Annotated in this window: 102 protein-coding genes and 2 pseudogenes (1 of these 104 only partly in view); 54 read left to right on the plus strand and 50 right to left on the minus strand. The window is 60.4% G+C overall.

The window, feature by feature from the left end:
- Positions 1 to 133 carry the final stretch of a Crp/Fnr family transcriptional regulator gene (locus ACOYXI_RS20440; protein ID WP_003220518.1) on the plus strand. 545 nt of this gene lie to the left of the window's left edge, so only the last 133 of its 678 coding nucleotides appear in the window; its start codon lies off the left edge, out of view; it ends in the stop codon at positions 131 to 133.
- A gap of 171 nt (positions 134 to 304) precedes the next feature.
- Here ACOYXI_RS20440 and uraH read toward each other — a convergent pair whose 3' ends face one another.
- Together uraH and ACOYXI_RS20450 are read right to left on the minus strand one after the other, a co-directional pair.
- A complete protein-coding gene (gene uraH, locus ACOYXI_RS20445) occupies positions 305 to 715 on the minus strand; it encodes a hydroxyisourate hydrolase (RefSeq protein ID WP_097086822.1) in 411 nt (136 codons plus the stop codon).
- Between the two features lie 11 nt (positions 716 to 726).
- Complete coding sequence (locus ACOYXI_RS20450) at positions 727 to 1,212, minus strand: GlcG/HbpS family heme-binding protein (RefSeq protein ID WP_134785157.1); 486 nt, start codon at positions 1,210 to 1,212, stop codon at positions 727 to 729.
- A 136-nt stretch (positions 1,213 to 1,348) separates the two neighbouring features.
- Between ACOYXI_RS20450 and ACOYXI_RS20455 the strand changes: the two genes are divergently transcribed.
- From ACOYXI_RS20455 to ACOYXI_RS20470, 4 genes are all read left to right on the plus strand, one after another.
- On the plus strand, positions 1,349 to 2,029 hold the full coding sequence (locus ACOYXI_RS20455; RefSeq protein WP_027611153.1) for a heavy metal response regulator transcription factor: 681 nt from the start codon (positions 1,349 to 1,351) through the stop codon (positions 2,027 to 2,029).
- The gene (locus ACOYXI_RS20460) at positions 2,019 to 3,407 is read left to right on the plus strand and encodes a heavy metal sensor histidine kinase (RefSeq protein WP_223008394.1); all 1,389 of its coding nucleotides are present in this window, start codon (positions 2,019 to 2,021) and stop codon (positions 3,405 to 3,407) included. The genes ACOYXI_RS20455 and ACOYXI_RS20460 overlap by 11 nt, the downstream gene beginning before the upstream one ends.
- Positions 3,408 to 3,520: 113 nt before the next feature.
- Positions 3,521 to 3,769 (plus strand): helix-turn-helix domain-containing protein, encoded by a 249-nt coding sequence (locus tag ACOYXI_RS20465; RefSeq protein WP_103368632.1) that lies wholly within the window; start codon positions 3,521 to 3,523, stop codon positions 3,767 to 3,769.
- On the plus strand, positions 3,762 to 4,985 hold the full coding sequence (locus ACOYXI_RS20470) for a type II toxin-antitoxin system HipA family toxin (protein WP_134785160.1): 1,224 nt from the start codon (positions 3,762 to 3,764) through the stop codon (positions 4,983 to 4,985). The genes ACOYXI_RS20465 and ACOYXI_RS20470 overlap by 8 nt, the downstream gene beginning before the upstream one ends.
- A gap of 3 nt (positions 4,986 to 4,988) precedes the next feature.
- Here ACOYXI_RS20470 and ACOYXI_RS20475 read toward each other — a convergent pair whose 3' ends face one another.
- Positions 4,989 to 5,993 (minus strand): AraC family transcriptional regulator, encoded by a 1,005-nt coding sequence (locus ACOYXI_RS20475; protein ID WP_007963478.1) that lies wholly within the window; start codon positions 5,991 to 5,993, stop codon positions 4,989 to 4,991.
- A gap of 100 nt (positions 5,994 to 6,093) precedes the next feature.
- Between ACOYXI_RS20475 and ACOYXI_RS20480 the strand changes: the two genes are divergently transcribed.
- Positions 6,094 to 7,167, plus strand: coding sequence for a fatty acid desaturase (locus ACOYXI_RS20480; RefSeq protein WP_098966615.1), 1,074 nt, complete (start codon positions 6,094 to 6,096; stop codon positions 7,165 to 7,167).
- Between the two features lie 103 nt (positions 7,168 to 7,270).
- Here ACOYXI_RS20480 and ACOYXI_RS20485 read toward each other — a convergent pair whose 3' ends face one another.
- From ACOYXI_RS20485 to ACOYXI_RS20495, 3 genes are read right to left on the minus strand one after another with little or no spacing between them, the layout of a single operon-like run.
- On the minus strand, positions 7,271 to 8,881 hold the full coding sequence (locus ACOYXI_RS20485; protein WP_223008395.1) for an arylsulfatase: 1,611 nt from the start codon (positions 8,879 to 8,881) through the stop codon (positions 7,271 to 7,273).
- 13 nt (positions 8,882 to 8,894) lie between these two features.
- Positions 8,895 to 9,710, minus strand: a complete 816-nt coding sequence (locus tag ACOYXI_RS20490) for an ABC transporter ATP-binding protein (protein ID WP_139053629.1) — start codon at positions 9,708 to 9,710, stop codon at positions 8,895 to 8,897.
- Positions 9,707 to 11,305 (minus strand): ABC transporter permease, encoded by a 1,599-nt coding sequence (locus ACOYXI_RS20495; protein ID WP_223008396.1) that lies wholly within the window; start codon positions 11,303 to 11,305, stop codon positions 9,707 to 9,709. Before ACOYXI_RS20495 ends, ACOYXI_RS20490 begins: the two co-directional genes overlap by 4 nt.
- Positions 11,306 to 11,712: 407 nt before the next feature.
- Here ACOYXI_RS20495 and ACOYXI_RS20500 point away from each other — a divergent pair, with 407 nt between their 5' ends.
- Positions 11,713 to 12,726 carry an ABC transporter substrate-binding protein gene (locus ACOYXI_RS20500; protein ID WP_210556892.1) on the plus strand — a complete coding sequence of 338 codons (1,014 nt, stop codon included), beginning with the start codon at positions 11,713 to 11,715 and terminating at the stop codon, positions 12,724 to 12,726.
- Between the two features lie 121 nt (positions 12,727 to 12,847).
- Here ACOYXI_RS20500 and ACOYXI_RS20505 read toward each other — a convergent pair whose 3' ends face one another.
- Entirely contained in the window at positions 12,848 to 13,768 is a 921-nt protein-coding gene (locus ACOYXI_RS20505) for a LysR family transcriptional regulator (RefSeq protein WP_045122247.1), read from the minus strand.
- 181 nt (positions 13,769 to 13,949) lie between these two features.
- Here ACOYXI_RS20505 and ACOYXI_RS20510 point away from each other — a divergent pair, with 181 nt between their 5' ends.
- Positions 13,950 to 14,870: a TauD/TfdA dioxygenase family protein gene (locus ACOYXI_RS20510; protein ID WP_134785166.1), complete on the plus strand. Its 921-nt coding sequence runs from the start codon at positions 13,950 to 13,952 to the stop codon at positions 14,868 to 14,870.
- A gap of 107 nt (positions 14,871 to 14,977) precedes the next feature.
- On the opposite strand, the gene ACOYXI_RS20515 is transcribed toward ACOYXI_RS20510, so the two are convergent.
- A complete protein-coding gene (locus tag ACOYXI_RS20515; RefSeq protein ID WP_223008397.1) occupies positions 14,978 to 16,594 on the minus strand; it encodes an alkaline phosphatase family protein in 1,617 nt (538 codons plus the stop codon).
- Between the two features lie 190 nt (positions 16,595 to 16,784).
- Positions 16,785 to 17,729 (minus strand): LysR family transcriptional regulator, encoded by a 945-nt coding sequence (locus tag ACOYXI_RS20520; RefSeq protein ID WP_135294725.1) that lies wholly within the window; start codon positions 17,727 to 17,729, stop codon positions 16,785 to 16,787.
- A 165-nt stretch (positions 17,730 to 17,894) separates the two neighbouring features.
- On the opposite strand from ACOYXI_RS20520, the gene ACOYXI_RS20525 reads away from it, so the two are divergent.
- From ACOYXI_RS20525 to ACOYXI_RS20595, 15 genes are all read left to right on the plus strand, one after another.
- Entirely contained in the window at positions 17,895 to 20,255 is a 2,361-nt protein-coding gene (locus ACOYXI_RS20525; RefSeq protein WP_223008398.1) for a TonB-dependent receptor, read from the plus strand.
- Between the two features lie 23 nt (positions 20,256 to 20,278).
- Positions 20,279 to 21,622: an aryl-sulfate sulfotransferase gene (locus tag ACOYXI_RS20530; RefSeq protein WP_461675233.1), complete on the plus strand. Its 1,344-nt coding sequence runs from the start codon at positions 20,279 to 20,281 to the stop codon at positions 21,620 to 21,622.
- A gap of 189 nt (positions 21,623 to 21,811) precedes the next feature.
- On the plus strand, positions 21,812 to 22,138 hold the full coding sequence (locus ACOYXI_RS20535) for a hypothetical protein (protein WP_461675234.1): 327 nt from the start codon (positions 21,812 to 21,814) through the stop codon (positions 22,136 to 22,138).
- Between the two features lie 162 nt (positions 22,139 to 22,300).
- Complete coding sequence (locus ACOYXI_RS20540; RefSeq protein WP_007963450.1) at positions 22,301 to 22,624, plus strand: hypothetical protein; 324 nt, start codon at positions 22,301 to 22,303, stop codon at positions 22,622 to 22,624.
- Between the two features lie 50 nt (positions 22,625 to 22,674).
- Complete coding sequence (locus ACOYXI_RS20545; RefSeq protein WP_210556877.1) at positions 22,675 to 23,010, plus strand: hypothetical protein; 336 nt, start codon at positions 22,675 to 22,677, stop codon at positions 23,008 to 23,010.
- A gap of 274 nt (positions 23,011 to 23,284) precedes the next feature.
- Positions 23,285 to 24,100 (plus strand): energy transducer TonB, encoded by an 816-nt coding sequence (locus ACOYXI_RS20550; protein ID WP_097086849.1) that lies wholly within the window; start codon positions 23,285 to 23,287, stop codon positions 24,098 to 24,100.
- A 44-nt stretch (positions 24,101 to 24,144) separates the two neighbouring features.
- Positions 24,145 to 24,870 carry a MotA/TolQ/ExbB proton channel family protein gene (locus ACOYXI_RS20555; RefSeq protein WP_096797442.1) on the plus strand — a complete coding sequence of 242 codons (726 nt, stop codon included), beginning with the start codon at positions 24,145 to 24,147 and terminating at the stop codon, positions 24,868 to 24,870.
- Between the two features lies 1 nt (position 24,871).
- Positions 24,872 to 25,273 carry an ExbD/TolR family protein gene (locus ACOYXI_RS20560; RefSeq protein WP_003220570.1) on the plus strand — a complete coding sequence of 134 codons (402 nt, stop codon included), beginning with the start codon at positions 24,872 to 24,874 and terminating at the stop codon, positions 25,271 to 25,273.
- A 355-nt stretch (positions 25,274 to 25,628) separates the two neighbouring features.
- Positions 25,629 to 26,210: an alpha/beta hydrolase gene (locus tag ACOYXI_RS20565; RefSeq protein ID WP_003220572.1), complete on the plus strand. Its 582-nt coding sequence runs from the start codon at positions 25,629 to 25,631 to the stop codon at positions 26,208 to 26,210.
- Positions 26,211 to 26,266: 56 nt separating this feature from the next.
- On the plus strand, positions 26,267 to 27,199 hold the full coding sequence (locus tag ACOYXI_RS20570; RefSeq protein WP_096797445.1) for a sigma 54-interacting transcriptional regulator: 933 nt from the start codon (positions 26,267 to 26,269) through the stop codon (positions 27,197 to 27,199).
- Between the two features lie 167 nt (positions 27,200 to 27,366).
- On the plus strand, positions 27,367 to 28,164 hold the full coding sequence (locus tag ACOYXI_RS20575; protein WP_027611172.1) for a MetQ/NlpA family ABC transporter substrate-binding protein: 798 nt from the start codon (positions 27,367 to 27,369) through the stop codon (positions 28,162 to 28,164).
- 653 nt (positions 28,165 to 28,817) lie between these two features.
- Positions 28,818 to 29,483 carry an amino acid ABC transporter permease gene (locus ACOYXI_RS20580; protein WP_003220579.1) on the plus strand — a complete coding sequence of 222 codons (666 nt, stop codon included), beginning with the start codon at positions 28,818 to 28,820 and terminating at the stop codon, positions 29,481 to 29,483.
- Positions 29,464 to 30,123: an amino acid ABC transporter permease gene (locus tag ACOYXI_RS20585; protein WP_134785172.1), complete on the plus strand. Its 660-nt coding sequence runs from the start codon at positions 29,464 to 29,466 to the stop codon at positions 30,121 to 30,123. The genes ACOYXI_RS20580 and ACOYXI_RS20585 overlap by 20 nt, the downstream gene beginning before the upstream one ends.
- Positions 30,120 to 30,902, plus strand: a complete 783-nt coding sequence (locus tag ACOYXI_RS20590; protein WP_098966639.1) for an amino acid ABC transporter ATP-binding protein — start codon at positions 30,120 to 30,122, stop codon at positions 30,900 to 30,902. The genes ACOYXI_RS20585 and ACOYXI_RS20590 overlap by 4 nt, the downstream gene beginning before the upstream one ends.
- Positions 30,899 to 31,780, plus strand: coding sequence for a transporter substrate-binding domain-containing protein (locus ACOYXI_RS20595; protein WP_134785173.1), 882 nt, complete (start codon positions 30,899 to 30,901; stop codon positions 31,778 to 31,780). Before ACOYXI_RS20590 ends, ACOYXI_RS20595 begins: the two co-directional genes overlap by 4 nt.
- Positions 31,781 to 31,900: 120 nt before the next feature.
- Here ACOYXI_RS20595 and ACOYXI_RS20600 read toward each other — a convergent pair.
- Positions 31,901 to 33,097, minus strand: a pseudogene (locus ACOYXI_RS20600) (AAA family ATPase).
- Positions 33,098 to 33,299: 202 nt separating this feature from the next.
- Here ACOYXI_RS20600 and ACOYXI_RS20605 point away from each other — a divergent pair.
- The 3 genes from ACOYXI_RS20605 to ACOYXI_RS20615 are packed head-to-tail and all read left to right on the plus strand — an operon-like array spanning position 33,300 to position 38,514.
- Positions 33,300 to 34,403 (plus strand): efflux RND transporter periplasmic adaptor subunit, encoded by a 1,104-nt coding sequence (locus tag ACOYXI_RS20605; RefSeq protein ID WP_096797448.1) that lies wholly within the window; start codon positions 33,300 to 33,302, stop codon positions 34,401 to 34,403.
- A complete protein-coding gene (locus ACOYXI_RS20610; protein WP_098966644.1) occupies positions 34,400 to 35,464 on the plus strand; it encodes an efflux RND transporter periplasmic adaptor subunit in 1,065 nt (354 codons plus the stop codon). The genes ACOYXI_RS20605 and ACOYXI_RS20610 overlap by 4 nt, the downstream gene beginning before the upstream one ends.
- Positions 35,461 to 38,514: an efflux RND transporter permease subunit gene (locus ACOYXI_RS20615; RefSeq protein ID WP_027611180.1), complete on the plus strand. Its 3,054-nt coding sequence runs from the start codon at positions 35,461 to 35,463 to the stop codon at positions 38,512 to 38,514. The genes ACOYXI_RS20610 and ACOYXI_RS20615 overlap by 4 nt, the downstream gene beginning before the upstream one ends.
- A 101-nt stretch (positions 38,515 to 38,615) precedes the next feature.
- Here the strand turns inward: ACOYXI_RS20615 and ACOYXI_RS20620 are convergent, their stop codons facing one another.
- The 12 genes from ACOYXI_RS20620 to ACOYXI_RS20675 all read right to left on the minus strand — a co-directional run bounded on the left by ACOYXI_RS20620 (position 38,616) and on the right by ACOYXI_RS20675 (position 51,082).
- Positions 38,616 to 39,245, minus strand: coding sequence for a class I SAM-dependent methyltransferase (locus ACOYXI_RS20620; protein ID WP_098966646.1), 630 nt, complete (start codon positions 39,243 to 39,245; stop codon positions 38,616 to 38,618).
- 157 nt (positions 39,246 to 39,402) lie between these two features.
- A complete protein-coding gene (locus ACOYXI_RS20625; protein WP_027611182.1) occupies positions 39,403 to 40,047 on the minus strand; it encodes a methionine ABC transporter permease in 645 nt (214 codons plus the stop codon).
- A complete protein-coding gene (locus tag ACOYXI_RS20630; RefSeq protein WP_134785176.1) occupies positions 40,037 to 41,158 on the minus strand; it encodes a methionine ABC transporter ATP-binding protein in 1,122 nt (373 codons plus the stop codon). The genes ACOYXI_RS20625 and ACOYXI_RS20630 overlap by 11 nt, the downstream gene beginning before the upstream one ends.
- Before the next feature lie 2 nt (positions 41,159 to 41,160).
- On the minus strand, positions 41,161 to 41,970 hold the full coding sequence (locus ACOYXI_RS20635) for a MetQ/NlpA family ABC transporter substrate-binding protein (protein WP_098966650.1): 810 nt from the start codon (positions 41,968 to 41,970) through the stop codon (positions 41,161 to 41,163).
- Positions 41,971 to 42,091: 121 nt separating this feature from the next.
- Complete coding sequence (locus ACOYXI_RS20640; RefSeq protein ID WP_461675235.1) at positions 42,092 to 43,450, minus strand: LLM class flavin-dependent oxidoreductase; 1,359 nt, start codon at positions 43,448 to 43,450, stop codon at positions 42,092 to 42,094.
- Positions 43,450 to 44,643 (minus strand): SfnB family sulfur acquisition oxidoreductase, encoded by a 1,194-nt coding sequence (locus tag ACOYXI_RS20645; RefSeq protein WP_461675236.1) that lies wholly within the window; start codon positions 44,641 to 44,643, stop codon positions 43,450 to 43,452. Before ACOYXI_RS20645 ends, ACOYXI_RS20640 begins: the two co-directional genes overlap by 1 nt.
- A 23-nt stretch (positions 44,644 to 44,666) precedes the next feature.
- The gene (locus ACOYXI_RS20650) at positions 44,667 to 45,908 is read right to left on the minus strand and encodes an SfnB family sulfur acquisition oxidoreductase (protein ID WP_461675237.1); all 1,242 of its coding nucleotides are present in this window, start codon (positions 45,906 to 45,908) and stop codon (positions 44,667 to 44,669) included.
- A gap of 395 nt (positions 45,909 to 46,303) precedes the next feature.
- Positions 46,304 to 47,068 (minus strand): hypothetical protein, encoded by a 765-nt coding sequence (locus ACOYXI_RS20655; RefSeq protein ID WP_461675238.1) that lies wholly within the window; start codon positions 47,066 to 47,068, stop codon positions 46,304 to 46,306.
- Positions 47,069 to 47,532: 464 nt separating this feature from the next.
- Positions 47,533 to 48,282 (minus strand): L-cystine ABC transporter ATP-binding protein TcyN, encoded by a 750-nt coding sequence (gene tcyN, locus ACOYXI_RS20660; RefSeq protein ID WP_098966659.1) that lies wholly within the window; start codon positions 48,280 to 48,282, stop codon positions 47,533 to 47,535.
- Positions 48,283 to 48,285: 3 nt separating this feature from the next.
- Entirely contained in the window at positions 48,286 to 48,951 is a 666-nt protein-coding gene (gene tcyL, locus ACOYXI_RS20665) for a cystine ABC transporter permease (protein ID WP_003220607.1), read from the minus strand.
- A complete protein-coding gene (tcyJ, locus tag ACOYXI_RS20670; protein ID WP_098966660.1) occupies positions 48,951 to 49,751 on the minus strand; it encodes a cystine ABC transporter substrate-binding protein in 801 nt (266 codons plus the stop codon). Before tcyJ ends, tcyL begins: the two co-directional genes overlap by 1 nt.
- A 332-nt stretch (positions 49,752 to 50,083) precedes the next feature.
- Positions 50,084 to 51,082 (minus strand): D-cysteine desulfhydrase, encoded by a 999-nt coding sequence (locus tag ACOYXI_RS20675; protein ID WP_098966662.1) that lies wholly within the window; start codon positions 51,080 to 51,082, stop codon positions 50,084 to 50,086.
- A gap of 190 nt (positions 51,083 to 51,272) precedes the next feature.
- Here ACOYXI_RS20675 and epsC point away from each other — a divergent pair.
- Both epsC and betT read left to right on the plus strand, forming a co-directional pair.
- Positions 51,273 to 52,200 (plus strand): annotated as a pseudogene (epsC, locus tag ACOYXI_RS20680) (serine O-acetyltransferase EpsC).
- Between the two features lie 470 nt (positions 52,201 to 52,670).
- A complete protein-coding gene (gene betT, locus ACOYXI_RS20685; protein WP_167734187.1) occupies positions 52,671 to 54,632 on the plus strand; it encodes a choline transporter BetT in 1,962 nt (653 codons plus the stop codon).
- 24 nt (positions 54,633 to 54,656) lie between these two features.
- On the opposite strand, the gene ACOYXI_RS20690 is transcribed toward betT, so the two are convergent.
- Both ACOYXI_RS20690 and ACOYXI_RS20695 read right to left on the minus strand, forming a co-directional pair.
- Positions 54,657 to 54,917 carry a hypothetical protein gene (locus tag ACOYXI_RS20690; protein ID WP_461675239.1) on the minus strand — a complete coding sequence of 87 codons (261 nt, stop codon included), beginning with the start codon at positions 54,915 to 54,917 and terminating at the stop codon, positions 54,657 to 54,659.
- A gap of 183 nt (positions 54,918 to 55,100) precedes the next feature.
- Positions 55,101 to 56,138 (minus strand): LacI family DNA-binding transcriptional regulator, encoded by a 1,038-nt coding sequence (locus tag ACOYXI_RS20695; protein ID WP_098966668.1) that lies wholly within the window; start codon positions 56,136 to 56,138, stop codon positions 55,101 to 55,103.
- Positions 56,139 to 56,343: 205 nt separating this feature from the next.
- On the opposite strand from ACOYXI_RS20695, the gene ACOYXI_RS20700 reads away from it, so the two are divergent.
- The 3 genes from ACOYXI_RS20700 (at position 56,344) to mgrA (ending at position 61,102) form a co-directional block, all read left to right on the plus strand.
- Complete coding sequence (locus tag ACOYXI_RS20700) at positions 56,344 to 58,569, plus strand: TonB-dependent receptor (protein WP_461675240.1); 2,226 nt, start codon at positions 56,344 to 56,346, stop codon at positions 58,567 to 58,569.
- Position 58,570: 1 nt separating this feature from the next.
- A complete protein-coding gene (locus ACOYXI_RS20705; RefSeq protein ID WP_461675241.1) occupies positions 58,571 to 59,890 on the plus strand; it encodes an LLM class flavin-dependent oxidoreductase in 1,320 nt (439 codons plus the stop codon).
- Between the two features lie 174 nt (positions 59,891 to 60,064).
- A complete protein-coding gene (gene mgrA, locus ACOYXI_RS20710) occupies positions 60,065 to 61,102 on the plus strand; it encodes an L-glyceraldehyde 3-phosphate reductase (protein WP_461675242.1) in 1,038 nt (345 codons plus the stop codon).
- Positions 61,103 to 61,300: 198 nt separating this feature from the next.
- On the opposite strand, the gene tauD is transcribed toward mgrA, so the two are convergent.
- The 7 genes from tauD to ACOYXI_RS20745 form a co-directional block, all read right to left on the minus strand.
- A complete protein-coding gene (tauD, locus tag ACOYXI_RS20715) occupies positions 61,301 to 62,143 on the minus strand; it encodes a taurine dioxygenase (protein ID WP_461675243.1) in 843 nt (280 codons plus the stop codon).
- Positions 62,144 to 62,283: 140 nt separating this feature from the next.
- The gene (tauC, locus tag ACOYXI_RS20720; RefSeq protein WP_210556849.1) at positions 62,284 to 63,117 is read right to left on the minus strand and encodes a taurine ABC transporter permease TauC; all 834 of its coding nucleotides are present in this window, start codon (positions 63,115 to 63,117) and stop codon (positions 62,284 to 62,286) included.
- A complete protein-coding gene (gene tauB / locus ACOYXI_RS20725; protein WP_123585649.1) occupies positions 63,114 to 63,908 on the minus strand; it encodes a taurine ABC transporter ATP-binding subunit in 795 nt (264 codons plus the stop codon). The genes tauC and tauB overlap by 4 nt, the downstream gene beginning before the upstream one ends.
- Before the next feature lie 16 nt (positions 63,909 to 63,924).
- Positions 63,925 to 64,902: a taurine ABC transporter substrate-binding protein gene (tauA, locus tag ACOYXI_RS20730; RefSeq protein WP_098966681.1), complete on the minus strand. Its 978-nt coding sequence runs from the start codon at positions 64,900 to 64,902 to the stop codon at positions 63,925 to 63,927.
- Between the two features lie 330 nt (positions 64,903 to 65,232).
- Complete coding sequence (gene gshA / locus ACOYXI_RS20735) at positions 65,233 to 66,816, minus strand: glutamate--cysteine ligase (RefSeq protein WP_461675244.1); 1,584 nt, start codon at positions 66,814 to 66,816, stop codon at positions 65,233 to 65,235.
- A gap of 318 nt (positions 66,817 to 67,134) precedes the next feature.
- The gene (locus tag ACOYXI_RS20740) at positions 67,135 to 67,518 is read right to left on the minus strand and encodes a PaaI family thioesterase (protein ID WP_134785189.1); all 384 of its coding nucleotides are present in this window, start codon (positions 67,516 to 67,518) and stop codon (positions 67,135 to 67,137) included.
- Positions 67,518 to 69,842 (minus strand): Tex family protein, encoded by a 2,325-nt coding sequence (locus ACOYXI_RS20745; RefSeq protein ID WP_098966684.1) that lies wholly within the window; start codon positions 69,840 to 69,842, stop codon positions 67,518 to 67,520. Before ACOYXI_RS20745 ends, ACOYXI_RS20740 begins: the two co-directional genes overlap by 1 nt.
- Positions 69,843 to 70,200: 358 nt before the next feature.
- Between ACOYXI_RS20745 and ompR the strand changes: the two genes are divergently transcribed.
- Positions 70,201 to 70,941: an osmolarity response regulator transcription factor OmpR gene (gene ompR, locus ACOYXI_RS20750; protein WP_003220637.1), complete on the plus strand. Its 741-nt coding sequence runs from the start codon at positions 70,201 to 70,203 to the stop codon at positions 70,939 to 70,941.
- Positions 70,942 to 71,055: 114 nt separating this feature from the next.
- Entirely contained in the window at positions 71,056 to 72,369 is a 1,314-nt protein-coding gene (locus ACOYXI_RS20755) for an ATP-binding protein (RefSeq protein ID WP_027611205.1), read from the plus strand.
- A 131-nt stretch (positions 72,370 to 72,500) separates the two neighbouring features.
- Here the strand turns inward: ACOYXI_RS20755 and rimK are convergent, their stop codons facing one another.
- Together rimK and rimB are read right to left on the minus strand one after the other, a co-directional pair.
- Positions 72,501 to 73,406, minus strand: coding sequence for a 30S ribosomal protein S6--L-glutamate ligase (rimK, locus tag ACOYXI_RS20760; RefSeq protein WP_007949201.1), 906 nt, complete (start codon positions 73,404 to 73,406; stop codon positions 72,501 to 72,503).
- Complete coding sequence (rimB, locus tag ACOYXI_RS20765) at positions 73,403 to 73,882, minus strand: retropepsin-like aspartic endopeptidase RimB (RefSeq protein ID WP_095137912.1); 480 nt, start codon at positions 73,880 to 73,882, stop codon at positions 73,403 to 73,405. The genes rimK and rimB overlap by 4 nt, the downstream gene beginning before the upstream one ends.
- A 216-nt stretch (positions 73,883 to 74,098) precedes the next feature.
- Here rimB and ACOYXI_RS20770 point away from each other — a divergent pair, with 216 nt between their 5' ends.
- Complete coding sequence (locus tag ACOYXI_RS20770; protein WP_098966686.1) at positions 74,099 to 74,506, plus strand: RNA-binding S4 domain-containing protein; 408 nt, start codon at positions 74,099 to 74,101, stop codon at positions 74,504 to 74,506.
- Between the two features lie 166 nt (positions 74,507 to 74,672).
- Here ACOYXI_RS20770 and ACOYXI_RS20775 read toward each other — a convergent pair whose 3' ends face one another.
- The gene (locus tag ACOYXI_RS20775; RefSeq protein WP_223008839.1) at positions 74,673 to 75,476 is read right to left on the minus strand and encodes a phosphatase PAP2 family protein; all 804 of its coding nucleotides are present in this window, start codon (positions 75,474 to 75,476) and stop codon (positions 74,673 to 74,675) included.
- 105 nt (positions 75,477 to 75,581) lie between these two features.
- Here ACOYXI_RS20775 and hslO point away from each other — a divergent pair, with 105 nt between their 5' ends.
- Together hslO and ACOYXI_RS20785 are read left to right on the plus strand one after the other, a co-directional pair.
- Entirely contained in the window at positions 75,582 to 76,484 is a 903-nt protein-coding gene (gene hslO / locus ACOYXI_RS20780) for an Hsp33 family molecular chaperone HslO (protein ID WP_098966688.1), read from the plus strand.
- A gap of 181 nt (positions 76,485 to 76,665) precedes the next feature.
- Entirely contained in the window at positions 76,666 to 78,207 is a 1,542-nt protein-coding gene (locus ACOYXI_RS20785) for a phosphoenolpyruvate carboxykinase (RefSeq protein WP_027611209.1), read from the plus strand.
- Positions 78,208 to 78,272: 65 nt separating this feature from the next.
- Here the strand turns inward: ACOYXI_RS20785 and nadS are convergent, their stop codons facing one another.
- The 5 genes from nadS to ACOYXI_RS20810 all read right to left on the minus strand — a co-directional run bounded on the left by nadS (position 78,273) and on the right by ACOYXI_RS20810 (position 81,141).
- Entirely contained in the window at positions 78,273 to 78,560 is a 288-nt protein-coding gene (gene nadS / locus ACOYXI_RS20790; RefSeq protein ID WP_098966690.1) for a NadS family protein, read from the minus strand.
- 2 nt (positions 78,561 to 78,562) lie between these two features.
- A complete protein-coding gene (locus ACOYXI_RS20795) occupies positions 78,563 to 78,877 on the minus strand; it encodes a type II toxin-antitoxin system RelE/ParE family toxin (RefSeq protein ID WP_011331970.1) in 315 nt (104 codons plus the stop codon).
- A gap of 111 nt (positions 78,878 to 78,988) precedes the next feature.
- A complete protein-coding gene (locus ACOYXI_RS20800) occupies positions 78,989 to 79,288 on the minus strand; it encodes a hypothetical protein (protein WP_098966691.1) in 300 nt (99 codons plus the stop codon).
- A gap of 342 nt (positions 79,289 to 79,630) precedes the next feature.
- A complete protein-coding gene (locus tag ACOYXI_RS20805) occupies positions 79,631 to 80,773 on the minus strand; it encodes a hypothetical protein (RefSeq protein WP_461675245.1) in 1,143 nt (380 codons plus the stop codon).
- A 92-nt stretch (positions 80,774 to 80,865) separates the two neighbouring features.
- Entirely contained in the window at positions 80,866 to 81,141 is a 276-nt protein-coding gene (locus tag ACOYXI_RS20810; protein WP_098966695.1) for a hypothetical protein, read from the minus strand.
- 302 nt (positions 81,142 to 81,443) lie between these two features.
- Between ACOYXI_RS20810 and ACOYXI_RS20815 the strand changes: the two genes are divergently transcribed.
- The 4 genes from ACOYXI_RS20815 (at position 81,444) to ACOYXI_RS20830 (ending at position 85,892) form a co-directional block, all read left to right on the plus strand.
- Positions 81,444 to 81,947: a polysaccharide deacetylase gene (locus tag ACOYXI_RS20815; protein ID WP_135294748.1), complete on the plus strand. Its 504-nt coding sequence runs from the start codon at positions 81,444 to 81,446 to the stop codon at positions 81,945 to 81,947.
- Between the two features lie 181 nt (positions 81,948 to 82,128).
- Entirely contained in the window at positions 82,129 to 84,063 is a 1,935-nt protein-coding gene (locus ACOYXI_RS20820) for a RecQ family ATP-dependent DNA helicase (protein WP_461675246.1), read from the plus strand.
- 142 nt (positions 84,064 to 84,205) lie between these two features.
- On the plus strand, positions 84,206 to 85,429 hold the full coding sequence (locus ACOYXI_RS20825; protein ID WP_461675247.1) for a 3-hydroxyacyl-CoA dehydrogenase: 1,224 nt from the start codon (positions 84,206 to 84,208) through the stop codon (positions 85,427 to 85,429).
- Between the two features lie 31 nt (positions 85,430 to 85,460).
- Entirely contained in the window at positions 85,461 to 85,892 is a 432-nt protein-coding gene (locus ACOYXI_RS20830; protein ID WP_097086913.1) for an acyl-CoA thioesterase, read from the plus strand.
- Positions 85,893 to 85,956: 64 nt separating this feature from the next.
- Here ACOYXI_RS20830 and ACOYXI_RS20835 read toward each other — a convergent pair whose 3' ends face one another.
- The 3 genes from ACOYXI_RS20835 to fdhD all read right to left on the minus strand — a co-directional run bounded on the left by ACOYXI_RS20835 (position 85,957) and on the right by fdhD (position 89,950).
- Complete coding sequence (locus ACOYXI_RS20835; protein ID WP_027611218.1) at positions 85,957 to 86,436, minus strand: glycine zipper domain-containing protein; 480 nt, start codon at positions 86,434 to 86,436, stop codon at positions 85,957 to 85,959.
- A 329-nt stretch (positions 86,437 to 86,765) separates the two neighbouring features.
- A complete protein-coding gene (locus ACOYXI_RS20840) occupies positions 86,766 to 89,114 on the minus strand; it encodes an FdhF/YdeP family oxidoreductase (protein WP_210556834.1) in 2,349 nt (782 codons plus the stop codon).
- Positions 89,111 to 89,950 (minus strand): formate dehydrogenase accessory sulfurtransferase FdhD, encoded by an 840-nt coding sequence (fdhD, locus tag ACOYXI_RS20845; protein WP_047600939.1) that lies wholly within the window; start codon positions 89,948 to 89,950, stop codon positions 89,111 to 89,113. Before fdhD ends, ACOYXI_RS20840 begins: the two co-directional genes overlap by 4 nt.
- A 188-nt stretch (positions 89,951 to 90,138) precedes the next feature.
- Between fdhD and lysM the strand changes: the two genes are divergently transcribed.
- Positions 90,139 to 90,579, plus strand: a complete 441-nt coding sequence (gene lysM / locus ACOYXI_RS20850) for a peptidoglycan-binding protein LysM (RefSeq protein ID WP_098966705.1) — start codon at positions 90,139 to 90,141, stop codon at positions 90,577 to 90,579.
- A 112-nt stretch (positions 90,580 to 90,691) separates the two neighbouring features.
- Here lysM and yrfG read toward each other — a convergent pair whose 3' ends face one another.
- Entirely contained in the window at positions 90,692 to 91,354 is a 663-nt protein-coding gene (gene yrfG / locus ACOYXI_RS20855) for a GMP/IMP nucleotidase (protein WP_135294752.1), read from the minus strand.
- Between the two features lie 88 nt (positions 91,355 to 91,442).
- Between yrfG and nudE the strand changes: the two genes are divergently transcribed.
- On the plus strand, positions 91,443 to 92,009 hold the full coding sequence (gene nudE / locus ACOYXI_RS20860; RefSeq protein ID WP_047600934.1) for an ADP compounds hydrolase NudE: 567 nt from the start codon (positions 91,443 to 91,445) through the stop codon (positions 92,007 to 92,009).
- A 5-nt stretch (positions 92,010 to 92,014) separates the two neighbouring features.
- Entirely contained in the window at positions 92,015 to 92,848 is an 834-nt protein-coding gene (gene cysQ, locus ACOYXI_RS20865; RefSeq protein WP_461675575.1) for a 3'(2'),5'-bisphosphate nucleotidase CysQ, read from the plus strand.
- A 207-nt stretch (positions 92,849 to 93,055) separates the two neighbouring features.
- On the opposite strand, the gene ACOYXI_RS20870 is transcribed toward cysQ, so the two are convergent.
- Genes ACOYXI_RS20870 through rfbC form a run of 4 tightly spaced genes read right to left on the minus strand, consistent with a single transcriptional unit; the run spans position 93,056 to position 97,286 of the window.
- Positions 93,056 to 93,511, minus strand: coding sequence for a YiiD C-terminal domain-containing protein (locus ACOYXI_RS20870; RefSeq protein WP_134785197.1), 456 nt, complete (start codon positions 93,509 to 93,511; stop codon positions 93,056 to 93,058).
- Positions 93,508 to 94,893 carry a sigma-54-dependent transcriptional regulator gene (locus ACOYXI_RS20875; protein ID WP_097086920.1) on the minus strand — a complete coding sequence of 462 codons (1,386 nt, stop codon included), beginning with the start codon at positions 94,891 to 94,893 and terminating at the stop codon, positions 93,508 to 93,510. The genes ACOYXI_RS20870 and ACOYXI_RS20875 overlap by 4 nt, the downstream gene beginning before the upstream one ends.
- On the minus strand, positions 94,890 to 96,698 hold the full coding sequence (locus tag ACOYXI_RS20880; protein WP_027611227.1) for a sensor histidine kinase: 1,809 nt from the start codon (positions 96,696 to 96,698) through the stop codon (positions 94,890 to 94,892). Before ACOYXI_RS20880 ends, ACOYXI_RS20875 begins: the two co-directional genes overlap by 4 nt.
- A gap of 42 nt (positions 96,699 to 96,740) precedes the next feature.
- Positions 96,741 to 97,286 carry a dTDP-4-dehydrorhamnose 3,5-epimerase gene (gene rfbC, locus ACOYXI_RS20885; protein WP_103368291.1) on the minus strand — a complete coding sequence of 182 codons (546 nt, stop codon included), beginning with the start codon at positions 97,284 to 97,286 and terminating at the stop codon, positions 96,741 to 96,743.
- 146 nt (positions 97,287 to 97,432) lie between these two features.
- Between rfbC and ACOYXI_RS20890 the strand changes: the two genes are divergently transcribed.
- The 3 genes from ACOYXI_RS20890 (at position 97,433) to ACOYXI_RS20900 (ending at position 102,159) form a co-directional block, all read left to right on the plus strand.
- A complete protein-coding gene (locus ACOYXI_RS20890) occupies positions 97,433 to 100,345 on the plus strand; it encodes an aminotransferase (protein WP_461675248.1) in 2,913 nt (970 codons plus the stop codon).
- Between the two features lie 249 nt (positions 100,346 to 100,594).
- A complete protein-coding gene (gene aguA / locus ACOYXI_RS20895; RefSeq protein WP_007961848.1) occupies positions 100,595 to 101,701 on the plus strand; it encodes an agmatine deiminase in 1,107 nt (368 codons plus the stop codon).
- Positions 101,702 to 101,946: 245 nt separating this feature from the next.
- Entirely contained in the window at positions 101,947 to 102,159 is a 213-nt protein-coding gene (locus ACOYXI_RS20900) for a hypothetical protein (protein ID WP_007961849.1), read from the plus strand.
- A gap of 187 nt (positions 102,160 to 102,346) precedes the next feature.
- Here ACOYXI_RS20900 and ACOYXI_RS20905 read toward each other — a convergent pair whose 3' ends face one another.
- A complete protein-coding gene (locus tag ACOYXI_RS20905; RefSeq protein ID WP_134785200.1) occupies positions 102,347 to 104,440 on the minus strand; it encodes a TonB-dependent receptor in 2,094 nt (697 codons plus the stop codon).
- A 256-nt stretch (positions 104,441 to 104,696) separates the two neighbouring features.
- Between ACOYXI_RS20905 and ACOYXI_RS20910 the strand changes: the two genes are divergently transcribed.
- From ACOYXI_RS20910 to ACOYXI_RS20935, 6 genes are all read left to right on the plus strand, one after another.
- Positions 104,697 to 105,365 carry a DsbA family protein gene (locus ACOYXI_RS20910; RefSeq protein ID WP_134785201.1) on the plus strand — a complete coding sequence of 223 codons (669 nt, stop codon included), beginning with the start codon at positions 104,697 to 104,699 and terminating at the stop codon, positions 105,363 to 105,365.
- Between the two features lie 296 nt (positions 105,366 to 105,661).
- Positions 105,662 to 106,948 carry an OprD family porin gene (locus ACOYXI_RS20915; protein ID WP_027611233.1) on the plus strand — a complete coding sequence of 429 codons (1,287 nt, stop codon included), beginning with the start codon at positions 105,662 to 105,664 and terminating at the stop codon, positions 106,946 to 106,948.
- A 231-nt stretch (positions 106,949 to 107,179) separates the two neighbouring features.
- A complete protein-coding gene (locus ACOYXI_RS20920) occupies positions 107,180 to 107,926 on the plus strand; it encodes a 2OG-Fe dioxygenase family protein (protein WP_003220699.1) in 747 nt (248 codons plus the stop codon).
- Positions 107,927 to 108,005: 79 nt separating this feature from the next.
- Complete coding sequence (locus tag ACOYXI_RS20925) at positions 108,006 to 108,383, plus strand: GNAT family N-acetyltransferase (RefSeq protein WP_003220700.1); 378 nt, start codon at positions 108,006 to 108,008, stop codon at positions 108,381 to 108,383.
- Positions 108,380 to 109,096, plus strand: coding sequence for an AzlC family ABC transporter permease (locus ACOYXI_RS20930; protein WP_003220701.1), 717 nt, complete (start codon positions 108,380 to 108,382; stop codon positions 109,094 to 109,096). Before ACOYXI_RS20925 ends, ACOYXI_RS20930 begins: the two co-directional genes overlap by 4 nt.
- Positions 109,075 to 109,392 (plus strand): AzlD domain-containing protein, encoded by a 318-nt coding sequence (locus ACOYXI_RS20935; protein WP_003220702.1) that lies wholly within the window; start codon positions 109,075 to 109,077, stop codon positions 109,390 to 109,392. Before ACOYXI_RS20930 ends, ACOYXI_RS20935 begins: the two co-directional genes overlap by 22 nt.
- Here ACOYXI_RS20935 and ACOYXI_RS20940 read toward each other — a convergent pair.
- Complete coding sequence (locus ACOYXI_RS20940) at positions 109,309 to 110,235, minus strand: LysR family transcriptional regulator (protein WP_007961685.1); 927 nt, start codon at positions 110,233 to 110,235, stop codon at positions 109,309 to 109,311. The genes ACOYXI_RS20935 and ACOYXI_RS20940 overlap by 84 nt on opposite strands.
- Before the next feature lie 737 nt (positions 110,236 to 110,972).
- On the opposite strand from ACOYXI_RS20940, the gene ACOYXI_RS20945 reads away from it, so the two are divergent.
- Positions 110,973 to 111,383, plus strand: a complete 411-nt coding sequence (locus ACOYXI_RS20945) for an MbcA/ParS/Xre antitoxin family protein (protein ID WP_007961687.1) — start codon at positions 110,973 to 110,975, stop codon at positions 111,381 to 111,383.
- Positions 111,380 to 112,060, plus strand: coding sequence for an RES family NAD+ phosphorylase (locus ACOYXI_RS20950; protein WP_461675249.1), 681 nt, complete (start codon positions 111,380 to 111,382; stop codon positions 112,058 to 112,060). Before ACOYXI_RS20945 ends, ACOYXI_RS20950 begins: the two co-directional genes overlap by 4 nt.
- 44 nt (positions 112,061 to 112,104) lie before the next feature.
- Here the strand turns inward: ACOYXI_RS20950 and ACOYXI_RS20955 are convergent, their stop codons facing one another.
- Positions 112,105 to 112,386, minus strand: a complete 282-nt coding sequence (locus ACOYXI_RS20955) for a DUF3077 domain-containing protein (protein ID WP_098966725.1) — start codon at positions 112,384 to 112,386, stop codon at positions 112,105 to 112,107.
- Positions 112,387 to 112,709: the final 323 nt, after the last annotated feature.

A 112,709-nucleotide genomic window follows, 5' to 3' on the forward strand; every position in this document is an offset into this window, starting at 1 on the left:
GATGCTGTCGCTGTCACGGCAGACCACCAACCAGATCCTCAAGGATCTGCAGGGGCAGGGGATTATCGGGTTGGGGTATGGCGAGATCGAGATTCTCGATGCCGAGCGATTGCGCGCTCTCGCCACACTCTAAAATTTCACACCGATCCATTGCTGGAGTGGGCCTCTGTGGTGAGGGGATTTATCCCCGATGGGGGGCGCAGCCGCCCCCAACCTGTGATGAAGTCCGGCGACTGCTACGCAGTCGATCGGGGATAAATCCCCTCACCACAAGGCTCATTCCTACAGGGGAAACATGTGTGGCTTACGAGCCGCGATAGGTCGAGAACCCGTAAGGGCTGAGCAGCAGCGGGATGTGGTAGTGCTGGTCAGTCTGCTTCACTTGGAAAATCACCGGAATCTCCGGGAAAAACGTCTCGCGCTTGTTCTTCTCGAAATACTCGCCGGTCTTGAACACCACCCGGTATTCGCCCGCCTCGAAAGGCTGCTTGGCCGGGAACAGTTCGGCGATGCGCCCCTGTTCGTTGGTGGTGCCCTGAGCCAGTGGCTGCCAGTTCTGGCCGACGTGTTTTTCCAGGGTCACGTTGACGCCCGGGGAGGGCAGGCCGTTTTCCAGGTTGAGCACGTGCACGCTCAGCGGGTTGCCGGCGGCCAGCGCCAGGCTGGAGAAGGCACTCAGGCCGAGTGCGGCGAAGGTCATGCGCAGGGTGGTCATGGTCAGTCTCCTTATTGGGAACGGGTCAGGGTCAGGCCGGCCTTTTCGGCGGCCTTGATGGCACAGTTTTCGTCCTGCTCGCCGCCGCCGGAGCCGGCCACGCCCATGGCGCCGACCAGTTCATCCGCGGCGAACAACGGGATCCCGCCGCCGAGCAACAGCAGCTCATCGAGGGTGTTGAGGTTGGCGGTTTCCGGATTGCTGCGGGCGCGCTCGGCGAACAGCCGGGTCGGGGTTTTCGTCGACAGCGCGGTGTAGGCTTTGCGCTGGCTGGCAGCGGTGTTGTGCGGGCCGATGCCGTCGCCGCGCAGGGTTACCAGCAAGTTGCCGCCACGGTCGAGCACCGATACCGTGGCGGTGCAATTGCTCAGCGCGGTGTCGGCCAGCAGGCGTGCGGTTTTCAGATCGAGGTCAGCGTGGCGCGGCAGTTCAGGGGCGGCGAAAACACTGACGCTGAGGCCGAGGGCAAGGCTGGCTGCAAGGTATTTGACGGTCATGAACAGGCTCCGAAAGCGAAGGACATCACCTTAGCCGCCGCTCTTCGTCAGAACCCCGTCAGTCGGATTACAAGTTTGTAATGGGCAATCGGGCCGAAGGCGCCTAGCCTGTGTGCCTGATCAATCGAGGTGTGCCATGCGTTTGCTGGTCGTAGAAGATGAAGCCAAAACCGCGAATTTCCTGGCCAAGGGCCTGGGCGAGTCGGGTTTTGCCGTGGACGTGGCGCTCAATGGTCTCGATGGGCGCTATTTCATCGAGCAGCAGGAATATGACCTGATCATCCTCGACGTGATGCTGCCGGGCCTCAATGGCTGGCAGCTGCTGCAACTGATCCGCCAGCGCGGCGCCACGCCGGTGCTGTTCCTCACCGCCAAGGACGCCATCGAAGACCGCGTGCGCGGCCTCGAACTGGGCGCCGATGATTACCTGCTCAAACCCTTCGCCTTCGCCGAATTGCTCGCGCGGGTGCGCACGTTGCTGCGGCGCGGGCCGCTGCGCGAGGCCGAGTCCTACAGCATCGCCGACCTGGAAATCGACGTGCTACGGCGTCGGGTCAGTCGCGGCGGTCAGCGCATTGCCCTGACCAACAAGGAATTTGCCTTGCTGCAATTGCTCGCCAGCCGTCAGGGCGAAGTGCTGTCGCGCACGCTGATCGCCTCGCAGGTGTGGAACCTGAATTTCGACAGCGACACCAACATGGTCGAAGTTGCAGTGCGGCGTTTGCGGGCCAAGGTCGATGACCCGTACATGCCGAAACTGATCCATACCGTGCGCGGGGTCGGCTATCAGCTGGAGGCGCCCGACGATGCGGTCTAGGTCGATCGCCTGGCGTCTGGCGCTGGCGTTCGCTGTGGTTTGCGCGTTGGTGTTGAGTGCGATCGGTGTGTTTCTCTACCGCTCGCTCGACTCGGAAATCGCCTACCGCGACGACCTCGCGTTGCTCGGCCGTCTGGAGCAGGTGCGCGCCTTGCTCGCCGACAGTGACAGCCTCGGCGCCTTGCAGGCGCGGCCACGTCTCTATCAGAACATGCTCGGTAACCTCGACAGCCTGCTGTTGGTGCGGCGGGCCGATGGCTCGAACGTGATTGCGATCAACCCGCGCCAGCGCGAGCTGCCGCCATTGAACGCAATCGCACGCGAGCAAACGCCGCAGCGTCGCGATGTGCTGACCTGGCAAGCGCCGGACGGCGCCGAGCTGGCGCTGTTGTCCGGTGAAGCCCAAGGGCCGAACGGCGAACCGCTCACCGTGATCGCCGGCAAGGTGCTTACTGAGCGTGAACAGATGCTCGCCAGTTATCGCCTGCGCCTGTACCTGGCCGTCGGGCTTGGCGCGTTGCTGGCGTTCGCGCTGGGCCTGGTTTTGCTGCGCCGTGGTCTGCAACCGTTGCGCCAGTTAAGCGCGGCGGTGCGCGGCATTGATCTGCGCAGCCTCGACCAGCGTCTGCCCGCCAGTGGCACCCCCGCCGAACTGCTCGAACCGGTGCAGGCGCTCAACGGCATGCTCGCGCGACTGGACGACAGCGTGCAGCGGCTGTCGCAGTTTTCCGCCGATCTGGCCCACGAGATCCGCACCCCGTTGCACACCTTGCTTGCCAGCAACGGCCAGGCGTTGAATCACCCGCGCAGCACGGCGGAGTATCAGGAGCTGCTGGCGTCGAACATGGAAGAATTCGAACGCCTCAAACGCATGGCCGAGAACCTGATGTTCCTCGCCCGCGCCGAACAGGCGGAGCGTGCGCTCGACTTGCGCACGCTGGATCTGCACAGCGTCGGCAGCGAGCTGTGCGATTACTTCGAAGCCTTGGCCGATGATCGCCAGTTGCGCCTGGAAAACCGGCTGCACGGCGAACTGTTGGCCGATCAGCAACTGCTGCAACGTGCCCTGGGTAATCTGCTGGCCAACGCGGTGCGTCATGCCGATGAAGGCACACTGATCAGCCTGCGCCGCCACGATGAGCCGGGCGTGTGCTGGTTACAGGTACACAACCACGGCCCGGTGATTGCGCCAGAACATCTGGGCAAACTGTTCGACCGCTTCTATCGCGTCGACCCTTCACGGGCGCAGCCTGGGGATTCCGGTGGGCTGGGGCTGGCGATCGTGCAGTCGATCATGCTGTTGCATGGCGGGCAGGTCAGGGTGAGCAGTGATGCGAGTGGCACAGTGTTTGAGTTGGGTTTTGTCCTGAGCCAATGATGCGCCGTGCAAGTATTCTGAAACTCAGCTAGAGTTTGGTGACTAATGCATCACATGTGATGCATTTCATTGATTTATCTATAAATGCATCGTAAACAGTGCAGGTTTGCGCAATGGAACAGATCGGCGAAGTGATCAGAAGTTTGCGTAAGGCGCGCAAACTCTCCCAGCAGGCACTGGCTCAACAATATGGCATGAGCCGCGCCACCATCTCGGGGATCGAAAACAACACGGTCTCCGAAATCGGCCTGCGCAAGGTTGAGGCGATACTCAACGGCTTCGGTTACGAGCTGGTTGCCGTTCCCCGGAAGTCCAATCGCCCAACCCTCGACGCTCTGCAAAAAGTGAATTTCCATGACTGAAACGCCGGACAGGTTGCAAATCCGTGTAGGTGAGCAGGTGGTCGGGACGCTGGGGCGCGGGCAGATTCGCGACGACAGCGTGTTCAGTTACCGCGAAGACGCCAGCGCTGACAATGCGGTATCGCTGACGATGCCCACTCGCCTGGACAGCTATGGCTGGGAACATGGCATCCACCCTGTCTTCGAGATGAACTTGCCCGAAGGCGCGCTGCGTGAGGAGTTGATGCGGCGCTTCAGTAAAGCCGTGCGTGGCTTCGATGATTTTGCTTTGTTGGCTATCGTCGGCCCCCATCAGCTCGGCCGTCTGGCAATTGCCAGCGCACCGGCGACTGATCAGCCTCCGGCAACATCCCTCAGCGATCTGCTGGTGCACGATGGTGCTCAGGGACTGTTCGAAGACCTGTTACAGACCTATGGTCAGTATTCCGGAGTGTCAGGCGTGCAGCCCAAAGTGCTGGTGCGTGACAGCGCTGCCGCGATTGATCGCCTGACTCATCGGGGCGCGACTCATCTGGTCAAGGCCTTTCGCGCCGAAGAGTATCCGCAGCTGGCAACCAATGAATATTTCTGTATGCGGGCGGCACAGCACTGCGGCCTCGAAGTGCCAACATTCGAGCTCAGCGAGCGCGGCAAATTTCTGGTGGTCGAGCGTTTTGACCTGAGCGATTCGGGGTACCTCGGTTTCGAGGATTTCTGTGTACTGAACGGGTGGCCGTCGAAAGCCAAATACGACGGTTCCTATGAAGGTGCCGCGCGGCAGATCAAGGCATTTGTTTCGCCGCAGTTGCTGGGCTCTGCCCTGGAAGCGTTTTTCAAGATTGTCGCGTTGTCTGCAGGGCTGAAAAACGGTGATGCGCATCTGAAGAACTTCGGCGTGCTTTACGAAGATTGTGCAGAGCAGTCATCCGTCAGGCTCGCGCCGGCGTACGACATCATCACAACGTCGGTTTATATCAAGAGCGACAGCATGGCGCTGCTGCTGGGCGGTTCAAAAGCCTGGCCCAAGTACAAGATGCTGGTGCGGTTCGGTCGTACGGCATGCAACCTGACCGAGGCGCGTTGCAACGAATTACTGCAACAAGTGGCTCACGGCATGCAGATGGCGATCGAGGAAATGGCCAGACACTGCCGCAAGTACCCCGATTTTGCCGAAGTAGGCGAGGCGATGATCGAACAGTGGACTTCCGGCCTGCAACGCAGCTTGATCAAGGGCTGATGTTCAGCGCAACTGATCGCGAAACTGCCCCGGCGTCATCCCCGTCCAGCGCTTGAACGCGCGGCTGAAGCTGCTGGTGTCGGCAAACCCCAGCAGGTAACTGACTTCACTCAACGAACACTGCGGATCGCGCAGGTGCAGCAGCGCGAGGTTTTCGCGGCTCTCGTTGAGCAGCGTGTCGAAGCGACAGCCCTCATCCGCCAGATGCCGTTGCAGGCTGCGCAGGCTCAGGTGCAAGGCCTGGGCGATGCGTTCGGCGCTGGGTTCGCCTTCCGGCAGTTGCTCCTCGATGGCATCGCGCACCTTGCGCTCCCAGGTCAGCGGCTGGAGTTGGGCCATCGTGCGCTTGAGCACCGCTTCGTTGTGTTCGGCCAGTTCCGGGTTGGCGTCGTCGAGGTGGCTGTCGAAGTCGGCGAGGGCAAACTCCAGGCGATCTTCGGCGCAGGAGAAATGCACCGGAGCGCGGAACACTTTGTGCCACTGATGCGCATCGGACGGTTCCGGGCGGCGCAGGTACACCGCCAGCGGCGCGTAATCGCGACCCAGGCGATTGCGGCAGGTACGCACGTAGATCGCGGCAAAGGCATCGATGGCTTCGAAGGCCGGCGCCGGATTGCCTGACGGAATTTTCAGACGAAACAGATAGCGGTCATCGCTGCGGCTCAGCTCCAGTTCCAGTGCATCGCTGACCACCGGGTGATAACGCACGATGCGCTCGAATACCTCACGCAGGCTGCCGCTGGCCACCAGCGCGTAACCCAGCGCATGGAACGTGGTCGGGCTGACGAACCGCGACACTCGCAGGCCGATCGCCGGATCGCCGCTGAACTGTACTGCCAGTTGCCACAGACGCGTGGTGCCGGACAACGGATAACGCGCGTTCGGGTCGTCCATCAACTGCGGATCGAGCCCGGCCTGTTGGCACAGGCCGAGACTGTCCAGCCCCAGCGCATCGAGCTGCTTGCGCAAGGCACGGGTCCAGCTGGCGAGAGAGGTCGGTTCCTTCATGCTGATTGGCGCTTCCGGTCAACAGGTTGGCGTTCACGGCTACCATCAATAAAGCTTTCGCAAGGCAGGATGCGAACATCAATAACCAGAGGATGGAAGCATGGACCGTACTTCTGCAAGTCCCCCGCGACACAATGCTGCCCAGCGATCAGCGCATATTCGCGAAGTGGTGCTGGCCAAGGGCGTCGAGTTGCGTCAGCGCTACCCGATTTTGCAGCACCAGGACGCCCTCGGCGCGGGGATTCTGGCCTTTGCTCTGGCCGGGATGATCGGTTCGGCGACGCTGTACATCACTGGCCACATGGCGTGGTGGGTATGCCTGTTGCTCAACGCGTTTTTCGCCTCCCTGACCCATGAGCTGGAACACGACCTGATCCACAGCATGTATTTCCGCAAGCAGCGCGTGCCGCACAACCTGATGATGGGCCTGGTGTGGCTGGCGCGGCCGAGCACGATCAACCCGTGGATCCGCCGCCATCTGCACCTCAATCACCACAAGGTCTCCGGCACCGAAACCGATATGGAAGAACGCGCGATCACCAACGGCGAACCGTGGGGTTTTGCGCGGCTGCTGATGGTCGGCGACAACGTGATGTCGGCGTTCATCCGCATGCTGCGGGCCAAGACCTGGGCGCACAAAATCAACATCATCAAACGCACGCTGAAGGTCTATGCGCCACTGGCGCTGGTGCATTGGGGGGCGTGGTACGTGTTCCTCGGCTTTCATGCGGCGAATGGCATTGCCTACCTCATGGGTTCGCCGATTGAATGGTCGGCGACCACGCTGTCGGTGATGCAGATGATCGACATCGCGGCGGTGGTGATCATCGGCCCGAACGTGCTGCGCACCTTTTGCCTGCACTTCATCAGCTCGAACATGCATTACTACGGCGACATCGAGGCGGGCAATGTGCTGCAGCAGTGCCAGGTGTTGAACCCTTGGTGGCTGTGGCCGCTGCAGGCGTTCTGCTTCAACTTCGGCAGCAGCCACGGGATTCATCATTTTGTGGTGAAAGAACCGTTTTACATCCGGCAGCTGACCGTGCCGGTGGCGCATAAGGTGATGCGTGAGATGGGCGTGCGCTTCAATGATTTCGGTACGTTTGGGCGGGCGAACCGGTTTGTTCGTCGGGATGAAGTGGTAGCGGAGGAGGCGCGTACGGCTCAGGCTTGATGGTGAATTTGCGGGCCTCTTCGCGAGCAAGCCCGCTCCCACAGGGGAACGCATTTCAACTGTGGGAGCGGGCTTGCTCGCGAAGGCACCGGATCAGGCAACCTCAATCCGGCTGAAATGGCGAAGCACTGAGAATCACCCCGGTCTCCTCCACATACTGCTGCCAATGCCCGATCAGGGTGCTGAGCTTGTCCGGCTGACTCGACGCCAGATCATGAATCTCACCCGGATCGCTGCTCAGGTCGTAAAGCTGCCAGGTCGCCGGCCCCACCGGCCCGGGGATCCACACGGCTTTCCACGACCCTTGGCGAATTGCCCGCCGGCCAAACAACTCCCAACCAGTCACGGTGTGTTCGTCATGCACCTGCGCCGTCTCGCCAGACAAAAAGCCCAGCCATGATTTACCGCGCAGCGGCGCCACCGGTTTGCCGTGCCATTGCTTGCCCGGATGGCGCACGCCGGCCAGATCGAGAATGGTCGGGGTAATGTCCATCACCGTGCCAAAGCCGTGGCTGATCTGCCCTTTGATCGGCAGTTGCGGATAGTGCAGCAGCGCCGGTACGCGAATCCCGCCTTCGGTGGTGAACGCCTTGAACAACCGTGACGGTGCGGTCGCCACCTGCGCCCAGCTCGGCCCGTACCACACGTAGGAATTGGCGCGGCCGATGTTGTCGAGGCTGTTGTCGTAATGCTGATTGAGGTAGGTCAGCAGTTCCGGGCCGAACTTGGGAAACGCCTCCAGCAGTGCGCCCTCGGCACCGTTGTCGGACATGAACAGGATGAAGGTGTTATCGAGTTGGCCCTGCTGGCGCAGGTAATCGACCACCCGGCCGATGTTCCAGTCCATGCGCTCGACCATGGCCGCGTAGACCTCCATGGCCCGCGCGGAAATCTGCCGTTGCTCATCACTCAGCGAGTCCCATTGCGCATTCAGTTGAATCAGCGGATGCGGCTCGACATCCGGCTCGATCAGGCCCAGCGCCTTGAGTTTTTCCAGGCGCTCCAGACGCAAGACTTCGGGACCGGCGTCGTAGCGACCACGGTATTTTTCGACGATGTCGGCCGGTGCCTGCAACGGCCAGTGCGGTGCGGAGAAGGGCAGATAAGCGAAGAATGGCCGGCTCTGATCGCGCTCCTTGAGATACTGCAGCAGCTTGTCGCCGAAGGCGTCCGACGAGTAGAAATCCTTGGGCAGCTCATCGATAAAGGTGTCGTCTTCGATGTACAGCGCCGGAGTCGATTTCAGCAGGCCAGGGGTGTGTTCATCGTAGGTCGGCTCGAAACCATAGTGGTTGGCCGCACCCGGCAGCAACGAAAACGAACGCTCGAAACCGCGGGCCTGCGGCGCCAGTTCAGCAGTCAGGCCGAGGTGCCATTTGCCGCTCATCAAGGTTTGATAACCGGCCTCGCGCAGCAGCTCGGGCAGGGCCACAACGCGGTCGTTGAGGTAGCCTTCGTAACCCGGTTTGCCGATCAGCTCCGGGGTCAGCGCTTCGGCCATGGTGCCGATGCCGGCGATGTGGTGGTCGGTGCCGGTCAGCAGCATCGAGCGGGTTGGCGAGCAGGTCGGTGCGGTGTGGAAATCGGTCAGGCGCAGGCCGTTGTTGGCCAAGGCATCGAGGTTCGGCGTGGCGATTTCGCCACCGAACGCGCCGATGTCGGAAAAGCCGAGATCGTCGGCCAGAATCACCAGAAAGTTGGGGCGTTGCGGCATCGAAAAGCTCCTCTCAGCAGGCAATGAACGACAGCGGCAGATCGCGGATCTGGACCGGCAGGCTCGGTTGGTAATGGTCGTCACTGGTCAGTTCGTGCAGCAGCTCTTCACGCAACTGATGGAAGTCGAAACTGCTGCGCTGACGCGGGTGCGGCAGGGCGATATCGACCACTTGCTTGATCCGCCCCGGACGCGGCTCCATCACCACCACGCGGTCGGCCAGAAAGATCGCTTCTTCGACGTCGTGGGTGACGAGGATCGTGGTGATTTTTGCCCGGTCGCGGATCGCCAGTAGTTCGTCCTGCATCTGCTGACGGGTCAACGCATCAAGGGCGCCGAACGGTTCGTCGAGCAGCAGGATCCGTGGGCTGGCGACCAGTCCGCGAGCAATCGCCACGCGCTGGGCCATGCCGCCGGAGAGCTGGTGCGGATAGGCGCGGGTGAAATCGTGCAGGCCGACCAGATCGATGAAATCGTTGATGCGCTGCTGCTTTTCGGCGGTGCTCAGCGGCTCGTTGACCAGGCCCAGACCGATGTTGTCGGCCACCGTCAGCCACGGGAACAGCCGATGCTCCTGAAACACGATGCCGCGCTCGCCGCCGATGCCGCTGACCGCTTTGCCATCGACGCTGATCTGCCCGCGAAACTGCGTATCCAGACCCACCAGCAAACGCAGCAAGGTGGATTTGCCGCAACCGCTGGACCCGACGATGGCGACAAATTCGCCCTCGGCGATGTCGAGGTTGAATTCGCGAATCGCCTCCAGTTCGAAACCGTCGACGTCGAAGGATTTGCCTACGTGGGTGAAGCTGACAATCGGTGCGTTCATGCGTGTCTCCAGCGAGTAGCGCGAATTTCCAGGCGTTGGCCGATGAGGTTGAGCAGGGCGCCGGTGAGGCCGACCAAAAGCATCGCGGCCATGATCAGGTCCATGCGCAGCAGTTGTTGGGCGCCGATCATTTGGCTGCCGATGCCGCCGTTGGACGGCATGAAATATTCGGCGCCGATGGTGCCGAGCCAGGCGTAGATCAGACTCAGGCGCAGCCCGGCGAAAATCCCCGGCGCCGCACCCGGCAGCACCAGACGACGCAGGCGCTGGCCGAGGCTCAGGCGCAGCACCTGCGCGGCTTCGTTGAGTTGTGGCGAGAGGTTGGCGACGCTGCGCTGGGTGGCGATGAACAGCGGGAAAAACGCGGCGAGGGCGACGAACACCCACTTCGCCAATTCACCCAATCCGAACCACGCGGTGAGCAGCGGCACCCAGGCGAAAATCGCGATCTGGCGAATGGCGGCGAGAGTCGGGCCGAGCAGCCGTTCGCTGGTGCGCGACAGACCCAGCAACAGGCCGAGGGCGAAACCGAGTCCGCCGCCCAGCAGCAACCCGCCAAGGGTACGACCGAGGCTCAAGGCCATGCCGCTGATCAGCGTGCCGTCGAGCAGACCGTTCCTGGTCGTTTCCAGTACCGCCAGCGGGCTGACCAGGATGTTCGCATCGACCCACTGCTGATCGCTCGCCACTTGCCAGACGCCAATCAGGCCCAGTGGCAACAGCCACGGTTGCAGCCGCTGCCAGCCTTCATGGCGCGGGCCACGACGGATTTCCGCAGTCGCCGGGTGCGGCCAGTGCACCAGTTTGCGGTCGAGAAAACCGATGCCGCGATCCATCGCGACACCGAGCACACCGATGACGACGATGCACACGAACACGATGTCGAGCATGAACAGTTGCCGTGCCCAGACCATCAGGTAACCGATGCCTTCGCTGGACGCCAGCAGCTCCACCGCCAGCAATGAAGTCCAGCCGGCGGCCAGGGCCAGACGTACGCCGGCCATGAACGCCGGCAGCGCGGCAGGCAACACCAGACGCCGGATCAGCAAGTACGACGGCAGGCGCAGTACGGCGGCGGCTTCGCGCAGTTTCGGTTGCGCATCACGAACGCCGACCAGGGTGTGCAGGGTCACCGGCACCACGATGGCCTTGATCAGCACCACCAGTTTCAGCACTTCGCCGATGCCGAAAAACACCATGAACAGCGGAATCCACGCCAGCGTCGGTACCTGTGCCAGACCGGCGAACGTCGGGAAGACCAGGCGTTCGAGACGCCGGCTGAAGCCCAGCGCGGCACCCAGCAGCGCACCAGCTGAGATCCCTGCCAGCAAGCCCCAGAGCAGACGTTGCAGGCTGATCCACAAATGACTCCACAACTCGCCCTGGGACAGCTCGATGGCGCTGTTCCACACCAGCGATGGCGCCGGCAGGATCTGCTCGCTCATCCATTGATTGCGTGCGGCCAGCCACCACAGAGCGAACAGGCTGATCGGCAACAGCCATGGCAACAGACGTTGGTTGAGGCTCGGCCACGCGCGCCGGCTTTTCAGAGGTGGCGCGGGCAGCGGCAGGCTGAGCAGGGAATCACGGGCCATGGGTGACCTCCGTTGTCGGGTTGCATGGCGAACCGCTGTGCCTGTGTGGGAGTGGGCTTGCTCACGAAGACGGAGTGTCAGGCACCGATGATGGTGAATGACACGGCCTCTTCGCGAGCAAGCCCGCTCCCACAATTGGCTAGCGGTGTATGCAAAATCGATCTATAAAAATTCAAATCAATTCTATTGAGAGATAAGCCAGACCATTTAAGGCTCGCAGCGCGACGCGCATCCAATGCATTTGAAGAATATTTTCGATGCTGTTAATGCATACGCGCTGCAGCCCGCGTTGTTGCTTGCTTAGCGTTAATGGTTATAAAAATGTGCATTTATAGTATTTAAGCGAAGGTCTTGCTTCGGCCTACTTTCGGCTCCTCAACGCCTGTCGTGATCAAGGAGCCGTACCCATGAACTTTCCCTTCAAACGAGTCTTCAGTCTGTTTGCCATTCCGGCACTGGCGGGCCTGTTGGCGATTACCGCGCAGGCCGACGAGCTCAAGGAAATCAGGATCGCTGTGCCCGACCTGAGCGCCGGCACCCAGCACAGCGGCGGCGGTGTGGTGGATGTGCTGCGTGATCAGCAGATCTTCGAAAAAGCCTTCGCCGATCAGGGCATCAAGATTCAGTGGAGCTTTTTCAAGGGCGCCGGGCCGGTGATCAACGAGGCGTTTGCCAATGGTCAGGTCGATCTGGCGTATCTGGGCGACCTCGCGGCGATCATCGGCAAGTCCAATGGCCTCGACACGCGTTTGCTCAGCGCCAGTGCGCGCGGGGTGAAACAGTATCTGGGCGTGGTGCCGGGGTCGGGGATCAAGACCCTGCAGGATCTGAAAGGCAAGCGCGTGGCGATCTTCCGTGGCACCGCCACGCAGTTGTCGTTTGATGCGGCGTTGGCCAGTCAGGGCTTGAGCGAGAAGGATCTGAAAGTGATCAATCTCGACTTCAGCGGCGCGGTCGCGGCCTTGGCGGCGAAACAGATCGACGCGTCGTGGGGCAGCTCAGGGCTGACGGCACTGCAAGCCAAGGGGCTGGCTGAATTGCCGCTCAATACCAAGGATCTGGGTGGCGCCGGCAGTGTGCAGTCAGTGCTGGTCGGCACCGGCAAGTTCGTCGACGGGCACCCGGAGGTCGTGGCAAAACTGCTCAAGGCGCAGCAGCAGGCGGTTGAGTGGCTGACTCGGGACAGCAACAAGGACGCTTATGTGCAACTGGTGTCGGGGCTGGCGAGTTATCCACCGGTGATCCTGACCCAGGATCTGGCGGATCAGAAACTCAGCGAAGTGTTCCCGTCGACGCTGGACCCGGTGTTCCTCGGCAAGTTGCAGGATTCGGTGGACCTGGCGGCGCAGCAGAAGCTGATTCGCAAGCCGTTCAAGGTCAGTGATTGGGTAGCGCCTGAATTGGCGGCGGCCAAGCTCTGAATCTCCAGTGTCTGGACGGGCCTTTTCGCGAGCAAGCCCGCTCCCACAGTGGATCGGCGTGAATACAAAACTGTGTTCACCACAATCCCCTGTGGGAGCGGGCTTGCTCGCGAAGGCGTCCTCAAACCGCGACGCTGACTTCCTGCTTATCCACCGCCACCAACGTTTCGATCATCGCTCTTGCTGCCGGCGACAAGCGAAATCCTGTGCGACTGACAATCCCGCAGCGCGCGTTCATGCTCTCCAGATTCTGCGGCAGATTGCGCCAGTGCAGCAGCGCCAGTGAACCCTGGGCAATATCCTCGTAAAACGCCTCTTCCGTACCGATGCCGATGGCATTCGATTGCAGCACCACTTTCACCAGCGCCGGGAAATGCTCGGTCTCGATGGTCGGCGAAAAATCGATCCGGCCGCTGAGGTTCGCCAGCAGTTTGCGAATCCCCGGCGGGATCAATGTGGTCGCCAGCGGGTAGTCGAACATGTCGTTGGTCGACAGGCTTTCCTTGGCCAGCAGCGGGTGCCCGGGACGGCAGAAAAACACCCCGCGCTTGGGCGTCAGGGCCTGGGTCTGGAAGTTCGGGTCGGCTTCGAAGTGGCGGATGTCGGCGATGAAGAATTCGATCTCTTCACGGCTCAGCGCACGGCTGAGTTTTTCCCAGTTATCCACCTGAAAACAGGTGCGCACTTTCGGGTGCGCGTTGATGAATTGCGCCACCGCATCCGGCACCAGTTTCACCGCCGGGGCCGGGCCGCAGCCGAAGTGCAGTTCCCCGGCATCAAGCTTGGTCATCTGCGTCACTTCCGCGCTGAGCAGCGCCGCGCCTTGCACCAGGGTCAGGGCGTGTTGCAGCACCACCTGGCCTTCGGGCGTCGGGCGCAGATCCTTGTTGCCGCGATCCACCAGCACGCAGCCGAACTCTTGCTCCAGCCCTTGAATGCTGCGGCTGAACGCCGGTTGAGTGATGCCCATCGCGTCTGCCGCACGGACAAAACTGCGGTGTTCGTTGAGGGCGATGAAGTAGCGCAACTGGCGAAGATCCATATGCTTTTCCGGCATCCTAAAAATAGCTCGAAGGCATTTGCGACGAGGGTTGCTTGAGGTTTTAAATGCAAGCTCTTATTCCGTCAACGAAGCATGTGAATATCTATTAGATGTAAATGGAATATAGATAGAGCGATGTTTCGCTGCCGCCTAACCGCAAGCAGTCGATGAGGGTCTACCCATGAGCAATGCCGCACTCGCTGTAAAACCTGCTGTCCACGCGCTGGAAATCCATCCGGTGGCCGGCCGTATCGGCGCCGAGATCCGTGGTGTGCACCTGTCCGGAGAACTGGACGCCGCCACCGTCGAAGCCATTCAGCAGGCGCTGATCCAGTACAAGGTGGTGTTCTTCCGCGAGCAGACCCAGCTCGACGATCAGCGCCAGGAAGCCTTCGCCCATCTGCTCGGCGAGCCGGTGGCACATCCGACCGTACCGGTGCGCGAGGGCACACGCTATCTGCTGGAACTGGACGGGGCCGAGGGCCAGCGCGCCAACTCCTGGCACACCGACGTGACCTTCGTCGACGCCTACCCGAAAGCCTCGATCCTGCGCTCGGTGGTGGCGCCGGCCTTCGGTGGCGACACCCTGTGGGCCAACACCGCGACCGCGTACAACGAACTGCCGAGCGAACTGCGCGAGCTGGCGGACAAACTGGTCGCCGTACACAGCAACGAATACGACTACGCCGGGGCCAAGCCAGACGTGTCGGCGGAGAAGTTGGAGCGCTACCGCAAGGTCTTCACCTCGACCGTCTACGAGACCGAGCATCCGGTGGTGCGTGTGCATCCGATCAGCGGCGAGAAAAGCTTGCTGCTGGGGCACTTCGTCAAACGCATCAAGGGGTATTCGCAAGCCGATTCGGCGCACCTGTTCGGCCTGTTGCAGAGCCATGTGATTCGTCAGGAAAACACCGTGCGCTGGCGCTGGAAGGCCGGTGATGTGGCGATCTGGGATAACCGTTCGACTCAGCATTATGCGATTGATGATTACGGCACTCAGGATCGTATCGTGCGGCGGGTGACGCTCAAGGGTGAAGTGCCGGTTGGGGCTTCGGGGCAGCGTAGTCAAACCATCAAAGGTGCCGAGCTCGTCGGCGTCTGATCGGGCCTCTTCGCGAGCAAGCCCGCTCCCACAGTGGAAATGTGTTGAACACAGTGGATGTGAACGACACAGAACCCTGTGGGAGCGGGCTTGCTCGCGAAGCTCTTTCACCAAACTCCAATCTGCACGACTTTCTCGGTCTCCGGCTCGCCATAGCGAAACCGCTGCCCGCGCAGATCGATCTCCTGATGACTGATCGTGGTCCGCCGCTTCAAGCCGCGTACCCACTCGAACAGATATCCCGCATGCTCCTCGCGCACTGCAGCGTAATCAGGATCATCACCCAGATCGCGCAACTCCTGCGGATCATTCAGCAGATCAAACAACTGCGGCCGGAAGCCGTCGTACGCCAGGTATTTCCAGCGCTCGCTGCGCACCATGGTCATGCGGCAGCGGTCGATCGGCTGGCCAAGTCGCTCGCGTGCCGGGGCCTGAAAGGCGTAGTCGTATTCGCTGATGGCGTAGCGGCGCCAGTCGGGATTTTCTCCGTGTAAAAGCGGGATCAGCGAGCGTCCTTCCAGCCGATGCTCGGCTTTCGGCAAGCCCAGTGCCTGCAGAAATGTCGGCAATGCGTCGATGGTTTCTGCCAGCCGCTTATCCACCGTGCCCCGAGTGATGTCCGCCGCGGCGCGCGGGTCGCGCACGATCAGGGGCACGCCCACTGCCTGTTCCAGCAAAAACTCCTTCTCGCCCAGCCAGTGGTCGCCGAGAAAGTCGCCGTGATCGCTGGTGAACACGATCAAGGTGTCATCCCAACGACCGTTGCTCTGCAGAAAATCGAATAGCCGCCCGAGTTGGTCATCCACCTGCTTGATCAGGCCCATGTAAGTGGGGATTACATTCAATCGTACTGAGTCCCGGGAGAAGTTGAGGCTTTCCTCATGCTGGCGAAACGCCGTGTATACGGGGTGTTTGCTGGCTTCGGAGGGCGTCGCGCGGACCGCTTCGAGAATCGATTTCGTACTGTACAAGGCGTGGTATGGCGCCGGTACGATGTAGGGCCAATGCGGTTTGATGTAGGAGAGGTGTAAACACCAGGATTTCTCACCTTGCTCGGTGATGAAGTCGATGGCTCGATTTGTAGTGTAGACAGTCTCTGAGAACTGCTCGGGAATTCGCGCTGGCAAATGCGCATGACGCATGTGCCAGCCGCTGAGGATTTCGCCGTTCTCGCCTTCGGCGGCGTTGGCCCAGTCGTGCCAGGGATTGCGCCCGTCGAAGCCCTGCTCGCGCAGGTAATGGGTGTAGGGTGCGGATTCGCGTTTGTCGTCGAACAGCGGGTCGTTGGGGAAGATTCCGTCGTGGCGGAAGTACGGCTCGAAACCGACCTCGTTGAGCACTTCGGCCTGCGCGCTGTCCGGGTTGATCGCCAGACGCTGCAAGGCGTCGACATTGGCCGTGGCGTGGGTCTTGCCGACCAGCGCGGTGCGGATGCCGTGGGGGCGCAGGTAGTCGCCGATCGTCAGTTCTTCCAGCGGCAACGGCACAGCGTTCCATGCGACCTGATGGCTGCTGACGTAGCGTCCGGTATAGGCCGACATCCGCGACGGGCCGCAGATCGTGCCCTGGGTGTAGGCACGGCTGAAGCGCACGCCAGCGGCGGCCAGGCGATCGATGTTCGGCGTGTGCAGATGCGGATGACCGTAACAGGACAGGTAATCGCGGCGCAGCTGATCGCACATGATGTACAGGACGTTGCGCACAGGGTTTTGCGGGGTGGGCATGGGGTTCACCGGTCAGAAGGACAGGCGAGGGTTGTCGCTTTCGGCAGGGGTGTTCGGCAAGTGCATTTGGGGAATGGGTTTTATGCAGTGGATGCATCGGTGTGAGTGGCGACGCCTTCGCGAGCAAGCCCGCTCCCACAGGAGTACGCATTCCAAATGTGGGAGCGGGCTTGCTCGCGAAGGCAGTGGCTCAGACGGCAAAATTCTCCAGCGAACACACCTCATCATCCACCGCATCAATCGCCTTGATCTGCTCAATCATCGCCTCGGCCAGCGGCGACAACCGATACCCCGCCCGACTGACAATCCCGTAGCGGGTGTACAGCTCTTCCAGATCATCCGCCAGACCCTCGATCCGCAAACACACCAGCTCACCCTTGGCCTGATGCAGCGCATCTGAATACGCCCCGACAATCCCGATCGCCTCCGAACGTAGTACCACGCTGAGCAGGCTGGAACTGTTTTCGCATTCGACATTGGGGGTGAAATCCGGGCGACCGCTGAGGTCGACGATGACCTTGCGCAGGTTCGGCGGACGAATGCTCACCGCCAGTGGATAGCTCATCAATTGCTCGGCCGTGACTCGTTCAAGAGCGGCCAGCGGATGCCCGGCACGGCAACAGAAATGCCATTTGCGCGGCCGCAAGCGGTACGTCAGGTAATCCGGATCGGCTTCGAAGTGTCGGGTGTCGGCGACGAAGAATTCGAATTCCTCACTGAGCAGGCGTTTGCTCAGGCTCTGCCAGTCATCGACCTGAAATTGCACCCGCGCTTTCGGGTAGCGCCCGATGAACGCGCCGATCGCGCGCGGGATCAATCCGGCCGCCGGCGCCGGGCCGCAACCGAAGCGCAGCTCGCCCGCCTCCAGGCCATTGAACTGACTGATCTCGTTGGCCATCTGCTGCGCGCCGCTGACCAGTCGCCGTGCATGTTCGAGCAGCACTTGGCCCTGTTTGGTCGGCGGCAGGTCCTTGCGCCCGCGATCGACCAACTGACAGCCGACGCTGTGCTCCAGCGCCTGAATGCTGCGGCTGAACGCCGACTGCGACAGGTTCACCGCCTGCGCGCCGGCGACGAAGCTGCGTTGTTCGGCGAGGGCGATGAAGTGTCGAAGTTGGCGCAAGTCGATATGCATTTTTCACATAAAAAATATCCGGGAAATGCATTGGATATGCATTAGGTCGACTCCTTATAAAGGCAATCTCTTATGCAGTAAATATTTGTAAATCCATAAATAAATAACTGAAAAGAATATGCAGCGCTGAAGATGTCTGTGTGTTTTTTGACCAGGAGCCGCGCCATGAGTCCGTTGAACCTTGCGTCACCCTTAACGCCACGACGGCTCAAACGCCTGCCTCTGGCCCTGTTGCTGGCGGGGAGTGCCAGCTGGACTCACAGCTACGCCGCCGACGCCGAGACCCCGCCGCCAGCTCCCGCCGGTAAACCCGCGGCCCACAGCTCGCAGCTGGAAACCGTGACCGTTACCACCCGCCGTCGCGAGGAAAGTTCGCAAGATGTGCCGACGCCGATGAGCGTGGTCAGCGGCCAGACCCTGGAAACCCAGCGGGTCTACCGGATTCAGGATTTGCAGCAACTGGTGCCGAGCGTCAACGTCGCCTACATGCACGCGCGCCAGTCCAGCGTGTCGATTCGTGGCCTGGGCAACAACCCGGCCAGCGACGGCCTGGAAGGCAGCGTCGGTCTGTACATCGACAACGTGTATCTGGGCCGTCCGGGGATGGCGGTGTTTGACCTGATGGACATCGAACAGCTTGAAGTCCTGCGCGGGCCGCAGGGCACGCTGTTCGGCAAGAACACCACCGCCGGGGTGATCAACATCAGCACCCGCGCACCGACGTTCACTCCTGAACGCAGCATCGAAACCTCGTTCGGCGAGGACGGCTACTTCCAGACCAAGGGCACGATTTCCGGGCCGATCAACGATGAACTGGCCGGGCGCTTTTCGGCCTATCGCACCCGCAGCGACGGCGATATAAAGAACGAATACAACGGCCATGACCTGAACGGAGGCTCGCGCGATGGCTTCCGCGCGCAGTTGCTGTTCAAGCCCAACGAAGATTTCAATCTGCGCTGGATCGGCGATTACAACGAAGAGGACTCCAGCGCCGGCACCCGCGTGCTGTACAACACCGGGCCGACCATCAATGGCGTCAACCTCTATCAATCGCGGGCCAATGCGGCCGGTGCGACGCTGGTCAACGGCTCGCACCGCAAGGTCAATCTGGACAACGACCAGCACGTCACCGTGCATCAGGGTGGCACGTCGGTGGAGGCCAACTGGACGCTGCCGAGCGATTTCACCCTGACCTCGATCAGCTCGTATCGCTTCTGGAATTTCACCCCGGCCAACGACGACGGTCTCAACGTTGCGGCGACTTACAACGCCGGGGTTTCGGTCGAAGACAAACAGTACTCGCAGGAATTCCGCCTGGCCTCGCCCAAGGGCGAGTTCTTCGACTACGTGGTGGGCGCGTACTACTTCGGCTCGGATCTGGACAACAAATCCTTCGCCTATTACGGCCCGCAGGCCGACATCTGGAACGGCACGCCACGCGGTGCCCTGGCCAACGTCGGCAGCGTCGGCAACGGCCACATCAAGACCGACAGTTTCGCCCTGTTCGCCCAAGGCACCTGGCACCTCACTGAGCGCCTGGACTTCACCGCCGGGGTGCGTGGCACCTATGAAGAGAAGAACGCCTGGGTCACCCGCGATGCGCCGGTCGGTGGCGCCACTGTCACCGGTGCAGCGGCCACGGCACGCCGCGGACGCACTGGCGCCTACGATTCCGGCGATCTCAATCAGTACAGCTCAAGCCCCTCCGGGTTGCTTAACCTCAGCTATCGCATCACCGATGATCTGCTCGGTTACGCCACGCTGTCCCACGGCGAAAAATCCGGTGGGGTGAACCTTGCGGTGGGTTCGGCGCCAACCGCCGGCGCCGACTCGCTGCTGATTGGCACCGAGCGCGCCAACAACGCCGAACTCGGTTTCAAAAGCACCCTGTGGGATCGGCGTCTGCAACTCAACGCCAACGTTTTCTGGACTCAGGTCAACGCTTACCAGACCAACGCCTACGACGACGTCAACCGCGTGCAATACCTGACCAACGCCGGCTCGGTGCGCTCGCGCGGCGTCGAAATCGAAAGCACGGTGATCCCGTTGCGCGGCCTGACGCTGAACTTCAACGGCTCGTACAACGACGTCAGCTACCTCTCGTACAAAGATGCGCCATGCCCGCCGGAAGTCAGCCAGGCACCGGGCGCACCGGCGTCCTGCGACCTCAGCGGGCACCAGGTGGTCGGCGCGTCGAAATGGATCGGCAACGCCAACGGCAAATACGAATGGAATCTGGCCAACGGTCTGCAACCCTACGTCACCGGCAGCTACGCGTTCCGCTCCAAAGCGGTGGGCACGGTCGAAGATTCCGACTACGGGCAGATCCCGAGCTACGCGGTGGTCAACCTGTCCACCGGTCTGCGCGGCGATTTCAATCAGGGCCAGTGGGACGTTTCGCTGTGGCTGAAGAACGCCTTCGACAAGACCTACTACACGACCCTGTGGACCGGCGGCAACGGCGGTTATGAAGGCCTGCTCGGTACGCCGCGCACCCTCGGCGTTACCGGTCGCTACGACTTCTGATCTGTCATTCAAGGAGCTGCATCATGTTGCCAGGCAAAACCGCTTTAGCGCTGTTGTTATCCGGCGCAGCGTTGAGTACCTCGGTGTTCGCCGCACCCAGCGTGTACCCGACCGGCGTCACCCGCTACGACCCGAACAAGGCGTTCAACCAATACGTGATTTTCAGTGGTGCCGACAAGCAGACGCACCTGATCGACATGAACGGCAACGAGGTGAAAACCTGGCCGCAGGCGGGGTTTCCGTCGGCGATCATCGACCCGCAACTGGTCGGCGGCGAGCGCGGGCATGTGCTGTTGCAACTGAGTGACAAGGATCCGGGCAAGCTCGGCTCCGCCGGTAACGGCCTGGGCAATCAGAGCGTCGGCGAGCTGGACTGGAACGGCAAAGTGGTTTGGCAGTGGGGCGACAAGGCGCCCGGTGGCTCCGCGCAGCAACACCATGATCAGCGACGCCTGAGCAACGGCAATACCGTGGTGCTGGCGAACAAGGTGCACAAGGTCAAAGGCTTCAAAGTGCCCGAGGTGATCGACGATGCGATCTACGAAGTCAGCCCCGACGGGCAGGTGAAATGGCAGTGGCTGGCCTCGGAACACCTCAACGAATTCGGCTTCACCCAGGAGCAACTGAAGCTGGTGCGCGCCAGCGACAACCCGGATTACCTGCACATCAACAACCTCAGCGTGGTCGGGCCGAACAAGTGGTTCGATGCCGGGGACAAGCGCTTCAATCCAGATAACCTGTTGCTCGATTCACGCAACGCCAACTTCATCGCGATCATCGACAAACACAGCGGCAAAGTGGTCTGGCGCCTCGGCCCGAACCTGCCGCTGATCAACCCGAAAACCGCGCAGAAACTGCCGCGTCCGGTGGATCAATTTGTCGGCCAGCACGACGCGCACATCATCCCTGCCGGGCTGCCCGGCGCGGGTAACCTGCTGGTGTTCGACAACCAGGGTTCGGCGGGGTACCCGAACGTCACCCTCGGGCTTATTTCCGGCTCGCGAGTGCTGGAAATCGACCCGCAGAAAAATGAAATCGTCTGGCAGTACAGCGCGGCGAATTCGAAGCAGCCGGGGTGGGCGTTCTATAGCTCGTTCATCAGCAGCGCGCGACGTTTGCCCAACGGCAATACGCTGATCGACGAAGGCATGAACGGGCGCTTTTTCCAGGTCACGGCCGGCGGCGAAAACGTCTGGGAATACGTCAGTCCTTATCTGGGTAAAGCACCGGGCAGCGACGCGATCAGCAACTGGGTCTATCGGGCGTTGCCCGTGAGTTACGACTGGGTGCCGAAGGGTACGCCGCGCTCCGAGACCGCCGTGATTGCCCCGATATCGGCAGTGCAGCAGACCAGTGCCAGTCGTTAGTTGAAATGGAATTAATGCTCGAGTGAATCGCGATAATTTATGTGCGAGATGAATAGTGCTTATTGCAATTTCGTTGAAAAGTCGCGTGGACAATAAGTGAATGGCCAACCATCCTGAGTGTCGTGAGTTTCCAGGAGGGAACTTGCTCTCATCGGAAGACACTTATCCAACGATAAAGGAAATCACGTTATGTCGAGCATTAATGGAACTTATGTAAACGCTAACGCTGGCGCCAAACTGACGATTACCGATGGCAACGACTCCAACGGCACCTTCAGCGGCAAGTTGAACCAGAACGGCGTGAACTACGACATCGCTTACGGGCATTACCATTTCCAGAACAGCACCGGGCAGCCTACGATCATCACCTTCGCGGCTCTGAATGACGGCACAGGTTATCAATCCTGGGCGCTGTTCTCGCCGGATCACAACTATTCGAAAGTTCGTGCTGCGGGTTCGCGCACCAACTTTGATGGTGATGTTGTTAATCTGGCTGGAGAGTTTGTTAAGCAGTAATTTTGTGTCACAAAAAAGCCGTCATGCTATTTAGCCTGGCGGCTTTTTTCTTACATGAAATAAGTCATTTTCATGTTGGTTGTGCTTCCTGTGGATGACAGCGTTTGCTGGCGTCTGATTCTAAGCTCGCGGTGAACTCAATCATTCGAGCAGGACGCTTACATGCAAAACGCGCTTTATTCCAACACCCTCGATGGGCCCTCTCTGACCATTGTCGATTCCGATGACCGCACCGGGGTCTTCGGCGGCACGTTGCATCACCAAGGCATCAACTACGGCATTGTCAGTGGCCGTTATGCCAGCCTCAACGGCTACCAGCCGCCAACCGTGGTCACGCTGATTGCCAATAACCAGGATCACGGTTATTTCGCCCTGACCCTGTTCTCGCCAAGTCGCGGCACTCATGAACTGCAGGGGCACTGCGTGCGCGTTACCTATGACGGCGTGGTCAGCAGCCTGCCGGGCGACTTCGTTCGCCACGCATGAGGCGCAGCCAGCGCCAGATTTCTTCTCAAACACAAGCAAGGATGCTGCACATGTCCACGATCAATGGCGTTTATCGTCATGAACCTTCAGATACAACCTTGACCCTGACCGAGGGCGATGACCGCACCGGCAGTTTCACCGGCACGTTGTCCGTGTCCGGCACCGATTACCCGATCGCATTTGGCAATTTTCATTTCAGGCATGGCTTTTCAACAGGCCCGGTCGCTATCTCTTTCAATACGCTGACGGTCGATGGCACGGCGCAAGCCTGGGTGATGTTCTCGCCCGATCAGGCCTACACGCGCTTGCGGGCAATGGGCAGCGCGGCGGACATGATGGGCAACACCGGGTTGAATGGCCTGGAATTCATCCGGCAAAACCGCTGAAGAAGCGCGAAATGAGCGGGTTTCGCATGCCTTCGCCGAATATTTTTCATGCTTGAAAAGCATTGTAAATTCAGCCCTCGGCGCCAGGCCTTGCAGGCCGTGGCTTCGCGACAATCTGCGAAAACTGATATTCGTAAAAAATCTAAACACATCGATAAAAGTTACTTTCGGAGATAAGCGATTGCTCCAATGATTCACCCAACGACCGGCCGCCCGGGGGATGTTTGCGGCGACCGGTCGGGTACTTCGCAAAGAGACCGCAGGGAGTGAATCAATGGGCAATGTCCAGACCGCCGCCAGCGCACAGGAATTGCTGTGGCGTCAGACGCCGAGTGGCGAATTGGTCGATCTCGGCCGGCCGCATCGTGTGCCGCTGGGGCAGTTGCGTTTGCAGCGTGCACCCAAGGGCATTCTGAGCCGCCGTGAAACCATTCTGCTCGGCGTGCTGGCGCTGCTGGTGCACGGTGCGGTGATCTACTGGATCAACCAGCATCCGACGCCGGCGTTGCCGATCGTGCCGCCGGAAATTCCGCCGATGACCATCGAGTTTTCGCGGCCGGCGCCACCCGCGCCACCAGTGGTCGAACCGCCGCCACCGGCACCGGTGGTTGAGCCACCGCCGCCGGTTGAAGACGAGTTGGCGGTGAAGCCTCCGCCACCCAAACCGATTCCCAAACCCAAGCCGAAACCGGTGGCCAAACCGGTGCCGAAACCGGCGCCCAAAGCTGTTGAACAACCGCCCGCGCCGCCGCAACCGGCCGCTCCGGTTGCCGCCCCGGCACCGCCCGCCCCACCGGCTCCCGCGCCAGTGACACCGGCCTCGGCCAACGCCGCGTATTTGAAGAACCCGGCGCCGGAATATCCGTCGCTGGCCCAGCGTCGCGGCTGGGAAGGCACGGTGTTGTTAAGGGTGCACGTGTTGGCCAATGGCAAGCCGGGTGAAATTCAGATTCAGAAAAGCAGTGGTCGGCAACAGCTCGACGATGCGGCACTCAATGCCGTCAAACAGTGGAGCTTCGTGCCGGCCAAGCAGGGTGATGTCGCCCAGGACGGCTGGGTCAGCGTGCCCATCGATTTCAAGATTCATTAAACCGAAACCTATTCGCGCTAAATGTTTACACGAGGGAATACATCATGACGTTACTGGCCTCTCCACTGGAATCCATCGAAAGCGCGGTGATCTGGCTGCTGGTGGTTTTTTCCGTTGCCACCTGGGGACTGGCGCTGCTCAAGGCTGTGCAGTTCGGTCGTCTGAAGGCGCAGGATCGCAAGTTTCATAAACGTTTCTGGGCGGCGTCGAGTCTGGATTCCGCCGCTGAGTTGAGCGAAACCCAGCCTGGTGCTGCGGCACGAGTCGCTCAGGCCGGTTACGCGGCGATTCAGGTGGGTGAGGCGCCGCAGGCCAATGACCTGAGCCAGGCGATCAACCATCAGGATCGATTGGAGCGTGCCCTGCGTCAGCAGATCGTCCGTGAACGCCGTTCGCTGGAAACCGGTCTGGCAGTGGTCGCAAGTATTGGCAGCACCTCGCCGTTTATTGGCCTGTTCGGCACGGTGTGGGGAATCATGGAGGCGTTGAAAGGCATCAGCGCGGCAGGCTCGGCGAGCCTGGAAACGGTCGCCGGTCCAATCGGTGCGGCACTGGTCGCCACCGGTGTGGGGATCGCCGTCGCGGTACCGGCGGTGCTGGTTTACAACTACTTTTTGCGGCGTCTGAAACTGACGGCGGCGGACCTGGATGACTTCGCCCATGACTTCTACAGCCTGGCGCAGAAGAGTTCGTTTCGCGTGCTGATCCACCCGACTGCAAACAAGGTAGCGGCACCGGGCAACGCAACAAAAGTGAAGGAGGCGTCCTGATATGGCCTTCTCCACGCAAGACAGCGACGAGGTGCTGAGCGAGATCAACGTGACGCCGCTGGTGGACGTGATGCTGGTGCTGCTGGTGGTGTTTATCGTCACCGCGCCGCTGCTGACCAACGCAATCCCGATCAACCTGCCGAAGACCGAAGCGGTAGCACCGGTCGAGCAGAAAGATCCGCTGGTGGTGAGCATCGACGGCGCCGGCAAACTGTTTATCAACAAGGATGAAATCCAGCCGGACTTGCTGGAATTCAACCTCAAGTCGGCCAAGGCCAAGGACCCGGAAGTGCGCGTGCAATTGCAGGCCGACGACGGGGTGAACTACGGCGAAGTGGCGCGGGCCATGGCTTCGATCGAGCGGGCAGGGATTACCAAATTGTCGGTGATCACCGCGCGGTAACAGGATTTACGTTTTTCCGGGGCCGTCTCCTTGGCAGGGTGCGGCCCTTTTTTTATTTCTGGAATAGAAAACAAAGCCCTCACCCTAGCCCTCTCCCAGAGGGAGAGGGGACTGATCTAGGTGTTTGGTAGACGTACGCTGACGTGGGATATCTAGTCGAACTCAGGATTTGAAAAGCTCAAAAATTAGCTCCCTCTCCCTCGGGAGAGGGCTGGGGTGAGGGGTAAAGGATTTAAAGTCGTACACAAATCATATATTCAATTTAGGTCTTAATAAATAGCTTCTTATTCCTTAACGAATATAAATCCCGTCCCTATACTCGATCAGGAACAGACACGACGCAGGAGAGCTCCCCATGCGCAACGAATCAATCCGCTACCTGATTGTGCCGGGCTGGCAAGGATCGCCAGAAGATCATTGGCAAACCCACTGGCAGAACAGCCTGCCCAACAGCGCACGCGTGGAGCAGGCCGACTGGCTGACACCGCGTCGTGAAGACTGGGTTGCGGCGCTGGCCGAAGCGATTGCCGCCGACAGCACGCCGGTGATCCTGATTGCTCACAGCCTGGGTTGCATCACCGTTGCGCATTGGGCTGCCACCGCGCCCGTGCAATATCTGCGTCAGGTGCGCGGTGCGTTGCTGGTCGCACCTGCCGATGTCGAGCGTCCGGCCTGCGCGCCTGCGTTGCGCAATTTCGCGCCGATCCCGACCGATCTGTTGCCGTTCCCCAGCCAGGTGGTCAGTTCCGACAACGACGCCGCCGTCAGCGCCCCGCGTGCCCTGGAGCTGGCGCGCAACTGGGGCGCCGAAGCGGGGATTCTTGCCGGAGCCGGGCACATCAACGTCAAGTCCGGGCATCAGCGTTGGGAGCAGGGTTTCGCTTATCTGTATCGCCTGCAGAACCGTATGGAACACCACGCCCGGCGTCGCGCTTGAACCTTTTTCTTTTCTGAACGCCCCCGTCTGCCGGCGGTTCTGGGCGGGAGTCTGCCATGAGTTTCGAAACGTTCGGTCAGCCGTTGCTGACCTTTCCCGATGCGGAAAAAAGTCCCCTGAGCATTCGCGCCAAGGCGCTGGTGTTCGTCGATCCCCGTTCCCGCAAGTTGCGTGAGGAGCTGGAGCACCTGGCGCCGCGTGCCATCTCGGTATTGATCCGTGGCGAGACCGGTACCGGTAAAGAGTTGCTCGCCCGTCACATTCACCGAGCCAGTGATCGCAGCGGTCTGTTCGTCTCGGTCAACTGCGGTGCGATCAGCCCGACCTACGCCGATGCCGAGCTATTCGGCTATGCCGCCGGCAGCTATACAGGTTCGGCGAGCAGTCGGGCCGGCTGGTTCGGTTCGGCCAATGGCGGCACCTTGTATCTGGACGAAATCGGCGATCTGCCGTTGCCGATCCAGATCAAACTGCTCGCCGCCCTGGAAAACCACGAAGTCACCCGCGTCGGCGCGCATCAGCCAAGCCCGGTGGATGTGCGGTTGGTCGCAGCCACCAGCATCGATCTGGCACAAGCGGTGGACGCCGGAAAATTCCACGAACGGCTCTACCACTACCTCAGCGAAGGTCAGCTGGAATTGCCGGCGCTGCGCGAGCGGATTGGCGACATCCTGTCGCTGGCGGAGTATTTCCTCGGCATCTACAGCCAGCGCCTGGATCTGCCGGTGCCATTGATCAGCGAAGCGGCGCAGCACCTGCTGGAGCGACACAGCTGGCCGGGCAATACCCGCGAGCTGGAAAACGTCATTCACTTTGCGCTGCTGGTCAGCACCGGCGATGAAATCCTGCCAGAGCACCTGAACCTGCCCGAAGTGTCTGGGCCGCAGCTTCAGATCGAACGACTGGTAGCTCAAATCAATATCGGTGGTAGCGTCGACGAACGTAAGGCTTTGAAAGATCTGCTGATTGGTTTGAGCCAGCAGTTGTAGCCGTTCGGTTCTGTATGAACGAAATGGAATATCAAAGTGAATAAACGTTATTGTGCGGGAATAAAAAATCCCGGTATTGTCCGCTTCACGCCAGAGATAGCACTTCACTGGCACTCGTATTAATAGCCGTCGCCATTCGCGACCGTGATTCTCGATAAGGACACTGCATGAAAAAGGTTCTGTTGTTTACCGCATTGGCGGCTGCTCTGACTGCTTCCCTGGCCCAGGCTGGCGAGAAACTGGTGGTGGCGGCGACTCCGGTGCCGCACGCGGAAATTCTCGAGCTGATCAAACCGACCCTGGCCAAAGAAGGCGTGGATCTGGAAATCAAAGTCTTCACCGACTACGTGCAGCCGAACGTGCAGGTTGGCGAGAAGCGTCTGGATGCCAACTACTTCCAGACCAAGCCTTACCTGGACAGCTTCAACGCCGGCAAATACAAGGACGACAAGTCCAAGTACCTGGTGACCGTGCAAGGCGTCCACGTTGAACCGTTCGGTGGCTACTCGAGCAAGTACAAGAAACTGGCTGATCTGCCAGACGGCGCGACCATCGCCATCCCCAACGAAGGCAGCAACAGCGGCCGTGCGCTGATCCTGCTGCAGAAGGCGGGTCTGATCGAGCTGAAAGATCCGAAAAACGCTCTGGCGACCCCTAAGGACATCGCCAAGAACCCGCACAACTTCAAGTTCAAGGAACTGGAGTCGGCCCTGCTGCCACGCGTGCTGAAGGAAGTTGATCTGGACATGATCAACACCAACTACGCGCTGGAAGCCAAGCTGAACCCGACCAAGGATGCGCTGGTGATCGAAGGCGCTGACTCGCCTTACGTGAACTTCCTGGTGGCCCGTGAGGACAACAAGAACAGCGACGCCATCAAGAAACTCGCCGCTGCCCTGACCAGCCCGGAAGTCAAAGCGTTCATCGAGAAGAAGTACAACGGCGCGGTATTGCCGGCGTTCTGATCCGACGCGTGAACCACCCCTTCAAGGTATGAAAACGCCGATGGCCAGTGATGGTCATCGGCGTTTTTGTGCGTGCGTTGAAAAGCCCCTCACCCTAGCCCTCTCCCAAAGGGAGAGGGGACTGATTGGGGGATGCTGTAGAAGTACACCGACGTGAAAGTTTTCTGCCGAATCCATAATCGACTCTATCTTTCAGGTCGATGTTAATCGCCAGACACTGCGGTCGGCCCCCTCTCCCTCGGGGAGAGGGCTGGGGTGAGGGTGCTGTTGATCCTGACCTCAGGTTACCTGAGCCTTCAACGCCCGGCGCAACGCCACGAGCAATTTCACGATGTCCTGCGGATCCAGTCGCTGCGGCACTTTTACGTCCATGTTGTCTTCCTTGTAATGGTTTGGCCGGGGAAGTCTGGCCAAAAGCTGTTCGTCCTTGGAGGGCTTTCATGCAAAAAAGATCCTTCCTACAGCGCAAGGGAAAATAGCCTTCTTATTCCTTCCCGGCAAACCCACAGGATAGTTTTTTGCGTGATATCAATATGCTTTAACGGTATTTAAATTCTTGTTTTTATACCTATAAAGTCAGCGCCTGCCGGACAGTTACCCGCTGTCCATGGACTGCATGACCGTCGCTTACCGAGCGACGTCCAGGATGCTTCATGACTTTCGATTACGCCTTTATCCTCAGTACCCTGCCGGCCTTTCTCAAGGCTGTGGGCGTGACGCTGCAAGTCGGGTTCATCGCCATCGGCACGTCGCTGCTGGTGGCGCTGCTCAATGCAACGATCCTGGTGTTCCGCACGCCTTACCTGCAACGCGCCGTCGGCCTGTATGTGGAACTGGCGCGCAACACGCCGCTGCTGATTCAACTGTTCTTCGTCTACTTCGCCCTGCCGGCGCTGGGGATCAAGGTTTCCGGATTCACCGCGGCAATCATCACCATGACTTTCCTTGGCGGTGCCTACCTCACCGAAGTGCTGCGCGCCGGCGTCGATGCGGTACCGCAGGCGCAACTGGAATCGGGGCGTTCCATCGGCCTGTCCCACGGCCAGTTGCTGCGCTACGTGATCCTGCCGCAAGCGGGGATTCTCAGCCTGCCGTCGCTGTTCGCCAATTTCATTTTCCTGCTCAAGGAAACCACCGTGGTCTCGGCGGTGGCCGTGCCGGAAATCCTCTACACCACCAAGAGCTACATCGCGCTCTATTACAAAACCTACGAAATGCTCGCCGTGCTGACGCTGATCTGCGTGCTGTTGTTCTTGCCGCTGTCGCTGTTGCTCAGTCGTTTGGAAAGGAGGCTCCAGCATGGCCAGTTCGGGTCTTGAACTGCTTTGGGTGTCGTTGCCGCAACTGGCAAAAGGCGCCGGGCAAACCTTGTCGATCTCGTTCCTGAGCATTGCGATCAGCACCATTGGCGGCGTGCTCTACGGCGTATTGCGCACGCTCAACGTGAGGTGGCTGAACGCGATCCTGCGGGTCTATCTGGAACTGTTCCGGGCGATCCCGGTGCTGGTCTGGCTGTACCTGCTGTTTTTCGGCCTGCCGATTTTCTTCGGTTTGAGCCTGCCGAGCTTCTGGTGCGCGGTGCTGGTGCTGTCGCTGTGGGGCGCCAGTGAGGTCGGCGAAGTGGCGCGCGGTGCGCTGCATTCATTGCCGCGCGGGCAGCGTGAGGCGGGGCTGTCGATCGGCCTGAACGCGGCGCAACTGTACGGCTACGTGCTGCTGCCGCAGGCGCTGAAACGCATGACGCCGCCGACCATCAACGTCTACACGCGAATCATCAAGACCAGCTCGCTGGCGGTGCTGATTGGCGTGGTCGATGTGATCAAGGTCGGCCAGCAGATCATCGAGCGCACCTACGAATCGGTGCTGATCTACGGCGCGCTGTTTCTGTTTTTCTTTTTCATCTGCTACCCGCTGTCGGCCGCCTCGCGCGTGCTGGAGCGGCGCTGGACGCAAGCATGAGCGCATTGATCGAGTTTCAGGGTTTCAACAAATTCTACGGCGAACAGCAGGTGCTCAAAGGCATCGACCTGCAAGTGCGCAGCGGCGAAGTGATCGTCATCCTCGGCCCCAGCGGTTGCGGCAAAAGCACGTTGCTGCGCTGCCTCAACGGCCTGGAAAGCGCACACAGCGGCAGCCTGAAATTTGCCGGACGCGAGCTGCTGGACAAGGTCACCGACTGGCGCGAAGTGCGTCAGCAGATCGGTATGGTGTTCCAGAGTTATCACCTGTTTCCGCACATGAGCGTGCTCGACAATTTGCTGCTCGGCCCGCTCAAGGTGCAAAAGCGCCAGCGCCGTGAAGCGCAGCAGCAAGCCGAAGCCTTGCTTGAGCGCGTGGGCCTGGCGGACAAGCGCGATGCGTTCCCGCGCCAGCTCTCCGGCGGCCAGCAGCAACGCATCGCCATCGTCCGTTCGTTGTGCATGAACCCGCGGGTCATGCTCTTCGATGAAGTCACCGCCGCCCTCGACCCGGAGATGGTCAAGGAAGTGCTGCAAGTGATTCAGGGCCTGGCCCGCGAGGGCATGACCCTGCTGATCGTCACCCACGAAATGGCCTTCGCCCGCGCGGTGGCCGACCGCATCGTGTTCATGGATGCCGGACGCATCCTTGAACAGAACCCGCCCGAGATTTTCTTTACGAACCCGCAAACCGCACGCGCGCAGCAGTTTCTGGAGAAGTTCTCCTTCGTTGCAACACTGCCTGAAACGAATCCGACAAAGGAACTGGAACCGCTATGAAAACTGCCAAGTCATCCCTGTTTTTACTGCCGCTGCTGGGGCTCGCGCTGCTCGCCGGCTGCAACAAATCCGAAGAACCGGCCAAGCCGAAAGTCGCCAGCGAAAGCACCGCGCCAGCCGGTTACCTGGACAAGATCAAGGCCCGCGACAAACTGATCGTCGGCGTGTTCACCGACAAGCCACCGTTCGGTTTCGTCGATGAGGCCGGGCGCTACGTCGGCTTCGACACCGACATCGGCCGGCGCTTCGCCAAGGATCTGCTGGGTGATGAAAACAAGGTTGAATTCGTCGCCGTGGAGCCGGCGAGCCGCATTCCGTTCCTGCAGAGCGACAAGGTCGACCTGATCCTCGCCAACATGACCGTGACCCCGGAGCGCAAGGAAGCGGTGGAATTCACCAACCCGAACCTCAAGGTCGCGGTGCAGGCGCTGGTGCCGCAAAGCAGCGCGGTAAAAAATCTGGATGACCTGGCAACTCGCACCACCATCGTTACCACCGGCACGACCGCCGACATCTGGCTGACCAAGAATCATCCGGACTGGAAACTGCTGAAGTTCGAGAAAAACTCCGAGTCGCTGCAAGCACTGGCCAACGGTCGTGGTGATGCCTACGCGCAGGACAATCTGGTGCTGTTCAGCTGGGCCAAGCAGAACCCGGGCTACCGCGTGCTGGAGGAAAAACTCGGCGCCGAAGCACCGATTGCCCCGGCGGTGAAGAAGGGCAATGTCGAGCTGCGTGACTGGGTGAATACCGAGCTGGCCAAGTTGGGTGAAGAGAAATACCTGCTCAAGCTGTATGACCAATATGTGCGTAAAGAACTGAGCGATGACACCCAGCCTGAGAGTGTGATTGTCGAGGGTGGCAAGTGGCAGGGGTGATTGGCCGTTAAATCTGCGCTGACCTGAAGGCCCTCTTCGCGAGCAAGCCCGCTCCCACAGTTGGAATGCATGCCCCTGTGGGAGCGGGCTTGCTCGCGAAAGCGGTGGTTCAGGCGCCGCTCAATCCGGCCAGTTCCACGCCGGCTCATCCAGCACCCGTTGGCCGACAATCCCGGTCTGCCCCAGCGTCTTCTCCAGCACGATGCAGTTGCATTCGGGATCTTCCTGCAACGCCGATATCAATCGTCGCGCATGCGACACCACCCACACCTGACACGCCTGCGATGCGCGAATGGTCAAGCGCGCGAGCGCCGGCAACAGATCCGGATGCAGACTGGTTTCCGGTTCGTTGAGCACCATCAATGACGGCGGGCGTGGCGTCAGCAGCGCGGCGATCAGCAACAGATAACGCAGCGTGCCGTCCGACAACTCCGCCGCCGACAATGGCCGCAGCAACCCCTCCTGAAAGAACTCGATGGCAAAGCGTCCGCCGGCCAGCGGTGCGATGTTCAGTCTTGCGCCGGGAAACGCATCGCTGATCGCCGCCTGCAACGCCTCGGGGTCGCCGATTTCATTGATGGTCTGCAGGGCTGCGGCGAGGTCGCGGCCGTCGTGGTGCAGCACCGGCGTGCGCGTACCCAGTTGCGGTTGGCGCACCGGGGCGTCGGCGTCGCTACGAAAGTGATCGTAGAAGCGCCAGCGGCGGATGAACTCGCGCATCTGGAACACTTCCGGCGAACTGCGCAGACTGCCGATCTGATCGAACAGGCTGTCGAAATTCGGGGTGTGCTGCGCCAGCACGTCTCAGCTGCGCCCTTCGCGGGCGCGAATCATCGGGCCGTTGCGATCCACCAGCAGGCTGGCCGGGCGATAGAGCGGCCCGGCCCAGATGCATTCGCGCTTGATCTGCGGATCGAGACTGAAGCGCGAGGGGCTGGGATGAGTGTCCCCCGGCAGCATGAAGTGTCCGTTGGAGTCGGGCAATCCGAGGCTGATCGAATAGCTGAAATCCTCGCCGGCAAACCCCAGGCGCAGACGTTTGACGCCCTGACGCACCGTCGGCTCGACCGCCACTTCGCCGTTGCGCATGCGCCGACTGATGGTTTCTGGCCCGGCCCAGAACGTCGAATCCAGCCCGCCCTCGCGGGCCAGCGCATTGACCACGCCGCCCTGGGCGGTCTCCGCCAGCAGGCGCAGGGCGCGATAGAGATTGGACTTGCCGCTGCCGTTGGGGCCGGTGATCAGGTTCAGCCGGCCCAGCGGAATCACCAGTTTGTTGATCGAGCGGTAATTGGCCACCGCGAGGGTCTTGAGCATGAAAATCCTTCTCTTGAGGCGACCATTGTAGGAGCTGCCGAAGGCTGCGATCTTTTGATCTTGCTTTTTTAAAGTCAAAAGATCGCAGCCTGCGGCAGCTCCTACAGGGGAAATATAGAGATCACGCAGGCGAACGTTGAACCCTGTTCTAAGCTCACAGTCGTATCGTCACTTGCACGTTCGTACACAGGAAGGAGTCTGCATGGCGAGTCCCGGATTGAAAACAGTTGTCGTGCTGAGCCTGCTCACGTTGCTGACCGCTTGCGGCAAGAAAGAAGCCCCGGCGGAGTACCTGCCACGGGTCTTTGTGCAAGAGGTCAAACCGGCGGACTATGCCGCTGCCGTGACTCTCACCGGTGACGTGCAGGCCCGGGTGCAGACCGAACTGTCGTTCCGGGTCGGTGGCAAGATCATCCAGCGCATGGTGGATGTCGGCGACCGGGTCAGCGCCAAACAGGTACTGGCCAAGCTCGATCCCAAGGATTTGCAGACCAACGTCGATTCCGCGCAAGCCCAGGTCATCGCCGAACAGGCGCGGGTCAAGCAGAGTGCGGCGGCGTTCGTGCGTCAGCAGAAGCTGCTGCCCAAGGGCTACACCAGCCAGAGCGAATTCGATTCCGCACAAGCCGCCTTGCGCAGCAGCCAGAGCGCCCTGAGCGCGGCGCAGGCGCAACTGGCCAATGCCAAGGATCAACTCAGTTACACCTCGCTGGTCGCTGACGCCCCCGGCATCATTACCGAGCGCCAAGCCGAAGTCGGCCAGGTGGTCCAGGCCACCGCGCCGATTTTCAAACTGGCCCGCGATGGCGATCGTGACGCGGTGTTCAACGTTTATGAGTCGTTGCTGGCTGAGCGCCCGGCGGAGCGTTCGATTGTCGTCAGCCTGCTCGACAACCCCAACATCAAGACCACCGGCACCGTGCGTGAAATCACCCCGGCGGTTTCGGCGCAGTCTGGCACGGTGCAAGTCAAAGTCACCCTCGACAGCCTGCCGCAGGGTATGCAGCTCGGCTCGGTGGTCAGCGCCACGGCCAAGGGCAGCGGCAAGTCGGCGGTGGAATTGCCGTGGTCGGCGCTGACCAAAAACATCAGCGATCCGGCGGTGTGGATGGTTGACGACAAGGGCGAAGCGCAGCTGCACAACGTCACCGTCAGCCGCTACCTGATCGGCAAGGTCATCATCAGCGACGGCCTCAAGGGCGGTGAGAAAGTGATTGTCGCGGGTGGGCAACTGCTGCACCCGGGCATGAAAGTCGAAATCGCCGAAAACACCTACGAAGGTCTGCAACCGGGAGCGCAGCCATGAAGCGTCTGGGGCTGTTGTCCATCGGCGTGTTGCTGGCCGCCTGCTCGAAAAGCGAGCCGCCACCGGAGCCGGTGCGGCCGGTGCTGTCGATCAAGGTACAGGCGCTGAACGAGGAAACCCTTGGGCGTTTCGCCGGCAGCATTCAGGCGCGTTACGAGAGCAACACCGGGTTCCGTGTCGGCGGGCGCATTGCCAGTCGCAATGTCGATGTCGGCGCCGAGGTGCAAAAGGGTACGCTGCTGGCGACCCTCGATCCGAGCGATCAGCAGAACCAGTTGCGTTCGGCCCAGGGCGACCTGGCCAAGGTCCAGGCGCAACTGATTAACGCCCAGGCCAATGCTCGCCGGCAGCAGGCGCTGTTCGATCGCGGAGTTGGCGCGCAGGCGCAACTGGACATCGCCACCACCGACCTGAAAACCACTCAGGCCTCGCTCGATCAGGCGCGCGCGGCGGTCAACCAGAGCCAGGATCAACTCGCTTACACCGAACTGCGCGCCGACCACAAAGCCGTGGTCACCGCGTGGAATGCCGAGGCCGGGCAAGTGGTGACAGCAGGTCAGCAAGTGGTGACCCTGGCGCAACCGGACATCAAGGAAGCGGTGATCGATCTGCCGGACACGCTGGTCGATGAAATTCCTTCCGACGTGGTGTTTCTGGTGGCCGGGCAACTCGACCCGAGCATCAACACCACCGCAACCATTCGCGAAATCGAACCGCAGGCCCAAAGCGCCACGCGCACCCGCCGCGCACGGCTGACCCTGGCCAACACGCCGGACGGTTTCCGCCTCGGCACGGCGATCAGCGTGACCCTCAGTTCAGCGATCAAGCCGCGCATCGAATTACCTGCCACCGCCCTGCAGGAAGCCGACGGCAAGACCCGCATCTGGGTGATCGACACCCAAAGCAAAACCGTCGCTCCCCGTGACGTCAGCGTGATCAGCCGTACCGACGGCACGGTGGTGCTGGCCGGCGGGGTCAAGTCCGGCGAGCAGGTGGTCACCGCAGGCGTCAACAGTCTCAAACCCGGACAAGCCGTGAAACTCGACGAGGACAGTCAATGAAAGGCTCTTTCAATCTCTCCGAATGGGCCCTCAAGCATCAGTCGTTCGTCTGGTACCTGATGTTCGTCGCGCTGCTGATGGGGGTGTTTTCGTACTTTAATCTGGGCCGCGAAGAAGACCCCTCGTTCACCATCAAGACCATGGTCATCCAGACCAAATGGCCGGGTGCGACCCAGGAAGAAACCCTCAAGCAGGTTACCGACCGCATCGAGAAAAAACTCGAAGAGCTCGACTCCCTCGACTACGTGAAAAGTTACACGCGGCCTGGTGAATCAACGGTCTATGTGTACCTGCGCGACACCACCAGCGCCAAGGACATCCCGGAGATCTGGTACCAGGTGCGCAAGAAGATCGATGACATTCGCGGGCAGTTTCCCCAGGGCATTCAAGGCCCCGGGTTCAACGACGAGTTTGGCGATGTGTACGGTTCGGTCTACGCGTTTACCGCCGACGGCCTGACCATGCGCCAGTTGCGCGACTATGTGGAGCAGGCCCGCGCCGAGATTCGCAACGTCCCGGGGCTGGGCAAGATCGAAATGATCGGCCAGCAGGACGAAGTGATTTACCTGAACTTCTCCACCCGCAAGCTCGCCGCGCTGGGCATCGACCAGCGTCAGGTGGTGCAGAGCCTGCAATCGCAGAACGCCGTGACCCCGGCGGGGGTGATCGAGGCCGGCCCGGAGCGCATTTCGGTGCGCACCTCGGGGCAGTTCGCTTCGGAGAAGGATCTGGCCGAGGTCAATCTCAAACTCAATGACCGCTTCTATCGCCTGGCGGACGTTGCCGACATCAGTCGCGGTTACGTCGACCCGGCCACCCCGGAATTCCGTTTCGACGGCAAGCCGGCAATCGGTCTGGCGATTGCCATGCAGAAGGGCGGTAACGTCCAGGAATTCGGCAAGGCGCTGCACCAGCGGATCGACCAGATCACCGCTGATTTGCCGGTTGGCGTCGGCGTCCATACGGTGTCCGATCAGGCCGTGGTGGTGGAAGAGGCGGTCGGCGGTTTCACCAGTGCGCTGTTCGAAGCGGTGGTGATCGTGCTGGTGGTTAGCTTCATCAGCCTCGGCGTGCGCGCCGGGCTGGTGGTGGCGTGCTCGATTCCGCTGGTGCTGGCGATGGTCTTCGTGTTCATGGAATACAGCGGCATCACCATGCAGCGGATTTCCCTCGGGGCGCTGATCATCGCCCTTGGCCTGCTGGTGGACGACGCGATGATCACCGTGGAGATGATGGTCACGCGCCTGGAAATGGGTGAGACCAAGGAGCAGGCGGCGACATTCGCCTACACCTCGACGGCATTCCCGATGCTCACCGGTACGCTGGTGACCGTCGCCGGTTTCGTGCCCATCGGCCTCAACGCCAGCTCCGCCGGCGAGTACACCTTCACCCTGTTTGCGGTGATCGCGGTGGCGATGCTGGTGTCGTGGGTGGTGGCGGTGTTCTTTGCGCCGGTGATCGGCGTGCACATCCTCAGCACCAACGTGAAGCCCCATGAAGCCGAGCCGGGCCGCATCGGTCGGGCGTTCAACGGTGGTTTGCTGTGGTGCATGCGCAATCGTTGGTGGGCGATCGGCATCACCGTGCTGCTGTTTGTGCTGGCGGTGTTCTGCATGCGCTTTGTGCAGAACCAGTTCTTCCCGTCGTCGGATCGCCCGGAAATTCTCGTCGACCTGAACCTGCCGCAAAACGCCTCGATCGACGAAACCCGCAAGGCCGTGGACAAGCTCGAAGCCACGCTCAAGGGCGATCCGGACATCGTGCGCTGGAGCACCTACATCGGTCAGGGTGCGATCCGTTTCTACCTGCCGCTCGACCAGCAATTGCAGAACCCGTACTACGCGCAACTGGTGATCGTCAGCAAGGATTTCGAGGCCCGTGAGGCGCTGAGCCAACGCCTGCGCGAGCGTTTGCACAAAGACTTCGTCGGCATCGGCAGTTACGTGCAGGCGCTGGAAATGGGCCCGCCGGTGGGACGTCCGATTCAGTATCGGGTCAGCGGCAAGGACATCGATCAGGTGCGCAAGCACGCCATTGATCTGGCGACCGAGCTGGACAAGAACGAACACATCGGCGAGATCATTTACGACTGGAACGAGCCGGGCAAAGTCCTGCGCATCGACATCGCCCAGGACAAGGCGCGTCAGCTCGGGCTGTCCTCGGAAGATGTGGCGAAGTTGATGAACAGCATCGTCAGCGGCTCGCCGTTGACCCAGGTCAACGACGACATTTACCTGATCAACGTGGTCGGCCGGGCGGTGAACTCGGAACGCGGCACGCCGGAAACCCTGCAGAACCTGCAGATCGTCACACCCAACGGCACGTCGATTCCGCTGCTGGCCTTCGCCACCGTGCGGTATGAGCTGGAGCAGCCGCTGGTGTGGCGTCGCGACCGCTTGCCGACCATCACCATCAAGGCTTCGGTGCGTGACGAGATCCAGCCGACCGACCTGGTGAAACTGCTCAAACCGTCGATCGATGCCTTCGCTGAAAAACTGCCGGTCGGCTACAAGGTCGCCACCGGGGGTACGGTCGAGGAAAGCGGCAAGGCCCAAGGGCCGATCGCCAAGGTCTTGCCGTTGATGCTGTTCCTGATGGCGACCTTCCTGATGATCCAGCTGCACAGCGTGCAGAAGATGTTCCTGGTGGCGAGTGTCGCGCCGCTGGGGCTGATCGGCGTGGTGCTGGCGCTGGTGCCGACCGGGACGCCGATGGGCTTCGTGGCGATCCTCGGGATTCTGGCGCTGATCGGCATCATCATCCGCAACTCGGTGATCCTCGTGACGCAGATCGATGAATTCGAGCGCAACGGCTCTGCGCCATGGGATGCGGTGGTGGAAGCGACCGAGCACCGCCGCCGACCAATCCTGCTGACCGCGGCGGCGGCGAGCATGGGCATGATTCCGATTGCCCGGGAAGTGTTCTGGGGGCCGATGGCCTACGCGATGATTGGCGGGATCGTGGTGGCGACGTTGCTGACCCTGCTGTTTCTGCCGGCGCTGTATGTGGCCTGGTACAAGATTCGCGAGCCGCAGAAAGAGACCCGCTAAAAGCGAGTGCTGCGCACTCTATTCGCGAGCAAGCCCGCTCCCACAGGGGGTATGCATTCCAACTGTGGGAGCGGGCTTGCTCGCGAAGGCGTCAGAACTGACTACGCAGATTTACGCCAGACGCTGGCCAGCCAAGGCTGTTGCTCGCGCGGCAATCCCGCCGGCCGGTAGTAATGCTCAAGCTCGACAAACCCAGCTGCCGTGAGCAACCCGCGCCACGCTTCCAGATCGTGGTACGAACCATAGCGCGGCCCATTCCAGCCCTCACGGTTATCCCCGCGCGGATTGGAACTGAACAACACCCCGCCCGGTTTCAACGTGCCATGCAACTGCTTGAGCACTCGCGGCAACTCCTGCAACGGCACATGAAACAGCACCGCATTGGCGAAGATTCCGTCGAAGCGCTCGGCCGGCAGATCAAGTTTCAGAAAGTCCTGACACCACACTTCACAGCCACTGTCTTCGCGGGCCATCTGCGCAAATTTTTCCGCGCCATCGAGACCGACCGCGACATGGCCCAGGCGGGTGAACGCCTGCAAGTCGCGCCCCGGGCCGCAACCGAAATCGAGAATCGTGAACGGCGCAGTGCCGTGGATATGCCGTAGCAGCGCGTCGATGTTCTGGCTGACATCGTGGTCGCGGGTGCCTTCGCGGAAGTCTTCGGCCACCGAGTTGTAGTGGCCGAGGGTGGTGGCGGTGATCTGTTCCAGATCGGTGGGGGTTTGCTTCATGGTCGAGGGCTGCGCGGCAGTTGGGATTCGCCGAATATACGCCAACCAGCGGGGCCGCTGCGCAGCCCATCGCGAGCAGGCTCACTCCTACATTTGAAATGCGTCCCCTGTAGGAGTGAGCCTGCTCGCGATAGCGGTTTCAGAGGTGCGGCATGACTTAGCGCTTGTTCAGGCCCCGTGCCAGACGATCTCCACCCAACTGAATCACCGCCACCAACGCCACCAGCAACACAATCACCGTCAGCATGATCTGGCTGTCAAAACGCTGATAACCGTAGCGGTAAGCGATATCGCCCAAACCACCGGCACCAATCGCCCCGGCCATGGCTGACGAGTTGATCATTGTCACCAGCGTAATCGTGAACCCGCCAACAATCCCCGGCAGCGCTTCAGGCAACAGCACGTGCCAGACGATGTGCCAGCGCCGGCAGCCCATGGCCTGCGCCGCCTCGATCAAGCCGTGATCGACCTCACGCAGACTCACTTCGGCAATCCGCGCAAAGAACGGCGTCGCGGCGATGGTCAGCGGCACCACCGCCGCCCACACACCGTACGTGGTGCCGACAATCAGTCGGGTAAATGGAATCAGCGCGACCATCAGAATCAGAAACGGGATCGAGCGGAACAGATTCACGAACGCGCCCAGCGCCCGGTTGAGCAGCGGCGCCTGGTAGATCCCGCCCTTGTCGCTGGTGACCAGAATCACCGCCATCGGGATCCCCACCAGCAACGCGATCAGCGACGACACGCCGACCATCAGGAAGGTGTCGATGAATCCCTGGAGCAAACGATCAAACCACATAACCCGATACCTCCACTCGTTGCGCCCACTGCCCGGCGCGCTCACGCAATTGTTCGGCGCTCAGGGCCGAGCCGCTGACCGCCAGTAACAGTTGTCCCAGCGCATGCCCCTGAATCCGTTCGACGCCGCCCTGCAGCAACTTCACGCGTCCGCCGAGAGCGGCGAACAGCGCCGCCAGATCCGGCTCGTCGGCGGCGCCACCGGTGAACTGCAAACGCAATACCACCGCCGCGCCCGGGGAGGGCGGCTGGGCATGCAGACGGCTTTGCAGTTCTGCCGGCAAGGCGTGTTGCAGCGGCGCGAGCAAGGTCTGGCTGACCTCGTGCTGCGGATTGCCGAACACCTCCCAGACCGGGCCTTGCTCGACGATCCGCCCGTGTTCCAGGACTACCACGCGGTCGCAGATTTCGCGGATCACCGCCATTTCATGGGTGATCAACACGATGGTCAGGCCGAGGCGCCGGTTGATCTCGCGCAGCAGGCCGAGGATCGACTGCGTAGTCTCGGGATCGAGCGCCGAAGTGGCTTCGTCGCACAGCAGAATGTCCGGGTCATGCACCAATGCGCGGGCGATGCCGACACGCTGTTTCTGCCCACCGGAGAGCTGCGCCGGATAGGCCTTGTGCTTGGCTTGCAGGCCGACCAGTTCGAGCAGTTCACGCACCTTCTGCTCGCGTTGCGCCTTCGGTACACCCGCGACTTTCAGCGGCAGTTCGACGTTCTGCCACACGGTCTTGGCCGACATCAGGTTGAAGTGCTGGAAGATCATGCCGATGCGACGCCGCAGCGTGACCAGACGGTCTTCGTCGAACTCGCCGATGTCGACCTGATCGATCAGCACCCGCCCCGAAGTCGGTTGCTCCAGACGATTGATCGTGCGGATCAGCGACGACTTGCCGGCGCCGCTGCGCCCGATGATGCCGAACACCTCGCCGCGCTGGATCGCCAGATCGATGCCTTGCAGGGCCGCGACCGGGCCTTGCCGACCCGCGTAGGTTTTACCCAGGCCGATGAAGCGCACATGGGCGCGATTCAGCTCGGGATGCAGTTCGGTTTTTTCAGCATTTTCTGGCTCTGGAATCTCCAGTCGCCGTTGGATCGCGGCCGTCATGTTCAGCTTTCCCAACCGGCCTGATACAGCTTGCCGTGAGCCTTATCCAGCGCGGCGCGAACGGCCGGCGAGTGCTGGTAGATGTCGACGAATTTGATCAGGCGCGGGTCGTCCTTGCTCTTGGGCTGGATGACGAACTGGATCACGTATTCCTTGTGGTCGAGACCGTCGAACAGCAGCGCCGAGCCGGCATCGAAGGTTTTCGCCAGACGGATGTAGGCCGGGTAGCCCTGGACCAGATCGGCGTCATCGTAGGCGCGCACCAGTTGCACGGCTTCGACTTGCAGGATCTTGATCTTCTTCGGGTTGGCGACGATGTCGTCTTCGGTGGCCTTGTAGCCGACCCCCGGTTTCAGGGTGATCAGACCAGCCTTGGCCAGCAGTTGCAGACCGCGACCGCTGTTGATCGGGTCGTTGGCGATGGCGACGCTGGCGCCTTCAGGCAATTCGTCGAAGCTTTTGTATTTTTTCGAATAGAGGCCGACGTTGTTGATGATCCCCGGGGCGAACGGCACCAGGTCAAAGCCGGAGGCGGCCTTGGCATTTTCGAGGAACGGGATGTGCTGGAAGTAGTTCACGTCGATGTCGCCGGCGGCGAGGCTGACGTTCGGTGCGATCCAGTCGGTGAACTCCACCAGCTCGACTTTCAGGCCTTGTTTGGAGGCCTCTTCGACGGCGGCTTCCAGTGGAATGGCGAAGGCGGCGGTGGTGCCGATTTTAAGGGGGGCATCGGCGGCGAACACCGCCGAGCTGAACAGGCCGAAGGCCAGGGCCAGTGCTTTGACTGGGTGGGACAGAAGTTTCTTGGTCATGGTGTGGTTTCCAGTCAGTGCATGAATTTTGTGGTGTCTGGTCGGGCCTCTTCGCGAGCAAGCCCGCTCCCACATTTTGGAATGCGTTCCCCCTGTGGGAGCGGGCTTGCTCGCGAAGCTTTTAGCGGCGAAATGAAGACCCGATGTGTTGCTCAGGGAGTTGCGCCGCCCCGTGAAACAGCTTTTCGCGCAAGCTGCCACTTTCATACGCGGTCTTGTACGACCCACGCCGTTGCAGCTCCGGAATCACCAGCTCAATGAAATCGACATAGCTTTCCGGGGTCACGATGCGCGTCAGGTTGAAGCCGTCCAGCCCGGTTTCGGCGATCCACGCTTCCAGTTCATCCGCCACTTGCTCAGGCGAGCCGACCACGGTGATGTAGCGGCCACCGAGGGCGTGCTGCTCGAGCAACTTGCGCCGGGTCCAGTCGTTGTTCTGCAGGTTCTTGGTCGCGGACTGGATGGCATTGCTCTTGACGTACTGGATCGGTTCGTCGATTTCGTACTGGGAAAAGTCGATGCCGGTGGAGGCCGAGAAATGCGCGACGCCGGCCTCGGCGCTGGCATAACTCAGGTACTCGGCGTGCTTGGCCCAGGCGGCTGCTTCGGTCGCGCCGACGATCACGTTGAGGCCCATGAACACCTTGATGTCCTCGGGATTGCGTCCGGCTGCGACGGCGCTGGCGCGGACCTTGTCCACCTGCACTTTGGTCGACGGTTTGTTCTGGCCGCTGATGAACACGCATTCGGCGTGACGCCCGGCGAACAGCAAACCGCGGTCCGAACTGCCGGCCTGGAACAGCACCGGTGTGCGCTGCGGCGACGGCTCGCAGAGGTGATAACCCTCGACCTGATAGAACTCGCCATGGTGTTCGACCTTGTGCACCTTCTCCGGCTGCGCGTAGATGCGCTGCTCGCGGTCATTGAGCACCGCGCCGTTTTCCCAACTGCCTTCCCAGAGTTTGTAGAGCACTTCGAGGTACTCGTCGGCCTGATCGTAGCGACGGTCATGCTCGACCTGTTCGCGCAGGCCCATGGCCTTGGCGGCGCTGTCGAGGTAACCGGTGACGATGTTCCAGCCGACCCGACCACGACTCAGATGATCGAGCGACGACATGCGCCGGGCGAACAGATAGGGCGGCTCGTAAGTGAGGTTGGCGGTGAGGCCGAAGCCGAGGTTTTTCGTCACCGCAGCCATCGCCGACACCAGCAGCAGCGGGTCGTTGACCGGCAACTGGATCGACTCTTTGAGCGTGACGTCCACCGAGTTCTGGTAGACGTCGTACACGCCGACGATGTCGGCGATGAACAGTCCGTCAAACAGCCCGCGCTCCAGCAACTGCGCCAGCTCGGTCCAGTACTCGATGGTGTTGTAGCGCGTCGACGTGTCGCGTGGATGCGTCCACAGGCCATGGTTGATGTGGCCGATGCAGTTCATGTTGAACGCGTTGAGCAGGATCTTCTTTTTCGCGGCGCTCATCAGATGGTCCCTCGCAGCGGAGGCTTTTCATCGTTGAGGTAGTAATTGCCGACCGCGTGATACTTCCAGCGCACCGGGTCGTGCAGGGTGTGCACCCGAGCGTTGCGCCAGTGGCGGTCGAGGCCGTGCTCGATCAGGGTCGCCTGACTGCCGGCCAGTTCGAACAGCGTGCTGCCTGCGGCGAGCGAGATTTCGGTGCTGATCGCCCGTGCTTCGGCGACGGCAATCGAGGCGGCAGCGACGGTTTCGGTGTTGGTCTCGGCCTGGGCCTTGTCGAGGAATTCGCCGGAGCGCTCCAGCAGTGCTTCGGTGGCGTGCAGACGAATGCTCAAGTGGCCGAAGCTCTTCAGGGTCAGAGGGTCTTCGGTGGCCTTGTCGTTACCGGAGTCGATCCATGGCCGGGTCTTGCTGCGCACGAAGTGCAGCGCATCTTCATAAGCGGCGCGAGCGATGCCAGTGTCGATGGCGGCGTGAAGGATCTGCGCCAGCGGGCCGACCGTGGTCGGACGCTCGAAAGCGCTCTGAAACGGTATTACGTCCTCGGCGGCAACGTAGACGTCTTCGAACACCACGGATCCGCTGCCGGTGGTGCGCTGACCGAAACCACTCCAGTCGTCGATCACCGTCAGGCCCTTGCTGTCACGCGGGACGAAGGCCAGTTGCTGCACGCCATTTTCATCGACCACGGAAGTCGGGATGCGCTGCGCGTAGATCGCGCCGGTCGCATAAAACTTGCGACCGTTGATGCGATAGCCGTCGCCGTCACGCTTGAGGCTGGTGACGCGGTCGTGGGCGGTTTTGGTACCCAGTTCCGCCAAGGCGTTGCCGAAGCGCTGGCCGGCCAGCACCTCGGCGTACAGGCGTTGTTTCTGCTCGTGGCTGCCGTTAACGCGCAGCACTTCAAGGGCGTAAAAGTGGTTTTGTGGAATCTGCCCGAGGGAGCCGTCAGCCTGAGCGATCAGGGCAATGACTTTGGCCAGGGTCACGTTGGACACGCCGGCGCCGCCATACTCCTTGGGGACGCTGATGCCCCACAGGCCGGAGCGGGAAAATACGTCGAGCTCCGGCAGTGGCAGGCGGCGTTCACGGTCGCGCACGGCACTGTCGCGTTTGAAATCTTCGGCCAGGTCGCTGGCGACAATCAGGGCTTGCTCATCGCTGGTGATGACCGCGACGGGGTGAGAATAAGTCATATGCTTCTCCAGATGTCTGGTCGTTAAATCCAGGAATGGCGAGCCGGCAAAGTGCCGTTGAGGCGATAGGCGCCGACCGCGTGATACTTCCAGCGCACCGGGTCGTGCAGGGTGTGCACCCGGGCGTTGCGCCAGTGGCGATCAAGGTTGAATTCGGCGAGGGTCGCGCGGCTGCCGGCCAGTTCGAAGAGCTTTTCGCTGGCCTGCAGCGAGATCTCGGTGGTCAGCACTTTGGCCTCGGCCACCGCAATCGAAGCGCGGGCGGCGGACTCGGCGGTCAGCGGCGCGGCATGGACTTGGTCGAGCACTTTGCCGGCCTTGCGCAACAGTGCTTCAGCCGCGTGCAGTTCGATTTTCAGTTTGCCGATGTCGGCGATCACGTAGAGGTCATCGCTGGCGCGCTCAACCTTGGCGTCCATCCAGGGCCGCGCGCGAGTTTTGACGAACTCGATGGCATCGTCGATGGCGCCACGGGCGATGCCGGCGTCGATGGCTGCCTGAATCAGCTGCGACACCGCGCCTTGAGTGTTGGGCTTCTCGTTGATCTTCCAGTTATCGACGACCAGGCTCGACTCGACGCGCACGTTGTTCAGCAGAATCGTGCCGCTGGCAGTGGTGCGCTGACCGAAGCCCGACCAGTCATCAACGATGCGCAGGCCCGGGGTGCCACGGCGGACGAAGGCCAGCACTTGTTTGCCGTCGTCATTGAGCGCCTTGACCGCCACCCAGTGCGCGAACAGCGCGCCGGTGGAGTAGAACTTCTGGCCGTTGATCACGTAATCGTCGCCGTCGGCGGTGATGCGCGCTTTCAATTCCAGGGTGTTTTTGGTGCCGCGCTCAGGACCCGCATTGCCGATGCGCCAACCTTCCAGAACACTCTGGAACAGCTGTTTTTTCTGCGCTTCGGTGGCGCTGCCGAGTACCAGATTGATGATGCCGAACTGGTTCTGCGGGATCTGTCCCAGCGCCGGATCGGCCGCGGAAATGATCGCGAACACTTCGGCCAATGTGACGAATGAAACCTGTGGGCCGCCGTACTCACGCGGGATGGCAATGCTGCCGAGGCCGCTGCGGGTGAACTGTTCGATTTCCGACCACGGCAGCTTGCGCTGGCGGTCGCGTTTGGCGGCCTGCACACGGGCAACCTGCGCCAGTTCGTGGGCAGCCTTGATGGCTTGGGCGTCGTTGCGCAAAACCTGCGAGGGCAACAACAGTGGGGCGATGTCCAGATCAGACTGGAGATTTGCGTCTGCCAGACTGGACATCAGTGCCGCTCCTTGGCTGCACGCAATGCCCTGGCGATCTGCACTGGGGTGATTGTGTTCCGGACCATACTACCTACCTCACATCTCATGAAAAACGCCGCAAAAGTGCGGCGAACGAAAGAATGTCCGGTGGTCCGGTTCATATACCCTAAGCGTGTATAAATATTAAATAAACTAACTTTTAGGAATATGTATAGAAGGGGCGGTGGTCGGGTTGGTTAACAGTCTCTCAGCCGTGGCAATACAACCTGTGGTAAGGGGATTCATCCCCGACAGGCCGCGCAGCGGCCTTTTCTGAGTCATAAAAAACGGGATTGCTTCGCAGTCCATCGGGGAGGTGCGACGTTTCGCTAAATCACCTCACTACAAAGCCCCATGAGCACAGGAATGCGGCGTCAATCCTTGGTCGATTCAGCGGCCTTCAGCGTTTGGCGCAGCGGCACCTTCAGATAAGGATTCACGCAACCGATCTTCAGCGTCCGGGGCGGTGCCCAGCGTGAGTTGTTGCCTACCCAGTCGATGACGCAGTAGGTCACGTCCAGACGCAGATCCTCGCCCCCCTCGACAATCACTGCCGGTGGCACCCAGACCTGAATCGGCAGGCCAACATCGGCAGCGGTGATCCGGGCCAGGTCCATACGCACGTCGCCCCAGCGCAAGGTGATGGCGTCGTCCTCGGCCATGTTCAGGTAGGGTTCGATGGTCAGTGGCACACCGCGTTTGATCTGATTGGGGTTCACGCCCTGGCGGCGAATGGTGTCGGGCAGCGTGACGGGCGCCAGTTGCTGATTCTCGTCACCGCAGAGCGGCGAAGGCTGGCCGCCAGGGCAGTCGAGCTTGACCTGCACCCGCGTTGCCGCCGACAACGCCGGTCCCTGACCGATCTGCATCACTCGATAGTGAATCCGTGCGGTGCCACTGGCGATAAAGCTCTCCGGCACCCGCAGGCTGATCGAGGCGCCGACGTCTTCGCTGGTCAAGACTCGCGAGGCGACGTAGCAGTTGTTCCAGAACAGTTCGATCAGATCACCGGCGTCCATGCCGGAGTAGGGCAGGACATCGATCAGCAAATGCGCGGCAGCGGCCAGATTGATGGCGTTTTTGGATGCGGACGCCAGATTCGGCGCTGCCAGTTCGGGGGCGTGCGAAGTGCGGGTCATCGGGTTCTCTCCTTGAAGTCTTGCAGCGAATTCCGTTTCTTGAAACAACAAAAGGCGTGATGAATCGGTAATACAACCGTGAACTTTGTTCGGGCTGAGTAAGCGTAGATTCAACTAATGGGTGCCGGTTGGCGACTAGATAAGAGCGTGCCGGAAAGAGTGTCAATAGAGTGCCTTAGTTAATCTGTGAATTACCGATTAATCAGAAGCGTCCTACGCTGATGAGGCATCCTGCCTAGCGGTGATGGCGAATGGAACTACGGTTTTTCGCGAGTTTTGCGATTTTTGTGCCGGTCGATTTAGATCATTTCACAGACACGAAAGCGCGCCGCAGATTACTTGTATCTGTTGCAGAACATATATGTATTGTTTTGACAGGTTAAGATGGAGGGATTTAGAAGTTTTCAGGCGCGGTAAGTAAAACTTCCGTCCATGGAAGTTAATGACTCAAGACAATAAGTATCTCAGGCGTGATTCAGGAACTTGCTGAGGAACTGTCTGGTGCGTTCTTCTTTCGGGTTGGCAAACAACGCCTTGGCTTCGCCTTGCTCGACGATCACGCCCTTGTCGAAAAACACCACACGGTTGGCCACGTCGCGGGCGAAACCCATTTCGTGGGTGACGATGACCATGGTGCGTTTTTCTTCAGCGAGACCGCGAATGGTCGCCAGTACTTCGCCCACCAGTTCCGGGTCGAGGGCCGAGGTCGGCTCGTCGAACAGGATCACTTCCGGCTCCATCGCCAGCGCCCGGGCAATCGCCACGCGCTGTTGCTGACCGCCGGACAGACGACGCGGATACGCATCTTCCTTGCCGGCCAGACCGACCTTGGCCAGCAGCTTCATGCCCAGGGCAACGGCTTGCTCGCGCGGCATCTTCTTGACCACGATCGGCCCCTCGATGACGTTTTCCAGTGCGGTGCGGTGGGGGAACAGGTTGAAGTTCTGGAATACGAAACCCACGTGCTGGCGCAGGTTGCGCACCAGACTCTGCTGCTGGCTCAGCGGGCGGCTGGTATCGATCTCGATATCGCCGACCTTGATCCGGCCGCTGGTGGGCTCCTCAAGGAAATTCAGGCAGCGCAGGAACGTGGTCTTGCCCGAACCGCTGGGGCCGATGATGGCCACGACCTCGCCTTCCTTCACCTCAAGATCGATGCCCTTGAGCACCTCTTGACCCTTGAACTGCTTTGTCAGTTTTTCCACGACAATCATGGGTCAGGACTCCTGGTCGTGCCGATTGGCCCGCTCTTCCAACTTGTTCTGCAGGTGCGACAGCACCGTGGCCAGAATCCAGTAGATCAGCGCGGCGGCAAGATACATGGTGAAGACTTCGAAAGTCCGGGCGGTAATCAGTTGCGCCTGGCGGAACAGTTCCGGCACCTGAATGGTGGCGGCCAGTGCCGTGTCCTTGACCAGCGAAATGAAGCTGTTACCCAGTGGCGGCAGTGCCGTGCGCATGGCCTGCGGCAGAATGGCCCGGCGCAAGGTTTGCGCGCGGGTCATGCCGATGCTTGCGGCGGCTTCCCACTGGCCGCGCTCGATCGAACCGATTGCCGCACGGAGGATTTCACAGGCGTAGGCAGCCATGTTCAGCGAGAAGCCGATCAGCGCCGCTGGCAGTGGATCCAGTTCCAGACCCAATTGCGGCAAGCCGTAATAGATCACGAACAGTTGCACCAGCAACGGCGTGCCGCGAAAGAACGACACGTAGATGCGGGCAATCCAGCTCACCAGTTTGAAGCGCGACAGGCGCATCAAGGCCAAGCCGAAGCCCAGCAGCAAGCCGAAGAACATGCCGCCCAGACTGAGGATGACCGTGTAATACGCGCCCTTGAGCAGAAAGGGCGCGGAGTCCAGTGCGAGTTGGAAAGCTTCTTCCATTATTTGGTGACGTCAGCGTTGAAGTATTTCTTCGACAGCTTCTCAAGGGTACCGTCGGCACGCAGTTCGTCGAGAGCCTTGTTCACCGCAGCCAGCAGCTCAGGCTCGCCTTTGCGCAGGGCGATACCGGATTCCTGACGGGAGAACGCTTCACCGGCAGCCACGGTTTTCGGGGCTTTCTTGGCGTATTCAAGTGCAGCCAGACGGTCGATCAGGATGGCGTCGGTGCGGCCGTTGTTCAGGTCGGCGAACTTGGTCGGATCATCGTCGTAGGTACGCACGTCAGCGCCCGGCACGTTGGCGCGGACCCACTGTTCGTAGTTGGTGCCCAGGCCGACACCGACTTTCTTGCCGGACAGATCGGCGGCAGTCTTGATGTTCAACTTGGCTTCCTTGTCCTTCAGCACCAGCGCCTGAATCCCGGAAACGGTGTACGGCTCGGAGAAGTCATACTTCTTCTTGCGCTCGTCGGAGATGGTCACTTGATTGACCACGACGTCCAGACGTTTGGATTCCAGCGCAGCGAGGATACCGTCCCACTTGGTTGGCTGAATCTTGGCTTTGACGCCGAGTTTCTGCGCCAGGGCTTCGGAGAGTTCGACTTCGAAACCGGACAGTTTGCCGTTCTCGTCAACGAAGCTGAACGGTGGATAAGTGCCTTCCAGGCCGACGTTGATAACGCCTTTGTCCTTGATCTGTTGCAGCTGCTCACCGGCGGATGCCTGGCCGATCAGGCCGGCGCTCAGTGCAAGGCCCAGCGAACCTACCAGCAGATTGCGACGTAGTGCGGAAAAATTCATGACAAGCCCCTGTGTTTTCTTATGGAAGACGCTTAAGGAAGGTTGGCGAATCCGGGAATTGAACGACTGCGTTATCGTGCCCTAAAGCAGCTTATGCGTCTTGCCCGAAATTCGCCTGCGGCGAGACTATAAGATGTCTGCTTTAGACTTGAAAATACTTAATGATCTTTCTGTTATTCCAATTTCGAATATAGATGATCAATTGTGGCGAGGGGATTTATCCCCGATGGGGCGCGAAGCGGCCCTCTCTTCTGACTTGAAGAGCAGGGGACTGCTGCGCAGTCCAACGGGGATAAATCCCCTTACCACAGAAATTCTTGCAGCAGGGAGGATCAGCTTGTCAGCGAATCCTTATAGGCAAACAACGCCGGCGCCCCACCGGTATGCAGGAAGATGATCGGGCCCTCGTCGAAACGCTGGCGGCCGATCCCGTCGAGCAACCCGGCCATGGCCTTGCCGGTGTATACCGGGTCGAGCAGCACCGCGTCCTGACTGGCCAACAGTTTCACCGCCGCCAGTGTCCCGGCATTCGGTTCGCCGTAACGCGGGCCGAAGTATTCGTCCCACAACTCGACCTTGAAGTTCACTGGTAATTTCACACCCAGCAGCTCCGCCGTGCGTTCGGCCAGACCCTGCACTTTCGGGCGCTGATCTTCTTCGCTGCGCGAGACGGTCACGCCGATCACCGGCAACTGCGGCAGCGCTTCGCTCAAGGCCAGCGCCAGACCGCTGTGGGTCCCGGCGCTGCCCGAGGCCAGCACCACGGCGGCGAAATCGAGGCCGGTGTCCTTGATCTGTTCCGCCAGTTCCAGACCGGCACGTACGTAGCCCAATGCACCGAGGGCATTCGAGCCACCGATCGGCACCAGATACGGTTTTTTGCCATTGCTGCGCAGGCGCACAGCGAGTGCGGCGAGTTGTTCGTCGGCGTTATCGAGGTTGTCCACCAGCTCGACCTTGGTGTCGAACAGATCGAGCAGCAGGCGGTTGCCGTTGCCGGTGTAGTTGCTGTCGTCGGTGCCCAGCGGATTCTCCAGCAACGCCACGCAACCCAAGCCGAGTTTGGCCGCCAATGCGGCGGTCTGGCGTACGTGATTCGATTGCAAGGCGCCGGCGGTGATCAGCGTGTCGGCGCCCTGAGCGAGGGCATCGGCGGCGAGGTATTCGAGTTTGCGCAGCTTGTTGCCGCCCATGGCCAGCGGCGTCAGGTCATCGCGTTTGATGTACACATCGCGACCCAGCCAGGCGGATAGACGTTCAAGTTTTTCCAGCGGCGTGGGTTGGCCGAGCAGGTCGAGACGGTTAAAGCGATCCAGCTGTTGTTTGATCATGAGTCCGTACTGGCGGAGAAAGATGACAGGACTATAGGCACGCCGTTTTACCGGGGCAACCGTGAATCGCTTATAGCCAAATGTGCTTAGTCCAGCACTATCGGTTCTTAATTCGCCCTCACGGGCATGCCGTAAAGTAGTCGCCGTTGACGCGGCCAGACCGTCCGGCCGCCCGTGAGGAGTCTTTACCGTGAGCGAGCGTTCCAGCCATTGGCAATTGCAGACCATCGTCAGCCAACTGCGTACCGCGCGGGATCAGTGGCGTACCCGAGAATGGCCGGGCCAGCGGCGAGCAGGGTGGCCGTGAGTTACCGTCTCGCGCCGCGATGGCCGAGATTCTCGAGGCGCTGTGTGGCGCGTTGTTCCCGATGCGTCTGGGGCCGGTGGATCTGCGTGAGGAAAGTGAGGACTTCTATGTCGGCCACACTCTCGATACCTCATTGAATGCCTTGCTGGCGCAGGCGCGGCTGGAGTTGCGTTATGTCGCGCGGCACAGCGCTCAAGGCGATGCTGACGTCGAAGCTCAGGCGATCCGTATCATTCAGGATTTCGCCCTGGCCTTGCCGGGCCTGCGCAGCCTGCTCGACACCGACGTGCTGGCCGCCTATCACGGCGATCCGGCGGCACGCAGCGTCGATGAAGTGTTGCTGTGCTATCCGGGAATTCTGGCGGTGATTCACCATCGTCTGGCGCACCATTTGTATCGCGCCGGGTTGCCGTTGCTGGCGCGGATCAGTGCGGAGATTGCGCACTCGGCCACCGGCATCGATATTCATCCGGGCGCGCAGATCGGCCGCAGCTTTTTCATTGATCACGGTACCGGTGTGGTGATCGGCGAGACCGCGATCATCGGCGAGCGGGTGCGGATCTATCAGGCCGTGACTTTGGGCGCCAAGCGCTTCCCGGCGGATGAAGACGGGCAGTTGCAGAAGGGCCATCCACGCCATCCGATTGTCGAGGACGACGTGGTGATTTATGCCGGCGCGACAATTCTGGGACGGATCACCATCGGCCAGGGTTCGACCATCGGCGGTAATGTGTGGCTGACGCGCAGCGTGCCGGCAGGGAGCAACCTGACTCAGGCCAATCTGCAGCATGATGACGGGACGCAGAAGTAAAACATCAAAAGCCACCCTCACCCCAGCCCTCTCCCCGGGGGAGAGGGAGCCGACGGAGGTGTCTGGCGCTATACATCGACCTGAAAAAAACAGTCGATTATGGATTCGGTACAGCAAGATCAGGTCAGCGAAATTTTCAAGCATCCCCCAATCAGTCCCCTCTCCCCCCAGGAGAGGGTTAGGGTGAGGGCGCTTTTGACTTTGATTTTTCCACTGAACGAATCGCCCAAACCCCCGTCATACCCAACCTTGAGCTAGCGTACGAAGACTACCGCCTGGCCCTGCGATTAGTCCTTACCACCCTATCCATGTTTAACTTGAACGTTCATTCAAGTTAAACCGGTGGTTCGCTGCCCGCTCACAACAGGAGGCTTGCCTTTGCTGAGTCCGATCATTTCAGCCACGTTTCAACCCCTCGAGGTGCACGTTTCATGAGTGCATCGTCTACCCCCGCCAGCGGTCTGGTGCGCATGAATCCGCCGGTGTTCTACTTCGCCGCGACGGTGATTCTGCTGTTTGGTCTGGTTGTCATCGCCATGCCGGAACAGGCCGGCGCCTGGTTGCTGGCTGCGCAAAACTGGGCGGCCAACACGGTCGGCTGGTACTACATGCTCGCGATGACGCTGTATCTGGTCTTCGTGGTGGTCACCGCGTTATCGGGCTACGGCAAGATAAAACTCGGTGCCGACCACGACGAACCCGAGTTCAGTTACCTGTCCTGGGCCGGCATGCTGTTCGCCGCCGGGATCAGCATCACGCTGTTTTTCTTTTGCGTGTCGGAGCCGCTGACGCACCTGGCCCAACCGCCGCAAGGCGAGGCCGGCACCGCCGATGCAGCGCGCCAGGCGATGCAGATTCTGTTTCTGCACTGGGGCCTGCACGGCTGGGGCGTGTTCGCCTTCGTCGGCATGGCGCTGGCCTATTTCGCCTACCGGCATAACCTGCCGCTGGCCTTGCGTTCGGCGCTGTACCCGCTGATCGGCAAGCGCATCAACGGCCCCATCGGCTACGCGGTGGACGGCTTCGGCATCATCGCCACGGTGTTCGGTCTGGGCGCCGACATGGGCTTCGGCGTATTGCACCTCAACTCCGGTCTCGACTACCTGTTCGGCATCGCACACACCCAGTGGATTCAGGTCGGCCTGATCACGCTGATGATGGGTGCGGCGATCATCGTCGCCGTGTCGGGTGTGGACAAGGGTGTGCGGGTGATGTCCGACATCAACATGCTGCTGGCCTGTGCGCTGCTGCTGTTCGTGTTGTTCGCAGGGCCTACCCAGCACCTGCTCAACACGCTGATCCAGAACCTCGGCGATTACCTCGGCGCGTTGCCGATGAAGAGTTTCGACCTCTATGCCTACGACAAACCGAGCGACTGGCTCGGCGGCTGGACGGTGTTCTACTGGGCCTGGTGGATTGCATGGTCGCCGTTCGTGGGACTGTTCATCGCGCGGATTTCCCGTGGCCGGACCATCCGCGAATTCGTCTTCGGCGTGCTGCTGATTCCGCTCGGTTTCACCCTGGCGTGGATGTCGATCTTCGGCAACAGCGCCATCGATCAGGTGCTCAATCACGGCATGTCGGCACTGGGCATGTCGGCCCTCGACAATCCGTCGATGAGCCTTTACCTGCTGCTGGAAACCTACCCGTGGAGCAAGACTGTCATCGCGGTGACGGTGTTCATCAGCTTCGTGTTTTTCGTCACTTCCGCCGACTCCGGCACCGTGGTGCTGTCGACCCTGTCGGCCAAGGGCGGCAACCCGGACGAAGACGGGCCGAAATGGCTGCGAGTGTTCTGGGGCGCGATGACGGCGCTGGTGACCAGTGCGCTGCTGTTCTCCGGCAGTATCGATGCGCTGAAATCGGCGGTGGTGCTGACCTCGCTGCCGTTCTCGATGATTTTGCTGCTGATGATGTGGGGCCTGCACAAGGCGTTCTATCTGGAGTCGCAGAAGCAGATCGCGCAGTTGCATTCGCTGGCACCTGTCTCCGGTTCGCGGCGTGGCACGGGCGGCTGGCGCCAGCGTCTGAGTCAGGCGGTGCACTTCCCGTCGCGCGACGAGGTGTACCGCTTCATGGACACCACGGTGCGCCCGGCGATTGAAGAAGTGACGGCGGTATTTGTCGAGAAGGGTCTGAACGTGGTCACCCAGCCGGACCCGGCGCACGACAACATCAGCCTGGAAATCGGCCACGGTGAGCAGCATCCGTTCATCTACCAGGTGCAGATGCGCGGCTACTTCACGCCGTCGTTTGCTCGGGGTGGCATGGGGTCCAAGCAACTCAACAACCGCCGCTATTACCGCGCTGAAGTGCACTTGAGCGAGGGCAGTCAGGACTACGATCTGGTCGGCTACACCAAGGAACAGATCATCAACGACATCCTCGACCAGTACGAACGTCACATGCAGTTCCTGCATCTGGTGCGTTGATCGGCAACTGAGCGCCGGGACGTTTCACGACTCGGCGCTCAGCACCATGAACAACACCATCGCCGCCATCGGCACCCCGAACACCGCACTGCCCACCGCGATCTCCGAACCCAGCGGCTGCCCGGCATGCACCACCCCCACCGCACCATTGATCACCGTCAACGCCAGCCACAGCGCGGCGAAACTGTAGGCCAAGGTCTGCCGACTGAAGCCAACGCGCTCGCCGAGGTAGAGCATCAGGGCGAGCAGGACCAGGCCGAAGAAGATGATGATTGCGGTGTGCATAGGCGTGCCTGCGGGTCATGCGGTGCTTGATCGGACGCTTTCGCGGGCAAGCCCGCTCCCACAGTGATCTCGGTCATTCACAGATTCTTTGTACAACCAAAATCCTGTGGGAGCGGGCTTGCCCGCGAAGGGGCCACCTCGGTGTTACTTGGAGCATAGCCAATCCAGCCTAGGCCATTTTGGTCAGGTGCTCTCGCGCTCGATCACATTGCACTGCAACAGATTCAGGCGCTGCACATCATCGCTCGGCAACACACCAAGGCTTTCCAATACCCGCGTTGCCGCCAGTACGCCGATCTCCAGTGCCGGTGGCTTGATCGTGCTCAGGCTGGGCAACAGCATCTCGGCGAACGGGTAATCGCCGAAGCCGAGCACGGCGCAGTCTTCGGGGATCTTGATGCCTGCGCGTTGCCCGGCGAGCAAGCCGCCGGCGGCGAGGTTGTCGTTGGCGAAGATGATCGCGTCGGGGCGCGGGGAGGCGTTCATCAGCGCTTCCATCGCTTGCTTGCCGGCTTCGAACGGCGCGCGGTCGGCGTCCGGGGCGAATACCCACGGCGGCAGTCCGAACTCGCGCACGGTGGCGGCGTAACCGTCGCGACGTTCGAGGGCACTGAGGTCACCAGGGGCGCTGTTCTGCACGAAGGCGATGCGGCGATAGCCTTTGTCATGCAGATAACGCGCAGCGGTCACGCCGACTTCATAGTGCGAAAAGCCGATCTGCATCGGCTCGCGATCCGGCTGGTAATCCCAGGTTTCGATTACCGAAACGTCCGCTTCGGCGATCATCTTTTCCGTGCCCGCACTGTGGAAATGGCTGGTCAGCACCAACGCTGCCGGCGACCAGCCGAGAAACGCGCGCACGGCGTTTTCTTCCTGTTCGGTACTGAAGTAACTCGACGCCAGCAGCAGTTGATAGCCGTGGCGGCTGAGGGTGTCGCTGAAGCCCTGAATGGTGTTGGCAAAGATCGGCCCGGAGATATTCGGAATTACCATGCCGACGATTTTTCCTCGCGCCGAGGCCAGGCCACCGGCCACCAGATTCGGCACATAACCCATCTCGGCCACTACCGCTGCAATGCGCTCGCGACGCTCGGGCGAGACGGTTTCCGGCTGATTGAAATAGCGCGACACGGTGATTGCCGAAACTCCCGCTTCGCGCGCCACCGCATTCAGAGTCACGCGTCCAGCGCCACGGCGTTTGCGGGGCTTTTCCTGGCTCAAGGCTTGATCCTTCTTAAAAACCAAAACGCATATAAAAGTAATTTTTCAGTATTGGACGCTCTATGCCGAGCTTGTCGATACTGGCGATGTTAGCGCTAACAAAGCGCATTGTCTGCTACTCGCTCGAGCGAATGCCCAAGACACCGATTCAGGCGCTGTCGTCGCAGAACGGCAGCGGTTCAGGGCCAATTTCGAGCGGGCAAACATGCACAACATTCCTGGGGCGACACACACATTGGCGCAGTCGATTCGCGCCGCTGGCTGGATCTTTACCGGGCTGGCGGCGTTGCCACTGCCCACGGCTTTCGCCGCCGACAGCAGCGAACAAGAGCCGACACTCAAGTCCGTCACGGTCACCGCTACCCGCCGCGAAGAGTCGCTGCAAAAGGTCCCGGTGGCGGTTTCGGTGATCGACGGCGAACAACTGGAGCGCGACAACCGCAATGGCGTGGCGAGCATCGTCCAGCAAGTGCCGTCGCTGAATTTCCGTACCGGTGCGTCGAACAAGGACACCTCGTTGTTTGTGCGAGGCGTCGGCACGATTTCCACCTCGCCCGGCGTCGAGCCAACAGTGGCGACGGTGATCGATGGCGTGGTCTATGCGCGTCCCGGTCAATCGACCCTAGACCTGCTGGATCTGGAGCGCGTCGAAGTGCTGCGCGGCCCGCAGGGCACGCTGTTCGGCAAGAATGCCTCGGCCGGTGTGCTCAACATCACCAGCAAGGCGCCGACCAACGAGACCCACGGTTACATCGACCAGTCGTACTACAGCGGCAATGAAAGCCGCACCCGCTTCGGCATTGGCGGTAGCCTGATTCCGGATACGTTGAAGGGCTCGATCAGCACCCTGGTCAGCAGCTACGACGGCAACGTCGACAACAAATACAACGGCCAGGAGGTCAACGGCTACAACCATCGCGGCGTGCGCGGCAAGCTTGAATTCACCCCGAATGACGACGTCACCTTCACCCTGATCGCCGACTACATGCAGTCCCACGACGACGGTCCCAACGGCGTCGTCAGCAAGTCGTTGACCCCGGCCTTCGCCAACGCGCTGAGCCCGGTCTATGCGAGCAACCACAACCGCGACATCAACACCGATACCCGCAGCCATGTCGAGGACACCAACAAGGGCCTGTCCGGCCAGCTCGACTGGCAACTGGGCGATTACACACTGACCTCGATCACCGCGTGGCGCGGCTGGGACAACACCCAATATCAGGATGGCGATCGGCTGAGCACGATCACTGCAGCGTTCCCCGGCACCGCCGACAAGGGCGAGCTGGCCTTCGACCAGTACTCGCAAGAGCTGCGCCTGGCCTCGCCGAAAGGTGAGTTCCTTGAATATGTTGGCGGCCTGTTCTACATGCACGGCAAGGATGACGAGACCTATCAGCGCACCTTGACCACCACCACACGCACCGACCGTGGCGTCGCCGATTACAGCACCACCAGCGACAGCTACGCCGCGTTCGGCGAAGCCACGCTGAACTTCACCTCGGACTTGCGTGGCATCGCCGGCCTGCGCTACACCCACGATGATCTGGAATACGATCACCGCCGCATCTCGACCTCGGCGACCCCGGTCAGCGGCATTCAACCGGCCACCAGCAGTTCCGGTTCGGTGGACGAGGACGGCTGGTCCGGCCGGCTCGGCGTGCAGTACGACCTCAGCGATGCGGTCACCACGTATCTGACCTATTCGCGCGGCTACAAAGGCCCGGCCTACAACGTGTTCTTCAACATGCAGCCGCGTGACACCGAAGCGCTGAAGCCGGAGACCTCGAATACTTGGGAGGCGGGGATCAAGGCCACCAGCTGGAACAACCGGCTGACCACCAACCTCGCGGTGTTCCACAGCGATTACGACAACTATCAGGCGAACTTTTTCGACACCGTTGCCGGGCAAGTGGTGACGCGCCTGATCAACGCCGGCAGCGTCAGCACCGAAGGCGTCGAACTCGATTACGCCTTGCAGGTGACCCAGCAACTGAAGTTCTCCGGGGCGCTGGCCTACACCCGCGCGCGCATCGACCAATTCAGCTGCCCGGCGGGCGCTGCAGCCTCGTGCAACGTCAATGGCAAGCCATTGCCGTTCAGCCCGGACTGGAAAAGCTACGTGCGTGCCGACTACACCATCCCACTGGAAAACGGTCTGGATATCGAGCTCGGCACCGACTACAGCTGGCAGAGCGAAGTGCAGTACGACATCAGTCAGAACACTGATACCAAGCAAGGCGCCTACGGCATCTGGAATGCCAGTGTGGCGCTGGCCGATTACAGCAACGGCTGGCGCGTGGCGCTGCTGGGCAAGAACCTCGCCGACAAATCCTACTCACCGCTGCTGGCCAGCGGCGGCAACTACATCTACCGCGCCGTGCCACGGGATGACGAGCGCTACTTCGGCGTGCAACTGCGCAAGGATTTCTGAGATGAGCAGACAGCTGAAACTCGGCGCCTTTCTCATGGCCACCGGGCACCACGTCGCCGCGTGGCGGCACCCGCAGGTACCGGCGAATGCCGGGCTGGATTTCGCCCACTACAAGCGTCTGGCGCAGATTGCCGAGGCGGCGAAGTTCGACACGCTGTTCGTCGCCGACAGTGTGGCCGCGCCGACGCAGGACATCGCCAGCCGCATGGCGCGCTCCGATCACTTCGAACCGCTGACCTTGCTCTCGGCCCTGAGCGCGGTGACCGAGCACATCGGCCTGATCGCCACGGCGACCACCAGCTACAACGAGCCGTACCACGTGGCGCGCAAATTCGCCTCGCTCGATCATCTGTCGGGCGGGCGTGCGGGGTGGAATCTGGTGACCTCGGACAACGCCGCCGAAGCGCTGAATTTCGGTCGCGACGAGCACATCGGTCACGCCGAACGCTACAGCCGCGCCCGCGAGTTTCATCAGGTGGTCGCCGGGCTGTGGGACAGTTGGGAGGACGATGCCTTTGTCCGCGACAAGGCCAGTGGCGCGTATTACGACCCGGCGAAGCTGCATGTGCTGGATCACGTCGGCGAGCATTTTCGGGTGAAAGGCCCGCTGAACGTGGCGCGCTCGCCGCAGGGACAACCGGTGATCGTGCAGGCCGGTTCATCGGAGACCGGGCGTGAACTGGCGGCACAGACCGCTGAGGTGGTGTTCACCGCGCAGACTTCGCTATCGGGCGCGCAGGCGTTCTACGCCGACCTCAAGGGGCGTCTGGCCAAGTACGGGCGCAGTGCCGACTCGCTGAAAATCATGCCCGGGGTGTTTGTCGTCGTCGGGCAGACAGAAACCGAAGCGCAGGAAAAATGTGAAACGTTTCAGCAATTGGTCGAACCGGAGGTTGGCGTGGCGTTGCTTGGGCGTATGCTGGGCAACTTCGACTTGTCGAAGTACCCGCTGGACGGCCCGCTGCCAGAGTTGCCATTGACCGACAGCGGTCAGCAGAGCCGGCAGAAATTGCTGACTGAACTGGCGGGGCGGGAGAATCTGACCCTCGCCGAATTGGGCCGCAGGATTGCCGGTGGGCGCGGGCATTACAGCCTGGTCGGCACACCGGCGCAGATCGCCGATCGCTTGCAGGAGTGGTTCGAACAGGGCGCGGCGGATGGCTTCAACGTGCTGGTGCCGCACCTGCCGGGCGGGCTCGAAGACTTCGCCCATGGCGTGGTTCCGGAACTGCAGCGGCGCGGGCTGTTCAGAACCGAGTATGAGGGCCGGACCTTGCGCGAAAACCTGGGCCTGGCCCGACCGCAAAACAGATTTGTGTAAACACCCTGTGGTGAGGGGATTTATCCCCGATGGGTGGCGAAAGCCACCCCTAAATCTGCATTCAAATTCGCGATTTTTTTTGGGACGGCTACGCCGTCCATCGGGGATAAATCCCCTCACCACAAAGTTGAAATTCACCCTCAATTTGCTGTTAATCAAACAAGAGAGGATTCGATGACTTACACCGCTGCCGAAAACCGCTACGACTCCATTCCTTACCGCCGCGTCGGCCGCAGCGGTCTGGTGCTGCCGGCGCTGTCGCTGGGCCTGTGGCACAACTTCGGCGACAGCACGCCGATCGACACCCAGCGCGCCCTGCTGCGCACCGCGTTCGATCTGGGGATCAACCACTTCGACCTGGCCAACAATTACGGCCCGCCGTACGGCAGCGCCGAGATCAATTTCGGTCGCCTGCTGCGCGAAGACTTCAAGCAGTACCGCGATGAGCTGATCATTTCGAGCAAGGCCGGTTGGGATATGTGGCCCGGCCCGTACGGCCAGGGCGGCGGCTCGCGCAAATACGTGCTGGCCAGCCTCGACCAGAGCCTGCAGCGCCTCGGTCTGGACTATGTGGATATCTTCTATTCGCACCGCTTCGACCCGGACACCCCGCTGGAAGAAACCGCCAGCGCCCTCGCCACCGCCGTGCAACAGGGCAAGGCGCTGTACATCGGCATCTCGTCGTACTCCGGGGTGAAAACCCGCGAGATCGCTGCGCTGCTCAAGGAATGGAAAGTGCCGCTGCTGATTCATCAGCCGGCGTACAACCTGCTCAATCGCTGGGTGGAAAAAGACCTGCTCGACACCACCGATGAGCTCGGTACTGGCGTCATCGCCTTCACCCCGTTGGCGCAAGGTCTGCTGACCGACAAGTACCTCAACGGCGTGCCGGCGGATGCGCGGGTCAATCGCCCGGGTGGCGGTTCGCTGCAGGCTTCGCACTTGTCCGAGGCCAACATTGCCCACGTGCGCGCGTTGAACGAGATCGCCAAACGTCGCGGCCAGAGCCTGGCGCAACTGGCACTGGCCTGGACCCTGCGTGATCCGCGAGTGACCTCGGCGCTGATCGGCTCGAGCCGGCCGGAGCAGATCGTCGAGAACGTCGGGGCGTTGAAGAATCTGAGTTTCAGTGCTGAGGAACTGGCGGAGATCGACCGGTTTGCCCAGGAGGGCGGGATCAATCTTTGGGAGAAGCCTTCGACGGCGGAGTGAGTCACCCTCACCCCAACCCTCTCCCGGAGGGAGAGGGAGCCGACCGAGGTGTCTTGCGTCGTAAATCGACCTGAGAAACCGGGTCGATTATGGATTCAGCACAGATTGATCAGGTTGGCGTACTTCTGATGCATCCCCCAATCAGTCCCCTCTCCCTCCGGGAGAGGGTTAGGGTGAGGGGCTTTTGGCCTTCAACGCTCAGCGAAAAAACGGCACATCCCCCAACACCGTAGCCCGCTGCATCACCCGCCGTGCCGGACGGTAATCATCCACCGCGTAATGTTGGGTCACGCGGTTGTCCCAGAATGCGATGTCGTCCCGCTGCCAGCGCCAGCGAATGGTGAATTCCGGTCGGGTCGCATGAGCGAACAGGAATTTCAGAATCGCTTCGCTCTCGGTGTCCGACAGTTCGTTGATCTTCGAGGTGAAGCCTTCGTTGACGAACAACGAGCGCCGTCCGCTGACCGGATGGGAGCGGATTACCGGGTGTGACAACGGTGGGTTCTTGCGTCTTGCCTCTTCCCACTGTGCCAGTGCTTGCGGCGTGTTGCCGTAGCGCTCCAGCGGAAACGAGCGAGTGAAATCGTGAGTTGCAGTCAACCCTTCGAGCAAGGTTTTCATCGGCGCCGACAGTGCTTCGTAGGCGGCAATCCCGCTGGCCCACAACGTATCGCCGCCGAACTCTGGCAGCAGTTTGGCGCTGAGCACTGCGCCCATCGCCGGCGTTGGCAGGAAGGTCACGTCGGTGTGCCAGATCGCGTTGTCGCGCACGTCGGTGACGGCGGTGTCGAGGATCAGCACTTCGGGCTGCTCCGGCACGTTCGGGTAAATCGGATGGATGTGCAGGTCGCCGAAGTACGCGGCGAAACGTGCCTGTTGCGAAGGCTCGATCGGCTGGTTGCGGAAGAACAGCACCTGATACTTGAGCAACGCCTGCTCGATGGCATTGCGCTGTTCCAGGTTCAACGGCTGGCTGACGTCGACGCCGCTGATCTGCGCGCCGAGGGCCGAGCTTAATGGGGTGATGGTCAGGCTGCTCATGGTGGGTCTCTGGAATTCGGGTTTTGAGCTTTTGGTGGAGCGGGCTTGCTCGCGAATGCGGTGTGTCAGAAGACATTTCTGTGACTGATACACCGCATTCGCGAGCAAGCCCGCTCCCACAGGTTTTGGATGGCAAGTATTCAATGCGCCTGGCCGTGCCACGGCACCAGTTTGCGCTGCAGGGCACGCAGGCCCATTTCCATGGCGAAGGCGATCAGGGCGATCACCAGAATCCCCAGCACCACCACATCGGTGACCAGAAATTGCGCAGCCGACTGCACCATGAACCCCAAACCGCTGGTGGCGGCGATCAGTTCGGCGGCGACCAGGGTCGACCAGCCAACACCCAGACCAATGCGCACACCAGTGAGAATGTCCGGCAGGGCGCTGGGCAAAATCACATGGCGGATCAGTTGTGCGCGAGTGGCACCGAGCGACTGCGCAGCGCGCAATTTCGCCGGGTCAACGGTGCGCACGCCGGTCGCGGTAGCGATGGCGATCGGCGCGAAAATCGCCAAGTAGATCAGCAGCACTTTCGACAACTCGCCGATGCCACACCAGATCACGATCAGCGGCAGATAAGCCAATGGCGGAATCGGCCGGTAGAACTCGATCAACGGATCAAGCACACCACGGGCAATACGGTTGGCGCCGATGGCGATGCCCACCGGCACCGCGGTCAAAATCGCGAAACCGAGGCCCAGACCGATGCGGCTCAGGCTCGCGCCCAGGTGCTGCCACAGAGTTGAATCCATGTAACCGGTGGTCGCCAGCAACCAGCCTTTTTGCAGCACGGCGGACGGTGGCGGCAGGAACAGCGGTTCGATCAAACCGGTGGCAGTCACGGCCCACCAGATCACCAGCAAGGCGAACAGGGTCAGCAGGCTGATCCACCGCGTACTGAGGTTGCGGCGCTGCGGTATCGCCACCGATGGGGTTTTCACTACCGGGGCGGAAACGTCGTAACTGCTCATGCGCGCTCCTGCCGTTGTACGGCGCTGCGTTGCGAGAACACTTTGCTCAGCACGTGCTCGCGGGTTTCGATAAAACGCGGGTCGGATTTGATCGCCCGCGCCGACTCACCGGCAGCGTAGCGTTGACCGAAATCCAGATGCAGACGCTCGACAATCTGCCCCGGATTCGGTGCCAACAGAATCAGGTCAGTGGCGAGGAACACCGCTTCTTCGATGTCGTGGGTAATCAGGAACACCGGTTTGGCGGTGCGCTGCCAGACTTGCAGCAACAGTTCCTGCATCTGCTCGCGGGTGAATGCGTCGAGGGCGCCGAAAGGTTCGTCCATCAGCAGCACGCGCGGGTCGGCGGCGAGGGCGCGGGCCAGGCCGACGCGCTGTTTCTGGCCTCCGGAGAGTTGCCAGATGCGGCGGCTTTCGAACCCCGAGAGATCAACCAGTGCGAGCATTTCCCGGGCGATCTTTTCACGTTTGTCTTTGGCGACACCCGCCAGCTCCAGACCGAAAGCCACGTTAGCCAACACATCCTGCCAGGGCAGCAGGGCGTCATCCTGAAACACCACGCCACGTTCGGCGCTCGGGCCTTTGACCGGCACGCCGTCGAGGGTGATGCGCCCGGCGCTGGGTTCGACGAAGCCGGCAATCAGGTTCAACAGCGAAGTCTTGCCACTGCCGGACGGGCCGAGGGCGACCAGCAATTGCTGAGGCCCGAGGGTCAGGGAAATGTCCGCCAGCACCGGTTCCGGGCTGCCCGGGTACTGTGCGCTGATGCGCTCCAGCTGTAGCAAGGCCATCGCAATTAACTCCCGATCAGTTAGTGATGTATTTGGCGCTGACGTACGGCGCGTAGTCCGGCAGTACGGCTTCGACCTTGCCTTGCTCCTTGAGGAACGCGGCGGTGTCGGTGATGGCTTTGGTGGTCGGCGCGCCGAGTGTGATCACCTGATCAGCCGCCAGCGGGTAGACGTTGCCTTGCAGCAGCAATGGAATGTCGCTGGCCTTGGCTCCGGAGAGCTTCACCAGCTTGTCGACGTGGGACTGATCGGCGAGCCAGGCTTGTGGATCCTTGCGGTAGTCGGCGTAGGCGTCGAGGGTGACCTTGGCGAACGCGGTGACGATTTCCGGGTGCTTCTCGGCGAAGTCCTTGCGCACGATCCAGGCATCGAAGGTCGGCGCGCCGAACTTGGCCAGTTCCCCGGAGGTGATCAACACTTTGCCGTTTTCCTTGGCCACACCGAGGGCCGGATCCCACACGTAAGTCGCGTCGATGTCACCGCGTTTCCAGGCGGCGATGATTGCTGGCGGGGCGAGGTTGAGCACGGTGACTTTCGACGGATCGATGTTCCAGTGCTTCAACGCCGCGAGCAGGCTGTAGTGACCGGTGGACACGAACGGCACGGCGATTTTCTTGCCGACCAGATCCTGCGGGGTCTTGATCCCGGAACCGTCGCGAGCGACCAGTGCTTCGGCGGCGCCGATCTGGGTGGCGATGAGAAAGGTTTCCACCGGAACCTTGCGGGTGATCGCAGCGGTCAGCGGGCTGGAACCGAGGTAGCCGATCTGCACGTCACCGGACGCGATGGCGGCGATGATGTCGGCGCCGTTGTCGAACTTGCGCCAGCTGATGTCGGCCTTGGTGGCTTTTTCGTAAGCGCCGTCGGCCTGGGCGACTTTCGCCGGGTCAACGGTGGTCTGGTAGGCGACGGTAAGGTCGGCGGCCTGCGCCAGAAAGCTCGCAGCAGCCAACGAGGCCACGGCCAGCAGGCGAAGCGGGAAATTCAGTTTCATGGGGGAGTGCTCCAAATCAGGCGACCGACGATCGGCGTGAAGGGAGACTAAATGATCTAAGAATCTAAAAATAAATAACTTTTTAGACTTAGCTTATGAGCGGAAAAATCTAAGGCGTGAGGGATTGTGGATACTTCGGATCTTGTGTCAGACGTTAGGTCTTTGCCCCCTCACCCCAACCCTCTCTCCCAAGGGGGCGAGGGGGAAAGGGAGCCGATCTTTATGCTTTTCAAGGCCTGAGTTCGGCTGGATATTTCAGGTCGGCGTCAATCTCAAGAGCACCTGAATCAGTCCCCTCTCCCTCCGGGAGAGGGTTAGGGTGAGGGGCTTTTAATTACTGATCGCCAGAATGCTCGCCTGATACGACCCGACAAACACGTCGAAATCACCGACCTCGTTCTGCTCCAGCTCCGCCTGTTGCGCCAGCGAAGAACGCGCCAGCTCCTCAAACTTCGCCTGTTCATCCGCCGCCAATGGCTCGCTGCGGAAGAACTCGGCATGCGCCTGACTCTGGCGCAGGGAGAATTGCGCGAAGCTTTCCTTGTGCTCGGCCATGGTCGCCAGCACTTGAGCCGAAGGGGTCAGGGACGAATCCTTGACCTTGGCCAGTTGCGCGTCCAGCGCCTTGCTGTGTGCGTCGCCGCCATGGCTCTGATCGAGCAATGCCGCCAGCGGTGCGATTTTTTCCAGCAGCTCGGCTGCCCAAACCTTCAATTCGACCGCTTCACCGTCGCGCTGCAATTGCAGGCCCGGACGGCGACCTTCCTTGACCACGCTGAGGAAGTTCGAAGTGGCATTGCCGCACGAAGTGTTGGTCAGCAGCGGACTGTCGTTCAGCGCGCAATACAGCAGGAACGCGTCGAGGAAGCGCGATTCGGTGACGTCGATGCCCATCGGCAGGAACGGGTTGATGTCCAGGCAGCGCACTTCGACGTACTGAATGCCACGGGCCATCAGGGCCTGGATCGGCCGTTCGCCGGTGTAGGTCACGCGTTTCGGACGGATGTTGGAGTAGTACTCGTTTTCGATCTGCAGGATGTTGGTGTTGAGCTGTACCCACTCGCCATCCTTGTGCGTGCCGACCTCAACGTACGGCGCGTACGGCGTGGCCACGGCCTTGCGCAGGCTGTCGGTGTAGCTCGCCAGATCGTTGTAGCAAGGCGTCAGGCCGGCCTGGGCGTTGCTTTGGTAACCAAGGTCGCTCATGCGCAGGCTGGTGGCGTACGGCAGATACAAAGTATCCGGATCGAGCTGTTCCAGTTGATGCGAGCGCCCACGGAGGAAACCGGCATCCAGCGCCGGCGAAGCCCCGAACAGGTACATCAGCAGCCAGCTGTAGCGGCGGAAGTTGCGGATCAGCGCGATGTACGACGACGACTGGAAATCGCGGTCGGTGCCGACGTAACCCTCGGCTTCGCGCAGCAGCGGCCAGAGCTTTTCCGGCAGGGAAAAGTTGTAGTGAATCCCGGCGATGCACTGCATGGTCTTGCCGTAACGCAGGGCCAGGCCCTTGCGGTAGACGTACTTGAGCTGACCGATGTTGGAGGTGCCGTAATAGGCGATCGGGATGTCTTCCTCGGCCGGCAACGGGCACGGCATCGATGGACTCCACAGGTACTCGTTGCCGAGCTTGCTGTAGGCAAAGCGATGAATCTTGTCCAGGCTCGCCAGCGTATCGGCCGGATCGGGCAGGGCGGGGGTGATGAATTCCAGCAGCGACTCGGAATAGTCGGTGGTGATCTGTTCATTGGTCAGCGCGGAACCCAAGGCTTCCGGGTGCGGCGTTTGCGCCAGACGACCTTCACTGGTCACGCGCAGGCATTCACGTTCGATACCGTGGAGGCACTGTTCGAGCAGAGAGAGGTTGGCGCGCTCGCCGAGCAGAGCCAGGCGGCGGTTGAGAAGTTCGCTCAATTTGGATTCCTTCACGCGTCAGTCGCCCCAATATGGGGGTGGGCAGGACGGTCTACAAGGGTGAAGTTGAAACTGGCGTTTTCGCCTGGTTTTTTGGGCTCACGAAGCCCCTTTCGAACCGCCGACTTCAATCCCTGAATCTGGCAGATGCACGCGAAGATTATGCGGTCCCTGTGGGAGCGGGCTTGCTCGCGAATGCGGTGTATCAGTCACTGCCATGCACACTGACACGCCCCCTTCGCGAGCAAGCCCGCTCTCACAGAAAAGCTCGACGCTGCGATCACAGCGCCGAAATTAACTCAAAATGATGAACAACATCTACAGGACAGCGAACGTGCCTTGCGCTTTTGCGACCAGTTTGTCGCCCTGCATCACGTCGGCCTCGACCACCAGCGTGCGGCGGCCCGGGTGGATGACCCGCGCCGTGCACAGCACCTCACCGTCGGATACGGCGCGGATGTAGTTGATCTTGCACTCGATGGTCGCGCTCTGCTGATCGAAGCCGTGGGTGCTGGAACAGGCCAGCCCCATGGCGATATCGACCAGACTGAACAGCGCGCCACCGTGCAACTTGCCGCCGCGATTGCGCAGTTGTGGTTCCAGCACCAGGACGACTTGCGCCACCCCGGTTTCCAGGCTGTGCAGGCGGCAGCCCAACAGCTTGAAAAACGCGCTCTCGACGAGCCCGGCCGGAACTTCCATCAGCGTTTCTTCAACTGCTTGGCGTTGGCGAACAGCGAAGCCATGGCGTTGTTCACCGGTGCGGCTGTGGCCGTTTCCTTGCGTGGCGCGTTGTTGGACGACTGGCGCGGTGCCGAGCCCGGACGCGAACCACGGGCACCGTCGATTTTCTCGCCCGGGGTGTCGCTCATGCGCATCGACAGGCCGACGCGTTTGCGCGGGATGTCGACTTCCATGACCTTCACTTTCACCACGTCACCGGCCTTCACCGCTTCGCGTGGGTCTTTGATGAACTTCTCCGACAACGCCGAGATGTGCACCAGGCCGTCCTGATGCACGCCGATGTCGACGAACGCGCCGAACGCGGTCACGTTGGTGACGACGCCTTCGAGGATCATCCCCAGTTGCAGGTCTTTCAGGTCTTCGACGCCTTCCTGGAACTCGGCGGTCTTGAACTCCGGACGCGGGTCGCGACCCGGTTTTTCCAGTTCTTGCAGAATGTCGGTGACGGTGGGCAGACCGAAGGTCTCGTCGGTGAACTTCTTCGGGTCCAGACGCTTGAGGAACGCGGCGTCGCCGATCAGCGAGCGAATGTCGCGGTCGGTTTCAGCGGCGATGCGCTGTACCAGCGGATAGGCTTCAGGGTGAACAGCGGAAGAATCCAGCGGGTTGTCGCCATTCATCACGCGCAGGAAGCCTGCGGCCTGTTCGAAAGTTTTCTCGCCCAGACGCGCGACTTTCTTCAGCGCCGCACGGGTCTTGAACGCACCGTGCTCGTCACGGTGAGCGACGATGTTCTGCGCCAAAGTCGCGTTGAGGCCGGAGATCCGCGCCAGCAAGGCCACCGAGGCGGTGTTTACATCGACGCCGACGGCGTTTACGCAGTCCTCGACCACCGCATCCAGACCACGCGCCAGTTTCAGCTGCGACACGTCGTGCTGGTACTGGCCGACACCGATGGATTTCGGATCGATCTTCACCAGTTCGGCCAGTGGATCCTGCAAGCGGCGAGCAATCGACACCGCGCCTCGGATCGACACGTCCAGGTCCGGGAATTCCTTGGCTGCCAGTTCCGACGCCGAGTACACCGAGGCGCCGGCCTCGGAGACCATGACCTTGGTCATCTTCATCGCTGGATACTTTTTGATCAGCTCGATTGCCAGTTTGTCGGTTTCGCGGCTGGCGGTGCCGTTGCCGATGGCGATCAGGTCAACCGAGTGCTTGGCGCACAGAGCGGCCAGAATGGCGATGGTCTGGTCCCACTTGTTGTGCGGCACGTGCGGGTAAACCGTGGCGTGATCGAGCAGCTTGCCGGTGGAGTCGACTACCGCGACTTTGCAGCCGGTACGCAGGCCCGGGTCGAGGCCCAGGGTGGCGCGCGGGCCGGCCGGCGCGGCCAGCAGCAGGTCGTGCAGGTTGTGGGCGAAGACGTTGATCGCCTCGGTTTCGGCACCGTCGCGCAGCTCGCCGAGCAGGTCGGTTTCGAGGTGGGTGTAGAGCTTGACCTTCCAGGTCCAGCGCACCACTTCACCGAGCCATTTGTCGGCGGGGCGGTTCTGGTTCTGGATGCCGAATTGCTGGCCGATCATGCCTTCGCACGGGTGCATGGTGCCCGGCAGTTCGTCGCCGACTTTCAGCGCGGAGCTGAGGATGCCTTCGTTGCGGCCACGGAAAATCGCGAGTGCGCGGTGCGACGGCATGCTTTTCAGCGGCTCGTCGTGTTCAAAGTAATCGCGGAACTTCGCGCCTTCTTCTTCCTTGCCGGCGATCACGCGGGCGCTGATGGTCGCTTCCTGCTTGAGGAAGTTGCGCAGCTTTTCCAGCAGGCTGGCGTCTTCGGCGAAACGCTCCATCAGGATGTACTTGGCGCCTTCCAGCGCAGCTTTCACATCGGCTACGCCTTTCTCGGCGTCGACGAAGCGTGCGGCTTCGGTTTCTGGCGTCAGGCTCGGGTCGTTGAACAGGCCATCGGCCAACTCGCCGAGGCCGGCTTCCAGGGCAATCTGGCCCTTGGTGCGGCGCTTCTGCTTGTACGGCAGGTACAAGTCTTCGAGGCGGGTCTTGGTGTCGGCGAGCTTGATGTCGCGTTCGAGGGCAGGGGTGAGTTTGCCCTGCTCCTGGATGCTGGCGAGGATACTGATGCGCCGTTCGTCGAGTTCTCGCAGGTAGCGCAGACGCTCTTCCAGATGACGCAACTGGGTGTCATCGAGGCTGCCGGTGACTTCTTTCCGGTAACGGGCGATGAAGGGAACGGTAGAGCCTTCATCGAGTAGCGCGACGGCCGCTTCGACCTGTTGCGGGCGTACGCCGAGTTCCTCGGCGATGCGGCTGTTGATGCTGTCCATAAAACCACCTGACATATTGTGAAAGCAGGCTCGCAGGCACGGAAATAAAGGCCCGGAGTCTGGTTGAGCGGCTAGAAAATTGCCGCTGCCTGGGTCAAAAGGCACCCCATTGACCCGTGAAATCGAATAATTACTGCGCAGGCCCGGAAAATATCGCGGCCACCTGCGGTAACGATTCAGACGTTGCCTGGCACAAAACGCCGCGCATTATAACCAGCGTTCTGTCATTCGGGGGTGTAGCAGTCTGTAGGTAGAAACCCCGGTTTTCTGGCAGTGAAGGAAAAATCTGCTAACAATGCACACGGTGCGTATAACGGCAGCTACGCCATAATGCGCGCCGAGCTAAAAGGAGCATCCAATGAGCAGCACTGCAAACAATGCTGAAGGCGAAAAAATTCTAATTGTTGACGACGATCCGGGGCTGAGCAGCCTGCTGGAACGTTTCTTCGTCAGCAAGGGCTACCGTGCCCGTGCCGTACCGAACACCGAGCAAATGGACCGTCTGCTGTCGCGTGAAGTGTTCAATCTGGTCGTCCTCGACCTGATGCTGCCGGGCGAAGACGGCCTGACCGCATGCCGTCGCCTGCGGGCGGCGAATAATCAGATTCCGATCATCATGCTCACCGCCAAGGGCGATGAGATGAGCCGCATCAAGGGCCTGGAACTGGGCGCCGATGACTATCTGGCCAAGCCGTTCAACCCGGACGAGCTGATGGCGCGGGTCAAAGCGGTTCTGCGTCGTCAGGCCGCACCGGTGCCGGGCGCGCCGGGCAGCGAAGACGAAAACGTCACCTTCGGTGATTACGTGCTGTCGCTGGCGACCCGCGAGCTGAAACGTGGCGAAGAAGTGCACATGCTCACCACCGGTGAGTTTGCGGTACTCAAGGCGCTGGTAATGAACGCGCGTCAGCCGCTGACCCGCGACAAACTGATGAACCTGGCCCGTGGTCGCGAGTGGGATGCCCTGGAGCGTTCCATCGACGTGCAGATTTCCCGTCTGCGCCGGATGATCGAACCGGATCCGTCGAAACCGCGCTACATCCAGACGGTCTGGGGCGTGGGCTACGTGTTCGTACCGGATGGCGCCGCCACCAAGTGATCGGCGATTTGTAGGAGCGGGTCTGCGCAGATCGGGTTGATCGACCCTCTACGCAGACTCGCAATCCGCAATATGCGAGCATGGCTCGCTCCTGCAAGTGTGTAACGGTTATCGATGAAAACCCCCGTCTGGTTCCCCCAAAGTTTTTTCTCCCGCACCCTGTGGCTGGTGCTCATCGTCGTGCTGTTTTCCAAGGCGCTGACCCTGGTTTATCTGTTGATGAACGAGGACGTGCTGGTAGATCGCCAATACAGCCACGGCGTCGCCCTGACTCTGCGCGCCTATTGGGCGGCTGATGAAGAAAACCGCGCGAAGATCGCCGATGCCGCGACCCTGATCCGGGTGGTCGGCGCTGGTGTGCCGGAGGGCGAACAGCACTGGCCGTACAGTGAAATCTATCAGCGGCAGATGCAGGCGGAGCTGGGTGCCGACACCGAAGTGCGCTTGCGCATGCACTCGCCGCCGGCGCTGTGGGTGCGTGCGCCGAGCCTCGGCGATGGTTGGCTGAAAGTCCCGCTGTACCCGCATCCATTGCGCGGCCAGAAAATCTGGAACGTGCTCGGCTGGTTCCTCGCCATCGGCTTGCTGTCCACCGCCTCGGCGTGGATTTTCGTCAGCCAGCTCAACCAGCCATTGAAACGTCTGGTATATGCCGCGCGGCAACTCGGTCAGGGTCGCAGCGTGCGCCTGCCGATCAGCGATACGCCCAGCGAGATGACCGAGGTGTATCGCGCCTTCAACCAGATGGCCGAAGACGTCGAGCAGGCCGGCCGTGAACGTGAGCTGATGCTGGCGGGGGTCTCCCATGATTTGCGCACGCCGCTGACCCGCTTGCGTCTGTCGCTGGAGCTGATGGGTGATCGCAACGATCTGACCGATGACATGGTGCGCGACATCGAAGACATGGACGCGATTCTCGATCAGTTCCTCGCGTTCATTCGCGACGGTCGTGACGAGTCGGTGGAGGAAGTGGACCTGAGCGATCTGGTGCGTGAGGTGGCCGCGCCGTACAACCAGAGCGAAGAGAAGGTGCGCTTGCGCCTGGAGCCGATCCAGCCGTTTCCGCTGCGTCGAGTGTCGATGAAACGCCTGCTGAACAACCTGATCGGCAACGCCCTGAACCATGCCGGTAGCGGCGTCGAGGTCGCGGCTTATGTGTCCGGTGACACCAGCGCGCCGTACGTGGTGTTGAGCGTGATGGACCGGGGGGCGGGGATCGATCCGTCGGAGCTTGAGGCGATCTTCAACCCGTTCACCCGTGGCGACCGTGCCCGGGGCGGGAAGGGTACCGGGCTGGGGTTGGCGATCGTGAAGCGGATTGCTTCGATGCATGGCGGCAATGTCGAGCTGCGCAACCGCTCCGGAGGCGGACTGGAAGCGCGGGTGCGGTTGCCATTGGGGTTGATGTTGCCGCGCGATGCGGTCTGACGATCGGGATATTCAGCGGGGCTGATGGCCCCTTCGCGAGCAAGCCCGCTCCCACAGGGGGAACGCATTCCAAAATGTGGGAGCGGGCTTGCTCGCGAAGGCGGCCTGTCAGCCGCCATATTTCCAACGGATCAACCTTTGCCTTTGGTCCGGGTCATGTTCGGCCCGCCATTCTTCTCAAGGTGTTCGATGATGATCCCCGCCACGTTCTTGCCGGTGGTGGTCTCGATCCCTTCCAGGCCCGGCGACGAGTTCACTTCCATCACCAGCGGCCCGTGGTTCGAACGCAGGATATCCACACCCGCCACGGCCAGCCCCATGACCTTGGCCGCGCGCAACGCGGTCATGCGTTCTTCCGGGGTGATCTTGATCAGGCTGGCGCTGCCGCCTCGGTGCAGGTTGGAGCGGAATTCCCCAGGCTTGGCCTGACGCTTCATCGCTGCGATCACCTTGTCGCCGACCACGAAGCAGCGGATGTCGGCACCGCCGGCTTCCTTGATGTATTCCTGGACCATGATGTTCTGCTTCAGGCCCATGAACGCCTCGATCACCGATTCGGCAGCCGTGGCGGTTTCGCACAGCACCACGCCGATGCCTTGGGTGCCTTCCAGCACCTTGATTACCAGCGGCGCGCCGTTGACCATGTCGATCAGGTCGGGAATGTCATCCGGCGAGTGAGCGAAACCGGTGACCGGCAGGCCGATGCCACGACGCGACAGCAGTTGCAGCGAACGCAATTTGTCCCGCGAGCGGGCGATGGCCACCGATTCGTTGAGCGGAAACACCCCCATCATTTCGAACTGGCGCAACACGGCGCAACCGTAGAACGTCACCGACGCACCGATCCGCGGGATTACCGCATCGAACCCTTCCAGCGGCTTGCCGCGATAGTGGATCTGCGGCTTGTGGCTGGCGATGTTCATGTAGGCGCGCAGGGTGTCGATCACCACCATTTCATGCCCGCGCTCGGTGCCGGCCTCGACCAGACGACGGGTGGAATACAGACGCGGATTCCGCGACAGCACAGCGATCTTCATGCAACACCTGTGGAGGAGGTAGATACCGGGAACACCGGCTTGTCTTGTACATATTTGATGCCCGGATTGACCACCAGTTGGCCATCGATCAGGGCTTTGGAACCGAGCAACAGGCGATAGCGCATGGACTTGCGGCAGGCGAGGGTGAACTCGACTGCCCAGACCCGATCACCGAGGGCCAGGGTGGTGCTGATCACATAGCGCACCTGCGCCTGGCCGTTGGAGCTTTTGATGGTTTTGCGCGTCACCAGCGGTGCTTCGCAGCGCCGGTGACGCAACTGCACCACCGTGCCCAGGTGCGCCGTGAAACGCACCCACTTCTGGCCGTCGCGTTCGAATGGCTCGATGTCGGTGGCATGCAGGCTGGAGGTGCTTGCGCCGGTGTCGATTTTCGCCCGCAGGCCGGCGACTCCCAGATCAGGGAGCGCCACCCACTCGCGCAGACCGACAACGGTCAAATGGTCAAATGTCTTCAAAGGTACTCAACCGGCAGAAACCGCTCGGGCCGCGTACGGCCGAATTCGCGGTATTCACGCAGAATAAGGGTTAAAAGGCGACAGATATCTACGGCCCGGATCGCCGACCCCTCAAGCAGGTGTCGGCTGGTGTGCATTGTAATCCGGGACGGGGTCATTCATGGCACGACAGAAACGGTAGTACAGTTCATCAATATTTCAGAATGAGGAAATTCCATGGCACAAAAAAGCGAAGAGGACGACAAGGTCCGTCTCGACAAGTGGTTGTGGGCGGCGCGCTTTTATAAAACCCGGGCCCTGGCCAAAGCGGCCATCGAGAGTGGCAAGGTGCATTGCCGAGGCGACCGCTGCAAGCCTGGCAAAGAGCCACGCATTGGCGATGAGTTCGAGATTCGTACCGGTTTTGAAGAGCGCACAGTGAGGGTCGAAGCCTTGTCGATCGTGCGTCGCGGCGCGCCCGAAGCGCAGACGCTGTATACCGAGACCGAGGCGAGTATTGCCAAACGTGAAGCGGCAGCGGCGATGCGCAAGGCCGGGGCGTTAGGTGTGAGTACCGACGGCAAACCGAGCAAGAAGCAGCGGCGGGATCTGTTTAAATTTCGTGGGAACAGTAATAGCGATTGACCGGCACGGCGCACCATTGTGGCGAGGAAGCTTGCTCCCGCTGGAGGCCGAAGGACTCCCAATCCAGTCGATCATGTATTTCAAAGTACAACCGAGTCGACTGGTTCAGTGACTGCTACGCAGCCAAGCGGGAGCAAGCTCCCTCACCACAGGTGTGTGCAAACTGTCAGTTCGCGGCAGACACCACACTCATCCGCGAAACCAGCGGCAGTTTGCCCAGCAAAGCGAAAATCGGCGCAGTCACCTTCAGCCAGAAGTTGGCGGCGTGATAGGCAAACGGCGTGTAGTAACCCCAGCCCAACGCCCACACCGCCAGCAGCATGCCGCCGATGTAATCGTCTTGGCCCCAATGCGCGCCGGCCACCAGACGTGGCAGCATGAACAGTAACGCCAGGCCCCAGACTGTCAGGAACTGGCCGACTGAGCGGCTAAACACGCCCATGTACAGCGCCCAGATCAGCAACACCGAAGCGTGGTCACCAGGGAAGCTCTGGCTCGAGCGATCCTTCAGCTCCCAGGCTTTTTCCAGATGCGGGAAATAGTCGCTCAGGTGCACCGCGCCTTCCAGCACCATCGATGGGCTGCTGTGCTGCCAGTCCATGTAGTCGGCGAATTTGGAAAACAGCGCGCGAATCACCACCATCAGCAGCAGAATCGAGAAAAAACCGAAGAAGGCGCGACGTACATCAATCGCCTTGAACACCCAGTCGCCCTTGATCAGCAGCGTCAGCAGGATCAGACCGACGACGATGTCGAACGGACGCAGACTTGCAATTGCCCAGATGTGGAGCCATATGGGGTTGCTGGCCAGTGGTGCATTGAGTGAGCGGAACAGCCACTCGTCGAAAATCACACACAGCATCTGGCCCGTAGGCCATAACCAGAAAGCCAGTAGCGCTAATGGCACGACGTTGCACAGAACCAGCCGGCCGAGGTTCCACCTTGATTGGAACAAACCCGGATTGTTCATAAAATGCCTCCCGTGGCTGAACGTTTTGCACCAAACAGGTGCGAAGAAAGCGCGGGATTTTCATCTTTTGTAACCTTTTTGTCATCAATTCAGATACCCAGACCTATGACCGACCTACCGGATACCGACTACACCCAACGCTTCATCTTCGATGACAGCGACACTCGCGGCGAACTGGTGGCGCTGGAACGCAGCTACGCCGAAGTCCTCGCCAAGCACCCGTACCCGGAGCCGGTCGCGCAGTTGCTGGGCGAACTGATGGCGGCCGCTTCGTTGCTGGTGGGCACCCTGAAGTTCGACGGCTTGCTGATTTTGCAGGCGCGCTCTGAAGGGCCGATTCCGCTGCTGATGATCGAATGCTCCAGCGAGCGCGAGATCCGTGGTCTGGCGCGATACAACGCCGAGCAGATCGCTGCGGATGCCACGCTTGCCGACCTGATGCCGGGCGGTGACCTGACCCTGACCGTCGACCCGACGATCGGCCAGCGTTACCAGGGTATCGTCGACCTCGATGGTGAAACCCTGTCGGAATGCTTCACCAATTATTTCGTCATGTCGCAACAGGTCGGCACCCGCTTCAAGCTGTTCGCCGACGGCCGCCGTGCTCGCGGAATGCTACTGCAGCAACTGCCGGCCGACCGCCTGAAAGACGAAGAAGAGCGCGCCGAAAGCTGGCAGCACATCACCGCCCTGGCCAGCACCCTGACCGCCGATGAATTGCTCAGCCTGGACAACGAAACCGTGCTGCATCGCCTCTACCACGAAGAGCAGGTGCGCCTGTTCGATGTGCAGAACCTGCGCTTCCGTTGCAGCTGCTCGCGGGAACGCTCGGGCAATGCGCTGGTCAGTCTGGGTCTGGAAGATGCGCAGGCACTGGTGGCTGAACGCGGCGGCGAAGTCGAGATCGATTGCCAGTTCTGCAACCAGCGTTACCTGTTCGATGCGGCCGATATTGCTCAATTGTTCGCTGGCGCAGGCGTTGACACGCCGTCAGATACCCGGCACTAAAACGGTTCAGCGCAGGTAAATTCACTGCGTAACGACGGAATTTCGCCGTTACGACGGGAGGACCCTACTCTTTTTGGGCTTTTCTGGCATAATCCGGCCCACTTTTTTCGCGGTAGTAGTGCACGACTTTCTACTACAAAACGTTTGGAGCACACTCGGCCACTGGCCGACGGGGAACCTCATGACGCAAGCCAATAACGCCGTGTACACCGATCTGAGTGTTGATGATCTGGTTAAAGAAGCCCTGCAACGCGGTGAGGGCGAGCTTGCCGATACCGGCGCTCTGGTAGTCCGCACCGGTCATCGCACCGGCCGTTCGCCAGTCGATCGTTTCATCGTTGAAGAGCCTTCCACCCAGGCCGCTATCGCCTGGGGCCCGATCAACCGCAAGTTCCCGGCCGACAAGTTCGACGCGCTGTGGGCTCGTGTCGAGGCGTTCAACAACGCGCAAGAGCACTTTGTTTCCCACGTGCATGTAGGTGCGGCTGAAGATCACTACCTGGCCGTGAAAATGACCACCCAGACTGCCTGGCAGAACCTGTTCGGTCGTTGCCTGTTCATCAACCCGGCCCAGTACAACCCGGCCGGTCGTGACGAGTGGCAAGTGCTCAACGTGGCCAACTTCGAGTGCGTGCCTGAGCGTGACGGCACCAACTCCGACGGTTGCGTGATCATCAACTTCGCGCAGAAGAAAGTGCTGATCGCCGGCATGCGTTACGCCGGTGAGATGAAGAAAGCCATGTTCTCCGTGCAGAACTTCCTGCTGCCGGCCGCTGACGTGCTGCCAATGCACTGCGCTGCCAACATCGGCGAAGAAGGCGACGTGACCCTGTTCTTCGGTCTGTCGGGCACCGGTAAAACCACCCTGTCCGCCGACGAGAGCCGTTACCTGATCGGTGACGACGAACACGGCTGGGGCGAAGGCGTTGTCTTCAACATCGAAGGCGGCTGCTATGCCAAGTGCATCGACCTGTCCGAGAAGAACGAGCCGGTCATCTGGAAAGCCATCAAGCACGGCGCAGTCCTGGAAAACGTGGTCATCGACGACGCCAAGCATGCCGACTACGCCGATGTCAGCCTGACCCAGAACAGCCGCGCGGCCTACCCGCTGGAGCACGTTGCCAAGCGTTCCGAGAAGAACCTGGGCGGCGAGCCAAACGCGGTGATCTTCCTGACCTGCGACCTGACCGGCGTGCTGCCGCCAGTGTCGATCCTCAATGAAGAACAAGCGGCCTATCACTTCCTGTCCGGCTACACCGCGCTGGTGGGCTCGACTGAAATGGGTTCGGGCAGCGGCATCAAGTCGACCTTCTCCACCTGCTTCGGCGCACCGTTCTTCCCGCGTCCGGCTGGCGAATACGCAGAACTGCTGATCAAGCGCATCCGCGGCTTCGGCTCCAAGGTCTACCTGGTCAACACCGGCTGGACCGGCGGTGGCTACGGCGTCGGCAAACGCTTCAACATCCCGACCACCCGTGCGGTGATCGCAGCGATCCAGAGCGGCGCGCTGATCGGTGCTGCCACCGAGCACTTGGACACCATCAACCTCGACGTGCCACTGGCCGTACCGGGCGTTGAAACCAACCTGCTCAACCCACGCAACACCTGGGCTGACAAGGCTGCGTACGACGAAGCTGCCAAGGCGCTGGCCGGTCTGTTCATCGAGAACTTCAAGAAGTTCGAAGTGAGCGACGCGATCAAGGCTGCGGGTCCCAAGTTGTAAGGCTTAGTTCTGGTGAATAAAAAAGCCGCCTCTTAGGGGCGGCTTTTTTGTGGGTGTTCATTTTCTCAATGAGCCAATGCATTCAAAACATGAACCGGGTCGTTATGAATGGCCTTGAGCAAAGCTTTTGCCGGCCCGGTTGGCTCGCGACGGCCCTGTTCCCAATTTCGTAGAGTGCCGAGTTGGACGTCGATCAGTGCCGCAAATTTGGTCTGGGTCAAACCGGTAGCTTTACGAATTTCTTTGACCTGCAATGCATCAACGTGGAATTCGCGAGAAGGTGTGCGCTCGCCTCGTACGATCTCGTCCATCTCTTGCACACTTTCCATCAGCTCATCAAAAAATTTGCTCATGGTCATCTCCATTTTTCGATCAAGACCTTGAGTGCTTTACGCTCATCGCTGGACAGATCGTGTTGTTCATTTTTAGGGTAGATCATCAATAACCCGATTTGTGACGCCGAAACGAAGTGGTAGTAAATAACACGTGCTCCGCCTCGCTTGCCGTGTCCTTTCGCTGCAATTCGGGTTTTGCGAATCCCGCCTGTGCCTTCAATTACATCGCCAATCGAAGGGCTTACAACCAGTTGCTTCTGAAAAGCGGCGTACGTGTCATCATCCAGCAGCTCTTTTACTCGACGGGTAAAGATCCGAGTCTCAATAAAAATCATCGTAAATGTACGCCATTGGCTTACTTTTCAGCAATGCTGAAGTGATTTGAGTAGATGACTGGTAAGTGATCGTTCTCATGTCGAACATGGGAACGATCTGATCACTCAACCCTAGACTGGAGCTTTCCAGCCGAGCATCTGCTGCTGCGCGACCTGCAGCAGGTCACAGCCATCCTGCGTCAGCAGATAGAGGGCGTGGGTGATGTGTGGGATGTCTTCGACGTCGGCTTGTTTGAAGCTGAGGCAGTAGAGGGTTTTCAGCAGGTCGCTGGAGGCGCGCAGGCGTTGGACGGCGCATTCGAGGATGTCTTGCGGGTTGGCCGTTGTGTCGATGATCAGGGGCTTGGTGTCGGTGAGGTTGGATTCGAGTGAGCGGTAGCGATCGAGGGGAAGCGGGGTCCATGCTTTCATAGTGTGTATTCCAAATGTCGTGAGGATTCATCCCACCGTGACCAAGCGATGGGAGGCGAACTGTGTTCGGGTTGGTCAACCGAAGGAACACACAAGTCCGGCACGCTCAAAGGCGTCCCAAACACAGCCACCATTAAGCGTGCAGACATTTGAATTGCCGGCAGCATACAACGGACGCATTTATGTGTCCCACCGGGTGACCAAGCCCGAGCCGCTGATTTGCCAGCGACAGTCACGACTATAGATTTGTGATCTCAAGCCGCGATAGGCGACAAAGAGTCTTGGCGTGTAGGAACGGGATGAAGATCTCATCGGACGTTCCTACCGGTCTTTCTGCGTTTTTCAACGTAAATGCTGATACGCCGAAATATCCAGCAAGCTGGTTGCCAGGCCGGTTGCCGGCTTGTAGATCTCGCCCTTCACGCTGGTGAACGGTACACCTTTGCTGCCCAGCGAAACGTAGCGCTCGCCTTGGTCCAGCTCGGTGAAGTAGGTGTAGGAATGTTTGTGCATCAGTGTGTATTTGGCTTCATCGCGTGCGATGCCGTTGGTGAGGTTTTCCAGATCGGCCTGGGTCAGATTCAACGTTTTTTGCAGTTGCACGCCCCAGCGTTTGAGGCAGGTTTCGGCGAGGTGGCGCACGATGCGTCCGGGCTCGGACAGCGCTTTCAGATCACTGGCGCCGGTCGGGACGCCGCCGCTGCTGGTGGCATTGCCGGCCATGGTGGCGTGGCGGCCAGCCATAGGATAGATGTAGGTTTTAGTGCCGGTAGCGGTCTGTGGGATGACGCAGCTGAAACCTTTTGAGCGTTCGTCACGAGCATAGAACGCTACATACTCTTTGACATTGCCCGCGAGTTTGACGCGCTCTTCCTGAAAGTTACCAATGCCTGGCACGGGATCAAGCGCAAAGATATTGACCGGGATGTTTTTCAGCAGACTGTCCTTGAACATTGCATTGGCCAACATGTGGCAACTGATGCCGCCCCGGCTCCAACCGACGAGATTGACTTGAGTAGGAATAACACCATCCTTGCGGTGGGTTTTGATGATTCCTTCCTGTAATTGCTGCTGGGTAATGCTGCGATTACCGTAATTATATTTGCGCCAGAACCAGGAGCCCTCGACTTTTACATCTTCGATCGGAATGCCGGCAGCTTTCAGGCGATTGTATTCGGCTTCAGTCAGTTGCTCGCGTTGCCAGTCGCACTTGCCCTTGATGATATTGAGCGCGTGCAACACGTTTTCTTCCCAGCCCTTGCCGAACAAGGTGCCGCTCATGCCGTATTCCTTGGTCTTGGTGAATAGATCGTCGGCCTGCATGTTGCCGCTGCCGGGGCCATCGACCACGATCCACTCGGCAAACTCGTAACCCGTATGATTGGCAGCCAAGGTGGAAATCAGTTCGCCGTTCCAGAAGTTTTCGTGGGTGACGTCGAATTTATTGGAACCAGTTCCGCAAAAAAAAATAGTTAAAACAGTCATTGTGTTGCTCTCGGTTAAAGTAAGAGTCAACAACTTAGGTCTTTTTTGGCTGTTTATTAAAGCATTCTGTTGTTTCTGGATTTTAGTTGTTTTCAGTGTCGGTCTGGTTGTTGGGGTTTATGTTTTGCTACTTCGAGCAAGTCACAGCCATCCTGCACTAATAAATAAAGAGCATTGACGATGTTAGGTATATCTTTCACGTCGGCCTGTTTGAAACATAAACAGTAAAGGGTTTCCAGCAGATCGCTGGCGGCACGCAGTCGCTGGTCAGCGGCATCAAGCAGATCGCGATGGCTGGAGTGAGTATCGATGACCAATACGGGGTTTTCGTTGTAGCAAGTCTTCAAAGGGCGATAGCGGGTAATCATGGTGAGGCTTGTCCTTTACAAAGGCACTCGGGCGGGGCTGATTCAGTGGTCAGTCGCGCCGGCCACTATAGAAGTGCGTGGCGAGCACTCACAAGAGCGCCGCAATGGACGCCGTTCGTAGGGGATTTTCCGAGGGCCGGGCATATGCCCTACAAGGTTTTGCGGTTTTTTCGGGGTGAAACCCCTAGCGCAGAAATTTCCCACAGGATTCACAGGCGTTTCTTGGCAGATCTATGTATGGTGCGCGCCAGAATCTGTAGGACGTTTCCAAACGTCCGATACGCGCTTAAAGGGAATTGAGTATGCAGTGGCTACGTATGGCCTCGATTTTATTGCTGTGGGCCAGTGGTTGCCGTTTGGCCATGGCGTCTGATGCCGGCAACGGCTGGATGTTTGCCGACCTCGAACGCACCGGTTGGCCCGATGCGCTCTCCAGCCAGACTGGCATCGATACCGCCTCGCGCGCCGAGGTGTTGATGTTCGGCAGGGCCTTGCTCGCCAGTGAAGCGCTGGACGAGGCAGGGCTGGAGCAGCGACTGGGTGTGCCGCATGTGCAGCTCAAGTCGATCAGGCAGGTGCGTGACGGTCTGTGGGATCGTTTGCTGAGCACCTATCGCAACGCCAGCGTTGACTGTGACGGGCAGCCGTTCTGCCCGCGCGTGCGCAGTGTTGCGGAACTGCGGCAATTGGCGGCGGCCTTCACCGGTGACATCAGCCCGGCTCATGCGTTGTGGGCGAGCAAGAGCCAGGGCGTGCATGAGCAGGTGTTGAACGAGCAACTGCGAGTGGCGGTTTTGCGGCCCTGAACAGGTAAATTTGTATCGCTGTTTTGTGCCCCTTCGCGAGCAGGCTCGCTCCTGCAGTGGACCGAGTTGTCTGCGCTATTGGCTGTATCATCCCGTATTGAATTGACCCCGGCCTTTTCTCGACTCGCTGCGATCGCCCGCTAGGCTGTTGGCATCACAGCGGTCAACGGAGTGACAGCGCATGCACAACACCCTGGAACAGGTTTTCGGTTATCCACAGTTTCGACCCGGGCAGGAAGCCGCGATCAGCGCGGTACTGGCCGGGCGCTCGGCGGCAGCGATTTTCCCCACCGGGTCTGGCAAGTCGCTGTGCTATCAAATACCGGCACTGTTGCTGCCACATCTGACCCTGGTGGTCTCGCCACTGTTGGCGTTGATGCAGGATCAACTGGCATTCCTCAAGCGTCACGGCATCAGTGCCGGCAGCATCGATTCGGCACAAAGCCGCGATGACGCCAATGATGTGATGGCCCGCGCCCGTTCGGGTAAATTGAAGATCCTGATGATCTCGGTGGAGCGCCTGAAGAACGAGCGTTTTCGCAATTTTTTGCAGCAGGTGCCGATCTCGCTGCTGGTGATTGACGAGGCGCACTGCATCTCGGAGTGGGGCCACAACTTCCGCCCCGACTACCTGAAACTGCCGGACTATCAACGCCAGTTCAACATCCCGCAAACCCTGCTGCTGACGGCCACGGCGACGCCGAAAGTCATCGCCGACATGCAAGCCAAATTCGCCATCGCCGCCGAAGATGTGGTGACCACCGGTTTCTATCGCCCCAACCTCAATCTGCTGGTGGAACCGGTGCGTGGCCAGGACAAGCGCCGGCGGCTGGTGGAGTGGATGAGCGAGCGCGCGAGCCAGCCGAGCATCGTCTACGTCACGCTGCAGAAAACCGCCGAGCACATCGCCGAACATCTGGGGCGCAACGGCATACAGGCCGAGGCTTATCACGCCGGTTTACCCAACGATCAGCGCGAGGCGATCCAGAAGCGCTTCATGGCCGGACAGTCCAATTGCATTGTCGCGACCATTGCCTTTGGTATGGGCATCGATAAAAGCGACATCCGCAACGTGGTGCATTTCGACCTGCCGAAATCCATCGAGAACTACAGTCAGGAAATCGGTCGCGCCGGACGGGACGGACAGCCTTCGGATTGCCTGGTGCTGGCCAACCGCGACAGCCTCAACGTACTGGAAAACTTCGTCTACGGCGATACCCCGGAGCGCGAGGGGATTCGTTGTGTGCTGGAGGAAATGCAGGCTGCCGCAGATGAAGGGCAGTGGGAGTTTCTGCTCGGGCCGTTGGCGGATCAGAGCAACATTCGCACGCTGCCGCTGAAGACGTTGTTGGTGCAAATGGAGCTTCGCGGCCTGATTGCTCCGCGCTATGCCTATTACGCCGAGTACCGTTTCAAATACCTGCTGGAGCCGGAAGCGTTGCTTGAGCGTTTCGAGGGAGAGCGCAGGGAGTTTGTCGCGGCCATCATTCACACCTCTAGCCGCGCACGTACCTGGGCCACGGTGAATTTCGAGGCGATGTACACGCAGTATTCGGCTGAACGCAATCGGGTGGTGACGGCGCTGGATTATTTTCAGGAGAAGGGCTGGGTCGAGCTTGAGAGCAAGCAGATGACCGAGGTCTACAACGTGCTGCACAGCGATTTCGACAGCGCTGTGCTGAGCGCCGAGTTGCACGAGTACTTCACCCGGCATGAACAGACTGAAGTCGCGCGGATTCACGCCATGCTCGAACTGTTCGCCACTGAGCGCTGCCTGGGTTATCGCCTGGCCGAGTACTTCGGCGACCACAATGCGCCCGAGCACTGCGGGCACTGTTCGGTGTGCCACGGTGATGTCGCGCGGCTTCCGGCACCTCCCGAGTTGCCAGCGCTTGTGGATAAGAACTTCGCGGCGTTGTGCGGTGATTTTATCCACAGGCACGAACAGCACACCGGCCATGTGCCGACGGCGGAGCGCCTGACGCGTTTTCTGTGCGGGATCAGCGTGCCGCTGTTTACCAAGTTGAAGGCGCGGACGATCTCGGGGTATGCGGCGCTGGAGCAGTATCCGTACGCGGAAGTCCGCAGTTGGGCTGACAATTATCTGCTCGAGTAAATACAAACCCTGTGGGATCGTGTGATGCCATGGCGGCCTGTATCCATGCGCTGAATGTCGCTCATCACGGTAATAAACTTCAAAAACGCCCGGTGCCTGACTATGGTGAAGGCTGTCTTCGGATCGCCAACAAGAGAACAACATGAGCCAGACATCCATCGATATTCAGCAAGCTGCCGTGATCGGCGCGGGCACCATGGGCCGCGGTATTGTCATGTGCCTGGCCAATGCCGGCATCGCCGTGCAGTGGGTCGATAACAATCCACAGATGCTCGAGCAGGCGCTGTCCACCGTGGCCGATACCTATGCGCACAACGTGCGACAGGGACGGATCGACCAGGCCGAGGCCGATGCGCGGATTGCCCGTGTCAGTGCGGCGGCAGACTATGTGGCGATCCGCAACGTCGACCTGGTGATCGAAGCGGTGTACGAAAACCTCGCGCTCAAGCAGAAGATCTTTCGCGAACTGGATGGCCTGCTCAAGCCTGAGGCGTTGTTGGCGAGCAACACCTCGGCACTGGATATTGATGCGATTGCCGCTGCAACAAACCGTCCATCGCAAGTGCTCGGCCTGCATTTCTTCAGCCCCGCGCACATCATGAAACTGCTGGAAATTGTACGTGGCGCGCAGACGTCGCCAGCCGCACTGGAAGCGGCGCTGGTGCTGGGCAAACGCATGGGCAAGGTCAGTGTGGTGTCGGGCAACTGCCACGGTTTTATCGGCAATCGCATGTTGCATCCGTATGTACTGGAGGCGCGCAAGATGCTGCTCGAGGGCGCTTATCCACAGCAGGTCGATACGGTTTTGCAGGGCTTCGGTTTCGCCATGGGACCGTTCCGCATGTATGACGTCGTGGGCATCGATCTGGAATGGCGCGCGCGCGAATTGGCCGGCAAGGGGCAGGATGCGCCAGAGGTTCAGGTCGACAACCGTTTATGCGAACTGGGGCGTTTCGGGCAGAAGTCCGGCAACGGTTATTACCACTATGAGCCGGGCAGTCGTCAGGCAGAGCATGATCCCGAGGTCGATGCGCTGATATTGAGCGTCAGCGAAGGCCTCGGCTTTCAGCGCCGGGAGATTGGGTCCGAGGAAATCCTCGAACGCTGCCTTCTGGCGCTGGTCAACGAGGGCGCGAAAATTCTGCAGGAAGGCATTGCCGAATCGGCGCATGACATCGATCAGGTGTACCTCAATGGCTACGGCTTCCCGGCGGACAGAGGCGGCCCGATGGCCTGGGCGGACGATCAGGGGCTGGCGGACATTCACAAGCGCTTGCTGGCGCTGGAGACGCGACAGGGCGATCAATGGCGGCCGGCGCCACTGATTGGCGAGCTGGCGGCGCGAGGCAAAGGTTTTTACCTTTAGACTGGACAGATAACTCAAGGAGTCGATACCGATGTCCAGCACCATGGCGCAACGCGCCGATTACCCGCATTTCCAGCCGATCACCACCCGCTGGCACGACAACGATGCTTATGGCCACATCAACAACGTCACCTACTACAGCTTTTTCGATACTGCCGTGAACACTTACCTGATTCAGGTCGGTGGCCTGGATATCCACGACGGCGAGGTAGTGGGTTTTGTCGTGAGTTCATCTTGCGATTATTTCGCCTCGATCGCTTTCCCGGATCTGATCGAGATCGGTCTGCGGGTCGGCAAGCTGGGTAACAGTTCGGTGCAATATGAACTGGCGGTGTTCAAGGTCGGTGAAAGCGAGGCGTGTGCGGCGGGGCGTTTTGTCCATGTATTCGTGGACCGGACGAGCAATCAGCCGGTGCCGATTCCAGGCAGATTGCGTGACGCGCTGGAGCGTCTGGTGGTTTGAACCAGAGCAAAAAAAATCGCAGCCCTTGGGCTGCGATTTTTGCTTTCGCGCTTAACGCAACGGATTAGTCGCGATAGTAGCGGTGATGCTTGCGGTGGCCATAAGCGTGGCCACGGCCAGGGTGACGGTCGCGATAGTAGCGACGGTCGTCACGGCCGCGATCGTAATGACGACCCTCGTCATTGCTCTGGTTACCCATGTAGTTGCCCAGCGCGCCACCGGCTCCGCCACCTGCTGCGGCACCGATCAGGCTGCCGGTGGTGCCGCCCATGCTGCGGCCGACCACGTTACCGCCAGCTGCGCCCAACGCACCGCCAATGGCCGCTTCGCCACGGCTGTGTTTGTTGGCGCCGACCGCGCTACCACCCGCGCCGCCCAGGGCTGCGCCAATGGTTGAACCTGTGCTGCCGCCTAAAGACTGACCGACGACCGAGCCAAGAACCCCGCCCAATGCGCCGCCCACACCTGCTTCGGTGGTGCCTCCGGCAGAAGCGAAGCCACTGACCAGGCCAAGGGACAACAAGAGAATCGAGGAGAACTTCATAGAGGAGCCTCAAAGGGATGACGGCGCCGATCCTGAGGCTGTGTAACAAGGCTGACAATCGAAATCCGACGAATAACACGACTTGTATACAATTATGCAAGTTGCTGTTTTGTATGCGGAACTTAAGCGATTTTCGCCGGTCTTTAGCTACTTCGGACAGGCCGCTTTTGAGAAAAAGCGGCCTTTTTTGTGGGCGTTGGAAGGGTGCAGGGTACAAAGATTTTTGTTGAATGTGCCACCGCTTTCGCGAGCAAGCCCGCTCCCACATTTGAAATGCATTCCAATGTGGGAGCGGGCTTGCTCGCGAAGGGGTCAGTCCAGGCAACGCTTTACGCAGATTTGGCCATGATCAACCCAGTCTCGCTTGCTGCCTCCAGGCGGATCGCAATGAACTTCGACGTCGGCGTATGACTGCCATCCCCGGTGCTTTCCAGCGGCACCAGCGGATTCACTTCCGGGTAATAAGCCGCCGCTTGCCCCGCAGGAATATCAAACGCCAGCAAGGTAAAGCCCTTCACCCGACGCTCACGGCCATCGTCCCAGATCGACACGATGTCGGCCTTCTGTCCCGGGCGGAAGCCCAGACGAATGATGTCGGCCTCGTTGGCGAACAACACATCACGCTGGCCCTTGACCCCACGGTAACGGTCGTCGAGGCCATAGATCGTGGTGTTGTACTGATCGTGGGAGCGCATCGATTGCAGGATCAGATCCGGCAGTTGCCCGGTGGCGCGGGTACGCTCGTGCACCAGATCCTTGGGCAGCATGTTTGCGCGGAAATTGGCCCGGCCCGACGGGGTGTTCCACTTGCGTGCACCGGCACTGTTGCCGAGGTAGAAACCGCCCGGGTTCTTGACCTTTTCGTTGAAGTCCTTGAAGCCCGGAATGGTATCGGCGATCAGGTCGCGGATGCGCCGGTAATCGGCCACCAGCCAGTTCCAGTCCACCGGTTTGCTGCCCAGCGTGGCGGCGGCGATGCCGGCGATGATCGCCGGTTCCGAGCGCATCTGGTTCGACAGCGGCTGCAGCTGGCCATTTGAGGCATGGACCATACTGAACGAGTCCTCCACGGTGACCGCTTGCGGGCCTTCGGCCTGGATATCGATGTCGGTTCGACCCAGGCACGGCAGGATCAGTGCGTCTTTACCGTGGGCCAGGTGGCTGCGGTTGAGCTTGGTGCTGATCTGCACCGTGAGGTCGCAGTTGCTCAGCGCCGCGAAGGTACGCGGGCTGTCCGGCGTGGCCTGGGCGAAGTTGCCGCCCAGACCGATGAAGACCTTGGCGCGGCCCTCGGCCATGGCGTGAATCGCCTCGACCACGTTGTGCCCGTTGTCACGCGGCACCTTAAACTGGAAACGCCGCTCAAGGGAATCGAGGAACGCCACCGGCGGACGCTCGTTGATGCCCATGGTGCGGTCGCCCTGCACGTTACTGTGACCGCGCACCGGACACAGGCCGGCGCCCGGCTTGCCGACGTTGCCGCGCAGCAACATCAGGTTGGCGATTTCCTGGATGGTCGGCACCGAATGGCGATGCTGAGTGATACCCATCGCCCAGCACATGATGACGTTCTTGCCTTTGGCGTACATGCGCGCCGCTTGCTCGATCTCCACCAGAGTCAGGCCGGACTGCGCGACGATCTGCTCCCACGGCGTGTCATCGACCACGCCGAGATACTCCAGCACGTTGGCGCTGTGCGCATTGAGGAAGTCATGATCGAACACTGCCGGCGTGCCGGCCTTCTGCGCATCGCGCTCCCACTGCAAGAGGAACTTGGCCATGCCGCGCAGCACCGCCATGTCGCCGCCCAGTGCCGGACGGAAGTACGCGGTGTTGGTCGGCTTGTCGCCGTTGGTGAGCATTTCGATCGGGTGCTGCGGGTGCTGGAAACGTTCCAGGCCACGTTCTTTCAGCGGGTTGATGCACACTACTTGCGCGCCGCGCTTCACCGCTTCACGCAGGGGTTCGAGCATCCGCGGATGGTTGGTGCCGGGGTTCTGGCCCCAGACGAAAATCGCGTCGGCGTGTTCGAAGTCGTCGAAAGTCACGGTGCCTTTGCCGACGCCAACGCTCTGCGCCAACGCCACACCGCTGGCCTCGTGGCACATGTTTGAGCAGTCGGGGAAGTTGTTGGTGCCGTAGGCGCGCACGAACAGCTGATACAGGTACGCCGCTTCGTTGCTGGCACGGCCCGAGGTGTAGAACTCGGCTTGATCCGGACTCGACAGCGCTTGCAGGTGTTTGCCGATCATTGCAAAGGCATCGTCCCAGGCGATGGGTTTGTAGCGGTCGGTCTCGGCGTCGTAGACCATCGGCTCGGTCAGGCGGCCCTGGTATTCAAGCCAGTAGTCGCTCTGCTCCAGCAACGAAGTGACGCTGTGTTTGGCGAAGAACTTGCCGTCCACCCGGCGTTTCGTCGCTTCCCAGTTCACCGCTTTGGCGCCGTTCTCGCAGAACTTGACCATGCCGCTCTCCGGCGAATCGCCCCAGGCGCAGCCCGGGCAGTCGAAGCCGCCGTTCTGGTTGGTCTTGAGCATCATGCGCAGGTTTTTCAACGCGTTGTCGCTGGTCAACCAGGCTTGGGCCACGCTGATCAGCGCACCCCAGCCGCCGGCTGCACCTTTGTAAGGTTTGTAGCGCGGGACAGGTTTCTGGTCGGCTTGATGATGTTGGCTCACGCTTGATTCTCCATCGCTGGGCTGTAGACCCGCGGCGCATTCTTCTGCGGCAGGTGGATGAGATTGAGGTTGTGGCGACGGGCCCATTGCACGGCAAGGCCCGTGGGCGCGGACAGGCTGACCAGAGTCTGGATGCCGGCGCGTAAAACTTTCTGGATCAATTCGAGACTGCAACGGCTGGTGACAATCGCCAGACCGCCTTCTGTGGAAATCTTCTGGCGGATCAGCCCGCCGATCAGTTTGTCGAGGGCGTTGTGCCGGCCGATGTCTTCACGGCCCAGCAACAGTTCACCGCTGGCGTTCATGAACACCGCCGCGTGGACCGCGCCGCAGTGCTGACCGAGCGGCTGGAACGCGCCGATGCGCTGGCGCAGACCGTCGAGCCAGGCAGCGGGCGGCAACGGTGCGCCGGGCAACACCTTGAGGTCAGGCAAGGCCTGTTCCACCGCCTCGACGCCGCACAGCCCGCAACCGCTGGTGCCGGCCAGTTGTCGGCGCTGTTGCTTGAGGTTCCAGAACGCGCGGTTGGCGATGGTCACCTGCGCGTATTGCGCCGAGCCCGCGCCGGTCAGTTGCAGGTCATAAATGTCGCTGGCGTCTTCGATGATGCCGCTGCCAAGGCTGAAACCGACGATGAAATCTTCCAGATCCGTCGGCGTCACCAGCATCACCGCCTGACTGATGCCGTTGTAGGCGATCGCCAACGCGACTTCCTCGGCGAGCGCGGTGCTGGCCGATTCCACGAGGGGCAGATCGCTGTAGCTGTAGGTCTGGCTGGCGGCGGGCGCGGGCGTTTCGAGTGCAGGCGCCGCGCAAGTTGGGCGCTTGGCGTTCATGGCATCACCGACGGATTGATCAACGCTAAGACTAGGCGCGGCAACTTGTCGCGTCTAATCGGTACTGTCGATCTATTGATAGATGGCGTCGATCAAGCGGCTGCCGGGTCATTGGTCGGCCCGGAACCGGGTTGGTCTGGTGTGGTCTAGGCTTGGACGTCTGGAATCCCAATCAAGGAGTGTGCGCTATGAGTCTGTTGAGCTTTGTGAAAGAAGCCGGTGAAAAGCTGATCGACCTGCTGACCCCGGGTAATGCCAATGCCAGCGAGCAGTTGAAGGAACATATCGACAAGGTCGGTCTGGGCAACCCAAATGTTCAGGCGACTGTGGACGGCGACAAAGTCACGGTTAAGGGTGAAGTCGCGAGTCAGGAGGAGAAAGAAAAAATTCTTCTGACTTTGGGCAACATTGCCGGGATTGGCAGTGTTGACGACCAGATTACGGTGACAGGGCCAGTAGTGGTGGCTGCGGAATTTGTCGAGGTGAAGGCAGGTGACACGCTCAGTGCGATCTCTCTGCGGGTTTATGGCAATGCCAACCAGTACCAGAAAATCTTCGACGCCAACAAACCGATGCTCAAGGATGTGAACAAGATCTATCCGGGCCAGAAGCTTCGTATTCCGAAGTAATAACCACGCTGTGGCGAGGGAGCTTGCTCCCGTTCGGCTGCGCAGCAGTCGTGAACATTTGGGACAGCTTCACGGCCCATCGGGAGCAAGCTCCCTCGCCACAGTGATGTTGCTAGAGTCCCCGAATCAAATCGCGGTAGTCTTCAACCGCCGCAAACTCGGCGGTGTCCTTCGGCCCCTTGCGACTGTCCGGCTCTTTCACCGCCAACAAATGCGTCACGCCAAACTCCCGCGCACTACGCAGAATCGGCAACGTATCGTCGATGAAAAGACTGCGTGCCGGATCAAAATCGATATCCGCCTGCAAGGCATCCCAGAACTGCGGGTTCTCCTTGGGATAACCGTAATCGTGGGAGCTGATCAGCCGCTCGAAGTACGGCGCCAGTTCGATCCGTTCCAGTTTCAGTGAGAGGGAATCGCGGTGGGCGTTGGTGATCATGATCACCCGTTTGCCGGCTTTTTTGATCGCCTGCAGAAAGGTGTCTGCATCCGGACGCAGCGCGATCAGGTGCGCGGTTTCCAGTTTGAGTTCACGCACCGAGAGCTTCAGTTCGGCACTCCAGAAATCCAGGCAGTACCACTGCAGTTGCCCGGCATGGCGCTCGAACAGCGGCTGCAACTCCATGTCGGCCATGGCCCGGCTCACCCCGTGCAGTTCGGCGTAGCGTTGCGGCAGGTGTTCCAGCCAGAAATGGTTGTCGAAGTGCAGATCCAGCAACGTACCGTCCATGTCCAGCAGGACGGTATCGATGTCAGACCACGGTAAAGAAGGCATGGCAACGTCTCGAGCGGTAGAAAGATATCCGACACAAACAATCGGGAAAGCCGCGTTATAGTAGCGCGTTCACGCCAAGGAGCTTTGCATGCGCCAGAAACCCACTGTACTCGCCCGCGAGATTGTCGCCACCAGTCGTCTGTTTTGCGTCGAAGAACTGAAGCTGCGTTTTTCCAATGGCGTGGAACGCACTTACGAGCGTCTGGTCGGCAAAGGCGCGGGTTATGGCGCGGTGATGATTGTGGCGATGCTCGACAGCGAACACGCGGTGCTGGTCGAGGAATACTGCGGCGGCACTGACGAGTACGAACTGTCCCTGCCCAAAGGCTTGATCGAGCCGGGTGAAGATGTGCTGGCAGCGGCCGAGCGCGAACTCAAGGAGGAGGCCGGTTTCGGCGCGCGCCAGCTGGAACATCTGACCGAGTTGTCGCTGTCGCCCGGTTACATGAGCCAGAAGATCCAGGTGGTGTTGGCCACCGATTTGTACGAGGAGCGTCTGGAGGGCGACGAGCCGGAGCCGATGCGCGTCGACAAGGTCAACCTGCGTGAACTGGCGGCGCTGGCGCAAAACCCGCAGTTTACCGAAGGCCGTGCCCTGGCGGCGCTGTATCTGGCGCGTGATCTGCTGACGCAGCGCGGGTTCTTTCAGTCATGAGTGAGATGTCGATGAAGTTTTCCCATCCGTTGATGGCGCCGGTGGTTGAGCTGGCGTTGCAGGCTGGCGAGGCGATTCTGCCGTTCTGGCGCTCTGGCGTGGAGGTCACCGCCAAGTCCGATGATTCACCGGTGACCGCAGCGGACATGGCCGCGCACCATGTCATCGTCGCCGGGCTGACCGCGCTGGACTCCAGTATTCCGATTCTGTCCGAGGAAGACGCCAACATTGCGCAGAGCGTGCGCGCCGGGTGGCAGCGCTGGTGGCTGGTGGATCCGCTGGATGGCACCAAGGAGTTCATCAGCGGCAGTGAAGAATTTACCGTGAACATCGCCCTGATCGAAAACGGGCGGGTGGTGTTTGGCGTGGTCACGATGCCGACCAATGGCCGCTTCTATGTCGGCGGTGCCGCTCTCGGCGCGTGGCGTGGGGACAAAGGTGGTTCGCCGGTGGCGATTCAGGTGCGTGACGTGCTCGCGCCCGGTGAAGCGTTCACCGTGGTGGCGAGCCGTCGGCACTCGAGTCCGGAGCAAGAGCGGCTGCTTGCCGGTCTGAGCGCCAGTTTGGGCGAGTTGCAACTGGCAAACATCGGCAGTTCGTTGAAGTTTTGTCTGTTGGCCGAAGGGGCGGCGGATTGCTACCCAAGACTGGCGCCGACGTCGCAATGGGATACCGCTGCGGCGCAGGGCGTGCTCGAAGGTGCTGGCGGCGAAGTGTTGGATCTGCGGGGCGAAGCGTTCTGTTATCCGGCGCGGGAATCGCTGCTCAATGAGTTCTTTCTGGCGTTGCCGGCGAAGGCGGCGTGGCGTTCAAGATTGCTGGAACTGGCTCGGGGGTAAGTGGGCGGATTCTCGATTCCCCTCACCCCAGCCCTTTCCCGGAGGGAGAGGGGGCCGATTGGGGGATGCTGGTGAGGTTCACCGACTTGAGCCAGTTCTACTGAATCCATAATCGCTGCCGATCTTTCAGGTCGATGCCTGACGCAAGACGCCTCGGTCAGTCCCTTCTCCCTCCGGGAGAGGGTTAGGGTGAGGGGCTGTTGACGTTCAGCGGTGCAGAACGTATTGCCCGCTGAACGTCACTGCATTCTCATCACTGCCGGCGTTGACGATTCGCGTATTGAGCGTCAACCGTGCGCGCCCATAACGCTGATACATCGCCAGAAACTTCTTCCAGACCGCCGCTTCCGGTGGCGGACAAATCGCTGTGGCATCATCGGTCACGGGCAGCGGATAACTGATCTGGCCTTCCTGAATCACGATGTGCCCGTCGTCGATGCCTTCTTCCTTCAGGCGCAAATGCAGCCAGCCCCAGCCCGCCAGCACCGCGCCACAATAGAGGCTGCCGCCGAACATGGTGCTTTTGTGATTGACGTTCGGCTCCAGCGGCAGGTGCAGGCTCAACTGCTGCTCGTGCCAGGCGAGGACCTTGAGGCCCATCTCGCGGGTCAGGGGAATGTCGTGATGCAGCACCGACTCCAGATAGCGACTGTCGCGGCTCATTCGGCTTCGTCTCCATGGGCGTTACTGTCGGCGAAATTCAAGCCGTGCTTGCGCAGTTTGTCGTGCAGGGTCTTGCGCGGAATACCCAGGGCTTCGGCGAGGCTGCGCACCGAACTGTGCGAGCGCGCCAGCTCGGCGGCAATCAACGACTTCTCGAAGTTTTCCACTTGCTCGCTCAGGCCACCACTGATGACTTCCACGCTGGTGCCGCCGCCTTCGTTTCCACTGTTATCCAGCGCCAGTTCCAGACCGAGGGCGAAGCGCTCGGCAGCGTTCTGCAGTTCGCGCACATTGCCCGGCCAGGTGTGGCGCAGCAGCAATGCGCGTTGCGCCGGTTGCAGTTCGTGAGGCGGCAAACCGTGGCGGGCGCTGGCTTCATCGGCGTAATGCTGGAACAACACCAGCGCGTCCTCGCCGCGTTCGCGCAGTGGCGGAATGCGCAGCGGTGCAACGTTCAGGCGGTAATACAAGTCGGCGCGGAATCGTCCCTGATCAGCGGCTTGACGCAGGTCTTCCTTGGTCGCGGCGATGACGCGGATGTCCAGCGGGATCAGCTGATTACCACCCAGACGTTCGACCACGCGCTCTTGCAGCATGCGCAGCAGTTTCACCTGCACGTCCATGCTCATGCTTTCGATTTCATCGAGGAACAGCGTGCCGCCGTTGGCGAATTCGAACTTGCCGATCCGGCGTTTCTGCGCGCCGGTAAACGCGCCTGGCTCATGCCCGAACAGCTCACTTTCGACCACCGATTCGGCCAGCGCCCCGGCGTTGATCGCCACGAACGGGCCGTTGCGCCGGCTCGACAAATCGTGCAGCGCACGGGCCACGACCTCTTTGCCAGCGCCGGTTTCACCGAGGATCAACACATCCGCCTTGGTCGCCGCCAGCGCGCCGATCTGCTCGCGCAGGCGCAGCATCGGCGCCGAGTGGCCGACCAGTCGTGCGCTCAGTTCGTTGCGATCGCTCAGGGCCAGGCGCAGGCTGCGGTTGTCCAGCACCAGCCGGCGCAGAGCCAGGGCGCGGCGCACGCTGTCGAGCAGCGCGTCGCTGGCGAACGGCTTTTCCAGAAAGTCATAGGCGCCGGCACGCATCGCCTGCACCGCCAACGGCACGTCGCCGTGGCCGGTGATCAGCAGCACCGGCAGCTCCGGATCCTGAGCGTGCAATTCGCTTAACAGTTCCAGGCCGTCCATGCCCGGCATGCGGATGTCGCTGACCACCACGCCGGGCCAGTCACGCTCCAGTTGCCCGGCCAGACCTTTGGCTTCGGACAGCGGAAGGATTTTCAGCCCGGCCAGGTCCAGGGTCTGGCCGAGGGCCTGACGCAGGTGCGGATCGTCGTCGATCAACACCACCTGAATGCGATTGTCGATGGTCATGCACTTCGATCCTCGGACGGTTGCAGGCTGACCCCAGGCGCGCCGGCGCGCAGCCGCAGGGTGATCAAGGCGCCGCCTTGCTTGTGGTTGGCGAACGACAGTTCACCGCCGAAGGCGCGCATCAGGGTTTCACAGATGGCCAGCCCCAGGCCAAGGCCCTGAGTGCGGGTCTTGGTGGTGTAGAAGGGCTCGCTGGCGCGGCCGAGGGCTTCCATGCAAAAGCCCGGGCCGTTGTCGCGAATGTACAGATTGACGCCCTCGGCCGTGGATTCGGCACTCAGCCACAGTTTGCGCGGCGGGCCTTTTTCGGTCAGCGCATCGAGGGCGTTGGCCAGCAGATTGCCGAGCACTTGGCGCAGACGGGTTTCCCCGGCCTCGACCCACAGCGTGGCGGCGGGCAGATCGCGGATCAGTTCGACTTCCATACTGCGGCGCCGTTTGGCCAGCAACGCCAGCGCATCGTCCAGCGCCGGTTGCAGGGCCACGCTTTCCGGGGCATGGCGGTCGCGGCGGGCGAAGGCACGCAGGTGGGCGATGATCGAGGCCATGCGCCCGGTCAGTTCGCTGATCAGTTTGAGGTTGCCGCGAGCATCGTCGGTGCGTTGATGATCGAGCAGTACTTCGGCGTTTTCCGCATAGCTGCGAATCGCCGCCAGCGGCTGATTGAGTTCGTGGCTGATACTCGCCGACATCGTGCCCAGCGCCGAGAGTTTGCCAGCCTGCACCAGATCGTCCTGAGCGCGCACCAGTTCCTGCTGGGCCTGTTCGCGCTCCAGCACTTCCTGCTTGAGTCGGCGGTTGAGGCCTTCCAGATCGCTGGTCCGCTCGGCCACCCGACCTTCCAGTTCACGACGGGCCTTGGCTTCAAAGGCGATGCGTTCCAGATAATGCCGACGGCGCTGCATCATCAGCCCCAGCAACAGCATCACCACCAACAGCGTGGCGCCGCCGATTGCGACCACGGTGCGCACCGGACGATCGATCAGCGTGCGCGGGGCAAGAATACTGACGCTCCAGCCGGTTTCGGCGATATCGACGGTTTGGGTCAGCCAGGCGCTGTCGCTGAGGTTCAGCGGACGTGGCTCGCGGGTCGGATAGGGCAGGATGGCGGTGATCGCCGAGCGCTCGGTGTCGCTCAAAATGCGGGTTGAACGAAAGCGCCATTCCGGGCGCGAGGTGAGAATCACCACGCCGTTGTGGTCGGTCACCAACAGTTGTTCCGGGGTTTTGCCCCACAGGCTTTCGGTGTGATCGAGGTCGACTTTGATCACCAGCACGCCGATGATTTTTTCGCCGTTGCGCACTGCGGCGGCGAAGAAATAACCGCGTTTGGCCGAAGTGGTGCCGAGGCCGAAGAAACGCCCCAGACGTCCGGCCATCGCTTCGCTGAAATACGGACGGAAAGCGAAATTGCGCCCGACGAAGCTGTCGTGTTTGTCCCAGTTCGACGCCGCGAGAGTCTGGCCGCTGGTGTCCATCAGGTACATGACCTCGGCGCCGGTCTGTGCGGCGATGTTTTTCAGCAGGCGATTGGCGTTGCCCTGGGTGACACCGTCGTCCGGTGCACCGAGCACGGCGCGCAGGGCCGGCAGGTCGCCGAGGATCTGCGGCAACACTTCATAGCGGTGCAGGGTGCCCAGCAGGTTGGCGACGTAGAGGTCGAGGGTCTGGCGGTTTTGTCCGGCCAGTTCACTGCGGTAATAGCGCTCGGCCAGATGCTCCAGCGGCCACAGTAGCGGCGCCAGGCACAGCGCCAGCAGGGCGAGGCTGCGCCAGCGGGGTCTGCGGGGAAGGGTAGGTTTCATGAGCCGGATGCGCCTGAGTGAACAGGCGCATTATGCCTAGGCTCAGGCGAAGACGTCAGCGTCCTTGAGCAGTGCGCCGACCTGATCCTTGGCCGACAGCTTCGGCGCTTCGTCCAGTTGCCAGTCGATGCCCAGAGCCGGGTCGTCCCAGCGAATGCTGCGTTCGGACGATGGATCGTAGTAGTTGGTAGTCTTGTAGAGGAATTCGGCGAACTCGCTCAGCACCACGAAACCATGGGCAAAGCCTTCCGGAACCCACAGTTGACGGTGGTTCTCGGCCGACAGGCGTACAGCAACCCACTTGCCGAAGTGCGGCGAGCTGCGACGGATGTCCACGGCTACATCGAGCACTTCGCCGGCGGTCACCCGAACCAGTTTGCCCTGGGTATTTTGCAGCTGGTAATGCAGGCCGCGCAGCACGCCTTTCTGCGAGCGCGAATGGTTGTCCTGAACGAATTGAGTGTCCAGACCGGTTGCATCCTGGAACGCCTTGGCATTGAAACTCTCGTAGAAGAAGCCGCGCTCGTCACCAAATACCTTGGGTTCGATGATCAGAACACCGGGCAGATCGGTGGTGATTACATTCATGAGGTTTTTCCAGATAGGGGTGAATGGCCGACATTCTTGCGCAAAGTGCCGGCGGATGCGAGCGCTTGAATATCTCCGGTCGGGGGTTGCGCATCCACTGCAGCAATGGCGATATAGGCACCTGATAAAATCTCAGGGGTCGTCCCATGCCGCTCGCCACGTTGATTCATCGCGCCAGTTTGCCCAGCCCGCAGGTTTCTGAAGCGCAGGCCCGGCAGTGGTTGGCCGAGCATTACGGGCTCAGCGGCACGCTACAGGCGCTGGGCAGTCAGCAGGACCTGAATTATCGGGTCGACAGTGAGCGTGGGCGCTTTGTCCTGAAAATCTGCCGCGGCGATTATGCACTTGTGGAGTTGCAGGCTCAGCATGCAGGCCTCAAGTACCTTGCCGAGCATTCGTCGGTGCACGTGCCCAAAGTGGTCCCGGCCAGTAACGGCGAGGATCTGTTGTCGCTGGAAGCCGACGGCGAGCCGGTGCACGTGCGGTTGCTGGATTACATCGAAGGCCAGCCGCTGACCCATCTTGAGCATTTGGGCCATGACGTGGTGGCCGGATTCGGTCGGTTGTGTGGCGAGATGGACCTGGCCCTGGCCGGCTTCGATCACCCGGGCCTTCAGCGCACGCTGCAATGGGACGCCCGCCACGCCAGTGCGCTGATCAGCCATCTGCTGCCGGTGATTCAGGATGAGCGCCAGCGCACCTTGATCGCGCATGCCGCCGAACAGGCCGAACGTCGCTTGCAGCCGTTGCAGGACAAGCTGCCGGTGCAGGCGATCCACATGGACATCACCGACGATAACGCTGTCTGGCAACGCGATGCCAAGCGTCATTGGCAATTGCAGGGCGTGATCGACTTCGGTGATCTGGTGCGCACCTGGCGTATCACCGATCTGTCGGTGACGTGCGCGGCGCTGCTGCACCATGCCGGCGGTGATCCGTTTGTGATTCTGCCGGCGGTGCAGGCCTATCACGCGGTCAATCCGCTGCAACACGAAGAGTTGCAGGCGCTGTGGCCATTGATTGTGGCGCGGGCGGCGGTGCTGGTGCTCAGTGGCGAGCAACAGGTCAGCATCGACCCGGGCAATACCTATAGCCGCGACAACCTTGGCCACGAATGGGAAATTTTCCACGTGGCCACTTCTGTACCCCTGGCGCTGATGGAAGCGGCGATCCTCACGTCAGTCGGCCAGCGTCTGCCGACGGTCGGCAGCGAGGGTTTTGCGCCACTGTTGCCAGAGCTGGTCGGGCGCGAATTTGCGCTGATCGACCTTGGTGTCCTAAGTCCGCATTTCGAGGCGGGCAACTGGGAGCAGGAGGGTATCGATCAACGACTGCTCACTGAAGCCGCGGCCGCGCATGGCCTGGCGGCCAGTCGTTACGGGCAATATCGCTTGTCGCAGACGCGAGTAGACAGTGCCGTCGAACCGGAGACTTTCCCGCTGCACGTTGAGTTGCGCGTGCCGCAGGGCTCGGCGGTGGAAGCGCCGTTTGCCGGTGTGCTGCATCACGCGGCGGATGGTGTGTTGCAACTCGACGGACCGCAGCTCAGCGTGCGGCTGAGGGGCGTGAACGCCTCGCTGCACAGCGGCGCGGCGCTGGTCAAAGGTCAGGTGCTGGGTGCGGTCAGCGGCCCGTTGATTGTGCAGGTGAGCCGCGTTGCATCGCTGGATGCGCCGTTGTTCTGCAGCCCTTCGCGCGCTGCGGCGTGGCAGGCGTTGTGCCCGTCGCCGGCAGCACTGCTGGGGCTGTCCTGCGATGCCGAGCCGGAGCTGGATGCGAAAACCTTGCTCGAACGACGCGATGCCAGTTTCGCCCGCACGCAAAAACATTATTACGTCGACCCGCCGCGCATCGAGCGTGGCTGGCGCAATCACCTGATCGACATGCAGGGCCGTTCCTACCTCGACATGCTCAACAACGTCGCGGTGCTCGGCCATGGTCATCCGCGCATGGCCCAGGTGGCGGCGCGGCAGTGGTCGCTGCTCAACACCAACTCGCGCTTCAACTATGCGGCGGTGGCGCAGTTCTCCGAACGCTTGCTGAAGCTGGCGCCGGAAGGCATGGATCGGGTGTTTCTGGTCAACAGTGGCAGCGAGGCCAACGACCTGGCGATCCGTCTGGCGTGGGCCTACAGCGGCGGGCGCGACATGCTCAGCGTGCTGGAGGCTTATCACGGCTGGACGGTCGGCGCTGATGCGGTGTCGACCTCGGTTGCCGACAACCCGCGCGCGCTGGAAAGCCGCCCGGACTGGGTGCACCCGGTGACCGCGCCGAATACCTACCGTGGCGAGTTTCGCGGCCTCGATTCGGCGCCGGACTATGTGCGCAGCGTCGAAGCGCAACTGGCGCATATCGCCGCGCAGGAGCGCCAATTGGCCGGTTTCATCTGTGAACCGGTGTACGGCAACGCCGGCGGAATTTCCCTGCCGCCCGGTTATCTGAAGCAGGTTTACGCATTGGTGCGGGCCCAGGGCGGGGTGTGCATCGCCGACGAAGTCCAGGTCGGTTACGGGCGCATGGGTCACTTTTTCTGGGGCTTCGAAGAGCAGGGCGTGGTGCCGGACATCATCACCATGGCCAAGGGCATGGGCAACGGCCAGCCGCTCGGCGCCGTTATTACGCGTCGGGAAATCGCCGAGGCGCTGGAAGCTGAAGGCTATTTCTTCTCGTCGGCCGGCGGCAGTCCGGTGAGCTGCCAGGTCGGTATGGCGGTGCTGGATGTCATGGAAGAAGAAAAGCTCTGGGAAAACGCCCAGGTGGTTGGCGGGCATTTCAAGACGCGGCTCGAGGCGTTGATCGATAAACATCCGCTGGTCGGCGCGGTGCATGGTTCCGGGTTCTATCTGGGGGTAGAGCTGATCCGCAACCGCGAGACGCTGGAGCCGGCCACCGAGGAGACCACGTTGTTGTGCGATCGCCTGCGCGAGCTGGGGATCTTCATGCAACCGACCGGGGATGACCTGAACATTCTCAAGATCAAACCGCCGATGGTCACCTCGCGGCGCAGCGTCGACTTCTTTGTCGACATGCTGGATCGGGTACTCGAAGAAGGTTTGTAAACGCTGCTTTTGTGGGAGCGGGCTTGCTCGCGAATACGGTTCTTCATTCAAAGGTGATATCGACGGATGTGCCGCCTTCGCGAGCAAGCCCGCTCCCACATGGGGGGCAGTGCTAATTCGATTTGTATCGGTATTTAACTGTTTTTTTTAGACGAGCGTCATTTTAAAGCATTTAAAATACGATATTTATCGGTTATAAAGTCGCCATCGCTTTGTAACCCTTCGACGGTTCCCTGGAGTCCTGATCCGATGACCACTTTGAAAAGTACCCCGCGTGACGATGGCTTCTACATGCCGGCCGAGTGGGCGCCGCAGACCCAGACCTGGATGATCTGGCCTGAGCGTCCGGACAACTGGCGCCTGGGTGGCAAGCCGGCGCAGGCCGCGCACGTTGCAGTGGCCAAGGCCATCGCCCGTTTTGAACCGGTGACGGTTGCCGTGTCGGCCGGTCAGTACGAGAACGCACGCGCACGTCTCGACGTGCCGAATATCCGCGTGGTCGAGATGTCCAGCGATGATGCCTGGGTACGTGATACCGGCCCGACGTTCGTCATCAACAACAGCGGCGAAGTGCGCGGTGTGAACTGGGACTTCAACTCATGGGGTGGTTTTGAAGGCGGTCTGTATTCGCCGTGGAACCGTGATTCGCAGGTCGGTGGCAAGATTCTCGAAATCGAGCGCAGCCCGCGTTATCGCACCGAAGGTTTTGTGCTTGAAGGCGGTTCGATTCACGTCGACGGCGAAGGCACGCTGATCACTACTGAAGAGTGCCTGCTCAATCACAACCGCAACCCGCACCTGGGCCGCGAAGAGATCGAAGCGGTGCTTCGCGACAATCTGTCTGTGGATAAGATCATCTGGCTGCCGGATGGCCTGTTCAACGACGAAACCGACGGTCATGTGGATAACTTCTGCTGCTACGTGCGCCCGGGCGAAGTGCTGCTGGCGTGGACCGACGATCCGCAGGATCCGAACTACCCGCGCTGCCAGGCCGCAATGAACGTGCTGCAAAGCAGCACCGACGCCAAGGGGCGCCCGTTCACGGTGCACAAGATGCCGATTCCGGGGCCGCTGTACGCGACCGAAGAGGAGTGCGCCGGTGTCGATCCGGTCGACGGTACGCAGGAGCGCAACCCTTCCGTGCGTCTGGCCGGTTCCTACGTGAACTTCCTGATCGTCAACGGCGGCATCATCGCGCCGAGCTTCGACGATCCGATGGACGCGCCTGCGCGGGAAATCCTGCAGAAGCTGTTCCCGCAACACGAAGTGGTGATGGTGCCGGGCCGTGAACTGTTACTGGGCGGCGGCAATATCCACTGCCTTACCCAACAACAGCCAGCCCCGCACAAAGAGTGAGTTGAGACGTAACAGCTTGAGTTGATTCATAAATCGGCCAGGCAAAGATTAGCTTGCTACACATTCAAACAAGCCCGCGGCCCTGTTGGACCGCGGGCTTGTTTGTATCCGCCTGTCGACAAATCGGAAACCTTGGCATAGCTCTTGTATCGGACAAAGTGCACTAGGGAGAGGGGGGAACTTCAACAGTTCTGTCATATACCTTGGATAACGTAGCCGCTCACGAACGGGGAGAGAGCGCTGAAATGAACGCCGAAGTGAACGTAGTCAGCGAGCGGACTTTGCATCCCATGGCCGTCAACGGCGAATCGCTCCAGATTGTCGCGCACTTTTTGAAGTCCAATGGAACGCGTCAGATCAGGGAACCTGATCCGCGCCGGATGATGATCGAGCGCTACCCCGCTGGCCTGTTCAGCGAGGCCGAACTGGAAGCGTTATGGGCTGTAATGGAAGGATAAGAAGAACAACAAGGATTGGTAAAAGCGCTGCCGGGATGGCGGCGCTTTTTTATGCACGATGGAAACCATTGCGAACATTGAACCTGTGGGAGGGGGCTTGCTCCCGAATGCGGTAAGTCAGTGACGATGATGTTGCCTGATTCGACGCCTTCGGGAGCAAGCCCCCTCCCACAGGATTTGTGTGAAATCAGAAGCTGTAAGTACCGGTCATCACCACACTGCGCGGTGCGCCTGGCTGGATCTGAAATTGGCTGGTGGCCGAGGCGTAATACTCGCGGTCGGTGATGTTGTTCAGTGCCGCGCGCAAGTCCCAGTCCTTGAAACGGTAGCCGACCAGCGCATCCCAGCGGCCGTAACCCGGCAGCACGGTGGTGTTGGCGTTGTCGGCATAACGCTGGCCGACCAGGGTCAGACCGGTTTCGCCGTACCAGCCCATCTCCGGTTTCCAGGTCAGAAACAGGCTGCCGTTGTGTTTGGCCACGTTGTTGACGCGTTTACCTTCCAGGCCGTTGTTATCCTTTTCGATGGTGGTGTCCTGCACGCCGACGCCACCGCGCATGTACCAGTTGCCGACCAGTTTGCCGGTGGCGGTCAGCTCCACACCCCGTGAGCGCTGAAGACCGGTCATGACGGTCAGGGTCGGATCGTTCGGGTCGCTGGTGCGGCGGTTGTAGAGTTCCAGGTCGTAGACCGCCAGCGTGGTGCTCAAGCGATCATCCAGCCAGTCGCTTTTCACGCCGATTTCTTTCTGTTTGGTCAGCTCCGGACTCAAGTCGTTGCTATTGCCGGCAGCCCCCGGGGTGATGCCGATCAGGCCGCCGCCAACGGGCGAGAAGGTCTTCGACCACGAGGCATAGAACGAATGATTCTGCAGTGGCGTCCAGACAATCCCGAAGCGTGGACTGGTGCTGTGGCTGTCGCGATCCTCAGTGAGGTTCTTGAGCTGGTTGGTCGACTCGATATCGAACGTGTCGTAGCGCAAGCCGGCCAGAAGTTGCCATTGATCGTTCAGACGCAACTGATCCTGCACGTACACCGCGCGGCTTTCGACTTCGGTGTGGCTGTCGCTGAACACCTGCATGCTGCCGGTGTGACGGAGCTCGCGGTTGGGGTTGAACAGGTCGAGCGATGGCACCGGTTGTGCGCCTGGGGTCTTGCCAGTCGCGGCGTTGTACAACTTCGGATCACGGCGCTGGCTGCCGATCTCGACGCCGGTCAGCAGGCGATGCTCAAGACCAAAGGTATCGAAACCGCCTTCCAGCTCAAGGTTGTTGTAGACGTTGCGGGTGGTCAGATTCTGCTGCCAGTGCTGGCGCGCGACCTTGTTGGTTTTCGGATCGAAGCTGGTCAGGTAGGTGTTGTCGAAATCGCTGTCGAGCTTGAACACGCCGAGGGTCTGGCGCAGCTGCCAGTTGTCGTTGATCTCGTAGGTGAGTTTCGAGCGCAGGGACTGCGCCTTGTCGTCGATGAAATCGTGATCGTTGCCGTAGGTGGTGTCGCGACCGACATCCGCCGGGCGGCCATTCACACCGGGAATGCCGCGATCCGGTGTGCGGTTGTAGCGGCTGTATTCGTATTGCACCAGCCAGTTCAAGTCTGGGGTCAGTTGCCAGCTCATCGACGGCGCGAACAGCTGGCGGTTGCCACTGACGCCGTCGCGGAAGCTGTTTTCATCCATGTTGCCCATGTTCAGGCGCAGGCTGAGGTTTTCGCTGGGGTCGGTGCTTAGGTCGGCGTACAGGCTGCGCAGGTCGTCGCTGCCGCCTTGGGCCTCGATGGTCGAACGACGACCGAACTCGGGCAGCTTGCTCACGCGGTTGACGATCCCGCCCTGGCTGCCACGGCCGTAAAGTACCGCCGCCGGACCTTTGAGCACTTCGACCCGCTCGATGTTGTGCAGGTCGCGCTTGTACTGGCTGTCGTCGCGAATGCCGTCCAGATAGAAGTCGTTGCTGGCGTCGAAGCCGCGGATACGCAGACTGTCGAAGCGCGTGTCGGCGCTGCTGCTGACGTTGGGAATCCCGCTCAGGGCGTCACCGATGTCATTGGTGCCGTAGTCGGCGACGTTCGTGGTCTTGATCGAGTCGATGGCCTGCGGCACGTAACGCACCGGGGTCGAGGTGCGAGTCGCGGTGTTGCTGATCTTGACGCGCGGGTCCTCGGCTTGTTCTTCGGCGCTGATCGCGGTGGCGGGCAGTTCGGTGGCGGAGTAAGCAAAACCGCTGGACAGAAAGGCAGACAATCCAAGGGTGACAGGCGTGAGGCGGAACGGGGCAGGCATGGAAAAGCGCATCCGAAAGGGTAAGGAAATTCAAACGCGCGAATGGTAATGCTTTGCATTTGCTTCCGTAATTTATTCCTGAGAAGTTCCCCTGTCAGATTGTTTCAATTTATGTCGATTTCGATACATCCTGACCGGTCGATCCATTCGACCGATTCTCGAAACAGTCTGAGAGCCATTCCGGCGTTTTTCCCCAACACGCGTAGGAATAGTCTGCCGGCATCGAATTTTTCTACTTTGCTGCCGGAGTTCTCCCATGATCCTTCATTACATCTACGACCCATTGTGCGGCTGGTGCTATGGCGCCAAACCGTTGGTGCAAGCGGCGCAGCAAGTACTGCCGGTCGTCGCCCATGCGGGCGGAATGATGAGCGGCGCGAATCGCCAGCGCGTTTCGCCGCAACTGCGTGATTACGTCATGCCCCACGACCGGCGCATTGCCGAATACACCGGACAACCCTTTGGCGAAGCGTATTTCGAAGGTCTGCTGCGTGATCAATCGGCGGTTTTCGATTCGACGCCGCCGATTGCGGCGGTGATGGCGGCAGAGTCCATCGACGGTCGCGGTTTGCAGATGCTCGGACGTTTGCAGACGGCGCATTACGTGGAAGGACGGCGGATTGCCGATGAATCCGTACTGTTCGAACTCGCCCGTGAGTTGGGCTACACCCGTGACATCTTCGCGGCTGCGTTTAAATCCGTTGATACGACAGCGCATGTAAAAGCCAGCCGAGAACTCTTGGCACAACTGGGTGGCCAGGGATTTCCGACATTGGCGCTGGAGCGGGACGGGCAATTCACCTTGATCGACATCAGCCCCTGGCTTGGCAAACCGCAGGCCTTCGCCGACTGGTTGGGGCAAGCGGTTGTCACTGTTGAGTCGGGGCAATCCCCCGCGCAATGCGGTCTCGACGGTTGCGCGTAATCGCACTGGATTCACTGGCTGAGCGCATTTCCGAGCAATACGCTATCGCAAAATTTATGATTCTTAGACGATTTTTACCTATTTAAAGACGATTCTTGAAATTGACACATTATTGAGGGCGCGGCTACGATTCGGCCCAACGCCTGTGGCCAACCGCCATGACTCAAAAATAATAAAAGGGCCCGACACGGTTTTGCCGTGGGCGGGTCTTTTTGTTTCGGGGTGAAAAAAGAGTGCAATAGCGCCGTTTCAGCCGTTCGACACAGCGCGTTTCAACCCGTAATAAGGAAAACAAAATGTTGAACAAGCGAATCAGTCTGATCGCACTGGGGATGTTGAGTGCCACTTCGGCAATGGCTGACGGCCAAGCCGAATCCAAGGGTTTTGTAGAAGACAGCAGCCTCAAAGTGCTGCTGCGCAATGCCTATATCAATCGTGATTACAAAGATGGTAACCCGGACAAAGCCGAGTGGGGCCAGGCGGCCATCGGTACGTTCTCTTCCGGCTTCACCCAAGGCACCGTGGGTGTGGGTGTCGATGCTTTCGGTCTTTACGCACTGCGTCTGGATGGCGGCAAGGGCCGCAGCGGCGCCGGTGGTATCGACTTCTTCAAACAGGGTGACAGCGGCAATGCGGCTGACGACCTGTCCAAGGGTGGCGCTGCGGTCAAATTCCGCGTGTCCAACACCGTGCTGACCTACGGCGACCAGATGCCGGCCCTGCCGGTGCTGAACTACGACAACTCGCGTCTGCTGCCGGAAAGCTACACCGGTACCTTGATCACCTCCAAAGAGATCAAAGGCCTGCAACTGGACGCCGGTCGTTTCACCGCCGAATCGCGTAAAAGCGCTGAAGGCCGTGACAGCGGTGGTCTGAAGTCGATCAACGTGTTGGGCGGTAGCTACCAGTTCACCGAACAGTTCAAGGCGGCGTTGTACGCTTCCGACGTTGAAGACGTCATGAAGAAGCAGTACGTGAACGCCAACTACGTGTTCCCGATCGACAAGGATCAGTCCCTGACCCTGGACTTCAACGGCTATCGCACCAAGCTCGACAAGTCCTATGCCGACATCAAGAACACCGGCGGCCAGGACAACAAGATCTGGAGCCTGGCGGCCACATTCGCCACCGGCCCGCACTCGTTCACCGTGGCGCACCAGCGCAGTACCGGTGACAGCAATCTGGGTTATCCGTACGGCGGTTATCAGAACGATGGTCGTCGTCAGGGCGACGGTGGCAACACCATTTACCTGGCCAACTCGTACTGGTCGGACTTCAACGCTGAAGACGAGCGCAGCTGGCAACTGGGCTACGGCCTGGACTTCGGTGCCTTTGGCGTACCTGGCCTGAGCTACAACTTTGCTTACGTGCGTGGCGACAACATCACCACCGACACCAGCAGTGGCGGCACCGAGCGTGAGATCTTCAACCAGGTCAAATACGTCGTGCAAAGCGGTCCGGCGAAAGACCTTAGCGTGAAACTGCGCAGCTCGATTCTGCGCGTGTCGCAGAAATCCGCCGACTACAACAGCAGCGGCAACGAAGTGCGTGTGTTCGTGGACTACCCGATCAACATCTTCTGATGAACGATCCGGTGTAAGAAACATGAGAAAACCCCGACTGGCTCGGGGTTTTTTTTCGACGTCTTTTTCGCAAAAACCGTAAAAAACCCGTGTTTTTGTCACGTAAAAGTTGTTTTGAAGCGTCTTCAAGTACCGTTTCAAGCAGGGCTTTAAATGCCTGAAATTCTTTCTCATGGACGCAAATTCTCCACCTAATAGATTAGGCCGCTCAACGCAGCGGAGAATTTGGTAATGATCGTTTTGAACAGAGAAGTGGGCGAATCGCTACGGCGCGACAAATATGTCAACGTCCAGGGTGGTGACTTCAATCTCTACGGTCATTTTGCCGACTTCGTCAGACTGACCAAAAGTTGGGAAAACATGGAGCCAGACAGTTATTACGGTCAGGCCGAAGCCGGCATGCGTTACCGTCGTTACAGCGACTTCGAGTACAACCCGAAAACACGTGAATTGAAGCAACTCGAGCATCGCGCGTACGTGCAGTCGAAAGAGAACAACGCCTACGTGGGCGGTGTTGTGCGGCACTTTCAGGACTTCTCTGATGAAGTGATCACTTCGCCGGTAATGCGCAGCCTGATCGACACCGATTTTGAAGTGTACAAAAGCGTGTTGCCGGAAGAATTGCACGATGAGATTTGGCAGTGCCAGATTCATCAGATCCGCATCGAGATCAAACCCGGCAAGCAACTGGAAATCACCCCGGAAGGGATTCACTGCGACGGCTATCCGTTCAGTGGTGTGCACTTCTGGGGGCGCAACAACGTCGAGGGCGCGGAAAGCCGTTTGTACGATGTTCACGAGCATCAACTGGCGTCGACCACCTACAAGGAAATCCTCGACACCACGTACTTCCTTGATCGCGACATGCGCCATTACGTGACTCCGGCGCGCAACACCCACACGCATGCCATGGCGTACCGGCAGATTCTGGCGATTTCCTTCTCGCGGCCCGGGACCGCTTTCGACATTGTTCGCTAATCAGATCACCCCAATCGATGGCGTCGAGTGCTCGACGCCGGTGGTGCTGCGACGCGCCACCGCCAAGGACGCGCAGCGCATGGAGCGCTTCTTCCGGCAGTTCGACGAAGTGTCGTTCTGCGAATGGCAGGACGCCAAATGCCTGCGCGGTGTATTGATCCAGAAGACCACCACGGCCTATCTGGCCTTCGACGTCGAAGGCGAAATCGTCGGTGCGGTGCTCGGCGGCATGCTCGGTAGTCGCGGCACCATCAACCACTTGGCGGTCAGCCCACGCTATCGCAGTCAGGGCGTCGGCCAGCGGTTGGTGGAAGCGGCGTCATCCGACATGAAACGGGTCGGTGTATTACGGATGTTTCTGTTCGTCGACGATGCTAACCTCGCGGGCAAGCGATTCTGGACTGCCCAGGGTTTTTGCGAACCCCACGGCGAGCGGACATTTGAGAGGGATCTATGAATGAAACGTCCGGCAGTGCGCCGCTGATGGCTGCTCATCAGCCATCGCGCACGTTTGCCGAAGCCAGCCCGGTGGTGGCCGGTTACTTCACGGTGTCGTTCGTGTTCGGGCTGATGGCGGTCAACGCCGGGCTGCCGATGTGGCTGCCGGTGGCGATGTGCTTGTTCGTCTACGCCGGCGCTTCGCAATTCGCCGCACTGGCGCTGATCTCCAGCGGCGCTTCGCTGACCACCATCGTGCTGACCACCTTCCTGATCAATGCGCGGCACATGCTGATGTCGGTGTACATGGCCAAGGCCTTGCGCGCATTGGGGCTCAGCCGCATGGAGCGCTGGGCTTACGCCGGTGGCCTGACCGACGAGTCCTTCGCGTTCCACAGCGTCAAACTGGGCACCGGCGCGCCGGTCAACATTCGTTACCTGATCGGCTTCAACCTGTTCTGCCACACCTCTTGGGTGCTGGGCGGATTGTTGGGCGCTGTCTGCGCGCAATATGCATCGCACCTGATCAAATATCAGCTCGACTACGCACTGACCGCGATGATGCTCTACGTGCTGGTGTCGCTGTGCAACACCCGCAACAAACTCATCGCCGCAGCAGCTGCCGTCGCCTGCATGGGCGCGCTGAGCCTGGTCGGTACTTCGCCGTTCAACGTTTTCATCGCCACGTTCGTGGGCTGCGGAGTGGGTGTATGCCTGACCAAACGTTCCTGATTCTGGTGGTCGCGCTGATGATGGCCGTGACCTTCCTGCCACGCGCGCTGCCGCTGCAAGTCAACACCGAGCACTGGCCGCCGTTCGTTGCGCGGGCGCTGGAATACCTGCCGGTGGCGATCGTCGCTGCGATCAGCCTGACACCCTTGTTGATCAAGGATCAGCACCTACAGCTCGATCGCCCGGAATTTTATGCAGCCATTCCGACGTTGTTATGTGCGTATTTCAGCAAAAACCTCTTTCTCAGTGTGGCGGTTGGGACGGCTGCGTACATTGCGCTCGGCTCGTTCATGTAGCGGCAGATCGACCACGTCATTCAGGGCCTGCCCCGACAGGTTCGGGTTGTTCACCGCCAGACGCACTTCGAGGAAATCCTCGAATCCGGGGAAAATCGTCAGGCCGTTCTTTTGCGCGGCCTCACGAGACACCATGCCCACCGCGTCCATCTGCGTGATCAGCGACAGGGTCAGGGTTTCGCTGCAGGAATAGACCATGCGTTGACCGTTCTCGTGATTGCCCAGTCCGGCGTCGAGAAAACGCAGGAAACTGTGGGAATACGGACAATCTTCCGCAGGACGCACCTGAAACTTGTTGCCCAGCAACGTCAGTGGATCGTTTTCCTGCCCGCAATGGGCACCGACCACCTGCACCTGCACATCCGGCAAAACAATGCTCGGCAAACCCGGCCGCTGCGGGCCGATCAGCACCGCGAGGTCAAAGTCCTCATTCTTCAGCTTGCTGAGGTTTTCCATCGACTCGGCGTAGCTGAATTCCATCTGGTAATCGGGAAACACCTCAATCAGGCGTCCGATCATTCGCCGGTTGAAGTCAGACGACAACGTGTTGTTCAACGCAACCTTCAATGTGCGCTGGCCGGGTACCTTGAGCGCCTCGACCTTTTCTTCCATCTGTCGCGTGGCAATCAGCACTTTGTCCATGTAGGGCGTCAGCTCCGTGCCTTGCGGCGTCAGCGTCAGCCCTTTGTTGGAACGTCGAAACAAGCGGAAACCGAACTGCTCTTCGACCTTGTTCAACTGCGCGGCCAAGGCCTGCACAGTCAGGCACGAATGCTCGGCTGCGGCCGACAACGAGCCGGTCTGCACGATGCGCATGAGGTTGCGTAAGGTTCTGCTATCCATGGGTAATGCCCTCTGAAGTGGGCTGGGTATTGTTGTTTACGAGACTGCCGATCCGGCGTCATATGCTGGCTATATTCCAGCACCTGAGCATAGTTGTCGCGGGTTTAGTAGCGAATTGATGTCCCCGCCGATGGCTGGAAGCTGACACAGGATCGGGATTTTTGATGACGTGGGGGTGATTGGGGTCAAGAAAAGTGCGTGGTTTTGGTGCGCAGGGCGGGTTTTTCGAGGAAAAACGGCTTATGGCTCCTGTAATCTCCCCGGCGACATATGCGGATATTTTTCAGCTATGAGCGCGAGTGCCCTTAGCATCAGGGAGGCTTTCCAATTTCTTCGCCACCGGGTTGTTGCGACTCTGGAGCTGCCATTTACGGGGCGCTGAAGAGCGTCCGCATGTGAATGCACATAGGGAAAGTTCGCCAGCACTCCGACCAGGCAAGCGAAATGCTCAAGTAAAACAGGCAAAAAAAACCGACATTGTTGTCGGCTTTTTGCTCCCTTGAATGGGGGAAGAGGTCTCACCCGAGCGCTGATTTTCAGGTCATCAACGGGGTTCCTAACGCCGACTATCGCCACCTGATGGCAGTCGGTTTCGCGCTCTTGAGGCAGATCCTCTGCCACGGGACATTAACGTGTCAACTTGGGATTCTCAGGCGTTTATTCGTATATGAATATTTTCATAGAAAATATTCATTTTTGTACTACGCTCAGTTGCGCGACAGTTAAAAAGGACGACCATGCCTACCTCATCCCCAGCCCTCACCCCGCGTGAACAACTCGACGTCCCCGAAGCCGGGCGCGTCGCGCTGAAGTTTTTCTTCAATCTCATGGAGCGCTGGGGTTGCAACGCCGAACAGCAGCGCACTTTGCTGGGCGGCGTCGGCAACACCACGTTCTACAAATACAAACACCTGCCGCCGAACATTCGCCTGCCGCACGACACGCTGGAGCGCATCTCGTATCTGATGGGCATTCACAAGGCCTTGAGCATCATCTTCAGCAACAGTCGCGAGCGTGCTTATACGTGGGTCAGCAGCCCCAACACGGCTGCGCCATTCAATGGTCGAACGGCGCTGGATTACATGCTCGCGGGGAGGGTGGTCGATATCGCCGACGTGCGCCGCTACCTTGATGGGGTGCGCGGTTGAAGGCCCCGCCGCTGGCTGAGCCGCAATGGCCGAAGGCCTACCGGATCGTCAACAGCAGCTTCCCGCCGATTGCGTTGTTCGAAGACGTGCTCGACCCCGAAGACCTGGAAATCGCCTACGCGCTGGAAGCGCTGACTAACGATCGCCTGATCGAGCAGGCCGGCGTCCTCGCCCGCGTGCGTCCCGAAGACCGACTCTCCGGCCCCGGTTCAACTCCGGTGATGGCGGCGTTTACCCACATCGGCAAAAGCAGCCGCTTCACCGATGGCACCTTCGGCGTCTACTACGCCGCCAGCAGCCAGGCCGCGGCCATCGCCGAAACCTGCTATCACCAGGAACGTTTCCTCGCGGCCACCAACGAGGCGGATCTTGAGTTGACCATGCGTACTTACGTCAATCGTGTGATTAAGCCGGTGCATGATGTTCGTGATGGTTTTGCACATTTGCATCAACCCGATCCGGAAGCCTACGGCCCATCCCAGGCATTTGCCCGACAACTGCGCGAGTCTGCATCCTGGGGACTGCTCTACAACAGTGTTCGCCTAACGGGGCACGAATGTGTTGCTGCGTTCCGCCCGCCAGCGGTATCGATTCCGAAACAGGGCAAGCATTTGCGTTATGTGTGGAGTGCGAGTCAGCGCAGGATTTCGTATGTGTTTGAGATCAGTCAGGTTTGAAACACAAGAAGCCCTCGCATCAACGAGGGCTTCATGTGGGTGATTTACATCAACGGCTTGTCCGGCGGCGCATCCAGCACTTTCACCACATCGTCAATCAGCGCCTTGCTCAACTCCTGCAGATACTGCGAGGCGTAAGCGTGAAGGTAAGGATCGCGAGAAACTGTGGAATCTGCAGTCAGTAACTTGGAAATGTGAAGCAAGTGTGAGGCGTGCGAGAGGGCGGACATCACTGGAACACCACGATTGGTGCGGAACAGCGCTTGATTGTCCTGGAAGGAAAAGTGCGTGAGGCCTGGGGTTTTCAAATCGAGGTGGTCGGTCATTTCGCTTCACCTGCCGTACGTAAGGCGTGGTGTGAGGTGACCGGTGTGGTAGCGCGGCGGATTAGGGATGGATCGATGGCATTCATTTGTGAACTCCCTGTATCAAATGAGAGCCGCCATTTTTCGTTCTCAGGCGAAAGGGTGGCAGCTATGCGCAGGCTGAGAAACCGGAGATACAGGAACCCGGCAGACCCGAAGGTCTCCCACGCACAGCCGCCATTACACATGAGTGCGGACACAAAAAAGCGCCGGCAATCGTGATTTTGGGCGCTGGTGCGCCTGTATCTTACGCGGGTTCTCAGGCCCGGTCGCTGAATTGGCAG

This window comes from Pseudomonas sp. G3-19 (genome assembly GCF_054855875.1).

Bases quoted from the DNA above. Each gene is read 5' to 3' on its own strand.
- uraH (WP_097086822.1), bottom strand. From the start codon at position 715: ATGACCACCCTGCGCATGACCTTCGCCGCACTCGGCCTGAGTGCCTTC.
- ACOYXI_RS20450 (WP_134785157.1), bottom strand. From the start codon at position 1,212: ATGACCGTCAAATACCTTGCAGCCAGCCTTGCCCTCGGCCTCAGCGTC.
- ACOYXI_RS20455 (WP_027611153.1), top strand. From the start codon at position 1,349: ATGCGTTTGCTGGTCGTAGAAGATGAAGCCAAAACCGCGAATTTCCTG.
- ACOYXI_RS20460 (WP_223008394.1), top strand. From the start codon at position 2,019: ATGCGGTCTAGGTCGATCGCCTGGCGTCTGGCGCTGGCGTTCGCTGTG.
- ACOYXI_RS20465 (WP_103368632.1), top strand. From the start codon at position 3,521: ATGGAACAGATCGGCGAAGTGATCAGAAGTTTGCGTAAGGCGCGCAAA.
- ACOYXI_RS20470 (WP_134785160.1), top strand. From the start codon at position 3,762: ATGACTGAAACGCCGGACAGGTTGCAAATCCGTGTAGGTGAGCAGGTG.
- ACOYXI_RS20475 (WP_007963478.1), bottom strand. From the start codon at position 5,993: ATGAAGGAACCGACCTCTCTCGCCAGCTGGACCCGTGCCTTGCGCAAG.
- ACOYXI_RS20480 (WP_098966615.1), top strand. From the start codon at position 6,094: ATGGACCGTACTTCTGCAAGTCCCCCGCGACACAATGCTGCCCAGCGA.
- ACOYXI_RS20485 (WP_223008395.1), bottom strand. From the start codon at position 8,881: ATGCCGCAACGCCCCAACTTTCTGGTGATTCTGGCCGACGATCTCGGC.
- ACOYXI_RS20490 (WP_139053629.1), bottom strand. From the start codon at position 9,710: ATGAACGCACCGATTGTCAGCTTCACCCACGTAGGCAAATCCTTCGAC.
- ACOYXI_RS20495 (WP_223008396.1), bottom strand. From the start codon at position 11,305: ATGGCCCGTGATTCCCTGCTCAGCCTGCCGCTGCCCGCGCCACCTCTG.
- ACOYXI_RS20500 (WP_210556892.1), top strand. From the start codon at position 11,713: ATGAACTTTCCCTTCAAACGAGTCTTCAGTCTGTTTGCCATTCCGGCA.
- ACOYXI_RS20505 (WP_045122247.1), bottom strand. From the start codon at position 13,768: ATGGATCTTCGCCAGTTGCGCTACTTCATCGCCCTCAACGAACACCGC.
- ACOYXI_RS20510 (WP_134785166.1), top strand. From the start codon at position 13,950: ATGAGCAATGCCGCACTCGCTGTAAAACCTGCTGTCCACGCGCTGGAA.
- ACOYXI_RS20515 (WP_223008397.1), bottom strand. From the start codon at position 16,594: ATGCCCACCCCGCAAAACCCTGTGCGCAACGTCCTGTACATCATGTGC.
- ACOYXI_RS20520 (WP_135294725.1), bottom strand. From the start codon at position 17,729: ATGCATATCGACTTGCGCCAACTTCGACACTTCATCGCCCTCGCCGAA.
- ACOYXI_RS20525 (WP_223008398.1), top strand. From the start codon at position 17,895: ATGAGTCCGTTGAACCTTGCGTCACCCTTAACGCCACGACGGCTCAAA.
- ACOYXI_RS20530 (WP_461675233.1), top strand. From the start codon at position 20,279: ATGTTGCCAGGCAAAACCGCTTTAGCGCTGTTGTTATCCGGCGCAGCG.
- ACOYXI_RS20535 (WP_461675234.1), top strand. From the start codon at position 21,812: ATGTCGAGCATTAATGGAACTTATGTAAACGCTAACGCTGGCGCCAAA.
- ACOYXI_RS20540 (WP_007963450.1), top strand. From the start codon at position 22,301: ATGCAAAACGCGCTTTATTCCAACACCCTCGATGGGCCCTCTCTGACC.
- ACOYXI_RS20545 (WP_210556877.1), top strand. From the start codon at position 22,675: ATGTCCACGATCAATGGCGTTTATCGTCATGAACCTTCAGATACAACC.
- ACOYXI_RS20550 (WP_097086849.1), top strand. From the start codon at position 23,285: ATGGGCAATGTCCAGACCGCCGCCAGCGCACAGGAATTGCTGTGGCGT.
- ACOYXI_RS20555 (WP_096797442.1), top strand. From the start codon at position 24,145: ATGACGTTACTGGCCTCTCCACTGGAATCCATCGAAAGCGCGGTGATC.
- ACOYXI_RS20560 (WP_003220570.1), top strand. From the start codon at position 24,872: ATGGCCTTCTCCACGCAAGACAGCGACGAGGTGCTGAGCGAGATCAAC.
- ACOYXI_RS20565 (WP_003220572.1), top strand. From the start codon at position 25,629: ATGCGCAACGAATCAATCCGCTACCTGATTGTGCCGGGCTGGCAAGGA.
- ACOYXI_RS20570 (WP_096797445.1), top strand. From the start codon at position 26,267: ATGAGTTTCGAAACGTTCGGTCAGCCGTTGCTGACCTTTCCCGATGCG.
- ACOYXI_RS20575 (WP_027611172.1), top strand. From the start codon at position 27,367: ATGAAAAAGGTTCTGTTGTTTACCGCATTGGCGGCTGCTCTGACTGCT.
- ACOYXI_RS20580 (WP_003220579.1), top strand. From the start codon at position 28,818: ATGACTTTCGATTACGCCTTTATCCTCAGTACCCTGCCGGCCTTTCTC.
- ACOYXI_RS20585 (WP_134785172.1), top strand. From the start codon at position 29,464: ATGGCCAGTTCGGGTCTTGAACTGCTTTGGGTGTCGTTGCCGCAACTG.
- ACOYXI_RS20590 (WP_098966639.1), top strand. From the start codon at position 30,120: ATGAGCGCATTGATCGAGTTTCAGGGTTTCAACAAATTCTACGGCGAA.
- ACOYXI_RS20595 (WP_134785173.1), top strand. From the start codon at position 30,899: ATGAAAACTGCCAAGTCATCCCTGTTTTTACTGCCGCTGCTGGGGCTC.
- ACOYXI_RS20605 (WP_096797448.1), top strand. From the start codon at position 33,300: ATGGCGAGTCCCGGATTGAAAACAGTTGTCGTGCTGAGCCTGCTCACG.
- ACOYXI_RS20610 (WP_098966644.1), top strand. From the start codon at position 34,400: ATGAAGCGTCTGGGGCTGTTGTCCATCGGCGTGTTGCTGGCCGCCTGC.
- ACOYXI_RS20615 (WP_027611180.1), top strand. From the start codon at position 35,461: ATGAAAGGCTCTTTCAATCTCTCCGAATGGGCCCTCAAGCATCAGTCG.
- ACOYXI_RS20620 (WP_098966646.1), bottom strand. From the start codon at position 39,245: ATGAAGCAAACCCCCACCGATCTGGAACAGATCACCGCCACCACCCTC.
- ACOYXI_RS20625 (WP_027611182.1), bottom strand. From the start codon at position 40,047: ATGTGGTTTGATCGTTTGCTCCAGGGATTCATCGACACCTTCCTGATG.
- ACOYXI_RS20630 (WP_134785176.1), bottom strand. From the start codon at position 41,158: ATGACGGCCGCGATCCAACGGCGACTGGAGATTCCAGAGCCAGAAAAT.
- ACOYXI_RS20635 (WP_098966650.1), bottom strand. From the start codon at position 41,970: ATGACCAAGAAACTTCTGTCCCACCCAGTCAAAGCACTGGCCCTGGCC.
- ACOYXI_RS20640 (WP_461675235.1), bottom strand. From the start codon at position 43,450: ATGAGCGCCGCGAAAAAGAAGATCCTGCTCAACGCGTTCAACATGAAC.
- ACOYXI_RS20645 (WP_461675236.1), bottom strand. From the start codon at position 44,643: ATGACTTATTCTCACCCCGTCGCGGTCATCACCAGCGATGAGCAAGCC.
- ACOYXI_RS20650 (WP_461675237.1), bottom strand. From the start codon at position 45,908: ATGTCCAGTCTGGCAGACGCAAATCTCCAGTCTGATCTGGACATCGCC.
- ACOYXI_RS20655 (WP_461675238.1), bottom strand. From the start codon at position 47,068: ATGACCCGCACTTCGCACGCCCCCGAACTGGCAGCGCCGAATCTGGCG.
- tcyN (WP_098966659.1), bottom strand. From the start codon at position 48,282: ATGATTGTCGTGGAAAAACTGACAAAGCAGTTCAAGGGTCAAGAGGTG.
- tcyL (WP_003220607.1), bottom strand. From the start codon at position 48,951: ATGGAAGAAGCTTTCCAACTCGCACTGGACTCCGCGCCCTTTCTGCTC.
- tcyJ (WP_098966660.1), bottom strand. From the start codon at position 49,751: ATGAATTTTTCCGCACTACGTCGCAATCTGCTGGTAGGTTCGCTGGGC.
- ACOYXI_RS20675 (WP_098966662.1), bottom strand. From the start codon at position 51,082: ATGATCAAACAACAGCTGGATCGCTTTAACCGTCTCGACCTGCTCGGC.
- betT (WP_167734187.1), top strand. From the start codon at position 52,671: ATGAATCCGCCGGTGTTCTACTTCGCCGCGACGGTGATTCTGCTGTTT.
- ACOYXI_RS20690 (WP_461675239.1), bottom strand. From the start codon at position 54,917: ATGCACACCGCAATCATCATCTTCTTCGGCCTGGTCCTGCTCGCCCTG.
- ACOYXI_RS20700 (WP_461675240.1), top strand. From the start codon at position 56,344: ATGCACAACATTCCTGGGGCGACACACACATTGGCGCAGTCGATTCGC.
- ACOYXI_RS20705 (WP_461675241.1), top strand. From the start codon at position 58,571: ATGAGCAGACAGCTGAAACTCGGCGCCTTTCTCATGGCCACCGGGCAC.
- mgrA (WP_461675242.1), top strand. From the start codon at position 60,065: ATGACTTACACCGCTGCCGAAAACCGCTACGACTCCATTCCTTACCGC.
- tauD (WP_461675243.1), bottom strand. From the start codon at position 62,143: ATGAGCAGCCTGACCATCACCCCATTAAGCTCGGCCCTCGGCGCGCAG.
- tauC (WP_210556849.1), bottom strand. From the start codon at position 63,117: ATGAGCAGTTACGACGTTTCCGCCCCGGTAGTGAAAACCCCATCGGTG.
- tauB (WP_123585649.1), bottom strand. From the start codon at position 63,908: ATGGCCTTGCTACAGCTGGAGCGCATCAGCGCACAGTACCCGGGCAGC.
- tauA (WP_098966681.1), bottom strand. From the start codon at position 64,902: ATGAAACTGAATTTCCCGCTTCGCCTGCTGGCCGTGGCCTCGTTGGCT.
- ACOYXI_RS20740 (WP_134785189.1), bottom strand. From the start codon at position 67,518: ATGGAAGTTCCGGCCGGGCTCGTCGAGAGCGCGTTTTTCAAGCTGTTG.
- ACOYXI_RS20745 (WP_098966684.1), bottom strand. From the start codon at position 69,842: ATGGACAGCATCAACAGCCGCATCGCCGAGGAACTCGGCGTACGCCCG.
- ompR (WP_003220637.1), top strand. From the start codon at position 70,201: ATGAGCAGCACTGCAAACAATGCTGAAGGCGAAAAAATTCTAATTGTT.
- ACOYXI_RS20755 (WP_027611205.1), top strand. From the start codon at position 71,056: ATGAAAACCCCCGTCTGGTTCCCCCAAAGTTTTTTCTCCCGCACCCTG.
- rimK (WP_007949201.1), bottom strand. From the start codon at position 73,406: ATGAAGATCGCTGTGCTGTCGCGGAATCCGCGTCTGTATTCCACCCGT.
- ACOYXI_RS20770 (WP_098966686.1), top strand. From the start codon at position 74,099: ATGGCACAAAAAAGCGAAGAGGACGACAAGGTCCGTCTCGACAAGTGG.
- ACOYXI_RS20775 (WP_223008839.1), bottom strand. From the start codon at position 75,476: ATGAACAATCCGGGTTTGTTCCAATCAAGGTGGAACCTCGGCCGGCTG.
- hslO (WP_098966688.1), top strand. From the start codon at position 75,582: ATGACCGACCTACCGGATACCGACTACACCCAACGCTTCATCTTCGAT.
- ACOYXI_RS20785 (WP_027611209.1), top strand. From the start codon at position 76,666: ATGACGCAAGCCAATAACGCCGTGTACACCGATCTGAGTGTTGATGAT.
- nadS (WP_098966690.1), bottom strand. From the start codon at position 78,560: ATGAGCAAATTTTTTGATGAGCTGATGGAAAGTGTGCAAGAGATGGAC.
- ACOYXI_RS20795 (WP_011331970.1), bottom strand. From the start codon at position 78,877: ATGATTTTTATTGAGACTCGGATCTTTACCCGTCGAGTAAAAGAGCTG.
- ACOYXI_RS20800 (WP_098966691.1), bottom strand. From the start codon at position 79,288: ATGAAAGCATGGACCCCGCTTCCCCTCGATCGCTACCGCTCACTCGAA.
- ACOYXI_RS20805 (WP_461675245.1), bottom strand. From the start codon at position 80,773: ATGACTGTTTTAACTATTTTTTTTTGCGGAACTGGTTCCAATAAATTC.
- ACOYXI_RS20810 (WP_098966695.1), bottom strand. From the start codon at position 81,141: ATGATTACCCGCTATCGCCCTTTGAAGACTTGCTACAACGAAAACCCC.
- ACOYXI_RS20815 (WP_135294748.1), top strand. From the start codon at position 81,444: ATGCAGTGGCTACGTATGGCCTCGATTTTATTGCTGTGGGCCAGTGGT.
- ACOYXI_RS20820 (WP_461675246.1), top strand. From the start codon at position 82,129: ATGCACAACACCCTGGAACAGGTTTTCGGTTATCCACAGTTTCGACCC.
- ACOYXI_RS20825 (WP_461675247.1), top strand. From the start codon at position 84,206: ATGAGCCAGACATCCATCGATATTCAGCAAGCTGCCGTGATCGGCGCG.
- ACOYXI_RS20830 (WP_097086913.1), top strand. From the start codon at position 85,461: ATGTCCAGCACCATGGCGCAACGCGCCGATTACCCGCATTTCCAGCCG.
- ACOYXI_RS20835 (WP_027611218.1), bottom strand. From the start codon at position 86,436: ATGAAGTTCTCCTCGATTCTCTTGTTGTCCCTTGGCCTGGTCAGTGGC.
- fdhD (WP_047600939.1), bottom strand. From the start codon at position 89,950: ATGAACGCCAAGCGCCCAACTTGCGCGGCGCCTGCACTCGAAACGCCC.
- lysM (WP_098966705.1), top strand. From the start codon at position 90,139: ATGAGTCTGTTGAGCTTTGTGAAAGAAGCCGGTGAAAAGCTGATCGAC.
- yrfG (WP_135294752.1), bottom strand. From the start codon at position 91,354: ATGCCTTCTTTACCGTGGTCTGACATCGATACCGTCCTGCTGGACATG.
- nudE (WP_047600934.1), top strand. From the start codon at position 91,443: ATGCGCCAGAAACCCACTGTACTCGCCCGCGAGATTGTCGCCACCAGT.
- cysQ (WP_461675575.1), top strand. From the start codon at position 92,015: ATGTCGATGAAGTTTTCCCATCCGTTGATGGCGCCGGTGGTTGAGCTG.
- ACOYXI_RS20870 (WP_134785197.1), bottom strand. From the start codon at position 93,511: ATGAGCCGCGACAGTCGCTATCTGGAGTCGGTGCTGCATCACGACATT.
- ACOYXI_RS20875 (WP_097086920.1), bottom strand. From the start codon at position 94,893: ATGACCATCGACAATCGCATTCAGGTGGTGTTGATCGACGACGATCCG.
- ACOYXI_RS20880 (WP_027611227.1), bottom strand. From the start codon at position 96,698: ATGAAACCTACCCTTCCCCGCAGACCCCGCTGGCGCAGCCTCGCCCTG.
- rfbC (WP_103368291.1), bottom strand. From the start codon at position 97,286: ATGAATGTAATCACCACCGATCTGCCCGGTGTTCTGATCATCGAACCC.
- ACOYXI_RS20890 (WP_461675248.1), top strand. From the start codon at position 97,433: ATGCCGCTCGCCACGTTGATTCATCGCGCCAGTTTGCCCAGCCCGCAG.
- aguA (WP_007961848.1), top strand. From the start codon at position 100,595: ATGACCACTTTGAAAAGTACCCCGCGTGACGATGGCTTCTACATGCCG.
- ACOYXI_RS20900 (WP_007961849.1), top strand. From the start codon at position 101,947: ATGAACGCCGAAGTGAACGTAGTCAGCGAGCGGACTTTGCATCCCATG.
- ACOYXI_RS20905 (WP_134785200.1), bottom strand. From the start codon at position 104,440: ATGCCTGCCCCGTTCCGCCTCACGCCTGTCACCCTTGGATTGTCTGCC.
- ACOYXI_RS20910 (WP_134785201.1), top strand. From the start codon at position 104,697: ATGATCCTTCATTACATCTACGACCCATTGTGCGGCTGGTGCTATGGC.
- ACOYXI_RS20915 (WP_027611233.1), top strand. From the start codon at position 105,662: ATGTTGAACAAGCGAATCAGTCTGATCGCACTGGGGATGTTGAGTGCC.
- ACOYXI_RS20920 (WP_003220699.1), top strand. From the start codon at position 107,180: ATGATCGTTTTGAACAGAGAAGTGGGCGAATCGCTACGGCGCGACAAA.
- ACOYXI_RS20925 (WP_003220700.1), top strand. From the start codon at position 108,006: ATGGAGCGCTTCTTCCGGCAGTTCGACGAAGTGTCGTTCTGCGAATGG.
- ACOYXI_RS20930 (WP_003220701.1), top strand. From the start codon at position 108,380: ATGAATGAAACGTCCGGCAGTGCGCCGCTGATGGCTGCTCATCAGCCA.
- ACOYXI_RS20935 (WP_003220702.1), top strand. From the start codon at position 109,075: ATGCCTGACCAAACGTTCCTGATTCTGGTGGTCGCGCTGATGATGGCC.
- ACOYXI_RS20940 (WP_007961685.1), bottom strand. From the start codon at position 110,235: ATGGATAGCAGAACCTTACGCAACCTCATGCGCATCGTGCAGACCGGC.
- ACOYXI_RS20945 (WP_007961687.1), top strand. From the start codon at position 110,973: ATGCCTACCTCATCCCCAGCCCTCACCCCGCGTGAACAACTCGACGTC.
- ACOYXI_RS20955 (WP_098966725.1), bottom strand. From the start codon at position 112,386: ATGACCGACCACCTCGATTTGAAAACCCCAGGCCTCACGCACTTTTCC.